Genomic DNA, 115,343 nt, shown 5'->3' with positions numbered 1-115,343 from the left:
TTGAGGTGAATAGCTATTCGGTTAACGGCGGAAGAATTACTCAGTCAGGGAGTCAGCTGGTGTACACCCCCAAATCGGGTTACTCAGGATCTGACAGCTTTTGGTATGCCATTAGTGATAGCTTAGGCCGTACCAATGCGATTCAGGTGTTTGTGACTATTAACCCGTAAGTGTTGAAGTGCTTGTCTTCAATAAGAGGTTTCCACTAAAACCTGCTTCGTGGAGCGCTATTAAACGCATTATGAAGTAGGTACTTTGATGCAGCGACACCATTAAAAGATGTGTGTCGCTTGTTTATCAATATTTTATTGTTTGAGCTACATGTCGCGCGATATAATTTGATCAACAAAAAATATAAAAATAACCCAATGTCCTATATTAATAAAAACACCGTTCTTGCAGGTACCTTTGCTGTGCTGGGGCTCTGTTTATCAGCTTGTCAGTCTGAAGCACAAACAGAAGTAAAATACGATTGCTCAGTGTCAGATACGATTGCAGCGGTTAAGTCCGGTGCTAAGGAATGGTCTATGCAAAAAGCATCGTCCTCTGGCAGTGTGGTAATCGATTTTTCCTGTACACGTAGTCCTTTTGTTGGTGACTTTCAGAAGTGTCACATCCAACTCAAGCAGAATAAAAAAGGGCAGTTTGCAGATGAAATTGCTATCGATGGTGGCATGAAAGCCCACGGACATGGCTTACCTACGGTTCCTACTTTATCACCGGGTGCCACTGCGGGTTACTATGAGATTGAAGGTTTAAAGTACAGCATGCCCGGAGCATGGATTGTCGGGTTCAAAGTCAATATTGATGGTGTGACTGACCAAATTATCTTTGATTTTATAATCTAGTCAGGGGAGTGCTCTGATGAGTCGAGGTAAATCCACAAGCGAACTTAATAATCAGGTGCTATTACATAATTCTGAATTGAAGCGACTGAAAGATAACGGCGTAGTTAAAAAGCCAATTGCCCTGGCGGTTAGCATTGCTGGTTTGGTGATCGGTTTAAATGGATGTGACTCTGCAAATTCAGCCGCTGAAGCAAACAAAAACAAGGTCAAAAACCAATTACTCAGCTCAAACAACAGTACTGTAACCCCATCAGTCAATGACTCAGTATTAGTTACTATTGGCGCTGGTAAGTCTAATCGTATTGTTTGGTCTGACGCTGAGAGATCTTTATTACAGACCTTATCGATTACCAACCTGCCAGATGTTGCACCTGATGAAAGTAACAAGTACCTTAGTAATCCAAATGCTATTGAACTCGGTAAAAGCCTTTTCTTTGACCCTAGGCTCAGTGAAACAGGGACTATTTCATGTAGTACTTGTCATCAGCCGGATCGTGAGTTTAGTGATGGGATGAGAGTGGCCAGTGGGGTGAAGCCTGGTCAGAGAAATACTCCTTCTCTACTTGGCGTTTCCTATCAACAATGGTTGTTTTGGGATGGTCGAAAAGACAGTGTTTGGTCTCAAGCGCTGGAGCCTTTTGAAAATATTAACGAACATAATTTAACGAGAGTCTTGGTCATCAAAAAAGTACTGGGTGATGAGGGATATCTCAAACTCTATCAATCTATCTTTAGCGATGTACCATCACTTCAAGAAATTGCAGAGTGGCCGGATAATGCCAGTCCAAAGGGTGATATTGAAGCCTTAAAGCGTTGGAAATCGCTGCCAGTAGAGACACGTAAAAAGATCAACCGGGTTTATTCAAATATTGGTAAAGCAATCGCCGCATTTGAAGCAACGCTGAAGTTTCCCGAATCAAAGTTTGATCGTTTTCTGAGCCGGTTAGAGCAGGGTGAAACCAATCCAACTGGAATAGTAGATACAGTTGGTAGAGTAAGTACAGCTGGCATAACAGCAACAGGTATAAAAAACACATCATCTGAGCCAGCCGACACCGCTAGCGGTGCAGTTTTTACTCATGCTGAACAGCTCGGTTTGAAATTGTTTATCGGCAAGGCATCATGCATTAGTTGTCACCATTCTCCTTTATTGTCGAGTCAGCATTTTCAAAATATAGGAACAGGTGTTCGCGGCAAAGACATGGGACGCTCTCAAGTTGCTGAGGCGCAGGCTTGGGATAAGTTTAACTGCTTAGGTGAGTACAGCGACGCACCTAAGGAAAGCTGTGATGATTTAAAATTTATGTCTAAAAACAGGCATGAATTGTCTGGAAGTTTCAAAGTACCAGGTTTACGCAATGTAGTTAAAACAGCTCCCTATATGCATGACGGCAGGTTTAAAACCTTAGATGAGGTTGTGCATTTTTATGCAAACCCACCTAGTCAAAAGCGCACTGGTCATCATCTGCCTGAGATTAGTCTGGATGAGACGGAACAAAAATATTTAACTGAGTTTTTGAAAACTTTATAAAAGCTTGTTTTCTCAATCATTCCTCAAGACCTCAAGACCTCAAGACCTCAAGACCTCAAGACCTCAAGACCTCAAGACCTCAAGACCTCAAGACCTCAAGACCTCAAGCCCTAAAGATCTTTAGTCAAGAAGCCTTGAGGCTATCGGTTTAAGTGGCGGTCTTGCGCCTGATGATGAATACCAAACCAAACATCATCAGTAATGACCAATGCATAGCGCCACCACCACTATCATTCGATTCAGTATTACTACTTACAGTATTTGAGCCAGAGCCTGTGGTATCAGATCCACCTGAACTATCACCTTCACCGGTTACAGAGTTTCTAACCATGACTTTGACCTGAGCAACAGAGCTGTCATACGTGCCGTCATTGGCAACGAACTCAAAACTGTCATCACCGGTAAACCCACCATCTGGTGTATAGGTGACGGTTTCATCTGAAACGTCCAAGCTACCGTTTTCAGGCGCTTTTATCACAGCAAACTTTAGAGAATCGCCATCCTGATCGCTCGCATCCAGTGTAATTGGTGTGGTTGCATCGGCACGAACCTCAACCTCCTGAGCAAGTGCAACAGGACGCGCACTGGTGCGAGCCAGAGACTGAGCTAATGAGTATTGGAAATAATTACCACTAACACCACTAGACTCGGCGCTATCCGGGTAGAAATCAGTATCGCTACCACCCACAGACAGGTTGTTGCCTTTCATAACCAATTTAATAGCGCTTGGATTGGCAATAGCAGTCAACGGGAAACTCAGCTCTGCCAGATCATTTGCATACTGAACATTAGCAATAACAGTAGTCTCCCAACTCCAGCTATTGGCTGTGCCGGTGTATCGTCTTACTGATGTCGCCTCAACAATATAATCAGCGCCTATATCACCGATACGGAAACCCGTTGATGCGTCGCTATCAGTGTCCAGATAAGTTTGCCATCCCCAGGGGATGTAACTACCAGTTGGACTTGCTGCATTGATGAGACCACGGTTGCGATACAACAGGTAAAGCGTATCAGCGCTGTGAGCCATCGAGGCGTTTTGCCAATTAATGGTGTCAGATTCCAAAGGCATGTCATCCGCATCATCATTAAAACGAGTCAGACTATTCCAGTCATCACCATTGCCATCAATCGATAAACCAGTGACGGGATTGGAAATAGCTTCATGGCTTGTCTCTGTCACTGTGATATTCACAGTGGCTGGTGCACTATCACGACTGCCATCATTCACCACGAATGTGAAGAAATCGTTACCGGTATAATCAGTATTTGCAGTGTAGGTCAGGTTAGGGGCTGTGCCTGTTAACGTGCCGTTGGCAGGGTTGGCTAGCACGCGATAAGTCAAACTATCACCTTCATCATCCAGGCCCGTCAGTACAATACTTAGCGAAGTATCATTATTGGTGCTTAACGCTTGAGACTCTGCAGTTGGTGTACCGTCGTTATACGCGCCACTGCTAAACTCATATTTAAAGAACTGAGTACTCGCATCCACATTGTTTTGCTGATCCGGGTAGAGGTCGATCATTGATCCACCCACTGCGGCATTGATACCACGAACTACCAGACGCATTGAATCAGGGTTACCGATTAAACTTCTTGGAAAACGAATTTCTGCGACCGGACCACCATTGGCAGCTGTTTCTGCAACACCAATATTTTCCCAGTTCCAGTTAGTGCCCAGGCCGGTATAACGATGGATAGCCTGACCTTCAATGATGAAATCAGCGCCAATATTGCCGACTTTAAAGCCTGTACTGCTGTTCTGGTCGGTGTCGAGATAAGTTTGCCATCCCCAAGGGATGTAGCTTACGGATTCACCGGTAGCACTGAAGTCGTGATAGTTGCGATACAGCACATGCAAGAACTGCGCATCGTGAGCCATCGACATACTTTGCCAGTCAATTCTGTTCGAAGAGCTAGTTGATTCTTGTGGATCTGATTCAAATGCAGTCACTGATGCCCAGTCATCTGCCGAGCCGTCCAGCGTCAACGTATCACCACTTGGATTAAATACCGCACCACCGTGATCATTAGTAATCGTAAGATTTACGGTCGCCGGCGCGCTATCAATGATTCCGTCATTCACTACAAACGCAAAGCTGTCGTTACCTATAAAGCCAACATTCGGCTGATATAAATAATTTGGAGCAGTTCCAGTGAGCTGACCATTAGCTGGCTGTGTGGTGATTTGATAGGTCAAGGAATCACCATCAGCATCACTGGCGGTTAAATTAACTGCCGCTGACGAGTTGGCACTGACCAGCACGTTTTGAGCATCTGCTACTGGTGTTGCATTACTTTGATCCGTTCCATCCGGAATGTTGTACTCAAAATAGCTGCTTTCATCATCAGGGTAGAAGTCAATTTGGTCGCCATCATAGGCTTGGTTCGCTCCACGGAATACCACCCGAATGGTGCTTGGATCGCCAATCAGCGCACGAGGGAAACTGAGTTCTGCGGAGTTACCTTGGTAAGCCGCTTGTGCATTAGCAATGCTAGCCCAGCTCCAGTTACTTCCACTACCCGCATACTTCTGGATATGGCGTCCTTCGATGATGTAATCAGCACCGATTGCACCCTGTTTGTAGCCAGTTGAAGGGTTTTGATCCGTATCGATCATTACCTGCCAGCCCCATCTCAGTGATGTGCCGCTGCTGCTAGCAGCTTCAATGGCATTACGGTTTTGATAACCGATATACAGCGTGTCATCACTATGAGAAATAATCGCCTTAAGCCAGTCAATAGGATTGGTCGTTCCATCCGTATCATCAGGGTCGACTGCAAAGAATCCACCCGGTGACCATTCAGTCAGTGCGCCATCTAAAGTGACCACAGAATTGTCAATAGGGTTAGTGTTGCGGCTACTATTGTTAGTATCACCATCAATTTGCTTGAGGAAAGCCACTAATTGGTCAAGCTCTGTACCACTTAAACTAATGCCGTCGTGAGCATTCACAGCCGAGGCTAAGTCAGCTGCAGATCCATCATGTAAATACGGAGCAGTAGACCAAACCCCGCGCAGTGTTGGTGTATCAATACCCGTCAGGCTTCCATTGAGGCGCTGACCACTGCTGGCTTTGATTGTGCCAATGTCATGCAGATTGTCAGGCCCACTGTCTGTGAAGTTGTCACCACTGTGACAGCTGGAGCATTGCTGAGCTTCATAGACTCGTTTACCGGCAATAGCGTCAGTTGTGAGGCTACCGTCACTGTTTTGGTAAGGACTGCTCTCGAGCTCAGTTAAAGAGGCAACATAGGCGGCTAAGGCGTCAAGGTCAGCACTTACCCCCGTTTTTGAATCACCCAAAGGTGTATCACGTGTACCGGAATGGAAGTCACTGTCAGAGAGTAGTCCCAGACCACCTGCCATATCACGAATCTGTCCTTCAAAGTCTTGCACCTCATCGAAGTTGGCACTCCAGTGCAGCATACCGTGTTGCATACCACCACGACCATTGAGTTCGATGGTATTACGTAGGCCTTCACCGAATCCGCCTAAGTCCCAGACTCGTCCGTCATCCAAACCATCGTTATGACAAGATGCACAACTGATGTACTGCTCACGCGCTAATCGAGGATCACGTGCGTCATAGAATAATTGCTTACCGAGCAATACCGTTGGTGTCAGTTGCTCAGAAGCTACTGTGTTGTAAGTTGATTTCAGTACGAAGCTAGCTTGCGAGCTTGAATTAAGCGCACTTAAATCATGAACCGAAATACTGCGATCCATGAAGTTATGCGTGTATAGCGTTTTTCCATCAGCAGAAACCGTCACACCTTGAGGTGCATGTCCCACACGGATACGGGTGATTTCAGACTTATCCATCGCATGAATCACGGAAACCTCACGGCTGCCTTCCAATGCTACATATAGATAGAGTCCATAAGGGCCATAAGCTGCTGAGCTGGCAATACCACCATTATCGTGATCGACACGCGCAGGGTAATCTTCGCTTTCTGAGGATAAATCAACTCGCGAACTAATGCTGCGAACCGTACTGTCGTGAGTTAGCGGATTACCATCACGCATCATGCCGCGCTTAATATTGTCTTGCTTTGAAGGCACCCAACCACTGAGTCCATCAGGAGAAATAACCAGTGGGCCAAGATAGTTAGGAATCCCGCGGCCTGAGTGTTCTGCATCTGAACGTTCAGAGTGCTGCAGCACAATTTTGTCATCCAGACTCATGTCAGAGGTATTAATTGAAGCAATCTCGCCGCCATAGTTAACACCTGCAACGGTTGTTTGAGGATTTGTTGTAGCTTCCCCTGGTACCGGTGGAGAAATAAACCGTGACGCATAAAGCTTACTACCGTCAGCATTAATACTGATATGGCGTACTTTGTCACCTGCAACGACCGATCCAATTTGTGCGCCAGAAGTAGGGTGTAGCTTCAGGACTTCACCGGTAGCTTCAAGCGCGACATAGGCATAACTACCCGTTGGTGAGAATGCAATACCATGTGGCTGAGACGCATGGGGCAGGATGATGCGCTGGACTTCGCTGAAGCTATCAGCATCTAACACACTAATGTTTGCATCACTCTTATTGCTTACCCAGATTCGTCCATCCGGTGCAATAGCAAGTGCATGAGGGGCTTTACCGACATTAATCTCTGCCAGCTTGGCATTCATCACCGTATCAAATACGCTGACAGTGTCATTATCAGGGTTTACATTCCAGATACGGTCATTACCCGAGCGTTCTTCATAAGCAAGGCTCATAGAAATAGCGGGTTTATTATTAGTCAGCACGTTGTGAACCGGCTGAGTGAATTGATACTCTTCAGCAGCACCATCTTCACCTGTCACAATCAAAGTCACCACCGGTGTCCCGGCCGTTGTGAAGGGATGACTGACACTCGATTCGGTTGACAATGGTGTAGAAGCAGTACCATCACCAAAATTCCACTGATAGCGCAAGTTACTGCCACCAGTAACCACCGCATTGTAGGTAACTAACGTATTTACTTCTGCGGGTGAGGTCGTAATCGCCTGAATATTAATCGGCCCAACTACTTGCCAGTTAAAGCTTACTGATTGGCTTCCACCACGGCCATCACTCACCGTGACTCTGCTATTGAAGCTTGCTGCTCTGCCAGGCGTACCCGAAATCACACCAGTTGCTTCATTTATACTAAGACCATCCGGCAAACCGCTCGCACTAAAGCTTAGTGTGTCTTCAATATTTAAATCACTGGCAGAGATATTTAGTGTAACTGCCTGATTGATGGTGCTGGACTGGTTGCCGGGATCACTGATCACAGGGGATACGTTATAGAGAGGATTCTGTCGTAACGTAGCACTTGGAATTAACTGCTTGCTAATGCCTGCGCCTTCATACTGCACCGTCAGGCCATCACCGCCTGTTTTTTCAAAGAATGTGACGATCAGAGAATGGTCACCGGCACTCAAATTGACTGTACCAGAACGCTCTTGCATGGCATGCAGACCATCATTATCAACGACTAAATTGCCATCGATAAATAATTGACTACCGTCATCGGAGTTTGTGTAGAAAGTGTAATTACCCGCGGTTTCAATATTGATTCGTGCAGAAAAACGGAAACCAAAGTACTCGTCACGATTACGCAAAGTGATATCGAAACTGTCACTGGTGCCTGTGGCAACGGGCGTCAGTGCTGAGAAGTCAGGAAGTGCGTTCCAGTTTCCTTCAAAGTATTCATAAGAGATACCAGGCGCGCTACCAACCGGGAAAATATCCCAGGTAAATGGCGCGGAGACAGTAGCCTCACCATCACTCACTATGATTTCAACGGCGTAACTGCCTGACTGTGTCGGTGTACCTGAGATCATTCCTGTATTGGTGTTGATGCTCAAACCATCAGGAAGACCTGTTGCCTGATACAGCAGGCTAGCGCTATCGGAATCACTGGCAATAATCGAATATAATACAGAGTCACCAACCGTATTCACTTGGTTAGCAGGCTGTGTAATAACGGGTAGCCCTGCTGATGAAACCTGAACAATCTTCGCTTCAGAAGGGACACCTTCGTCATTTACAGCAAATAGCATCCAGTAGCCCGGCGTTAACACGTTTTTATTGGAATGTGGCGTGAGTTGGTAGAGTCCGGCACCTGCTTGTTGGAAATCAACCGTTAAGAAACGCAAGTCGGTGTTGACCGCATGCGTCGTTGCAGACATCTTTATCAAACTAAATTTACTGATATCAGCATCACTTTGCAGTGTGAAGGGCTGGCCGTATTTGATAACGTCCGGAGCATTGGTAATGCTTGGACGGTCAGCGAGGCTGCCGTCGTTATTAAATAAATAAGGAGGCGATAATACTTCGGCGTCTCTGTGGTTGGTCGCACAACCACCACATAAACCACTACCGCCAACCAAAACACGTCCATCGGCTAGTAATAAGGCAATGGAGTGATAATTTCTGGGTGTCGCCATGCTGGCAATAGTTCGCCATTGCTGAGTGTCAGGATTCCAGATTTCAGGTGCGAGTACCGATCCTGCATCGCTAAACTTGACGCCGGAGGTGTTGCCACCTACTACTAATACTTCACCATTAGGTAGCATTACCCCGTTCTGAAATTTACGGGCGTGTGCCATTGGTTCAATAGGTGTAATGGTCGGTGAAGGGCCATTGATATCAATAATCATAGCCTTGTTGGTGCTGGCCTGATTGTTGCCAGAAATCGCACCACCAGCGACTAATAGCTTACCCTCTTCATACATGACGGTTGTACCATGCTTGGGATACCAATCAGTAATTTGCGGGCCAACCTGAGTGACACGACCCAAGCCGGTTGGATCAATGACGTGCATGTTTTCAGTAGGGCCGGAGTGGAAAACTTTACCTCTGGGATCTATATGCAGTAAGGGCCACCAGTTGTTTTCATAGTTCGAGGTAAGGTCAAGTATCGGTGACTGCAAGCTGGCACCCGTTAAACTTTTCCAGCCTTGTCCCTCAGTCCATACCTCAGGGTATTGGCCACCACTACTACCAATCGCTGTTAGTACTGAACCATTTGGCATTGCGACCGTTGTCGGATACCAACGACCTCGATTCATGTCATCCAGCCTATTCCAGCTATTATCCCTAAAATCAAATGTACTGGTTGTTTTAACATGATTACGGCCACCATTAATAAACACCCGACCATCTTCTAGCATGGATAAATGACCACAGAACATATCATGCGATTCGTGCGGCATATCCGTAAACGTATTACTGGCAGGGTCCCAGGTTGAGGCGTAGCTGAACTCAGGACCGGACGGGAAAGCGTCGCGCTGGTTCGATGAAAACGTCAGAATGCGTCCATCGGGTAAATTGGCCGCGGTTACCGGTACATGTGGCCACGGGATCACATCACTCCATTGACCGTTGATGTCTTCGTTGCGCGCTGCCAGACGAGCCGCGGTGACTGGTGCAACAAAAGGTGGGTAGTCCTGCGCCAGTTCAGCCCAATACGCATCATCTTGTGCATGTTCAACGGGATTATCTGAATCTGTCAGATCAGCCAATGCTAGACTGGGGGCGATGCAGAGACTTAGCAATAAACCGTTGAAAGGATAGGCGTGGACTTTACTTAGAGGCTTCGATGATTTCACAGTACGACCAATATTATTTTAATGATGTACGGTGATTTAATCACTTACATGAAAAAGTGAAATAGTTATGCGATTAGTGGGAGTATTTTTTTGACTGAGTGATGAGTTATCGGTGGCTTCTTGCTGTCCACTTGAATATTTCTGGTGAAGTCTGAGGTTATCAGTGGATGGAGTTAAGCCCAATCGCCATAAAAATCTTTAGGCACTAGCAATACATCAGCGTCTAAATCAGCAGCTGAGCGCCTGCCGCACAACGCCATCGTGGTATCCAGTTCTTTATGAATCACTTCCAACGCTTTGGTTACGCCACGCTCGCCATCTGCCCCCAAACCATGCACAAATGCACGTCCGATATAGGTGCCGGTTGCACCCAGTGCGAGTGCTTTCAAGACGTCCTGGCCAGAGCGAATCCCACTATCAAGATGCACTTCAATTTTATCGCCAACTGCATCCATGATTTGCGGTAGCATACGAATCGATGATAAGGCTCCATCAAGTTGTCGGCCACCGTGATTAGAGACTACAATGGCATCTGCGCCTACATTCGCTGCCATTTTGGCATCCTCAGCATCTAAAATGCCTTTCAGAATCACTGGGCCATCCCACATGCGACGTAGTTGCGCGATGCGTTCCCAGTCTAATGAGGGATCAAATGCTTCCGCTGTCCATGAAGTCAGCGAGGCCGGATCAGTTACTCCTGCGGCGTGCCCCACTATATTGCCAAAGAAACGACGTTTGGTGCCTAGCATTTCTAGTCCCCATTGCGCTTTCGTCATCATATTGGCAATCGAGGCGGGGGTTAATTTCGGTGGTGCAGATAAGCCATTTTTAAGATCTTTATGACGTTGTCCCATAATTTGCAGATCAAGTGTAATCACCAAGGCAGAACAGTTAGCATCTTTGGCCCGATCCATTAAACGACGCATAAAATCATCGTCTTTAAGGGTGTAAACCTGAAACCAAAAAGGAGTATCCGAATGCTCCGCCACATCCTCGATCGAACAGATAGACATAGTGGAAAGCGTAAACGGAACACCGAATTTAGCCGCAGCAATGGCTGCTTTAATCTCTCCATCCGCACGTTGCATACCTGTTAGGCCAACTGGGGCAAGCGCCACCGGCATCGCGACATCCTGACCTACCATTTTTGATGCTGTGGTACGGCCAGTCATATCGACCGCGATGCGTTGTCTCAAGCGAATTTTCTCAAAGTCAGAGACATTTTCACGGAAGGTTTGCTCTGTCCAAGAGCCGCTTTCGCAGTAGTCGTAAAACATTTTTGGAGTGCGTTTCTTATGAAGGCGCTTGAGGTCGGCAATGTTTGTGATGACTGACATTTGGGTGTCTCTTTGGCTTGATGGGAGTGTGTTTCTATCAAATTCATCGATTAAGATCAAACTTGGTTTGCTTCTTGTTGAAAATACCGAGTAGCATGGGCATCTATTCTCGTTATCATCACACTATAACTTGATCAATAGCGTGATCAAGAGGACGTAAGAAGTGGCCAGACCTAAGTCTAAAAATGAACTGCTTGAGCAAGCGCAAGTTAACTTTGACAAGCTTTGGAAGTTGATTGATTCAATGTCCGCTCAAGCGCTTAAGACAGACTTTGATTTCTCAAACGATGCGAAAAAAAAGAATTACACTGGTCTCGGGATAAGAACCTCAGAGATGTGTTGATCCATCTGTATGAGTGGCATCAGCTATTGATTACTTGGATTAAGGCCAACGTTTCAGGTACTGCTGCGAGCTTTCTGCCCAAGCGATATACTTGGAAGACTTATGGCGAATTGAATATGGAATTTTGGAATAAACACCAACATACCGAACTTCAGGATGCTAAGGACCTGCTGCTAAAAAGTCATGAGGAGTCGTTAGCAATTGTGAGGGCTTTTTCTGATGAAGCATTATTTACCAAAAAGTATTTTAATTGGACTGGTTCAACATCACTAGGCAGCTATTGCATATCTTCCATGCCGAGTCATTATGACTGGGCGGTAAAGAAACTCCGGGCACATTGCAAGAAGTTAACCACCAAACCCTGATTACTCGTTATTGACAGTAGTAACATCCGCCTCAATACTCCCATCCTGCAGCCGCACCTTTACCTGTTGTCCAACACTAATCTGCCGCGTACTCTGCAATACCTCACCACTCTCCGCATCCTGAGTAATGCTATAGCCCCGCTGCAATGTATTCAGTGGACTTACACCATTCAACCGGGAAGCCAGTACCGAAAATTTCCCGGATTCACGTTCCAGTATCTGCTTCATCACTTGATTAAGCCTTGAATCCAGCTGGCTGTGACGTTGCTTCTGTCTCTCCAGACGAAATGCCGGCGCATTGGATTGTAACTTAGCCTCCAGCTGTTTCAGCTTGACGTTCTGCCGTTCCAGATAAAGATTCATTGCCCGAACGCCGCGCATAGATACTTCATCCAAGCGCTGTTTTTGCTGTTGTAAGTGGTAAGCAGGTTTTTGGTTTTCAAGGCGTTGTTGTGAAAGCTGTAGCGCTTGATATCGCTGGCTTACAAATCGTTCCATACTACGCACAAGACGGTGACGTTGTAATGCGGTGGTTTGACGAAGCTCTTGCATATCAGGAGCCGCAAGCTCAGCAGCGACCGATGGCGTCGCAGCGCGAACATCTGCCACAAAATCTGCAATCGTCACATCCACTTCATGACCGACCGCACTAATAATAGGTAACGCAGAGTCATGAATCGCCATCGCCACATTGCGTTCGTTAAATGACCAGAGATCTTCAATGGAGCCTCCACCTCGGCCTACAATCAGCAGGTCACAGCGTTTGTCAGTATTGGCTCTGATAATCGCTGATTCAATTTCTTTGGCAGCAGCTTTACCCTGTACAGCAACCGGGTAGATATAGACGGGTATTTGTGGCGCACGTCGTTCCAGTACCTGAAGAATGTCACGAATTGCAGCACCACTTGGTGAGGTGATCACGCCAATCGCGCTTGGTAGTTTTGGAAGCGTTTTTTTACGATCCGCATCAAACAGACCACTCGCCGCTAAGCTGGCTTTGAGTTCCTCGAACTGACGCTGTAATTCACCGGCACCCGCTTCTTCCATATGCTCAACGATAATCTGGAACTCGCCGCGAGGTTCATACAAACCAACTCTGGCGCGCACCATGACTTTCATACCGTTGGCTGGCTTTAACCGTAAGGCCATATTCCGGTTACGAAACATTGCACAGCGCACCTGTGCTTTTTGATCTTTTAAAGAAAAGTAGAAATGGCCGGAAGCAGGGCGTGAGAAATTGGAGATCTCACCCTCAAGCCAAACTAATCCAAAGCTTTGTGAGAGCATTAAAGCGACTTCTGCATTGAGCTCTGAAACGCCTAGCACTGTGCGGTGTTCGTTTAAAATGCTGATATCTCCGTAATTAGTTCAGTCATTAAAAAAGCCGAGCAAAAAACTCGGCTTCTGGTATCAATATAAGCTTAGCCTATTAGAAACGTGGGCCAGCCTTTTTCGCTTGCTCAGCCTGAAACATCGCTTCTTTGGTTTCTTTCATAATATTTGCGATGAATTTATCTAAATTTTTCTGGTCGTTGTTGTCATGAGCTTTTTTAGCCTTTCTCAACAAGCTTAATGTGGTTGTCCAAGGGAAACCAGCATCTCTTGCGGCCATGACAGCGGCTTCTGCTTCTTTAAAAGTAGCGGCTGATGCACTAGCTGAGGCAACGCTCAGAACCAATCCAGCAATTACACAGTTAAGTTTCATTCTTTCCTCCAGTATACGAATGTCATTATTGTGTGTGTCGATCTATTGATAGCAGTTTACCCCGTACAGGTCAATGGTTATAATGAGGCGCTTATTTTAGGAAATACCCGCTCCCAAGTACCTTGGAGGTCTTATGCGAATCCTTGAAGAAGCACTCACTTTTGACGATGTGCTACTTGTCCCGGCTCACTCAACAGTGCTCCCCGCTGAGGTTAGTCTCAGCACTCAATTGACGCGTGAAATTCGCATGAACATCCCTATGTTATCCGCCGCGATGGATACAGTTACCGAGGCCAAGCTTGCAATAGCTTTGGCGCAAGAGGGTGGCTTAGGCATGGTTCATAAAAATATGTCGATCGAAGCGCAAGCCCGCGCTGTCCGCAATGTAAAGAAGTTTGAAAGCGGCATCATCAAAGATCCGTACACCGTGACTGCGGATACCTCGGTGCGTGAGGTTATTGAATTAACGGCAAAACGTCGCATTTCTGGTGTACCAGTGATTGCCGGTGATAATGATCTGGTGGGTATTGTTACCAGTCGTGATCTGCGTTTTGAAACCAATCACGACCAGCCAGTTAGTGAAATCATGACGGCAAAGGACAAGCTGATCACGGTTAAAGAAGGCACAGAGCGTGAAGAAGTGTTGCGTTTGCTGCACCAAAACCGTATCGAAAAGATTCTGGTAGTCGATGATTCCTTTAAGCTGCGTGGTTTGATCACAGTAAAAGACATTCAAAAATCCAGCGACTTCCCAAATGCCTGTAAAGATGAAAGCGGAAGCTTACGTGTTGGTGCGGCTGTTGGTGTCGGTCATGGCACAGAAGATCGTGTTGCAGCCTTGGTTGAAGCCGGTGTGGATGTATTAACGGTTGATACTGCACATGGTCACTCACAAGGTGTACTGGATCGCATTAGCTGGGTTAAGAAGCATTACCCGCAAGTACAAGTCATTGGTGGCAATATCGCGACCGGTGCGGCGGCATTGTCTCTGGTTGAAGCTGGCGCTGATGGTGTGAAGGTTGGTATTGGTCCGGGGTCTATCTGTACCACACGCGTTGTCGCGGGTGTTGGTGTGCCACAAATTACAGCCGTGATGAATGTTGCAAAAGCGTTAGAAGGCACAGGTGTTCCGTTAATTGCAGACGGTGGAATTCGTTACTCGGGTGATGTGGCTAAAGCACTGGCTGCTGGTGCGCATTGTGTCATGTTGGGCAGCATGTTGGCGGGAACGGATGAAGCACCGGGTGAAGTGATTCTTTATCAGGGGCGTTCATACAAGTCTTACCGTGGTATGGGCTCATTGGGCGCGATGGCGAAAGGCTCTAGTGATCGTTATTTCCAGGAATCTGAGAATGCCGTGGATAAACTAGTACCGGAAGGCATTGAGGGCATGGTTGGTCACAAAGGGCCAATGTCTAATATCATTCACCAAATCAATGGTGGTATTCGTGCCAGCATGGGCTATGTCGGCTGTGCCAATCTGGATGAAATGCGCACCAAGACGGAATTTGTCAGAATCACCGGTGCCGGTATGAAAGAATCACACGCTCACGATGTCACCATCACAAAAGAAGCCCCTAACTACCACAGCTAATTGGACTCCCTAGATGTCAAATAATATTCATGATGATCGCATCCTGATTCTGGACTTCGGTTCGCAATATACTCAGCTAATCGCACGCCGTGTGCGTGAGGTGGGTGTTTATTCTGAGATTTATCCTTGGGATATCGATGAAGAAAGCATCCGTAACTTTAATGCGAAGGGAATTATCCTGTCGGGTGGTCCTGAGTCGGCCATGTTGTATGATGCGCCGGTTGCACCACAAATTGTGTTTGACCTTGGTCTGCCAGTACTCGGTATTTGCTACGGCATGCAGACCATGGCGCAGCAGTTGGGTGGTGAAGTAGTCAGCTCGAACCAGCGTGAATTTGGTTATGCTAAAGTTCGCGCGCGTGGTCATACTGAGCTACTTCGAGACATTCAGGATGAAGTGAATGAAGAAGGCCATGGCCTGTTAGATGTGTGGATGTCACATGGCGATAAGGTCAATGCTATGCCGGAAGGCTTTAAGCTAATGGCAAGCTCACCGAATGCACCGATTGCCGGTATGGCGGATGAAGATCGTCGTTTTTACGGTATTCAGTTCCACCCGGAAGTCACGCACACGGAAAAGGGTGGCGAGATCTTATCGCGCTTTGTACAGGGTATTTGTGGCTGTGAAGCACTGTGGAACCCTAAGAATATTATTGCTGACAGTATCGAACGCGTTCGAGAGCAAGTCGGTGATGATGAGGTGATTCTGGGACTGTCTGGTGGTGTTGATTCTTCAGTGGTTGCAGCGTTATTGCATGAAGCGATTGGTGATCAACTGACCTGTGTATTCGTGGATACTGGCTTATTACGTCTTAACGAAGGCGATCAGGTCATGGATACCTTCGCTGAGCACATGGGCGTTAAGGTGATTCGTGTGAATGCATCTGAGCGCTATTTCTCAGCATTAGAAGGTGTCACTGATCCGGAAGCGAAGCGAAAGATTATCGGTAATTTATTTATCGAGATTTTCGATGAAGAATCTGCAAAACTGACCAGCGCAAAATGGCTGGCTCAGGGCACGATTTATCCGGATGTCATCGAGTCTGCCGGTAGTAAAACCGGTAAAGCGCATGTCATTAAGTCCCATCACAATGTGGGTGGATTGCCGGATGATATGAAGCTTGAACTGGTTGAGCCGCTGCGTGAGTTATTTAAAGATGAGGTTCGCGCGATTGGTGTGGAGCTGGGTCTGCCTCGTAAGATGGTATTCCGTCATCCGTTCCCTGGCCCTGGTTTAGGTGTGCGTATTCTGGGTGAAGTTAAAGAGGAATATGCGGACTTGCTTCGTCAGGCTGATCATATCTTTATGGAAGAACTGGACAGACACGATCTGTATGACAAAACCTCTCAGGCCTTTGCGGTATTCCTGCCGGTAAAATCGGTTGGTGTTATGGGTGATGGTCGTCGCTATGACTGGGTGATTGCATTACGTGCGGTTGAGACGATTGATTTTATGACAGCTCGTTGGGCGCGTCTGCCGTATGAGTTCCTTGAGCTTATGTCACTGCGTATTATTAATGAAGTCGATGGTATCTCACGTGTGACTTACGATATTTCTGGTAAGCCACCAGCGACCATTGAGTGGGAATGATCGGGCAGAAGCCTGCTTTGAATGCCACATCAGATACTTCGGAACATACCGAAGTGTCTGGTGAGGTATCTAATGATGTCAGTGAGACTGTAGTCGATGAGGCACCTGAAGAAGTGACTGATGGGTCTTTAGATCAGGATCGGCTTTGGATGTCGCATGCTATGCGATTGGCCGAACGTGCCGAAGCTCAGGGCGAAGTGCCGGTTGGTGCGGTGCTCATTAAAGATAACACGCTAATCGGCGAGGGCTGGAATCAGCCGATTAGTCATCATGACCCTAGCGCACATGCTGAGATCATGGCACTGCGCGCAGCGGGGCAAGCATTAGAAAACTACCGACTGCCAGATACTACCTTGTACGTCACGCTTGAGCCTTGTGCCATGTGTGCCGGTGCGATGCTCCATGCACGGGTAACGCGGGTAGTATTCGGTGCATTTGATCCCAAAACGGGTGCAGCGGGTAGCGTGTATAACACCTTGCAAGATGACAATAATCTGCATAAATTAGAGGTGCAGGGTGGGGTGCTGGCTGAACAATGCAGTGAGCAATTGAGAGCTTTCTTCAGGCGTCGCCGCAAAAACAAATAATCAATAAGCAAATCGCGCTTATTTTCTGAGAATATTTATGACTGATTCAAATGCCGCTACGACGTCTGTAGTGAAAGGCCCGTTGTTGGCGCTTGCCGGTTTTGCTGTGTTTTCCACACACGATGCCTTGTTGAAATCGCTGAGTGAGTATTCGGTATTCCAGACGATTTTCTTTGCCATGTTGTTCGGATATGTGCCGTTTTCACTGGCGCGGGTGGTGGATTCAAACCCCGGTTCAATTAAAGCGGTAAACCCAAAACTGGTTATTTTTAGATCCTGCCTGATGGTTGGCAGCTTATGCTCCGCATTTCTGGCGTTTTCCATGCTGCCAATGGTGGAGGTCTATGTACTGATCTTTATGGCACCGATTATTATCTCTATTCTGGCGATTTATTATCTTGGTGAGAAAGTACATCTATTTCGCTGGTTTGCCATTCTGGTTGGCTTGCTGGGAGTGATCATTGTACTCAGGCCGTCGGTTGAAACACTGTCCATTGGTCACTTGTTTGGGTTTCTGGCGGCGTGTAGTAGTGGTGGGGCGGCGATTATTGCCCGTAAGGTCGGTTCCAGTGAAAACGCGGCAACCCTTATTTTGTATCCCATCCTCACCAGTATTATCGTCACCGGCTGTGTACTGCCATTCGTGTACAAACCTATGCCGCTACAGGATCTGGGTGTGATGTTCCTGATTGGCGTATTTGGACAGATTGGACAGCTGTTAATTCTGTTCGCCTATCGTTCGGCCAATGCCGCATTTATTGCACCGATGCAGTACAGTCAGATGATTTGGGCGGTAATTTTTGGGCTGTTTTTCTTTAATGAATCGATTGATCAGTGGGTGGTTATTGGTTCTTTGGTGACCATATTCTCGGGTGTGTTGATTGTGTGGCGAGAGGCGATTGTGTCTAAGATCCAGCCTAACCTTAACTCCAGAAACAGTCGTATGGTCTCTGCTGCACCCGCACCGATTCGTGAGAGTGACGAGCTGCGCTAAGGCTTATCTATTACTAGTTTGTTTCGTGTAGAGCATTCCGGTTTAGATCAAACTCGTTTTGATGTATTCAGCCAGCAGATCAATGGCTTCGCTGCGGCTATCGACTTCCCGGATCAGGCTGATGGTTACCTCGCCCAGGTCCGGGAATTGCTCTGACTCCTGAATGATATCTAAGGACTCCGGTACGGTACTTTTCGCCAGTGCTGTTACGCCCAGTCCCTCAGCAATTGCCACCTGAATTCCCGTTAAGCCCGGTATGGTGTAGACAATGCTCCATGGCTGATTGATGCGGCTGAGTCGTTGCAGCATACGGCGTCGATATAGACAGCCCTCCGGTGCAACCACTAAGGGGATGGTCTGTTTCAGGTGTGCCTCGGAATCTTGCTTACTCACCCAGACCAGTTTGTCTTGTTTGATTATGCGACTGTGTGGACTAATCAGATTTTCGTCATCACTCAGGCTGAGCAATACATCGAACTGTTTGTTCAGAAACTGAGGCGCTAAATTTTTACTTAGGTCTGAAGTGACCTCCAAACGCACTCCGGGGTAGATTTTTGCAAAACGCCCGATGATTTTTGGCAAGAGGGTTGAAGCAAATTCATTGGGAATACCCAGACGAATACTGTCGCGAATGGTTGGCTTGGCAAAATAATTCATAGCCTCATCGTTTAGTACCAGAATCCGCTGCGCATAATCAAACAGTACCTGGCCTGAAGCCGTCAGCTCAAAGCGGTGTCCTTGGGTGCGCTTAAACAAACTCTCATTCACAATCGATTCCAGCCGTTTTATCTGAAGACTGATAGCGGGCTGTGAGCGTCCCAACATTTCACCGGCACGGCTGATATTGTTGAGTTCAGTCACCGTGACAAAGGTTCGCAGCAGATCAATGGGGAGATTTTTAAAGCTTACATTCATTAAAAGTTAGCTAAACTAAATTTATTTATAATATTAATAATTTCATTTTAACTATTCATTTAACAAATGCAATCTTGGGTCATAACATCACGCTAACGATAATCTAATAAACACTCACTTTAGCGGGAAAAAGCCAATGACCATCAGCGTATTCGATTTGTTTTCAATTGGCATCGGGCCATCGAGTTCTCATACGGTTGGGCCAATGCGAGCCGCCAATTTATTTGTCGACTCGCTCGCCACATCGGGCCTGATGAATCGGGTGGCGCGGGTCAAGTCTGAGCTATTTGGTTCTCTTGGCGCCACGGGTAAAGGGCATGGTTCTCCAAAAGCGGTTTTGATGGGATTAGAGGGCGAAACTGCCGAGGCGGTGGACATTGCCTCGATGTCTGATCGATTGAATCGTATGCGTACTGAGAATTGCCTGTTATTGGGCGGTAGCCACGAAATTACATTTAACGAAGACGAAGATCTCCTGTTGTATCGTAAAAAAAGCCTGCCATATCACCCTAATGGTTTATGTTTTGAAGCATTGGATGCGGACGGGGAAAGCTTACTGAAGCGCTGTTATTACTCCGTTGGTGGTGGATTTATTGTAGATCAGGATGCAGCAGCAGGTGGCAGTGCTCAAATTGTAGAAGACAATACCATCGTGCCTTACCCCTTCAAGACCGGTGCTGAGCTATTGGCCCTATGCGAAAGCAATGGTTTATCAATCAGCGATATCATGCTGGCAAACGAGTGTGTTCGGCAAACTGAGGATAAAGTCAGGGAGGGGCTACTACAGATCTGGCAAGTCATGCAGGAGTGCGTGGTGGCTGGTTGTCAGAATGACGGCATTTTGCCGGGTGGTTTGAAGGTAAAGCGACGCGCACCTGATTTGCATCGTCAACTACGTGAACGCATGGAAATGGTAATGGTTGATCCACTCTCTGCAACCGACTGGGTGACGCTCTATGCTTTGGCGGTCAATGAGGAGAATGCAGCGGGTGGACGGGTCGTGACTGCACCGACGAATGGTGCTGCAGGCATAATTCCCGCGGTATTGCATTACTATACCCGTTTTCATTTGGACCATAACAGTCCGGGATGGAGCAACGATAAGGTGGTCCGGTTCTTATTAACTGCAGCCGCAATTGGAATCTTGTTTAAGGAAAATGCCTCGATCAGTGGGGCAGAAGTCGGTTGTCAGGGTGAGGTGGGTTCTGCGTGTTCGATGGCGGCAGGCGCACTGACTGAGGTGTTAGGTGGCACACCTGCACAAGTAGAAAATGCCGCAGAAATTGGCATGGAACATAATCTGGGACTAACTTGTGATCCTATTGGTGGTTTGGTTCAAGTGCCGTGTATTGAGCGCAATGCCATGGCGTCCATGAAAGCAATTACTGCATCACGCATGGCGTTACGTGGCGATGGAACGCACTTTGTTTCCTTGGATAAAGTCATTATCACTATGCGTGAAACGGGCCGTGACATGCGCCGCAAATACAAAGAAACTGCGCGTGGTGGCTTGGCGATCAATGTATTGGAGCTACCGGTAAATATTACGGAGTGCTAAGTTTAGTTACTTATGCCTTACGTGCGTAAATTCGTCATATGCGCTTATGGATAAGGGGATATAGCTGGCTTATCTTGAAATGGTTATTATGTTGTATTCCTTACCGCCCTGGGTGTAATTAATGGGCATACAGCGGAGTGAATCAATGTCGGAAAGTCAGACCAGTCTGGAAAAAGAAAAGCGGATTTTAGCGGTCCTACGCAAAACCTTGGCGCAAGTCGTTAAAGACGTGACACCTTCTGACGCTGCACTTCGTACACCGTTACAACCGTCCACCATTGAAGATGTGCGCATGTGCTTTGGCCTGATCGCTGCGCGTGAGCGCGAAATTATGGATGAGTTAAAGCTCACTGCCAAAGAGCGTCCGCAATTCATCGATGAGCCTACGAAAAGCAATGTGGTTAATTTTATCCCGACTACGACTAAAAAAGATTCCGGAGATCAGTCATGAATGTAGATCAGTATTCAGACGAGCACAAAAAGGAACTCACTAAAGGGGTCATGCATTATCTGGATAGCTGGAAATTATCTAGTGATCAGGTTATGTCTATGCTAAATCTACCAGACACTGTACGGAGCCGAAGTCTCGCACACTTCCGCGGTGGCATGATGGCTTTTCCGGAGAATGTTGGTGTGTGGGAACGGGTTGACCACATTATTGGGATTGCTGATGCATTGCGCACGACTTATCCGTTTAGTGAGCCGATGCGTTTAGTGTGGTTGCGTAAACCCCACCGTCGGTTTAATCGTCGCAGCCCGCTGGAGGTGATGCTGGAAGAGGGAACCAGTGGTTTGCTCAAGGTGCGCATTGATGTTGATTGTGCGTATGGATGGAAGATCTCTGAGTCCATGGCTAACAATCAGTAGTTTTTTTCTCGTCCCACGAGCAATATTAATTGCTCTTCGCCGACTCCCTGCGCTCGTAAGGACTACGAGAAATTAATATCGTGCGAGGGTTTGCTTGGGTGTTGTGCGATTAAAGCCAAACTTTGGAATTTTTCTTTGTCGGTAAGTATCTTTGACTCCCCCTGAATAATATCAATTACTTAGATTAATAGATGAAATTGATTAAAAATTAATTTTTTATAATCTAATGTTGTATGTGATTTATTAACTATTTTTTGTGTTATTGTTGGCTGGATCTTTGTATTTTGTACATTATGTCAACAGTAAGGGCGCAGTAGTGATAACTGAGTCAACATATTTTCAATACTGGGGTAAGTCAGCTCCGAATTCGTATAAACCAAATGTGGCTTGCCACCTACTGCCATATCACTCTTTGGATGTGGCAGCGGTTGGGTATGTTTTACTAGATAAAAACCCAAGCTACTTAAACCAGTTTCAGTCGCTTACAGGAATAACTCCAGTAAACCTTAAAAAGTGGATTACCTTTTTATTAGCGTTGCATGATATAGGTAAGTTCGCTGATAGTTTTCAAGGTTTGAACCCTGCTGTTCTTATGCGACTGCAAGGGCGGGAGAGTGATCGTGAATATTATGAGCGACATGACTCTTTGGGTTGGATTTTGTGGAAAGAATCTCTAAAAGAACAATTTCAGAAACACGGAATTATCCCACGCTCGGCAGGCTCCAAACGTCGTAAGGCTTCAATAAGTCCTATTGATATCTGGATTGCAGCAATGGTTGGGCATCATGGTCAGCCACCTAAGCCAGTCACTAGCCGTCAGATTCCCGATGACTTTAATGCCTTAGTTGATTTTGATGCAGCCGCTTCATTTCTGAACGATCTTATTCCTTTGTTATTGGAGGATGGAACGGCATTTCCAGAGTGTGAACTTGGTTCTATCCAGCTTGCATCTTGGTGGCTATCTGGTTTTGCCGTACTCTGTGACTGGCTAGGATCAAATACTGAGTTTTTCCCTTACCAAGATGATCACGAACCTCTTGAGTCATATTGGGACAAAGCCAAACGACGTGCAGTCCAAGCGATTCAGGCAACTGAGTTAACCGGCAATTCCCCGTCACTTTCATTAGGCCTGTCAGATCTAATTGAACTCCCCGAAGGTTTGAAACCAGAGCTGACGCCGTTGCAAAAAGCAGTCAGTGATTATGAAATTAAAGATAGTCCACAAGTCTTTATACTGGAAGATGTTACAGGCGCAGGAAAGACTGAAGCTGCTGTATTACTAGCCCACCGCTTGATGAAAAAAGGCTTAGGTAATAGCGTCTATTTCGCGCTACCAACTATGGCAACCGCCAATACGATGTATGAGCGAATGCGGCATGTTTATAAAAAACTCTTTTCGCAATCAGTTCAGCCTTCTCTCGTACTTGCGCATGGAGCAGCTGCCATGTCCGACGGATTCCAGCAGTCTATCGTTGGGAAATATTCTGCACAGCAGACTGAATATGATACCAACGAACAATCCGCCGAAGCTCATTGTAATTCATGGCTTGCCGATAATCGCAAAAAGTCGTTATTAGCTGAAATTGGTATTGGAACAATTGATCAGGTTTTGCTGGCAGTATTGCCATCAAGACACCAATCGTTACGACTATTGGGGTTGCTTAATAAAGTGCTTATTGTCGACGAAGTGCATGCTTGCGATGCATATATGCATGAGTTGTTGTGTGCTTTACTGAGAGCGCATGCTGCAGCTGGTGGGAGCGCTATTTTACTATCGGCAACACTGCCTCACCACCAAAGAAGGTCATTGTTACAAGCTTATGCTGATGGGCAGAAATGGCCTAAAGTGTCATTGCAAAAAACAGATGATTATTCTTATCCATTGATGAGTAACATGGATTCATATGGGACTCACGAACAAGTAATTGCTACTCGTGACAATGTTAAACGCGAAGTTACAACTGTGTTTATACATGATGAAGCCGAGGTTGAGCAGTTGCTAAAAATAACAGTAGAGAATGATCAATGCGTTTGCTGGATACGCAATACTGTTAAGGATGCTGTTGAGTCTTATCAAAAGCTCAGGGTGGCTCACCCTGAATGGAGTATCGACTTGTTCCATGCACGTTTTGCACTTGGTGACAGAATCGCCATTGAAAAGCGGGTTGTGGAACGTTTTAACAAAGAGAGCGGTGTTGCTAACAGGCGTGGGCAAATACTCATAGCTACGCAGGTTGTGGAGCAATCTTTGGACTTGGATTTCGATACGTTAGTTACTGATCTTGCGCCAGTTGATTTGGTGATTCAGAGAGCGGGACGTTTGCGCCGTCATAGTCGTGATCAGCAAGGAAATCGAATATCTGGACAAGATCAACGGGGTAATGTGAGTTTACATATCTTTTCACCTCCGATTTCGGATGCTCCTAGCTCCAAGTGGTACGCCGCTCGATTTCCAAATGCCCAAAAGGTTTATGAACATCATGGCCAGCTCTGGCTAACAGCTACTCTGCTTTATCGCAAAGGTAAGTTTCGAATGCCAGATGATGCTAGGTGCTTAATTGAGGGAGTATATGGTGATGATGCGCAAGCTGAGATTCCAGAGGGACTACTTCATCAAAGTTTTGAGGCTGAAGGTGGAGATAGAGCAGATGCCAGTATTGCCTGCTTAAATGCATTAAAAATGGATGTTGGGTACTCCGATGCATCAACGAACCGGTGGTGGGATGAAGCACAAACCCCAACACGACTAGGTGACCCAACTACAACGGTGTATTTAGCTAAGTGGCAGAATAATGAGTTATTGCCTTGGTCTGATGAAAGCAAGCATTCATGGCAATTGAGTGCGGCATCGATGCGGACATATTGGGTTGCGAAAGAAGGGACTTTTCCAGAATTGACACAGGAAAAGTTGGATCTCTTTAAGGCTCAGCATTTGCCTGTAAAAGGTAAGTGGGGTGTGCTTGTGCCATTGAAGAGTGTGGATAACGGTGTTTGGCAAGGAGTGGCACTTAATGAACAGGGTGCAGAGATTAGAGTGACCTACAGTCGAAATGGTTTGGAAGTAGCGGAATATCAAGATGGTTGGTCTTGATATTCCAATCCCCAGTTATCTGGGGAACAGCGTCCAATGGTCTTTTATAATTACCATTAATGCGGTTCATCCCTATCAGGTAAGACGGGGAAAGTCTAAGTATAGCAAAGTGTAATTATGCAGTAGATAAATTTTAATAAGCATTAATGGTATTTATAAAATACAATTGTATTTTATTTTAGTTTGAGTTTCATGTTATGGTTAAGTCCTGTCCAATATTAAAGGAATATATGCCATGTCTGGACTTGTTGAGATTGTGGTTTCAGCCGTTGTATTTGCTTTGTTTATTGCTACTAATAAAGTAAAAAAAATTAACGTAGACCTTGTGAATAAGGAAGGTAAGCATGGTAAGTAATTTAATCAATGATGAGTGGATTCCTGTAATTCGTAGAAACGGCATAAGTGAGCTCATTGCCCCATGGCAGCTGACCGAACCAGATAATCCTGTCATCTCTATAAATGCACCACGTCCGGATTTCAATGGTGCATTAATGCAGTTTCTGATTGGTTTACTGCAAACAGCAGCAACACCCAAAGACTATAATCGTTGGCTCGATAAGTTCGAAGCGCCATATACGCCTAGTGAACTAAAAGAGTTGTTTTCGAAATATACAGACGCTTTTAAGCTAGTAGGAAAGCAAGGTGCATTCATGCAGGACTATGATGCACTGGAAGGCAGCAGTGTAAATGGTATTGCAGACTTATTAATAGAATCTCCGGGAGGCAACACCGTAAAGGAAAATAAAGATCACTTTATTAAACAAGGACGGGTCGAAATGATGTGTCCGGTGTGTGCTGCGACCGCGTTGTTTACATTACAAACTAATGCCCCTGCAGGTGGTCAAGGACATCGTACTTCATTGCGAGGTGGTGGTCCCTTAAGTACCTTAGCAGTACTTGACGAAACAAGTGATCTGCCGAGTGACCTTTGGAGAAATGTTTGGCTAAATGTGCTAGATCAACAAATGGTTGACACTCTCACAGGTAGTAAAAATAAAGCAGAATTTTCAGATATTTTTCCATGGTTGGCATCTACACGTACCAGCGAAAAAGTGGGTGGCGTTGGAACCACGCCGATGGATGTTAATCCATTACAAATGTACTGGGGTATGCCACGTCGGATTCGAATTAACTGGGACACAGTACAGCAAGGCCACTGTGATATTTGTGATGCGTATTCAGAGCGGTTAGTCAGTGAGTACAAAACTAAAAACTATGGTATTGACTACACTGGAGCATGGCAACACCCACTCAGTCCTCACTCTTTGAGTAAATCTGGAGACTTATTGCCTCAGCACGCACAGCCTGGTGGAATGACTTATCAACACTGGTTAAAAGTAGCGATTTATGACTCAGATAAAGAGCCTTCATATTTTAATGCATTGGTAGTGAGTCGTTATCGAGTGTTAGCACATGACTGGAAAGAGCAGTTACGTTTACATGCATTTGGTTATGACATGGATAATATGAAAGCACGTTGCTGGTATGAAACTACCTTTCCATTATTAATTGTTGATGATGACATACGACTGACTTTCTCTGGCCGAATACAAAACATGACTGAGGCCGCCAGTGAGTTTGCAGGCTTTGTTCGCTCATGTGTGAAGGAGGCGTGGTTTAAGCGTCCAGGGGATGCCAAGGGTGATACCACGTTCATATCTCAGAGCTTCTATCATCACACTGAAGAATCATTCTTTAAATCCGCAAAACACTTGCAAGAGGCTTTACAGAATGATGACGATGATAAAACAGTACTTCACCAGTGGCATCGAACACTAGTGAGTGCATCACAAGCACTATTTGATTATTGGGCTGCTCGCGGAGATATTGCTCAAGCCAATCCACGGCGTGTCGCAACCGCCAGAGATAAACTACGACGACTCGCCTACAGCAACAAAATTAAACAAGCTTTACAACTACCCAAAAACGCAAAGAAACCTGTCAGCACACTCAAAAAGGAGAACGCATGAAGTCAATGTTTAATAGTGATCAAGCATTTGGTGATGCTTTATTAAAATGGTGGGACCAACTCCAAGATCGTAACGGAGACCGTGCAGAGCTTCGGCGTGCGCAAACAGTTGAGGGTGTCGTTTTGTTGCCCGTTTTTCAGCGTGCTTGCGTAAGATTTGCCCCATACTTCAGGCATGAGCGAGATGATAGCTGGCAACTCCGTTTAGCTGCGATTTTAGGCTTATTGGCGCACGTACGTCAGCATAACCCAGAACAAAGCCTAGCTATTCAAATGGCAGGCAATCCACCAGTTGTTAGTGAATTACGCTTTCGCCGTCTTATTCAGCGTGACCGTGCTGATCTATATATTTCCATGATTCGCATACTGCGCATGCTGGGTAATAAAGCCAATCTAAATGATTTAGCTACTTCTGTTTATTACTGGGGTGATGATGTTAAGCGCCGGTGGGCTTTCGATTATTTCCCTAACACACCTGATAATGCATCTGCCTGATTACCTATTTTGAGGATTATTTTATGAGCCGTTTTGTACAACTACACTTGTTGACTTCTTACCCTCCAGCCAACTTGAATCGGGATGATTTGGGTAGACCAAAAACCGCCATGATGGGTGGTCAGCCACGTTTACGTGTGTCATCACAAAGCTTGAAACGTGCATGGCGCACTTCTGAGGTTTTTGCAGACAGCTTAAAAGGCCATGTGGGTACCCGTACCAAAGAAATGGGTGTTGAGGTATTTAAAGCGCTGCGAGATCAGGGAGTTGCTAAAAAAGATGCGTTGGATTGGACGAAGTCCATCGCAGAGCAGTTTGGAAAGTTGAAATCGCTTTCAGCTGGCGAAAAGAAAAGTCTCAACGATTTAGAGGATGATGAGAAACTAAAGCTAGAACTTAAAGAGGTCGAAATTGAACAACTAGCTCATTTTAGCCCTGAAGAGCGTCAGTTGATCGATGAACTAGTAACAGTATTGGTTGAGCGCAAAAGCAAACCTGAGAAAGAGGAGCTTGCTTTACTTCGTAATCAGCACACCGCAGCTGATATAGCTTTATTTGGTCGAATGTTGGCTTCTAAGCCTTTGTTTAACACAGAAGCGGCGGCACAGGTTGCTCATGCGGTGAGTGTTCACCCAGTGGTGGTTGAAGATGACTTTTTTACGGCAGTTGATGATTTGAATAGTGGTGAAGATGATGCAGGTGCAGCGCACCTTGGAGAGACAGAATTTGCCGCTGGATTATTCTACTTGTACCTGTGTATCGATAAAGCGTTGCTGGTTAAAAACCTGTCAGATAATGAGGAACTCGCCAATAAGACGCTTGCAGCTTTAATAGAAAGTGCAGCGACGGTTTCCCCTAGTGGGAAGCAGAACAGTTTTGCCTCTCGCGCCCGTGCCTCTTACATTCTTTGTGAAACAGGAAACCAGCAACCACGCTCTTTGTCAGTGGCATTCCTCAAGCCTGTTTCGGGTGCTGACATGCTTGATTCTGCAATAAAGCAGCTAGGTCTGACGGTTAAGAATATGGAGGAGGTTTACGGCAAATGTGCTGATCATCGTAGTAGCCTTAATGCGGTGACTGCTGAAGGCAGTTTAAGTGCTGTGATTCAGTGTGCAGCGGAGGCGTAATGATGCCCGATTTTTTGGTTTTTCAACTGCATGGCGCACTAGCGTCGTGGGGTGATATTGCCGTGGGGGAACATCGTCCAAGTGCAGGGCATCCCAGTAAGTCGGCCATTACTGGTTTACTGGCTGCTGCTATTGGCGTTGATCGTCAAGATGATGAGTCACAATTGCGGTTAAGTCGGGACTATCGCTTAGCGGTATGTGTGATTGAGGCTGGTGAGCTATTGCGGGATTACCACACAGTGCAAGTACCCGGTGGCAAGCGTGAGTACGCAAGTCGGAGTGATGAGCTAATGTTCGATAAACAAAACCTGAATACAATTCTGTCACAACGGGACTACCGAACAGATGCTTTGTACCAAATTGCGATAGAGTGTTGTTCTGATGCTCCGCTTTACCCTTTAGAGGAGCTGCGGGAAAAGCTTCTAAACCCGCACTTTACACTTTACCTTGGTCGAAAATCTTGCCCGGTTAGTTTGCCGCTGTTTCCTCAGCTTAGTACAGGTTGTTCTTTAAAGCAGGCGTTCGATCAATATCCTTCAGAAAAAGCAGCTACTTGGACTTATGCTTTAAAACCAAAGCAAACCAAATTACGTAGTTACTACTGGGAATCAGGTTTTTCAGAGGAAACACTCACTGGCCTGACAGCAACGATGGCATACCCAAGACGTGATCAGGTGAGCAGCCGTCAGCGTTGGCAGTTTTCAAACCGGGATGAGTTTTATTGTGCTGAAACCCGTCAAGGAGAGTTGTGATGTATCTAAGCCGAATGACTTTCAATCCCGTGATGGATTATCAGCAGCTAGCCAAATCGCTTTCTCAGGATGGTTACCGTGAACATCAGGCGCTATGGAGGTTATTTGATAATGACCCGGAAGCATCACGTGATTTCCTGTATCGCCGTGTGAATGAGCGGGGGCGCATCAAGTATTATATTTTGTCTCAGCGAATGCCCGTTGATTCTACAGGTCTGTGGATGATTGATCCGCCAAAACATTATGATCCTCAGTTGCTTGAAGGGCAGAGTCTATTTTTCACATTACGGGTGAACCCTGTTGTGACTATCAGTAGCACTGATGGAAAGAAGAGACGCCATGATGTTGTGATGCATGAAAAATGGCGTATTGGTTTTAAAGAACTTCCGCAAAGTGAAAAGCCTGCACTGCAAGAGATTGTTCAGACGAGTTGTCTACAGTGGTTATCAAAGCGATCAGAACCTAATGGCTTTGATGTTTCGCCTGAGCAGGTGTTGGTTGATGCTTATCATCGTCATGAAAGTTTGGCAAAAAGGCAGAAGCAGCCAGTGAAATACAGCACCGTGGATTTTCAAGGAACATTGACTGTGACTGATCCTGAATTATTCAGGAAGGTATTATTCAATGGAATGGGTAAGTCCAAGGCGTTTGGTTGTGGTTTGCTATTGGTACGGAGAGCCTAACTCATGTCAGATACCCCATTCCTCCCCCTAAAGCCCATCCCCATGAAAGATCGTGTCTCTATGGTATTTTTGAAGTACGGCCAAATTGATGTCAAAGATGGGGCATTTGTGCTTATTCAGGAGGATGAGGTTCGCACTCATATTCCGGTAGGTTCTATTGCTTGTATTATGTTGGAGCCGGGAACACGCGTTTCACATGCTGCTGTTCGGTTGGCGTCCGAGGTTGGGACATTACTGGTTTGGGTGGGCGAGGCTGGTGTGCGTTTGTATTCTGCTGGTCAGCCGGGCGGCGCGCGCTGTGATCGTTTGTTGTATCAAGCCAAGTTGGCGCTGGATGATAACTTGCGGTTAAAGGTGGTTCGCAAGATGTATGAGATTCGCTTTGGTGAGGCGGCACCGGCTAAGCGCAGTATTCAGCAATTGCGCGGAATTGAAGGGGCAAGGGTTCGTAAAACTTACGAACTTTTGGCAAAACGCTACAAAGTAGACTGGAAGCGCCGTAATTACAACCCAAATAATTGGGATGCCAGTGATATTCCTAACCGCTGTATGAGTGCAGCAACGTCTTGCTTGTATGGAATTACTGAAGCGGCGGTATTGGCAGCGGGTTATGCTCCGGCGATGGGCTTTATTCATTGGGGCAAGCCTTTATCTTTTGTTTATGATATAGCGGATATTTTTAAGTTCGATACGGTTGTACCTATTGCCTTTCAGGTGGCTGCTAAAAACCCTCGCAGCCCTGATCGTGAGGTGCGTATTGCTTGTCGTGACGCCTTTCGTCAGCAAAAGACATTGGCAAAGATTATTCCCATGATTGAAGAGGTGCTAGCTGCGGGTGAAATTAAACCGCCTGAAATGCCGGAAGAGTCTGTTCCTCCGGCAATACCACCTGCTCAATCAATGGGGGACTCTGGACACCGGAGTAAATGATATGGCGATGTTGGTGGTTGTGACTGAGAACGTTCCTCCCCGTCTACGAGGACGTTTAGCTATTTGGTTGTTACAGATTCGTGCGGGTGTTTATGTCGGGGATGTATCTAGCCGAGTTCGTGAAATGATTTGGGAGCAATGCAGTGAACTGAGTAGTGACGGCAATGTTGTGATGGCTTGGAAAACCAATACTGAGTCGGGTTTTGATTTTCAAACGATTGGAGAAAATCGTCGAATCCCTGTTGATATGGATAATTTACGACTTGTTTCATTTCTTCCTGAAGGTGAAGAACGTGCTCTTTAATAAAGTGGAATATTTAAGCAATTTAGTCGGTAGAATTTCTGGGTTCTGTTTTTCTTATTTAAACCAATGATTTAGAATTGGTGTGTTCCCCATAGGCATGGGGATGAACCGCCCCTTCTGGGCACGCCCCCTGCGGGATTAACGTGTTCCCCATAGGCATGGGGATGAACCGCCGGTCTGGGTGGCAACTTACATCGAGCAAGGGTGTTCCCCATAGGCATGGGGATGAACCGTTTGGGCGGGTATCGAAGCCACGGCAGCCGCTGTGTTCCCCATAGGCATGGGGATGAACCGACTATGCAGTGCGGCGTTGTAACGATGTGTCAGTGTTCCCCATAGGCATGGGGATGAACCGTGTGTGTCTGCTTCTTCGAGCGAGCTGCGGCTGTGTTCCCCATAGGCATGGGGATGAACCGAACGCAGCGGTAGGCCAAGTCTAAGAGTCGCAGTGTTCCCCATAGGCATGGGGATGAACCGATAAGATGCCATTGCATCCTGGTATTCTTTATGTGTTCCCCATAGGCATGGGGATGAACCGCAATCGGTCTACTTACAACGCCAATAAGACAAGTGTTCCCCATAGGCATGGGGATGAACCGATTCATGAAACGGTTTGCGGTGTTGCCAGAGGGTGTTCCCCATAGGCATGGGGATGAACCGTGCGCCCAGGTGAAAGTTGGGCCGAGCGCTGTCGTGTTCCCCATAGGCATGGGGATGAACCGTTGAAATCATCTTGGGGCATGCTGAATCCAGAGTGTTCCCCATAGGCATGGGGATGAACCGCAGGTTTAGCGGTAATCCATTGTCAGGCATGAGTGTTCCCCATAGGCATGGGGATGAACCGCAAGTCAGGAGCCTTAAAGCGCGTACCAGAAAGTGTTCCCCATAGGCATGGGGATGAACCGGAAATACCGGATGGTTCGGTAGATGCGATTATGTGTTCCCCATAGGCATGGGGATGAACCGACTAGTCAGGGAAAAGAATCTCCTTGTTATAAGTGTTCCCCATAGGCATGGGGATGAACCGCTTAATCCAACAGTTATAAATATTGAACGACAGTGTTCCCCATAGGCATGGGGATGAACCGGTGAGCTTGCTACGGCTTACGGCTCATTGGGTGTGTTCCCCATAGGCATGGGGATGAACCGTCTTCGTTTGGCATTTAAATGACCGGACGCTTGTGTTCCCCATAGGCATGGGGATGAACCGTTCTGAAACGCCTGCTTAATCTCAGCATTCTGGTGTTCCCCATAGGCATGGGGATGAACCGGTATCGGTATCGTCTGGTCATGGTACTGGGAAGTGTTCCCCATAGGCATGGGGATGAACCGTTCTTTAGTCTGCTTATGCCGTGCAATGCGTCGTGTTCCCCATAGGCATGGGGATGAACCGAAAATCAGTTTTGATTTAGTTGAAGATATGAAGTGTTCCCCATAGGCATGGGGATGAACCGTACAACAATGAGTTTTTTGTAAGCTCCTGCCAGTGTTCCCCATAGGCATGGGGATGAACCGTGAGCGTATGGATGTAAGGTTATCTATTGGATGTGTTCCCCATAGGCATGGGGATGAACCGCGTGACACTAATACCTGCTTGTTGAAGTGCTTGTGTTCCCCATAGGCATGGGGATGAACCGGCATACAGGCCAATAAGACTGGTGCACGCTAGGTGTTCCCCATAGGCATGGGGATGAACCGTGTCAACGCTGATCAAACCGCCCTATCCTCAGGTGTTCCCCATAGGCATGGGGATGAACCGTTCGTTAACTGGTGGAATAACATCAGCCTGAAGTGTTCCCCATAGGCATGGGGATGAACCGCTGGGTAAAAAGGTGTTGAACTGGTGGAACGGGTGTTCCCCATAGGCATGGGGATGAACCGGCGCAGAGAATGTTTGAAGCAAAGCTGATTGAGTGTTCCCCATAGGCATGGGGATGAACCGACATTGGGGATGATTTGTTTGATGCCATGATGGTGTTCCCCATAGGCATGGGGATGAACCGCCGCTGAACGAGTTCTTTAAGCTGTCAATCATGTGTTCCCCATAGGCATGGGGATGAACCGTTGATGACTACATTGCGAATGTGAATGCTAATGTGTTCCCCATAGGCATGGGGATGAACCGGCAGTACGCGACTACAAACGAGCGGCATTAGTGTGTTCCCCATAGGCATGGGGATGAACCGCCGACTCAGTCAGTCGCATTTATGATCGCAACGTGTTCCCCATAGGCATGGGGATGAACCGCCAATGCCCAACCCTAAGCGAGCAAAAGACACGTGTTCCCCATAGGCATGGGGATGAACCGTCCTGTTCAAAAACGGCGCTCGCCCTGGTGGCGTGTTCCCCATAGGCATGGGGATGAACCGAAGAATTTTTTTTCTTGATTGGGTAGCTCTTCGTGTTCCCCATAGGCATGGGGATGAACCGTCTGTTTGACGCATAACATCTTTGATGCGTATGTGTTCCCCATAGGCATGGGGATGAACCGCCTCATTATCCATCATGAGGCCACCCAGTACGGTGTTCCCCATAGGCATGGGGATGAACCGGTTCGCCGTGAGCATGGAATCGTATATGCACTGTGTTCCCCATAGGCATGGGGATGAACCGACGAGTTCGACGGCTCCATGTCAACGACCGTCGTGTTCCCCATAGGCATGGGGATGAACCGAAAAAAACACAATTACCACGGTCAACAATCAAGTGTTCCCCATAGGCATGGGGATGAACCGTTGGGGATATACTCCCCTTCCAACTTCAGCAGGTGTTCCCCATAGGCATGGGGATGAACCGCCGCCTCCTCACCAACCACTGGCTCGTTACTTGTGTTCCCCATAGGCATGGGGATGAACCGTGATCGTCTGATTACTGAGACCGTAATCAGCCGTGTTCCCCATAGGCATGGGGATGAACCGCTGTCCATCTGATTGCTTTGACGCTAAAAACGGTGTTCCCCATAGGCATGGGGATGAACCGGCTCCCACGCTTCGAACGTCATCGGCAGGGACGTGTTCCCCATAGGCATGGGGATGAACCGGTCACGGTGTTAGCGCACGACGTGGCCTTTTTGTGTTCCCCATAGGCATGGGGATGAACCGTTTAACTTCAACAGCATTTTACGAGGCGACATGTGTTCCCCATAGGCATGGGGATGAACCGTGCTTTTCATTTTGACAACAGTATTGAGTATGGTGTTCCCCATAGGCATGGGGATGAACCGTCGATCAGCTCTTGTCGGTAGGTGTAGATCGCGTGTTCCCCATAGGCATGGGGATGAACCGAACAACGCATAAAAAAAGGCGACTATAAAAGCGTGTTCCCCATAGGCATGGGGATGAACCGCTAACGAAAAAGCGGCAACAGCTGCATTGAAGGTGTTCCCCATAGGCATGGGGATGAACCGCAGTTGACGACGCAGGCACATTCTCCGGTTATGTGTTCCCCATAGGCATGGGGATGAACCGAACTCGTTCACTGGGATATACCGCTAACCTGGGTGTTCCCCATAGGCATGGGGATGAACCGATCCCGACCGGACACCGCAGTGCCAGGCATTCGTGTTCCCCATAGGCATGGGGATGAACCGCTGGTACAACGAAGAAATCGCAATGGCCTTCGGTGTTCCCCATAGGCATGGGGATGAACCGCCCAACGCATCTGAAATGGCTTGGCTTGATGCGTGTTCCCCATAGGCATGGGGATGAACCGTTTTCAAGCTCTTGACTGTCGCCACCCAAGCTGTGTTCCCCATAGGCATGGGGATGAACCGCCAATGGGTTTAATCGCGTACCCAACCGCAGCGTGTTCCCCATAGGCATGGGGATGAACCGGCTGCTACCGTGCCATGCGCTGGCGTCGCTGTGTGTTCCCCATAGGCATGGGGATGAACCGTTAAAACACTCATTGGCGCAGCCGGTGAAGTTGTGTTCCCCATAGGCATGGGGATGAACCGATCCTTTGCTAGCCGGACCAAGCGACGGAGAAGTGTTCCCCATAGGCATGGGGATGAACCGACCAAAGATAAATATTTATTTGTCTTTATAGAGTGTTCCCCATAGGCATGGGGATGAACCGTAATCACCAGATGGATCAGAAAGGAAGGCATCGTGTTCCCCATAGGCATGGGGATGAACCGGAGAACCAGCAAAGCCAAAGCGCACTGAATATGTGTTCCCCATAGGCATGGGGATGAACCGTGTCTGTTTTCCCTAAAAAATAATTGTAATTAGTGTTCCCCATAGGCATGGGGATGAACCGTATCATCCGCAAGTTCATCTTGCTGTATCTTAGTGTTCCCCATAGGCATGGGGATGAACCGGCACTGGATCAAATTGAGTTAGCAATGGAGACGTGTTCCCCATAGGCATGGGGATGAACCGGGAATAACCCAGACATTTTTGACTTTGATACCGTGTTCCCCATAGGCATGGGGATGAACCGACGTGAACATGAGTTTGATTCTGATGAAGCGCGTGTTCCCCATAGGCATGGGGATGAACCGAATACCCGCAGAGCGCGCTCATGGTTCGAAAAGTGTTCCCCATAGGCATGGGGATGAACCGCCAGCGAGTGGATCGCTGGTCACACCAGTCCCGTGTTCCCCATAGGCATGGGGATGAACCGCCAGTAAACACTACAAAGCACTGGCTCCCAAAGTGTTCCCCATAGGCATGGGGATGAACCGTCGTTATAGATGCGGGCACTGGCGTGGCGCAGGTGTTCCCCATAGGCATGGGGATGAACCTCTCGCACGATCACGGATATTGACCCGTATTTAGTGTTCCCCATAGGCATGGGGATGAACCGTATGTATTTATTTTCGGAGCATGAGGAATTTAGTGTTCCCCATAGGCATGGGGATGAACCGTGAGATTTCAGAAAATCTATTATTAATGTTTTGTGTTCCCCATAGGCATGGGGATGAACCGCTGTTAGGATTTATTAACTATCGCACCCATAAGTGTTCCCCATAGGCATGGGGATGAACCGGGTGCTGATACGCTTGTAGAACTGCTAAATGAGTGTTCCCCATAGGCATGGGGATGAACCGGAGAACTGTTTGACGCAAACATGAGTGCTGCGGTGTTCCCCATAGGCATGGGGATGAACCGCCATTGCCATTGACCCAGGAGGATAACCCGCTGTGTTCCCCATAGGCATGGGGATGAACCGGCAGCTTTGAATCCGTCTGGTAGCCATTGGTCGTGTTCCCCATAGGCATGGGGATGAACCGTCGGTCTGGGTCACTTGTTTCATTCCCCTATAGTGTTCCCCATAGGCATGGGGATGAACCGTAATGGTGGATTAGATAACCCGAACAATCGCAGTGTTCCCCATAGGCATGGGGATGAACCGCACGTCATGCCTGCCAGATATCAGCAGGGCGAGTGTTCCCCATAGGCATGGGGATGAACCGTGCTAAACGCGGAGAAGAAACCGACGCTACTAGTGTTCCCCATAGGCATGGGGATGAACCGTCGTATCCCAACCGGGTACGCTGCCATTAGTCGTGTTCCCCATAGGCATGGGGATGAACCGTCGTATCCCAACCGGGTACGCTGCCATTAGTCGTGTTCCCCATAGGCATGGGGATGAACCGGTATCTCAGCTTTAAGCGCTACGAACGGTGGAGTGTTCCCCATAGGCATGGGGATGAACCGGCAAACGAACCAACAGGTCAGCTTTAAAGACTGTGTTCCCCATAGGCATGGGGATGAACCGGTATAAGGCGCGCATGCGTGCATTGGTGTTAGGTGTTCCCCATAGGCATGGGGATGAACCGTTACCGCCAACAAGCGCGCGATTGCAGGTGCCGTGTTCCCCATAGGCATGGGGATGAACCGCCCCTCAAAGAGATACTGGAAGAATCACCCGTGTGTTCCCCATAGGCATGGGGATGAACCGCGACACGCTGTCAACACCGGAGTCATTATCAAGTGTTCCCCATAGGCATGGGGATGAACCGGTAGGAGAGAGAGATTACATTATCAAGCATATGTGTTCCCCATAGGCATGGGGATGAACCGAATCCCTGAAGCAGTTGACGCCACACGTAAGTGTGTTCCCCATAGGCATGGGGATGAACCGGCGCGCTATACACCACAATGCCGCGGCTGTCAGTGTTCCCCATAGGCATGGGGATGAACCGCACCGTCGGGCTACCAATCAAGTGCGCTGCAGGTGTTCCCCATAGGCATGGGGATGAACCGGGTGGTGGCACTCCGCCAGTACCAGCGCCAACGTGTTCCCCATAGGCATGGGGATGAACCGCTTTCGCCTGACCTATAAACCCATTCTAAGTGGTGTTCCCCATAGGCATGGGGATGAACCGGTTACCGCCCAGCATGACTTTTGAAAAGCCGTGTGTTCCCCATAGGCATGGGGATGAACCGACTTTGAGCGCAGCAAGCAAGCACTCATCGACGTGTTCCCCATAGGCATGGGGATGAACCGGAATATCCAGCCCCAGAACGGTGCCAGCTGCAGTGTTCCCCATAGGCATGGGGATGAACCGCTGTTGACGCATCAATTCGTGCATTTATCCAAGTGTTCCCCATAGGCATGGGGATGAACCGCGCCTGAATCTCATCAACTTGCGCATCAGTATGTGTTCCCCATAGGCATGGGGATGAACCGCCTGATAGAAGAAGTCTCACCCGTTAAAGAGGGTGTTCCCCATAGGCATGGGGATGAACCGCAGTAAAAGGCTGCGTTAAGTAATCAGGATAAGTGTTCCCCATAGGCATGGGGATGAACCGTCAATGATTATTCCGGTGAACAACAACTCCGGGTGTTCCCCATAGGCATGGGGATGAACCGGATATGCTGGATCAGATGATCGAACGCTATGTGTGTTCCCCATAGGCATGGGGATGAACCGTTATGACAATCGGTAAAGCCATAAACGACTATGTGTTCCCCATAGGCATGGGGATGAACCGCTTTAATTAATAAATCCTAGCAGCTTGTAATTGTGTTCGCCATAGGCATGGGGATGAACCGTTTTCTGAGGGCAGCCCGTTCCCTAAGGAGTGGTGTTCCCCATAGGCATGGGGATGAACCGGATTGAATGGCGTGTTTATAACGCGTTCCTTCGTGTTCCCCATAGGCATGGGGATGAACCGTCTAATTGACTTATAATATGACTTATTCTTAAGTGTTCCCCATAGGCATGGGGATGAACCGCAGACACGATGGGTATCTCCGGGTTCATGTATGTGTTCCCCATAGGCATGGGGATGAACCGACACCAGCCGGCGAAGAAGCGGTAGTGATTCAGTGTTCCCCATAGGCATGGGGATGAACCGTCTTACCAGCAATTAGCAGTCTGAAAGCTTCTGTGTTCCCCATAGGCATGGGGATGAACCGGCCGCGCCACTATTTCAGAGAGTCTGGCTAGTGTGTTCCCCATAGGCATGGGGATGAACCGATTCATCGCAGCTAGCTTGGCTTCAGGTGTATGTGTTCCCCATAGGCATGGGGATGAACCGCAAAGGATGTAATCGAAAAGCTTGGCTTGGACGTGTTCCCCATAGGCATGGGGATGAACCGTGGCTACACATCAGCGCAGGCTGATGCCAAAAGTGTTCCCCATAGGCATGGGGATGAACCGAATGGTGGGCTGGCGTTGTTGACGTTGCGGCAGTGTTCCCCATAGGCATGGGGATGAACCGACTTCCGGAACGTCTTTAAACAGGCGGCGCTTGTGTTCCCCATAGGCATGGGGATGAACCGCCACATTGCTTAATAAACGTGCGTTTCTTGAAGTGTTCCCCATAGGCATGGGGATGAACCGCCAGTGCTACAGTTGGCCATGGCAACGGCAGAGTGTTCCCCATAGGCATGGGGATGAACCGCTTGACGGATTCACTCGTAAAATCCTAGCAGCGTGTTCCCCATAGGCATGGGGATGAACCGGCCATCGTGTGGTACGAACTTCGGTAGCTGTGGTGTTCCCCATAGGCATGGGGATGAACCTAAAAAAGATGCTGGTTCGAAATACTTTCGACCTTGGATACATACTCAATTATCGAGCTGTTGCCGTATGAAGAATAGCTAAGCTACTAGTTACAAAAATAATAGCTGACTTAATCACGCCCTGTCAGTAAACTGCCACACGCCAGTAGAAACTCATCTATTAGCGATGCACCACCGTATGAACCACATGTTTGTTTTCGAAGTAAACTGAGAAGTTACCATAGTTCCAGCGAGTAATTCGTGGGTGTTTGCGGCTGACTTTTCCTTTGGAAGTAGTGATTTTTTTAGCGCTTCCGTATTTCGCTTTGACTGATTTCATGGAGACGCCACGACGCGGTGTATCGGCTTTTGTGATGACTTTAGCCTGTCCGTCAATCTTTAGAATTTCGGCTTGTGCTATGTTCGATGCTGATAATAACGACAAAATGGTTAATGATGCAGTCAGCAATAAAGGATTAAGTTTCATGGTGTTCACCAGATTACTCATTATTTTAGTTGGTATAAAAGTGCCTGTGATAAACAATAAGATGCGATATGTTTAAACCATTAGAATTATTTATTGGTTTGCGATATACGCGATCCAAACACAAGAATCACTACATTTCTTTTATCTCGTTAGCGTCAATGCTAGGGATTATGATTGGGGTATTAGCACTGATCACGGTTCTTTCTGTGATGAATGGGTTTGAGAAAGAACTACGGGAAAGAATACTGGGCATGGTTTCTCATGTCACGGTTTCAGGGACAGATGGTAAATTAAGCAGCTGGCAGGCGTTAGACCAGCAATTAGCGACCAATAATCAGGTTGAGGGCATCGCGCCATACATCCAGCAGCAAGTCATGATCAGCGCCAATGGTGAAGTGCGTGGCGTATTAATGCAGGGTATTCAGCCGGAAAGACAAAGTGCAGTCAGCAAGTTAGAAGAGAATATGTTGGACGGTAGTCTGGATACCTTTGCTGACCGTGAGTATATGATTGCGATTGGGCGAGAGCTGGCTAATTCGATTGGTGCGTTTATTGGCGATAAGGTCACGGTGATTACACCATCCGCTAAAGTCACGCCCGCCGGTGTATTGCCACGCATGAAGCGATTCACTGTCAGCGCTATCTATAAAATGAATATGCGCGACTATGACAGTTCCACGGCGTTTATTCATATGGATGATGCAGCCCGATTGTTTAAGATGAAAGGGCAGGTCAGCGGCTTGCGCATTCGTTTGGATGATCTGTTTGAAGCCCAATCCGTTGCCAATACCTTGCAAAATGAGCTGGGTGATGAGGTCAAAGTCAGCGATTGGGGACGGGATAACAAAACCTTCTTTAGCGCGATCCGTATGGAGAAGACCATGATGTTCTTTATCCTGTTATTAATCGTGGTGGTTGCTGCGTTTAATCTGGTTTCATCATTGGTGATGGTCGTGAATGATAAACAGGCGGATATTGCGATTCTCAGAACACTGGGTATTTCACCGAATTCCATCAAAAAAATATTCATGATTCAGGGCAGTATTATCGGAGTATCCGGTGCGATTTTAGGAGCGATTGGTGGTGTCTTACTGGCGGGTAATCTTGAAACGATTATTCCGGCGCTTGAGGATTTCTTTGGTGCCAAAATATTCCCCGAAGATATCTTCTACATTTCCAAAGTGCCGTCTGAGTTACATATGTCAGATGTTTGGATGATTACTGTCGCGGCATTAGTGCTGGCAGTTTTGGCAACCATTTATCCGGCGAACCGCGCGGCAGCCGTTCAACCCGCTGAATCACTGAGGTACGAATAATGTTTCAACCCTTAGAAGCGGCCATTGGCTTACGCTATACCCGAGCGCGCCGCGAAAAAAGCTTTGTCTCCTTTATTTCATTTGCTTCGATGATCGGTATCGCACTGGGTGTGATTGTATTGATTACGGTGCTGTCGGTAATGAATGGTTTTGAACAAGCCATGCGCGACCGGATTCTGGGTGTGCTGTCGCATGTCACAGTGTCAGAGACCGATGCCCAAGTGGCTAACTGGCAGCAACGTCGCGAAGAATTACTCAAGCTAGAGCACGTTGTTGCAGCTGCGCCGTTTGTTGAAAAGCAGGTGATGCTGAACGAAGGTGGCAGTGTTCAGGGTGCGATTTTAGAAGGTGTATTGCCTGAGTTTGAAAAGCAAACCGGTAATGTCAGTCAGCACATGATGGAAGGCAAAGGCAGTTTTGATCAACTGGTCGCTGGCGAGAATAATATTATTCTTGGTGTGAAGCTTGCTGAGTCACTTAAAGTCGATGTCGGTGATAGTGTGACCTTGTTGACGCCCACTGCTGGTGCGGATTTGGGTGAAATCCCGATTCTGAAGCAGTTCAATATAACAGGTATTTTCCGGGTTGACCTGCAGCAATATGATCAGGGCACGGTATTCGTTCATATGGAGGATGCCGCTTCCTTGTTTGAGATGGGTGATCAGGTTACCGGTGTGCGTTTACGTCTGAATGACTTGTATAAGTCACGTGTTGTGAGTGACCAGGTCGCGGCAACCTCCGGCACAGATTACTGGGTGAGTGACTGGACACGCCAAAACGAAAACTTCTTCAAAGCCATTCAGCTACAAAAGACCATGATGTTCTTTTTATTAGGACTGATTATCGCAGTAGCGGCGTTTAATCTGGTTTCGACACTGGTCATGGTAGTGACTGATAAAGGGTCTGACATCGCTATATTCCGCACATTAGGTATGACGCCACGCAATGTGATGAAAGTGTTTATGGTTCAGGGCACATTGATTGGTGTGATCGGCACTATTTTAGGGGTGATATTCGGCGTGTTATTGGCTGTAAACGTTGATGTCATTGTGCCATTTCTTGAGCGGATCTTTAACGTCAACTTTATCTCAGAAGATGTCTATGGCATCAGCACATTAGAATCTGTGGTTCGTTTTTCTGATGTGGCATTGATTGCCATCGCTGCATTGGTGTTGTCTATGTTGGCAACGCTTTATCCTTCCTGGAAAGCCTCCAGAGTACAACCTGCCGAAGCATTAAGGTATGAATAAAATGAGTGAAAATAATACTGTTATTTCTTGTCAGGGTTTGCGCAAGCGCTTTATGGAAGGCAAACTGGACGTTGAGGTACTAAAGGGTATTGATCTGGATATCAAAGCCGGAGAGAAAGTTGCGATTGTTGGTAGCTCCGGAAGCGGTAAAAGTACCTTATTGCATCTACTGGGTGGTCTGGATTTACCAAGTCAGGGCGCAGTAACTGTGTTGGGTAACAACATGGCTAACTTATCTGATGCGGATCGCGGTAAGTTAAGAAACCAGTCCATGGGGTTTATTTACCAGTTCCATCACCTATTGGCTGAGTTCACTGCATTAGAAAATGTAGCGATGCCACTGTTGATTCGTGGTTTAGAAGTGGCTGATGCGACCAGGCAGGCGACTGAGATTCTGGTTAAAGTAGGGCTGGGATCACGCTTACAACATAAGCCAGGACAGTTATCAGGTGGTGAACGCCAGCGTGCCGCGATTGCTCGTGCACTAGTCACCCGACCCGCTGCGATTCTCGCTGATGAACCAACAGGTAATCTGGATCAGAAAACAGCATTGCAAGTATTTAGCTTGATGCAAGAGTTGAATGATGATTTGCAGACAGCCTTCATCATTGTCACGCATGATTTACAGCTCGCTGAAAAGATGGATCGGCAGTTCAGTTTGGTGGATGGTCATCTCAGTGAAATCACTGTTGGTCACCACCGTGCAGATGAGACGCTGGTCAGCGCTTAAGTCTCTGTAGCAAGGTTTGTATGCAGTGGCGGAGTTACTAGCTGACTTCGTCCGCTTTTGATTTGTTGTTGATTGCGCGTGTTGAGCGGCTGTTTTGTTGTTTACGAATATTGTAGCGCCAGATAAATTGAACGACCAGGTAGCCCAGCATCGAGGAAAATAACGCCAGTAAAAAGCTGCCCAGAAACAACGGTTGCCAGATTTGTCCCAGACTATTCACCAGCCATTCCAGGCTTAATTCAATGTCTATTTTTTCTTCTTTTCCACCCAATATCAGACTGCCTAGCCGGTAGGCAAAGTAAAACATAGGTGGAATCGTTATCGGATTGGTGACAAACACCAAGGCGACGGATAAGGCCAGGTTTGCACGAAAATACAAAGCACCGAAGGCAGCGATCACTGACTGAAATGGAAATGGAATCCAGGTGCAAAACAGCCCGATAGCAAACGCTCTGGATACTGAGTGGCGGTTAAAATGCCAGAGGCTTGGTTGGTGTAGCCGACTTCCAAGAAAACCTAGACCGGGCGTCTCTTTAATCCGCTTCGGGTCGGGGGAGTATCGTTTAAAAAACTTTTTTGGCATGCCGCTGACGCACCAGGGTTTGAGTTATTAAAAATGCGATGTCACGCGTGCATTAACTGGTTCAGCTATAGTGCAACTATCCTGCGTTAAAGTTCCACAAAAAATGGATCTTCTGTTGGGATAATGCTCTAAATGGTTAACGATATTCATGCGTAAGATGGCAATAGGCCTATTGCTCGGCAGTATGTCAGCCTTACTCCTTGCTGATTTACCTCACTTTGTCCTGAGCGGCAGTATACTGTTTGTGAGCGTTTTTTTCCCGATCTATTTTAACTTGAACGGTAAAAGTATTTTCTCCTTGTTATTGGCGGTAATGATCGGGTTTAGCCTGACAACATTTGTTGCCGATCTTCAAAAACGCGCTTCATTCACTGCAGCTCATGAAGGCAAAGATTTGGTGGTCACCGGTAAAGTGGCCAGTATGGTGAGCTTTCATGACAATAGTTTGTCGTTTCTCTATAAAGTGAGCAGTGCCAAGACAGTAGAAGGTGATGTTTCACTCAACTGGAATGGTTTAATACGTCTGAGCGCATACCGCGATCTGCCTGATGTGAAGGCCGGTGAGCACTGGCAATTCCAAGTACGTCTAAAACGCAGTTCCGGATTCATGAATCCTGCGGGGTTTGATTATGAGAAGTGGCTATTTGCAGAAGGGATCGATGCAAGAGGGTATCTGAGAAAGTCCACGCTTCACAAACGCCTTGAAGATGCACCGTGGTATTCCATTAATCAATGGCGCGCTTCGATTCATGACAATATTCATCGTCTGGTCAAAGAAGAGAATAACGCAGCGATTATCAGTGCCTTAATGATTGCAGATAAATCGGCAGTGTCGCAACGACAATGGGAAGTGCTGAGAGAGACAGGTACCAGTCATTTGATGGCAATCTCTGGCTTGCACATCGGTTTAGTCGCAGCATTTGGTGTTGTGGTGGTTTATTCGATTTGGTGGTTGTTTCCGATCTTGAGCCTCCATGTGCCAGTAAGAACAGCGGGCGCTGTGTTGGGGGTAGTGTTTGCATTGATCTATGCCTTACTCGCCGGATTGAGCATTCCGACACAGCGTGCTTTGTTAATGGTCGTGGTTGCGTTGGTCTTTTTGATGAGCCGGCAATACTTCAGTCCTTCAAGAGTGCTGGCGATGGCTATGGTCGTAGTGTTAATCGCTAATCCTCTGGCGGTGATGAGTGTCGGTTTTTTTCTGTCATTCTCTGCGGTAACGATTATTTTGTGGATTCTATCCAGACACACTGGTGAGCAGCGGTTTAATTTACTTCGCCTGCAAGGGTATTTGTCACTGCTGATGATACCGATTGGCTTTGTGTTTTTCGGCGAAGGTTCGCTGGTGTCGCCGCTTGCCAACTTAATCGCTATTCCCTGGGTGTCATTGGTGGTTGTGCCATTTAGCTTTTTAGCCGTTTTACTCAGTTATGTGAGTGATAGTTTGTCGTTGTTTGTATTCGATTTCATCACGCTGCATCTTGAGGGCTTATTTAGTTTGCTTGAGCGCTTAGCGGAATTCCCGAAAGCGAGTATTAGCAAACAAGCATTGCCTTTGTTGCTGAGTACTTTGCTGGTCGTCGTTGCAGCGTTAATGTTATTGCCATCAGGTACGAAATGGCGATATACCGCAGTATTAGCCTTAATTCCTCTGGTACTGTATCAATCACCTAAACCTGGTCAGGGAGACTTTTGGTTGACGGTACTGGATGTTGGGCAGGGCTTAGCGGTGGTTGTTCAAACACGGGACAAGACCTTAGTGTACGACACAGGAGACAGACCCAATGAAAATTTCGATCTTGGAAAGATGGTCGTTCTGCCCTACTTGCAGCAACAATCCACGCAGCAGATCGATGCTTTAGTTGTCTCCCATGATGACAGAGACCATAGAGGTGGGGCTTCAGCTTTGTTTGATGCGTTGCTTGTTGATAAGCTCTATTCCAATAGATCCGATGCTTTAGAGGGCTACGAGGCAATTGTTTGTCAGCAAGCGATGACATGGTCCTGGAATGATGTTGTTTTTGAGTTTTTACACCCCGGGCCATCGATGACGGGTAAAGATAATGACCGCTCCTGTGTGCTTAAAGTTAGTAATCCGCAGCATTCTGTTTTATTAACCGGCGACATACTTAAAAGAGCGGAACGTTTACTTCTCAAACTACAGCGTGATAAATTGGATTCAGATATTCTTCTGATGCCGCATCATGGCAGTAATAGTTCTTCGACAGGCGCCTTTATCAGTGCGGTGAGTCCGCAATGGGCGATAGCTTCTGCTGGATACCGCAGCCGTTTTAAACACCCTCACACACGTGTACTAAAGCGTTATGAAGCGCAGGGTGTTGGTATTTTGAATACTGCGGATGATGGCGCAGTGCAATTTCATCTTTCAAGGAATGATGAGGTGCGTAAGCCAACTCGTTACAGGCTGGATAATGGCCGGTTTTGGTCGAGAATTCCAACAACTAACTAGCTTTTTTAAGGGTGGTAATGTTTCATATTGGTGCAAATAAGGCGGCATGTTGATATACGTATCTTATACAGCTTCAGCCGTTTTACTTTCCCTGTTTTATAAGCAATAATGAATTGGCTTATCATTTTTGAGTGCTCCGGAATCAATGGCAAACGCCACTGGGGTTTTATAATAGATAATGAGGATGAGGATCCGTATGAATAGACGTGATGTGTTAAAAGGTGCAGCATTTGGGGCAGTGGCTACTGCAGGTACTGTTGCAGCACCAGCGATCGCTAAAGATCGTATCGAAGTAAATATGGTTTCAACCTGGCCTCGTGACTTCCCTGGTTTGGGAACAGGTGCACAGCGTTTTGCTGAGCGTGTTAACGTCATGAGTGACGGACGCATCAAGATCAACTACTTTGCAGCCGGCGAGCGTGTTAAAGCGTTTGACGTGTTTGATGAGGTTGCTGCAGGTAACGCGCAGATGTACCACGGTGCTGAGTACTATTTCAAAGGCAAGCACCCTGGTTTTGCTTACTTCACTTCTGTTCCGTTTGGTTTGACGTACACAGAAATGAACGCATGGATTCGTTTCGGTGGTGGTCAGGAGTTATGGGACAAGCTCGCTGGCGAGTTCGGTCTTAAAGGTCTTATGTGCGGTAACACGGGTGTCCAGATGGGCGGTTGGTTCCGTAAAGAGATCAAGTCTGCTGATGACCTGAAAGGTCTTAAAATGCGTATTCCTGGTTTGGGTGGTGATGTTATGGCTAAGCTAGGTGCTTCGCCGGTATCACTTCCTGGTGGTCAGATTTATGAGAACCTGGTATCCGGTGCGATTGAAGCGACTGAGTGGGTTGGCCCATGGAATGACCAGATCATGAAGTTCTATGAAGCGGCTAAGTTCTACTATTATCCTGGTATGCACGAGCCTGGCGCTATGCTGTCTCTGAGCATGAACAAGAAGTGGTGGGATAGCTTGTCTAAAGCTGATCAAATGCTGATTGAAGCGGCATCTTCCATGGAAAATGATGTGATGATGGCAGAGTATAACGCAAAGAACGGTGCGGCTTTGGCTACATTGCTAACCGAGCACGGTGTTCAGTTGCGTAAGTTCTCTGAAGATACTTACGATAGCTTCGGTGAAGCGTCTGAAGAAGTATTCGCGGATGTTGTTAAGCACAGTGACTTGGCAAAAGAAATCCACGATAGCTTCGTTAAAGCACGTACTGAAGTAGGTTCGTGGGCTAAGATCTCTGATCAGGCTTACGTATCTGAGCGTAACCGTGTATTGGATTTGTAATTCCAATGATCGATTAAAAAGAAACGGAGCTGATTGCTCCGTTTCTTTTTTGGGCTGTATAATTTTGCGCTTCCGATGAATATCTTAGGAATCTCATCTCGATGACGATTAATTCCGTTCCGAAGTCTCGCCGTTTCTGGCGTTCTGCCGCGGCTGTAATGGCTGTTGCAGTATTACTCTTTTTGTTTAGCCGCTATCTAATGTTTTGGTTAGAAGTCCCAGGTGTTGATGCACTGATAGGGCACTTTGGTGAAGAGCAGGCCACACTGGAAACCAGCCAACTCTTACAAACAGCAGGCTTTATCGTTTTTTGTATCGTTGTATGTGGTTATTTACTTCGAAAAGTTAAAAGCACACCAGATGTTACGCTGCAAAAAGATTCAGAAAAGTACGCACGTTGGGCGGCATATATTGTCAGAGCCGCGTTTTGGTCTATTTTTCTGGTCGGTATTGTTGACGGCGTCATTTCATTCCTACGGATTGAAAACCTGCTGACGCCGATGGTGGGGGAGACAATGTCGCAAAACCTTGATCAGGCACGCTGGCGTGGTACGTTTGTGCATTACCCAATCATTGCTTTGTCGATGGTTATTGCCTGGTTTAGTCGCTCTCTGGGCTTCATCTGGTTGGCCTTTTTGGTAGTGATTGCCGAATTCGGAATTGTGTTATCAAGTTTTATTTTCTCTTACGAACAAGCCTTTATGGGCGACTTAGTTCGTTTTTGGTATGCCGGTTTGTTCTTGTTTGCCAGTGCATACACCTTAGTCGAGGGCGGCCACGTAAGAGTAGACGTGCTATATGCCGGATTGCATCGACGCACGAAGGCTTGGGTAAATACCATCGGTTGCTTGCTGTTAGGTCTGCCACTGTGTTGGACGATACTGACACTGGGTATGGATACCAAGCAGAGTAGCTTGATCAGTCCTATCTATAATTTTGAAATGTCACAAAGCGGTTACGGCATGTACGTAAAGTACCTGATGGCGAGCTTCCTTGTGGTGTTTGCGGCCTCAATGGCCTTTCAGTTTATTAGTTATTTATTAAATAATATTGCGATTATTACCAACGAACCTGGTTCCGAAGCACTAGAAGGCGGAGAAGAATAATGGAATTAGTCTTTTTAGGAGTTTTATTCCTGCTGATGGCAGTGGCCTTGGTCTCTGGTTTTCCAGTGGCATTTGCTTTACCGGGTTCAGCAATTATCACTGTTGGTTTAGCCGCTGGTGCCGGGTATATGTTTGAAGGGGACATTACCGCTTATTTTGCGCAGGATGGCCCGAAACAGTGGTTGAGTGCCGGGGTAACCAATTTCCGAAGTCTCTACTGGATAGTAGAACGGGATACCTTGATCGCTATTCCGCTGTTTATTTTTATGGGCATTATGCTTCAGCGCTCTAAAATCGCTGAAGATTTGCTGGTTGCAATGGCTCAGCTGTTTGGTCCGATTCCGGGCGGCTTGGGGATTTCTGTTGTATTCGTTGGAGCGTTATTAGCCGCTACAACGGGGATTGTCGGTGCGACCGTGATAGCAATGGGACTGATTTCATTGCCTGCAATGTTGCGAAATAATTACTCCAAATCACTGGCGACAGGAACAATCTGTGCATCCGGTACTTTGGGGCAGATTATTCCTCCGTCAATTGTTCTCATCATTCTGGCGGATCAGCTTTCAAGTGCTGCAGATCAGGCAAGTACCGCGCGTAAAGCTCTGTACAAAGAAGCGACGGGTGAGTTCTCGATGCCATCTCAGTTTGATGTGGTTTCAGCGAGTGCCGGCGACATGTTTATGGGTGCGTTGATTCCGGGCGCAATCTTGGTTGGTTTATACATGTTGTATATCCTGATCATTGCCTGGATTAAGCCAAGCATGGCACCACCAGTTCCTTATGAAGGTGAGTACGACGCTAAATTTGTACGTAATATTTTATTAGCGCTGGTACCACCACTAACACTGATTTTTGTGGTACTAGGCTCAATCATTCTGGGTATAGCGACGGTTAACCAAGCCGGATCCATTGGTGCGGTAGGCGCCATGATCATGGCAGGTTATCGGTTACACCGTGGTGGTTGGTCGACCTTTATACCGGCATTTATCGCTATAGTGTCGCTTATTGTGATCGCTTACTTGCTAAGCAACCATTCCTTGAATGTACGTAATATTCAAAATGAGGGGGATCGTCAGGCAATCTTTTATGCAGCCATTGCAGTCGGTGCATTGTTGTTTGCGGTAGCCTGGAGTGCATGGCGTGTTCATAAAATCAATGACACCTTAAAAGAGGTGATGATTGAAACGGCTAAAACAACCTCGATGGTATTTATCATCCTGATCGGTGCAGCCATGCTGACATCAGCATTCCGTGCCTTTGGTGGTGAAGAGTTGGTGAAGCATTATCTGACAGGTCTGCCGGGTGGTTTCTGGACACAGTTCCTGGTGGTGATGCTAGTTATCTTCCTGTTGGGCTTCTTCCTTGACTTTATTGAGATTGCGGTCGTTGTTGTACCGATTGTGGCACCGATCTTGCTGGCTAATCCTGAAGCGAATATTACTGCGGTATGGTTAGGTGTCATGATTGGATTAAACATCCAGACATCATTCCTGACTCCGCCATTTGGTTTTGCATTGTTCTACTTACGGGGTGTGGCAGATAAAGTCGTTAAGACGATGGACATCTATAAAGGCGCTGTTGTGTTTATTTGCCTGCAGTTGGTGGGTCTGGCAATTGCCGGCTACTTCCCTGTGCTGGTTAATTACCTGCCTAATCGTACTCATTTGTTATCAGAAACAGCGCCACCACCGATTAATCCTAAGCTACAGCGTTGTCTGGAAGACTATGCGATTGCTGAGTATGCCAGTGATGAAACCAATATCCGTTCGGCTATCACTAAAGCGCAAGGTCTAAATATCGCTTACTTGCCAGAAGATCTACAGCAAACTTACGATCGAAGCACTGCCGATGCAGCTAAGAGCTTTGAGTTGATGGAGAAAATCGCAGTCGCTAAACAAGCATTGAATGATTATATGCCTGAGTATGAGCCAGCTCATCGCAATGTGCGTGGTATCGAGAAATCTATCTCTCGTTTATCAGCTGATATCAAAGCATTGGAAGAAGAGATTAGAAACCTGACGTATACAGCAGGAGATAACTCAGAAGCGAGTGCTGCCATGAGTGCTGAAATTGAGGCGAAGAAACTGGAGCAGGAACAACTTAAAGCGACCATTCCTGACAGTTGGACTGCAACCCGCGAGAAGTATACTGAGCTTAATAATGAGCTGACCAAGGCACGTCGTAATTACTACAATGTGACGGATACCGCTTATCAGGCAAGTCAGGATCTTCAGAAGATTATTGCGGCTACTGCTGAGTTAAAGGCATTCCGTCCTCAGATTGATATGCTGGCTGAGTCCATTACACATGCTCCTAAAGATATGGCAATGGATACCATCAAAGCCGTTGAAGGGCGTTTAGGTGATATCGCCGGTGCCAGCTCAATTAAGTCGTCTTTATCCAAAGCGCGACGCGCACTCAAAAAGGATGACTCGGAAGAGGGACGTGCTAAAGCAATGGATCATCAGAAAGATGCGATTGATAAGTACGTTGCTGAAATGGCGTGGCGTGAGCGCGCAGAGAAGGAGTTAGCTCCGGAACTGACGACTTATGACTCAGCGATTGCTAACACGGTGGGCTTACGCTCGCAGCCTCGTTTGACCGATGCACAAGCCAAGCAAGTTGCCATGTGTCAGGCGTCACATCGTGATATTTCGCTAAATTTCTAAGACAGTGCTGCGCGTGAGTACTGCTACTCACGCGCTCCTTAACCACAACAATAACAGGACATTGTATGATCACATTGCCTGCATCAATCCGTGTTGTTAACAAGTCTGAACTGATCGACGCGCTGCACATTGATAACCAGTATGCACATGCCACGATTTCATTATGGGGGGCGCATATTCTAAGTTATGCGCCTAAGCATGATGGCAGAGAGCGACTTTTCTTAAGTGAAAAAGTGCTATTTGACGGCAGCAAGTCAATTCGCGGCGGTATCCCTGTGTGTTGGCCTTGGTTTGGTTCAAGAGATGATGAATTGCAGGCTCACGGTTACGTACGAACACAGCCTTGGCAACTACTTAGTGCGACTGATGAGACTGATTATACCGAGTTGATGCTGTCGCCTGAAACCACCCAAGGTGCAGGCTTTGATGGTATCGCTGAGTTGAGGCTGACAATTCGGATTGGGAAGACGATGCATGTCAGTTTGAGCACGAAAAATGTGGGCGAAGAGACATTCACATATAATGCAGCGTTGCATAGCTATTTTGCAGTGGATGATATTTATCATACCGAACTGAAAGGCTTATCTGGGATTTACTCCGACAAGCCTCTGAATTGGGCTGAGTTTGAAACACCGTCTCCGTATTTGTTTACCAGTGAGACTGATCGTGTGCATTTGAATCCTGTCGAAAAGGTCAGCATTAATCAGTCTAATGTCTCTACGGTCATTCAATCTTATGGTCATGATAGTTTAGTGGTTTGGAACCCCTGGTCTGAGATTGCTACGTCCATGATTGATATGGATAACGACGGTTATCAAAAAATGTTGTGTGTTGAGACAGCAGTTACTCAAGGGGTCACAGTGAACCCTCAACAAACACACACATTGCTTCAAGTGATTAGTTAGCGCTTAATTAAGTGTTTTATACGAGAGCTGTCATGCGTTAACGGTCCGGCATTTCGACGGAAAATTTCGCGGCAATGCAAGCGGAATATTTTCATTTTTTTAACTATTTATACCGCTGGTATCTTGACAATTCACTTTGTGGATTTGTCCACAGAGGTTGTGGATAAGTCTGTGAGTAGTGTTCTGAAAAGTGTCATCAAGCCTTTAAATACCTTGCTATCAGCGAATTGATCAAAAAACAAACATGGTGAAATTTATTAATAAAAACAATAAGTTAAAAACTATTGCTAATCCATAATTTATTTTATTAAAAACTATTGACATTTCATTTCCGACGAACGGTAGGTGTGTATAAGTCTCAAAATACGTCTTGACAAAAGATAATGAGGCGAGTGCTTCGGGATGACACTAGACTGGTAACGTGAGACACTTAGCGCATGATAAAAAGATATACTTTAATCGCTGCAATTCTCTCTTTGATTCTATTACTGGCTTTTTTCTGGTGGTTTCAGGGCAATCTGTTGGCAACGGGCATTTATGCCGTTATCTCGGTGATATCCATTCTAACAGTTCCCTTGTTTTATCGCTTCGCCGGATATTCAGATGTTGATGATGAGGAGTGGCTGGAAGAACGTGAGGCCCGGGAGCATGAGGAGATGCGGGCACGTTTGATGACGATCAAATCTGAGCTAAGTGATCTTGGTTTGAAAGAGGGCGTTCGTCAGACCGAGGTGCTAACCGCTATCATTGATGACTATCATTCTGTGGTGGAGACGCGATTCTATGGCAAAGCCAATGTGCCAACGACTTACCTGAGCGCTGCGAGAACGGTTCAGAAGCATGCTATTCAGAATCTGGCAGATGTAGTGGCAACCGGCCATAGCATTTCTACCTTATCTCACACCTATCGGCAGGCAGATCAGGTTGAGAACAACGAACAACAAAAGCGCCATGATAAGCAGACCGTGCTTCAGGATGAGCAGGAGGCGCGTTTAAATGGATTCTTAGAAGAAAATAACCAGTTGTTTCATTCTTTAACAGAAACTGCGGTAGAAATTGCTAATATAAGATCATTCAGCGATTACGAGCGAACTGATGCATTGGCCAGATTAGTTGCACTGGCAGAGATTGCGAACAATAGTGGTCGATAAGTCCCAATAATTAATAAGAGTTTAAAACTATGTCACAAGCCATTCAAAAGATATTCACTCAAAGCATTCCGGGATTATTGCTGGCGGGAGCGGTGGCAATCACGCTGAGTGGCTGTGGTGGAGCAATTGATTCGCCTGAGAAAGCCGCAGAGGAAATTAATAAGCTGGTCAATAAAACGGTCCAGCCTAGTTATCGTGAGAATCAGGTGCGTGCCAATATTCAGCTTACACAAACGAATTTGTTGTCGATGTTGCCTGATCTGCGTGAATACCCTATCTCATTGAATGCACGTGATGATAGTCAAACCGAGGCGGTCGAGATTTTTACTTCCTCAGAGAAGGCGGGGCAAGGGCGCGATGGGTTTTACATTGAACTGGCTCAGGCGTTTAACCAGCAGGGCAATCGCATTAGCAATGGCAAAGTGGCCAAGGTAGCGATTCGTAAGGTGGCATCGGGCCTTGGCGCACAGTTTATTCAGGCCAGACGATATACGCCGGATGCCTTTTCACCCAGTAGTTTCTTATGGGCGGAATTACTCAATGCTAATGGCATACCACTCGAAATGATTGCTGAGGTAACCGCACCAAATACCGCTGGTATCATCGTTAAAAAGTCTAAATTAGACATGATCACCACGGATGGAAAGCTGGATATCGCCAAGTTGCTGACCAATGTTAGTAGTGGCAGCTTTGCAATGGGGTATACCAATCCTTATCAGTCCAGTACAGGTCTGAACTTCCTGCTCACCGTACTAAATTCATTTGCCGAAGGTGATGAGTCGCAAATGCTGTCACCTGATGTGGCGAGTGCCTTTGAAGCATTTCAGGCCGGTGTGCCGTTTGTGGCACAAAACACCATTCAAATGCGAGATGCCGCACAAGGCAGTGGTGTGCTGGATGCCATGGTGATGGAGCACCAGTCTTGGGTTAACGTCACGGGTATGAATGATTATCAGTTCGTTCCATTTGGCGTGCGTCATGACAGTCCACTGTATGCAACACCGGAAGCAGACCCCGCTGAACGAGAAGTACTAAAGCTGTTTGCTAAGTTCATTGAGTCTCAGCAGTCCGTCGTAAAGCGCTTTGGCTTTGGGCAATCAGCAGACTATGTAAATGCTTATAAGCTGTCTGATGGTTCTATTATTGGTCAGGCACAAAAATTGTGGAAACTGAAAAAATCAGGGGGGCGTCCAATTGCTGCGGTATTTGTCGCAGATGTGTCCGGCTCTATGGAAGGTACCCGTATCAAAAACCTGAAGTCGGCTCTGGTTGAGTCATCTGATTTGATCAACTCAACCAATGCCATTGGCTTGGTCACTTACAGCGAACGGGTCAATGTGGACCTAATGATTCGCCCCTTCGATGTACAACAAAAAGCACTTTTTAATGGTGCAGTAGGACGCTTGCGTACCGGTGGTAAAACGGCTACCAATGATGCGGTGTTAGTCGCAGCTGAATTGTTGCTTGAGTATGGCAAGGCGCACCCTGATCATAAAAAGGTTATTTTCTTGTTGTCAGACGGTGAAACTAATCGAGGTTTGGACTTCACCGAAGTGGAGAAGGCGCTGGAATGGTCTGGTATCCCAATCCACGCAATCGCCTATGAACTAAGTTCTGATCACCTGCGTGGATTGGCAAGCTTAGCTGAAGGTGCTTATATTGAATCCAGCGCCGGCTCTGCAGCCTATCGGATTGGTAATCTGCTGAACTCGGAGATGTAAACGAATGAAATTTATCAAGGTATTTGCACTGTTTCTTGTCCTGCATCTTGCGGCATGGGCTGGTGCGCATTGGTACCTGGATCAAAATCGTACGGAGGTATTGCTGGTGGTGGATACCTCTTACTCAATGAAGCCTAAGTTTCCGGAAATGACTGACTGGATTCAGAATTTCAATGAATCTGCTCGTTATAAAATCGTTACGGTTGGTACAGATAAGGCACAGCTCGGTGTGCTGTCTGAGCTTAAATCAAACTCTGTTATTTTTCGTACTGCATTTGGGCGTATGACCGCTGAAAGTTTGGATCAATATCGCGGTAGTCAGGCAAAAGAGAAAATACTGTTATCTGACGGTTCTATTAGTCCCGATGGCTGGAAGGTCGTTAGTTTTTAGCCGTAATAAGGTCGGAAAATAACTCACCGTTGCACTATTTCTAAAGTCGCATGCCATCGTTCATTATCCTTAAATTGGCTCATCTGAAACAAAAGGCGTACACTGCCGGTTATGAGTCAATATGCATTTCATCCCGCTGTTCAGTCTTGGTTTGATCATAGTTTCGATCAACCAACATCTGTTCAAGAAGCTTCATGGGCTTCTATCTCTTGCCAACAACACACACTATTAGCCGCACCGACTGGCTCTGGTAAGACCTTAGCTGCGTTCATGGTGGCCATTGATCAACTGATTCGTGAGGGCTTAGAGCAGCCACTGGAGTCATTGACACGCGTTTTATACATCTCACCACTCAAAGCATTATCCAATGATATACAGATTAATCTGCAGCTGCCCATTCAGGGGATTCGGGACAAATTATTGGAGCAAGGTTTACCAGATGTGCCTCTGCGGGCGTGGGTGAGAACGGGCGACACACCCGCCTCAGAGCGTAGTAAAGCAATCAGAAATCCACCGCACATTTTGGTGACCACACCGGAGTCGATTTATATCCTGCTGACTTCGGACTCTGGTCGTAAAATGCTAAGTACTGTAGAAACGGTCATCGTCGATGAAATCCATGCAGTAGCAGGCAGTAAACGTGGTTCTCATTTGTGTTTATCGCTTGAACGACTCGATGCATTGGTTAAAGCAACCAATTCTTCCGCCTCTTTACAACGCATCGGTTTATCCGCTACGCAAAAGCCAATCGAAACCATGGCGCAGTTTCTGCTGGGGCAACGAGATGAGCATTGTGAGATTGTCGATACGGGGCACAGCAGGCAGCGTGATTTAAACCTTGAATTGCCGGGCTCGCCGTTAGAAGCAGTCATGGCGAATGAAGTCTGGATAGAAGTATACAACCGCCTCCACTCGCTGATAGACCAACACAGAACCACTCTGATCTTCGTGAATACTAGGCGACTGGCAGAGCGAGTCTCTAAGAATATCGCTGAGCGTGTGGGTGAAGATAGTGTTATGGCCCATCACGGCAGTATGTCAAAAGATAAACGCCATGCCGCGGAGCAGGCACTGAAACAAGGTAAGCTGAGGTGTTTAGTTGCGACGGCATCTCTGGAACTGGGTATTGATATCGGTGAGATTGACTTAGTCTGTCAGCTTGGTTCACCCAGATCGATTGCAGCTTTCTTACAGCGTGTTGGTCGCTCTGGTCACCATGTCGGTGGTACGCCAAAAGGGCGGATCTTTCCACTGACTCGGGATGAATTGGTCGAAACAACCGCGCTGCTTGGGGCGGCTAATAATGGTGAGTTAGATAGAATCATTATTCCTGAGCAACCATTGGATGTGTTGTCTCAGCAAATCGTTGCAGAAGTAAGTGGCGATGAATGGTTGTGTGATGATTTATTTAAGGTGTTCTCGTCAGCCTATCCTTACCGGGATTTAATGCGTGTGGACTTCGATAGCATTATCCAAATGCTCAGTGATGGCTATTCAACGCGACGGGGCCGCAAAGGGGCTTATCTTCATTATGATGCCGTTAATGGGCGAGTCAGGGCACGACGAAACGCACGTCTGGTGTCGCTCACCAACGGTGGCGCAATACCGGATCAGTTTGACTGTGATGTGATTCTGAGTCCTGAAGATATCCGTATTGGTTCGGTCGGTGAGGATTTTGCGTTTGAAAGTTTGCCAGGCGGCATCTTTCAGTTAGGAAATACCTCCTATCGCATTCTAAAAGTTGAAACTGGCCGTATGTATGTCGAGGATGCAAATGGTCAACCGCCCAATATTCCGTTTTGGTTTGGTGAAGCACCGGGGCGGACTGACGAGCTGTCACTGGCTGTCTCAGACCTGCGAAAGGGTATGAATCAGCAGTTAGAGCAAGGCATGTCCGCTGCCCAAAAATGGGTTCAGCAAACCTATTCAATTCCACCATCAGCTGGCGAGCAAATCACCGCTTATCTGGCTGCTGCGAAAGCTGCATTAGGTGAGCTACCCACGCAAGAGACCATAGTGTTTGAACGTTTCTTTGATGATGTCGGTGACATGCATTTTGTGATTCATTCCAACTTTGGTTCGCGTATCAACCGTGCGTGGGGCTTATCGCTGCGCAAGAAGTTTTGTAGACGGTTTAATTTTGAACTACAGGCCGCTGCGCTCGAAGACAGTATTGTTTTGTCACTTTCTTCCAGTCACAGCTTTCCGTTGGAGGAGGTGGCAAAGTATTTGAATGCGACCACCGTGCGGGAAGTATTGATTCAAGCTTTTTTGGACGTTCCGATGTTCCCGACACGCTGGCGTTGGAACGCGACAATTGCATTGGCGGTCCTGCGTAATCGTGCCGGTAAACGAACTCCCCCATATTTCCAGCGATCAGATGCAGAAGATCTGGTGGCAATTTTGTTTCCTGATCAAATTGCCTGTGGTGAGAATATCGCAGGAGACCGACAAGTCCCGGATCATCCGTTGATAAAACAGACTATTAACGACTGTTTGCATGACACGATGGATATAGAGGGCCTGGAAAAGTTATTGTCTCGCTTAGCCGCAGGTGAGCTGACACTGAAGTGCTGTGATTTAACCGCGCCTTCACCGCTTGCTGAAGAAGTGGTAAACGCCCGTCCCTATGCGTTCTTAGATGAAGCACCTGCTGAAGAGCGACGCACTTTGGCAGTAACTTCAAGAAGCCGTTTGAACCCGACGGATGCAGCAGATTTGGGACGTTTAGATGAAGCTGCTATTGCAAAGGTTCGGCAGGAGGCTTGGCCAACGGTGCGAGATGCCGATGAGTTGCATGATGCACTCCTGGTGTTGGGTTTCATTTTGGAATCCGAGGTACCTGCTACGGCGCATCAAGAGAATGGTGACGCCCGATGGTTGCCTTTATTTAAAAAGCTTTTGAAAGAATCCCGGGTGTGTCGGGTGTATTTACCAAATGGCACTGTTCTCTGGGTAGCGGCTGAGCGTCTGTTGCAAATCAAAGCGGTATTCACTGACGCAAAAATAGCACCAGATATCAAGCCGATTGATACAGCTGAGCTTGAAGATCCACTGCGTGAGTTGGTACGAAGTCGTCTGGAGGGCTTAGGGCCTGTCACGATAAGACAAATTGCTGAGCCATTGGGGTTGTCCTTAGTGTCTGTTGAGGTTGCACTGCTGAATCTGGAGCAAGAAGGATTTGTTGTACAGGGCTATTTTAGTGAGATGGCATCCTCCGATACTGATATAGAATGGTGTGAGCGTCGTTTACTGGCACGTATCCATCGTTACACGATCAACAGGCTACGAAGCGAGATCAAACCAGTCAGTATCGCTGATTATATGCGGTTCTTATTTGACTGGCAGAGTTTAACAGAAAAGGGTGAAGGGCTTGAGGCTGTGGCTTCTGTACTGCAACAATTAGAGGGCTATTCGGCTGCGGCGGGTGCATGGGAGACGGATATCCTTCCGGCACGCATTGATTTATACACTCAGGATTTATTAGAGACCTTGTGCGCAACTGGCCGCTTTAGTTGGTTGAGACTGCATATCATTCCACAAGAAGACGATAAGAAAAAGCGCTCACCAATACGTTTAACACCAATTAGTCTGCTGCAACGTCACCACTTGCCGGACTGGAAAGTGTTTACTAAAACAGCTGGTACTGTATCACTCAGTGCTTATGCACAGAAGGTTGCGACCGCATTGGATACCAAAGGGGCTCTGTTCTTCACCGATTTAGTCATGCAAACAGGCTTACTAAGAACGCAAGTTGAAAATGCTCTGGGTGAACTGGTGAGTTGGGGGTTGGTGACTTCAGATGGTTTTGCTGGCTTGCGTGCGCTGATTACCCCGACAAACAAGTTACCGCGATTTTCCGGAAGAAGAGGGCGCGGTGCAGCAGGTTCACCCTTTGACAGAGCGGGGCGATGGTCATTGATAGTGCCGCTGGAGAGTCTTGAGAATGACGCAGATGAGATGCAGTCTTTTTCCATGATTGATTCAGAGTCGATTGAAACCATTGCACACACACTGCTGATGCGTTACGGCGTAGTGTTCAGACGTGTGCTGGATCGTGAAACAGCTTTACCAGCATGGCGCGATCTACTACGGGTTTACTGGCGCATGGAAGCACGTGGTGAGATACGCGGTGGCCGGTTTGTTCAGGGTGTGAGCGGCGAACAGTTCGCGCTGCCTGATGCCCTGGGCAGCTTGCGTAAAATTCGCAGACAAGATAAAAACGGAGATTTGATTGCGATTAGCGCAGCAGATCCTCTAAACCTCACTGGTACACTTATTCTGGGGGAAAAGTTTCTATCGCGAGTAATAAGCATATTGTGTTCAGGGATGGTATACCCATCGCCGTTCAACATAAGCAGCAGCTAGATTATTTGTGCGAACTCGATGAGAAAACACAATGGGATGCCCGCTTGGTTTTAAGCTCAGGCTTGGGTACCCGGGGCGGATTACGAGTCCATTAAACTATATGTATAAGCATCTATTGTTAAGGTAAGATTAAGTTTTGGCAATGTGTGTATATAATCCTTGTCAGAGAACTGTATCGGACTTAATCTATAAGTCCCCAATCTAGCAGTACCTCTGGCTCATTTCTTTTGAAGATCTGAGCCAGTTTTTTATCTACTATTCCTAAATCGATCGGGGGGTTCCTTGGATATATCAAAACGCACCGGACTTGCTGAGTGCGCGCGCTACATTCCATCACCAAATCACGATGACCGGCCTGATCCGGAAGATTTGAGTCTTATCGTCATTCACAATATTTCTTTGCCTCCCCAACAGTTTGGTGGTGAGTTCATCACCCAGCTGTTCACGAATTGTTTGTGTGAGAGTGATCATCCATTTTTTGCTGAGATTAGTCACTTGCGAGTATCCAGTCATGTGCTGATACGCAGAGATGGCGAGATCATACAATACGTACCATTTCATAAGCGGGCATGGCACGCCGGACTTTCAAACTTTCAGGGGCGCGAGGTCTGTAATGACTACTCTGTCGGCATTGAGCTTGAGGGCACCGATTTCGAACCGTTTTGTGATGTGCAATATGAGGTGTTGGCGAACTTGATTAAAGGGCTTCAGCGGGATTACTCAAGTTTGCGTCATGCGCCGATTACAGGGCATGAACATATCGCTCCCGGTAGAAAAACAGATCCCGGCCCATTTTTTGATTGGTCCCGATTGGGTGAAGCCTTGGGTATTGAGCTCCCTGCCAATGCGGTGGCGACGACAGAGAGTTGCTAATCAGTAATTGCTTCTTCTTTGGATGAAATAAGGCGCCCGGCTAAATGTGCGCCTTGGTCTAGCTCTATCTCTTCGTAGTGAATATTACCAATAACGATTGCACCTGCTTTGATGCTTATGCGGTTAGTTGCGTAGACATCACCGGTCACTTTGCCTTTGATCTGTATGTACGGAACGCGTACTTCCCCTGTAATGGTGGCATCAGCTTCTAACAGTAAAGTCGCGTCGGAATCCATAGGGGCAATCACATTCCCATAGATGTTACCTTTTACTTGCAGCAATCCGGAGAACGACAAGTCACCAACCAGTTCAACATCTGGCTCTAGCTGTGAAGCGATTCGACGTGGTTTTGTAATTTCAGTGGGTTTGTTTTTCTTTCCAAACATAAGCATATGGCCTTTGAGGCTTTTGTGGTGGAGTATTGCTGAGCCGGGGGATTAGCAGATCAGTAACAAGGTCATTATTGCTTTTATACGCTTTAGTATACGGCTTGTTGATTTTTTATTTCAACGTTTTCATGTGTCAGACCGATTATGGGTCATTAACAATAGATAATCGTTGCAAATTGTTTGTCACAAGGGCTTGCGGGGTGTTTGCCAATTCTGTAACTAGCTTAATTTAGCCGATAAAACAGCAGAAAATTTTAAGGTTCGTATATCTTTTTAGCCTTCTTTCTTATAGAGTCTAGGCACAATTTAGAATTTCCTTGAGTGTCAATCAGGATTTTGGGTAACCCTTATATGCATGAAAACCGTGATAGCACGGATGCGTTGGAAATATATAAGCTTCCCGCCACATTCAGTTTAGATAACTTGAAAGCGTTGCAGTTAAGTGACGACTTAGTGACTTCCCCCGGTCGCAATCATTTGGCTCATCACATCAGACGTTATCCTCTGGATTTACGCGCGCAGGTTCAACGTGTTCTTATGAACAAAGATCAAAGTGACCTTGCCGGTGCTTTGCAAGATTTATTCATCGCTCTTAAAGACAATGGCCATAAGCTTCGTGAATTGGTCTTCGCGCAAGTCAGTGCACATCTGTCTGATGAACACAGGCAATATTTTAGCGCTTGGCTCGAGCACGGTTTTGACCAAGGCTATGATGATCGTTTTATGACTGGTTCAGTGTTAGCCACCGGCTTGCCACAAAAGGCTTATCCACTCATTACACTCGCAGCCCGGGAGAAAACAACCTACACCAGTTATTACCAGGAAGCGGTAGATTGTTTGGAGTATGGTCAACTGGAAGTCGCACAGGAGTTACTTGAGCAGGAAATGCTTAATCCTGAAGGTGATCCCAGAACAGAAGAAGAACTATTACGTGTTTATAGTTATTCCAAGGATTATGAAAGTCAGGAACGCTTGCGGAGTTTATTGCAGGAGCAAGGCCGTGAGTTAAGTCCCGGATGGGACTTGCCCAGGACTGACAATGCCAATTAAAGGTAACCGTTATCAATGATTGATAAATCCAATCAGAATATCACTTTACGTGTATGCCTTGAGGATGTAGGCACACACAACAAAGCCGTTCTGGATTTCTTTTTTGCGAAGCTCGGACAACATACGTTCAGCCGGGTTGATACTCAGGAAGAGGCTAATGTACTCATTATAGATTACGATTATCCTCCAGCCAGACATCGCTATGAGGAGGAATATCAGCAATGGAATAAGCCCACAATCGTGCTGTCGATTTCACCGGTTGAGCTAGAGGGTGTAGTTTGGTTATCAAAACCCTTAACCAGCCGAGCATTACTAGATGCAGCCGGGGATGTACAATCTGAACTAGTCGCAGGCTCATCAGACAAACCTGAATCTAGAAAAGCACCCGCTGATGCCGCAGAAGCCCAAGCGCTTCACCAGCGAGCGAAAGCAGAGGAAACGGCTCAGCGCGAAGCTTTATTGCAAAGACCTGAAATTAAGCCTGCTGCCGCTGCTGTTCCGAATATCCCACTAGTGCCAGCACTTACAGAATCTGTTGACCAGTCTGTCGAAGATAAGAAACCTGCAGAGCAATCAGAGCAATCAGAGCAATCAGAGCAATCAGAGCAATCAGAGCAATCAGAGCAATCAGAGCAATCAACTGCGGCTGCTGCTCCACCAATTGCACAAGTCGTACTGACTGACGAAGAACTTGAAGCTCGCTGGCAACAATTGTGTGGGACACAGCAAGACATTGACCCAAAAGCAGATCTCAGCGAGATTCAAGCCGAAGATGGTTTCTTCCTCTCAAGTTTGAAAGATGCAGTGAGATTGGCGAGACAATGTCAGCAGGGCGTACTACTAAACTTTCCCGACACACGAATCTATGTATTGCCTGAAATACACCGAGTGTTCTGTGCGATACCAACGCATTCCCCCGAGTTTATTGATTTCATCAAGTCATGCAGTGCTGCTGATGGCGGGAAAATGCATATTCTTAGTACCAAAGAAATTCATGAGCTCAATGACATGATCGCGCAGCAGACTTCAGCACTTTATGATCTGGAGTCGTTTGTCTGGACGAGTAGTCTGCTATCGGCTGAGGGTAAGTTATCAAGAGCGTTAGACCCATCTAAACCAGTTGACTTAAGACATTGGCCAAGTCTGACCAGGTTGGAGAGATTTCCACATGTGATGCCAGTAGCAGCACTGTGGTCAGCAGATTCACTGAGTGCATTTGACGTAGCAAGGTCATTAAATATACCACAACGTTATGTCTTTTCCTTTTATAATGCGGCAAGTGCCTTAGGGTTGATCGAACAGGATTCAGATAAATTGATTAAGAAACAGTCTACTTCTCGTACCACTGAAGCACCACGTGGTTTGTTCTCACGTTTACTTAAGCGTTTGATAGGGGGGTAGGGCATTATCATGAGCACAGACAACAAAAAAATTATCTTTACAGGGCCGGTTGGGGCAGGAAAAACAACCGCTATACGCTCGATTAGTGATATCGATATTGTCACCACCGATGAGCAGGCTTCCGATATGGCTAAGGCAAAAAAGCCTGCAACCACGGTCGCAATGGATTACGGAATGATTCGTCTGGGGGAAAATGAGCGGGTTCATCTCTACGGTACGCCGGGTCAGGAAAGATTCAACTTTATGTGGGACATTCTTACTCAGGGCGGGATTGGATTGGTCTTGTTAATCGATAATTCCCGCAAAGACCCCCAGCAAGATCTCAAATTTTATACGCAAGCATTTAGTGAGTTTATTGCAGCTCAGCAATTAGTCGTCGGTGTGACGCGAATGGATACTCACCGTACACCTAATGTGAATGATTACCGCAACTGGTTAGATCAATTAAGAATAAAAGCACCTGTGTTTGAAGTGGATGCTCGTCAACGTGACGATGTGTCTCTGTTAATACAAGCGATGCTGATGTCTTTAGCGCCCGGAGCAGAAATTTTATGAGTGATTTTACATCAAGTGATGATTTGTACATGGGTGTAACGCCCGGTGGAAGCTTTTACGCGGTGCAATCAGATGCTGACGAGTTTGGTCGTGAGTTTTTGCTGAAGCTGTTAAGTGTCAGTGAAACACCGGCTTTTAATCTTGAAATCGCTCAGGACCTAAGTGGTCTGGAAACTGAAACTGAAACACTTGAGTTTATTCATTTGCTACAGGATGCGGGTTTCATCTACGGGCAAAAGCAGCAAGAGGTCGCTCCGACCGGTAGTCTGGAAAGTATGTTACCAGAGATACTGGAGAGTTTATCCGATGATGGTCGTGCTGTATTAGCTGAAGGACAGGGGTTGTATTTGGGTAGCTCTGGCTTCCCACATGAGGCGGCTGAAGAATTAGCTGCATTGAGTGCCAGCCTTACAGCGATTTATCGAAGACACAAAGATGTACTAAGAGGAAACCTCGGCTATACACAGCGGGCTTGGGGCCTGATTGATGCTGCGGGTAATAGTGAGATCGGATTTTGGCCGTTATATATCGGCGGAGACCGGTTCACGCTAATCGTGGGTGGGATGCCACAATTAAATCAACCCGCTTTCACACAACTGGTTTGGGCTTTGGAGCGTCGATACGGCACCCACAGCTCAATGCTGCTGAACTAAAATAGACTTCACAGGAGTAAACGCATGCGAGCAGAGATGCTAAATTCAATTCTGAGCGATTTAAACGGCTCAACCGCTGATATTGAAGCTTCGGCGGTATTATCTAAAGATGGTCTCATGATGGCTGCTTTGTTACCGGCAGCGATGGATGAAGATCGTGTAGGTGCAATGAGTGCTGCAATGCTGTCATTGGGGGATCGCACAGCACAGGAGCTGGCTCGCGGTACATTAGAGCAAGTGTTGGTTAAGGGTGATCAAGGTTATATTCTGATGACTCATGCCGGTCATGAAGCGGTTGTAACAGTTCTGGCCAAACCAAATGCACGTCTGGGATTGATTTTCCTTGATGTTAAACGTGCTGCTGAAAGTATTGCTAAGATTATTTGAGATTGCCCATGAATAGTTCTCGTCTGATACCCACTAAGGTTCTGAGTAAGCGTCTTTTGCCGCTTGCTTTGATGAGCGTAGTTGTTTTTCAGTCTGTCGCAGTCGCTGATACTCGCTATGGACCAATCCGCTCAGGTGAAACACTCAGTAGTATTGTGAACGAGAACTATGTGCTTAGTCCCTATTCGGACCAAGTCATTATGCAGGAGATCTTCCGAAACAACCCCAATGCCTTTATTGGCAATAATATGGGGTTGTTGAGGCAGGGTGTCACATTAACACTTCCTAGCGATGAGACGATTTCATCCAGGGTTGCCCAGCCGGTGACACCAACTCGTCAAACTCAGTTAAGAGCGGCAACTGTTCGACCGGTGACACCTGTAGCTAGTCAATCCTCAGCGAACACCGCTAATCTAGACCTTCAGCGTCGTCTGGCGACAGTACGGGCTGAGCGTGATCGGTTAAACACAAAAATATCGGGTTTGGAAGGTGAGGCCTCAACCCTTGAGAGTAAAATTTCTCAGCTTGAGTCTGCGAATGCAGGTTTACAAGCGGATCTGAAGGTAGCTAATGAGTCTGTTGATGCGGCTCGTAAAGCGCTGTCGGATGCCAGAGAGTCAGCGCGTGCTGAACTTGAAAAAGCACAACAAGACGCACAGGTAGCTTTGTCAGAGGCTGAGAAAAAAGCGAATGCAGCGCTATTACAGGCTGAACAAGCTGCCAAAGAGAAGCTGGCTGAGATAGCGTCTTCGTCTGGAGCTGCTGCAGCCTCATCAGAGAACGAACAGTCCGCTTTACTGGCTGAGCGTGATGAACAAATCAGGTCTTTGGAAGCAACTGTAGCTGAGCTGAGACAAAGCCAGGCGTCAGTTCAGCAGTCACTCGACTCATCACTGAGCAACAAAGATGCTGAGCAAGCCGCAATGATAACGAAGCTTGATGATTTGACGAGTGACTTGAGTAGGGTTGAACTTGAGCTGGTGCAACTTAAAGCTAAGAATGAATCGTTAGTGGTTGAGCTTGCAGAATCCAGAGCGGCTAATGATGATTTGAAAAGTCAGAACGCAACGCTTCTGGCGAGTGTTTCATCGAGCGCTAATAGTGCAGAAACAACATCCGCGTTTAAACCTAAGACTGATATAACGCTTCCGAGTGATGAAGAGGCTACTGGTGCTTCAGGACCCACGGATGAATCGTTTGATATTACTCAGTTGAACGCTCAGACGATAAAAACTCAGCTAGAAAAGCCGGTGACATTTCCGTTATGGGGTGCGTTACTGGGCGCGCTGGCCTTAGCCTTGACAACCTTGTTGATGTTTCTTGCCAGAGGTCGGGCGAACAAAACCGTTGTGGCAGAGCCATTGATTGTCAGTGATGACGCCACCTTACCTGCTGACGATGTCGTATTCAGAGCAGCTGACCCTGAACGTATTGAGCCAGATATTGACGCATTGCGTGTGCCGCCAAGACGAGATCCTTCCAGAGTAGCTATTCTCGATCCGACGATGACTGATACGCCAACCATTCCCCCTGATGCGACAGCAGTATTAAATCCTGATACATCACAAAGTGATGCTGAATCAACTGAGATTAGCTTGAAGTTAGCCATGGCTGAGGCGTATGGTGAGATTGGTGATCTTCAGGCTGCCAACGAATTACTATTGGAAGTGCAGCAAGAGGGGAATCAAAAACAGTCAGCAACTGCGCAAATTATGCTTAGCCGGCTCGCTGGTTAAGTGCTTTATACCGTCCATCGGGATTTATAAGAATTTACTAATAACAGTGATAAATTGTTCTCAGGGATTCGCATAATAAAAATATAATAATGCAAAACACCGGGGCCAACGGGCGAATCTTCGGCACCAGGCTGGAGCATATCATGTCGGCGTTAACCTCAAAAAAACAGTCCGTTAAAGTAAAAACACTCATCAGTGCAACTATTTTTTCCGCTCTATTGAGTATGCCTGCAACCTCGTTTGCAGACGTCACTTATGGGCCAGTTCAGTCCAGAGATACTTTGGGTAAAATCGTGAAACGATTTTATGCAGGACCTAATCGGTCGACAATTTCCTTGATGAAGACGATTGTAGCGAATAATCCTCAGGCATTTGTCAGGGGTAATATGAATCTGTTGAAGAAAGATGCATTACTGGTTCTGCCCGGAAATGAGTGGTTGGTTAATGATTCACGGTTTGTATCAGGCGCTACTGCTCCATTAATAGCACAGCAAACAATAAACAGCGTTAGCGAGAGAACGACTTCTGATGCACTTGATGTGCCAAAGCGGACCCCGCAGCAAATGCAGGACCGTATTGTGTTTTTAGAGGCTGAGCGTTTGAGCCTTATTAGTCAGGTGGAAGCTTTAAAAAGAGATACAGCCAAGCTAGAGGCTAAGATTAAACGCTTGGAGTCGCAAAGTGGTAACTCAGATGAACAATTACGCGTGCTTGATAGAGAGATTATTCGTTTAACCGAGTTACTTGAAACTAAAAATAGTAGTGCTGATGCAAGCAATAGTACCACCAATGTGGTTAGTCAGGCTGATTTAACACAGCTCGGCGAGTTACAAGAGAAGTTACAAAGTGTGCAGCGTGAAACAGAACAGCTTCGTGATGAATTGAGTAAAGCCAAAACAGAACTTAGCAATAACAGCTTTCTTAAAAGTCAGGCAGATCAGACGATTGCGCAGTTAACTCAGGAAAATAGCCAGTTGCAACACTTGCTGAAACAATCTCAGCCTGGGGTGCATTATTTTGGTGAAACTGATAACAGCTCTCAACTGAGCCTGTTGGGCGGTAAAATTAGTTTTCCATCATGGTTGGCTATCTTAGGTGGGGCATTGTTTTCACTCGTTATGATTGCACTTTTGGCGACACGTCGGAAAAAGCATGACACAGACCCATTCCCAGAGAAGACAGAGAGCGAAGTCGCCACTCCGGAGACGATCAATACTTATGATGCGCTACTTGAGAGCCCTGAAGAAGATATTGAGCGTGGATTTGCACAAACAAGTAACCGACCAGAAGAGAATGTCTTCAAAATGTTTGATGAAGGCACGCTTGAGATGGACTTGAAGTTGGATATGGCGGAAGCATATCTGCAAGTATCAGACTTTGAATCGGCTAAGTCTGTACTACAGGAAGTGATTGATGGTGGAAGCGAACTTCAGCAGCGTAAGGCCACTCGTTTAATGAAGAAAGCTGCTTAATCTATTTTCGATAATCTATGAAAAGCCGATGCTTCTGTAATCACGAAGTATCGGCTTTTTTTGGCAATGAATCAGTTAGGAAGGCTGTACTACTCTTTTACCTGCTTGGGACCAGGTGGAAAACCCACCGTGCACATTAACGACAGCTTCAAAACCCATATCCTGTAGTGTTTTAGTCGCTAGCGCAGAGCGTCCACCTGTTTGGCAAAAAACCAACCAGTTATCATTTCGCCCATCACGCAGTGCCGGGTTTGCACCTTCAAACTCAATGTCTGCAGCAGCTTCAAGTAATCCTCTTGGAATATTTAAAGCCCCTTGGATGGTGCCATTGGCGTATTCGCCAGGTTCGCGAACATCCAGAATTCGATATCCTTCAGACATCAGTTTTTCAGCTTGGTCGATATCGACTTCCTTGATATGGGCCAATGCTTCAGAAATCATGCCACGTAGTGTCTTGTTACTCATACACGCTCCTCACGTAAATCGTTAATACAGTATATTAGTATAATCTAATGCAATCAATTCCTGAATGCATATAAAGGAATCCATTAGCCAAGGCTGACTTATATCGGCATAATCGCGACATTGAAAAGCGTAACAGGCAAACATTATGAATGAAGCCCCGGTAATAACTATCGATGGTCCTGCCGGCTCAGGCAAAGGGACGATTTCCCAACACGTAGCAAAAAAATTATCCTGGCATATCTTAGATAGCGGGGCGCTTTACCGCTTAGTAGCCTATGCGGCTCTGGATAAGGGATGTTCCTTTGGCGATCACGATGCGCTGGCCGATATAGCCAGAAATTTAGATGTCAGTTTTCTGCCTCAGCAGGGTGGTGTACTTAAGGTAGTTCTTGAAGGGACTGATGTGAGTCAGTCGATCCGTAGTGAATCAGCAGGTGAGGCGGCATCAAAAGTGGCTGCCGTAATCTCAGTTCGGGAGGCTTTGCTGGAACGACAGAGGGCATTTGCCGAGCCACCAGGATTGGTTGCCGATGGCAGGGATATGGGAACGGTTGTTTTTCCGAACGCTACATTAAAAATATATCTAACAGCAAGTGCTGAAGTTCGTGCGCAAAGACGTTTGAAACAGTTGAAAGATCATGGGCTTAATGCTACCCTCGCCGGCTTGGTGAGCGATATTCAGGAACGTGATGCACGGGATATGAACCGTGAGCATTCTCCACTCCGTCCTGCTGCTGATGCCCATACCGTCGATACGAGTAATCTGTCGATAGATGAGGTGGTTTCTAAAGTAATTGGTCTGTACGAAAATCGTTAACATTTTTGATAAGAGCTACTTAACACCCTGTTGACACTTATTTATTTTATCAGTCACTTAGTAGCTTTTAGTGATCCACTTTCTTTAGCAATTCCGCTACTGAAAGTTAACTCAACCCGACGTAAGCAGGGTGCTGTCGTCTATTTATTTAAGGTTTTATACCATGAGCGAAAGTTTTGCAGAGTTATTTGAAGAGAGTTTGACGTTTATTGAGATGACGCCAGGTTCTTTGGTCAACGCAACTGTTGTCGAAGTAACTCCAGATTTTGTAACAGTAAGTGCAGGCCTGAAGTCAGAAGGCGTTATTCCAGCAGAGCAGTTCAAGAACGAAGCGGGTGAACTAACCGTTGAACGTGGTGACGTTGTTGAAGTTGCATTGGAAAGCGTTGAAGATGGTTTCGGTGAAACTAAGCTGTCTCGCGAAAAAGCGCGTCGTCTACGTGCTTGGGAAGTGCTCGAAGAAGCGCTTGAAAATGACGAAATTATTACTGGTATCATCAGCGGTAAGGTCAAGGGTGGTTTCACTGTTGAACTTGGTGATATCCGTGCATTCCTACCGGGTTCTTTGGTTGACGTACGTCCAGTACGCGACACAACTTACCTTGAAGGAAAAGAGCTTGAATTCAAACTGATCAAACTTGACCAGCGTCGTAACAACGTTGTTGTTTCTCGTCGTGCAGTTGTTGAAGAAGAGTACAGCGCAGAGCGTGATGCACTTCTTGAGACGCTTGCAGAAGGTAAAGTGGTTAAGGGTATCGTTAAGAACCTTACTGACTACGGTGCATTCATCGACTTGGGTGGTATTGACGGTCTTCTACATATCACTGATATGGCTTGGAAGCGTGTTAAGCATCCTTCAGAAATCATCCAGATGGGTGATGAAGTTGACGTTAAGATCCTTAAGTTCGACAAAGAGAAGAGCCGCGTATCACTTGGTCTGAAGCAATTGGGTGAAGATCCATGGCAGGATCTAGTACGTCGTTACCCTGTTAACACACGTCTATTCGGTAAGGTGAGCAACCTAACTGACTACGGTTGTTTCGTAGAGATTGAAGACGGTGTTGAAGGTCTTGTTCACGTTTCTGAAATGGACTGGACAAACAAGAACGTTAACCCATCTAAAGTCGTTACACTAGGCGACGAAGTTGAAGTAATGATCTTGGATATCGATGCAGAACGTCGTCGTATTTCTCTTGGTATGAAGCAGTGTAAAGCGAATCCTTGGGATGAGTTTGCTAAGTCATTCAACAAGAACGACATCGTTAAAGGTAACATCAAGTCGATCACTGACTTCGGTATCTTCATCGGTCTGGACGGTGGTATCGACGGTCTTGTTCACCTATCTGACATTTCTTGGAATGTTCAGGGTGAAGAAGCAGTTCGTGACTACAAGAAGGGCGACGAAGTTGAAGCAATCGTTCTTGCGGTAGATCCTGAGCGTGAGCGTATCTCTCTCGGTATCAAGCAGATGGATCAAGATCCATTCTCTGCATTCTTCGCAGCTAACCCTAAGGGTAGCATTGTGAAGGGCACAATCACTGAAGTAACACCTAAGATGGCTAAGGTTGATCTTGGTGATGGTATTGAAGGTTCTCTACGCGCTTCTGAGCTTTCACGTGACCGCGTTGAAGATGCGAGCACTATCCTGAAAGTTGGTGAAGAGATTGAAGCTAAGTTCATGGGTGTTGATCGTAAGAGCCGCATGATGAACTTGTCTATCAAAGCGAAAGAGTATGCTGATGAAGCAGAAGTAATGAAGGAATACAGTAATCGTTCTTCTTCTGGTACTTCTTTGGGCGATATCTTCAAAGAGCAGATGGGTGAGTAATTGCGCCAAGTGTGCGTAATGTAGCTTACTAGTTAAACTGATTTATTCGGTTTAACTTGCTAAATAAAGCCGGTTGTGTTGATGCGCAATCGGCTTTTTGCATTTAAATTCAAGCTCTTATTCACTTTCTCTCTATGATTTATTCAAAAGTCGTAGTAAACTCTACTTGAACACGTCAGAGGGACAGCAGGTATGACTAAATCCGAAATTATCGATATTCTTTCCAGAAAACAAAGCCACTTAAGCGGGCGTGATGTTGAGCTATCTGTGAAAATTCTGTTGGAGCAGATGAGTGATACACTTTCTTCAGGAAACCGTATCGAGATCAGAGGGTTTGGCAGTTTTTCACTGCACTATCGTGCGGCCCGTCGTGGCCGTAACCCGAAAACTGGTGAGACGGTTGATTTGTCTCCAAAGTATGTTCCTCACTTTAAGCCTGGAAAAGCATTGCGTGATCGCGTCGATGCCTCTAAAGAAAACTTTCCGATCATCGAGCAATAATGACCGGCAATGTCTGCTACTTGCCCGGTGATTTAACTCATGACTGAGTTATTATTCCTGTTGTTGCCGTTGGCCTTTTATTCTGGCTGGCGTGCTTCAGGTAATAGCTCCAGAAAAAAATCACTTCCGGAAAAACGTCCACTATCTGACAATTTCGTGAAGGGAGTAAACTTCCTTCTGAACGAAGAGCCGGATAAAGCCTTGGATGTATTCCTTAATCGCCCTGAAATTGATGAATACACAGCGGAGACTTATCTGTTATTAGGTAATCTTTTCCGTAATAGGGGTGAAGTAGATCGTGCGCTCAGTGTTCATCAGAATTTAATCGGACGTGCATCGCTAAGCCGCGAACAAAAATCAACGACGATGCTGGCATTGGGCAAGGACTTTCTCGCTGCCGGCATGATGGATCGTGCTGAACGCGTATTCACAGAGCTACTGCAAAGTAATGCGGATGATGTGGAAGCACGTCAGGCTTTGCGCCACATTTACGAGCAAACTCAGGAATGGCAAAAAGCTATCGAGGTGACTCAGGCCGTTCAGCGCCTGAATAATGAAGATGTCAGGCATCTCATTGCAAACTATTACTGCGAACTTGCCGATGAAGCTATTGAAAAGGGCCACTTGCAGGAAGCAAATGACCACCTTGCGATAGCAGCTGCGAACTATCCCGAGTCCAGCCGGGTGAGTGTATTGAGAGCAGGTGTAGAGATGCTTCAACATAAACCCGCTGAAGCCAGCCAGCTTTACCTTGCCGCCGCTCAGGATTCGCCAAGACTGTTGGGAATGATATTCGCGCCAATGGTTGACGCTTACCAGCAAGCCGGCACCATCGATCAGTTGCAAGACCAATTACTGTCTATCTACGAACAATGCTCCGATGTCAAAGTATTGGAGTTTACGTTACGCCTGGCAATTGAACATGGTTTGAGTGACAAAGTTAAGTCTTGTCTGCCAGATGTGCTTGAGAAAAAGCAGCTAAACGTAAGGTCTATCAGTAAGGCGCTGACGTTGTATAATGAGCAAAGTATTATTCCTGCGGATCAATCTCTTGCGTTGATTGATAAAGCGGTATCAAATCACTTATCGACTCAACCCGGATTCCAGTGTCGTCATTGCGGATATAAAATGCATGATTTCCTGTGGCGATGTCCGGCATGTAATCATTGGGATGAAGTCGCACACATTTAAATTCATCAAATTTGATTGGGTACAAAGTACATGTCTGAAATGCTAATTGTCGCGCTTGATTTTCCTACTGCCGATCAGGCACTCCACTTTATCGAACCACTTTCACCTGATGACTGTATTCTTAAAGTTGGTTTGCAATTATACGTTGCTTCTGGCCCTCAGTTTGTCAAACGTCTGGTAGACAGTGGTTTCAAAGTATTTTTGGATCTCAAGTTTCATGATATTCCCAACACAGTCGCTGGTGCATGCCAAAGTGCAGCGGATCTTGGTGTGTGGATGATGAATGTGCATGCCGGAGGTGGTCCGGTGATGCTAGATGCGGCCGCTAAGTCTTTGGCGTCTTATGAAAAACCACCTATATTAATAGCAGTCACTGTTTTGACGTCCATGAATCAGGCACAGCTTGGAGCAACGGGTGTTTCTACCTCACCTGAAGCGCAAGTTAAACGGCTCGCGGCACTGACTGCTGAACAAGGTCTTGATGGTGTCGTCTGTTCCGCGCAAGAGTCTGCCATGTTACGTGAGCAACAAGGTCAGGATTTTGTGCTAGTCACACCAGGTATCCGCCCCTTAGGCAGTGAACAGGGTGATCAGCAGCGTATTATGACGCCACAAGATGCAAAGCAAGCAGGCTCCAGCTATATCGTAGTCGGCAGACCTATCACAGCAGCAACTAATCCGCTGGCTGTTATAAAGTCCATTAATGACTCATTACGTTGATATAACCAGAGCACTTTCAAACCATCTCAAGTCGCTAGCGAACGCGAATTCGACTCCCACTTTTGATCATGTTTGATTTCAAACCATTAAGACGCTTTAGCTTTTTCACTGTGGTCTTATGTGCACGGGCAATACTGTATAAGGTTTGCCCTGACTTGATGTAGTGTGTTTTGCGCTTACTGAATTTTGATTTCTTGGTAGATTTTCTATACTTCTTACTTAGGCGTGTTTTCTTGTAAGTCTTTTTAGTCAATCTCAGGTTCTTCTTCTTAGATGATTTATATTTTTTATATTTAGACTTTTTCAGCGATACCTTGCGTGATTTAACAGGAACAATACCGGGGCCCTTACCGCGTGTCAGTGTGCTGTATGCACGCATCACGTGTCTGGAATAACGTTTGACCTGATTGAATTTAGGGCCATACTTCTTGCTAACCGCACCTGGGCCACCATTGTAGGCAGCGGCAGCATAGTGCTTATTTCCGTTATAGCGAACTAGCAGTCGCTTTAGATATTTGGTGCCACCATGAATGTTTTGCCATGGACTATAGCCATTCTTTACACCTAGTTCTCTGGCTGTGCCCGGCATTAATTGCATTAAGCCTTTTTCACCTAAACCTCCGCGAGCGCGTGGGTTGAAGCAACTTTCAACAGCAATTACCGATCGGATGAAGTGTGCACTCACGCCGTATTTTTTAGCGGCGCTGTTGATGGTTCCGGCAAAGCGCTTTGACTTTCGTAACAATGTTTTACGACTGTACTGGTCACAGGTAAACACTGAGCGGCGCTTTTTCTTACTTGATTTACGAGCCTTCTTGCTGCTGACAGAATACTTTTTTGCGGACTTCTTAGATGGTGCGGCAAAAGCATCTGGTGGGGAACTTAAGGCTAACATTACAGCCAGAGCACAAAGGCTGGTAATTGGCTTCTTCATTTTAACTCCATGCAACTTTCTTAAGACTAGTTAACTAGTCGTAGTATTTGAAATAGGAAGAAGTGAATAAAAGAGGGAGAGAAGCTGAAACCATGCAAAGGCAGACAGTCAGGTGACACAACCTGACTGTCTGGTATACACAGTTGACGTAGTCCAACGAATTGGACTAAATCTTATCCAAGCTAAAGGCAGTTACTAACATCCTTGTTTCTAACCCAACCATTTAGTCGATAAATACATAATCTCGGGGGATAAACCATGTATTAAAATCTGTGTGTCCTATTCCATTTGATACACACAGAAACTCGCCGCCCCTAATAGGTTCAGCTGGCGTTAAGTTGACATTAAGGTGACAAGCTTACAAAGAAAAAAAATCTATCATTACCAATTGTATTTTTTATTAATAACGAAGTGATACAGAAGTTAGACGTGCCAGGCTTTTTTAGCACTACTGAGCGATATTATTAATATGTTTTCTATCTTACTGATATATATGCTTATGTTTAGGTTTATTTTAACAAGTGATAATCTAATTCTCTATTGTCGATATACCCGTTATTAATATCAGCTTAGACATGGGTGCTTGTCATATTGCTATTATTGAAATATTTTATGTGGGTAAATAAGCGCCAAAATAGAGATATTTAAGCCGTACAGGGCATGGTTTTAGTTTGACTTAATGATATAAAATGAACAAAAAATTTAAATGCAGCGACAATACTTTATTGTTTTATTCGACTTCACATTAACATCGGTAATTTATGTCACACAGACCTGAAGCTCTGGACGAGCTAACCAATAGTACGATTCGCAGTGGTAACAGCATTCGGTTTTTGCCGAGTGGTGCAGAGTCATTTGAAGTTCGTTGGCGTTTGCTGGATGAGGCAAAACATTCTATCCACATAGCAACCTTCTCTATGATGAAGGATGAAACGACCGAAAGAATGGAGAAGGTGTTACATCAGAAACTTAAGGAAGGAGTTGAAGTTCGGATTATTCTTGATGAAATCGTGAATAGAACCACGTTTGCCGGACCAATGATAAAGCGACTCAGAGATGCCGGTGCTTATGTGCATGGCTACAATGGCTTATTTGAGGAGTGGTTACCGTTTCCTAAACATACCGGGCCACTCAAGCATGTCATGCAAGGCATCAAGCTCAAACTAAAACGTCACTATCACGAGAAGTATATGGTGGTAGATGGCACTGAGGTAGTTTTAGGGGGCATTAACTGGGGTGATAAATACGCTTATGGTGGGGTTAAATCATTCGCATGGCGAGACACGGATGTGTATCTTCGGGGACCTGTTGTGCATGACATACAGATGCAATTTCTGAAGGATTTCACACGCTATAAAGAATGGGATCAACGAACCGCGTCACAAGCCATGACATATCCTGAGTTTGTCAAATTACAGACACCGCCTGATCTGACGAAACTTGCACAGCAATATGCGCCTCACCTTCCTGAGCAAGCAAATGCAGGCTCGGTGGATGTCCGTTACGTCGCTCACAAACCTTACGATGATAATGATCTGCCGCTCACTCATGCATTTCTGACGCTTATCAAAAACGCAGAAAAAAGCATTTACTGGGGTTGCCACGGTATTCGTCCGCCACGCATCGTTGCTGAATACTTAGCAGATGCAGTGGCTCGCGGCGTTGAGGTTCACTTAATTACTAACTCACAATATTCTTCGCAATCGCTCATGGTCAAAGGTTTGCTGGGGTGGATGTACAAGGAGTGCACCAAGCATTATCGGGGGCTCTTAGAGAGTGGGGTGAAGATCTATGAATGGCAGTTAGAAGGAGCTTTTCATTCCAAGAATTTTTTGGTCGATGAGCAAATAGCGTCAGTGGGTTCTTATAATATTGCCCGTGGCTCGACTTACCATCACTCTGAAAGCAACATCTTTGTCTATGATGACGAGTTCGCACAGCAAGTGAAGCAGCAGTTCGATGACGATATTACGCATTGCAAATTGGTCAATCTGGATCAGATAGCGCCTAGATTACCCAAAGAGGATGCTTACTCCAGACCATTGCACGAGCGTGATTTAATGATCCGCAAGGAAATGGTTCCTGAGGGTATACAAAAGGAGCTTGACCAAGGCACTTATAAAAGGATTCTGACATGAATCTGTTAACTCAGATTTACAATAATACCTTGAAAATATTCGGTGACTTAAAGGTTTATAAGTTTCCGTTTTTTCTGCTGTACGACCCCGGTAGTTACTTGATCAAGGGCGATGAAACCCGTGAGATTATGAAGACCCTGCAGCCCGGAGATATTGTAGTTCGTGGTTATAAAAACTACCTCGATGGCTATTTCATACCCGGTTTCTTTTCTCATGTGGGTCTGTATTTAGGTGATGTGCCAAACGAAGATAATATTACTTTGTTACCCTCAGTGAAGAGCCAGTTCTATGCTGAGGGTGAGCAAATTGTCGTACACGCCATGGCAGAAGGTGTGTTCATGGAAGACTTATTAAACTTTTGTCGCTGTGATTATCTGTTAATACTCCGCTCCTCAAAAATCACGCAAGATAACGTCAATGAAATCTATAACCGCGCATTGATGACCTTGGGCACACCCTATGATTTTCGTTTTGATTTCTCACAATATAATAATATGTCCTGTACGGAATTTGTTTATGTATGTCTTGAGGAAATCATGCAGGAAGAGGGCGTAAGACTCAGAGATCGTCGTGCCCCTTTTACCAAACGACCTACATTGATCCCTGATGACTTTATCGACTCAGATTTGGAGTTGATCTGGGCAAGTCAGGGAATTCCTGAGGGTAAAATTTCTGAAATTAAATCAGCGGACGTCACTAACTGAGTATGGGATTTCAGTTTTAATATGTAATTATCGGCCTATATGCTAGTGATGTTCATCAGTGGTTTGTGCAAATAGTTATCTATCAGTGAATTGTTCTTTTATCGTGTCTTTAATTCATGTATTAAACTTACATGGATACGATAAAAAATACCCCCGAACTGCTATTTATCGACCTGAACAATTTTGCTGCTTACCCAACCTTAGCCGTTGGGTACTTGATCAGGTCGCTTCGTGACGCCAACTACAGTGTACGGTTACTTAGTCCACTGGCACTTGGTGTTCCCGCCTTTACCCGTGACAACCCGGAAACGTGGAAAGATCAGCTAATGCGCCGACTGTATTTTTCAGGTCATCCGGTGATGCGATTTTCACGTGACTTCTTGCGAGAACAACTGGCAAAGCGCAATGCTAAACCCCACCCTGCGATGCTTGCTGAGATAGATAAAGCACTTACCGCTAAACCTGATGCCATTCTGATTTCCTCCTATTTAGACCATTATGAAATGTGCCGGCTAATCGGTGAGAAGGCTAAAGAAAAAGGCATTCCCGTATTGCTTGGTGGCCCTTTTTTTAATCTAAATAAAGTCACCGAACAGTGGTTGGCTCTAGAGGGTATTACTGCCATTGTCGGTGGTGAAGTTGAGTTTGAATTACCCGGCATGGTCAGTGATCTACTGGCAGGGAAGTCTTTGGCAGGTAGAGCTGGTGTATTCACCAGGGAGTCAAGGCAAACCGTTCAAGCACTCAAGCCATTGCAACAACTGAACCAACTACCGGTACCTGACTTATCGGATTTCCCATGGGATAAATACCCGCATAAAATCATCCCAATCATGTCTGGCCGTGGTTGTGGCTGGGGTGCGTGCACTTTCTGTGGTGATGTGGTCTCTGCCAATGGCCGTACTTTCCGCTCCCGAGGGCTTAAAGCAGTATTGGATGAGTTGGCGGCACAGTCTAAGGCGCATGATAGTAAGGATTTTATCTTCCTCGATATCAAACTCAACTCGGATCTCGAGCTGTGGTACGGATTAATTAAGAACATTCAAAATGTGGTACCGGGTGCGCGCTGGATTGCGACGGTACATGTAAATCATCTGGGTGATAATGGTCTGGATAAAGACACCTTAATCGCCGCCAAAAAAGCAGGACTCACCCGTATATCCTTCGGCTTGGAATCAGGTAGTCAGGCACTACTGGACAGCATGAAGAAAGGCACCAAAGTAGAGGAGGCAGGTGATTTCTTAAAGCATGCTTATGAGGCTGGTATCAGTGTGCGTACTTCAATGATGCAGGGCTTTCCGGGAGAGACAGCAGAAGATTTAAAACTGACTGTCGACTTTATAAATGAGCATGAGCAATATCTCGACCGGATTCGTTTGTCCCGATTTAAGCCGTTACCGGATACGCCATTCGATCGTATCTATCAAAAACAGCCAGATCGTTTTCCTTACATGAAGCATTTTAAGTGGGACTACAAGTTGGCTCGCGGCTTGTACCAATATTTACCGCCCAGAGATAAACAGTACCGTGCCAATAAAAATCAACTCCTTGAGCAGGTTTATAAAATCAACCGTAAGACGTTGAGAAATGATGCTAAAGAGTTTAACGGCATGATGTAGAGATTCTTTCTGCAAGCAATTGTTTTTTTTTACTAGCCATGAAATTCCGCTTTCCGATAAACTGCCGGATTCTGTAGTTACTACAGAGTCCGTTTTGTAATAGCAGTAAAAATGTCAGGAGCCAGACGTGTTTAACATTAATATGAATATCGCCGATTATGACAACGAGTTATATGACGCACTTGCTGACGAAGCTCAGCGTCAGGAAGATCATATCGAACTGATCGCCTCAGAAAACTATACCAGCCCACGTGTGATGGAAGCACAAGGCTCAGTACTTACTAACAAATATGCTGAGGGTTATCCTTCAAAGCGCTATTACGGCGGCTGTGAATATGTTGATGTTGCTGAACAATTAGCAATTGACCGTGTTAAAGCGTTGTTTGGTGCTGACTACGCAAACGTACAACCACACTCAGGTTCCTCAGCGAACTTATCTGTCTACATGGCATTATTAGAACCGGGTGATACGGTTCTGGGAATGAGCTTGTCTGACGGAGGTCACTTAACTCACGGTTCACACGTGAGTTTCTCTGGTAAAGTATACAAAGCTGTTCAGTACGGTTTGAATAATGAAACGGGTGAAGTGGATTACGATCAGGTTGAGGCACTCGCAAAAGAGCACAAACCAAAAATGATCATCGCTGGTTTCTCTGCATACTCTCGCGTGATGGATTGGCAGCGTTTCCGTGATATCGCGGATGAAGTAGGCGCGATCTTATTTGTTGATATGGCGCACGTTGCAGGTTTGGTTGCAGCAGGTGTTTACCCATCTCCGGTACAAATTGCTGACGTTACCACTTCAACGACTCACAAAACATTGCGTGGCCCACGTGGTGGAATCATCCTTGCTAAAGCAAATCCTGAAATCGAGAAGAAGCTGAACTCAGCGGTCTTCCCGGGTACACAGGGTGGCCCTTTGATGCACGTGATCGCAGCTAAAGCGGTTTCATTCAAAGAAGCAATGGATCCTGGTTTTGCTGACTATCAGGCACAGGTTGTGAAGAACGCACAAGCGATGGCTCACACCTTTATGGAGCGTGGTTTTAATATCGTTTCCGGTGGTACTGACAATCACTTGTTCCTGTTGGATTTGATCGACAAAGGTTTGACGGGCAAGCAAGCGGATGCAGCGCTTGGCAGTGCACACATCACTGTCAATAAGAACTCGGTGCCTAATGATCCACAGTCACCGTTCGTCACTAGTGGTATTCGTATCGGTACACCTGCGGTCACAACCCGTGGCTTTAAAGAGCAGGATTGTATTGATCTGACTAACTGGATTTGTGATATATTGGAAAATATTGAAGATCAAACTGTCATCGAGTCAGTCAAGGCCAAAGTCAGCGAGATCTGCAAACGTCTCCCCGTATACGCAGAGTAATTAAAGCCCATGCATTGTCCGTTTTGCAGTGCCACAGACACCCGTGTTGTTGATTCACGCTTAGGCGCGGATGGCGATCAAGTTCGTCGTCGACGTAAATGCGGGTCCTGTGATGAACGTTTCACCACTTATGAAGTCGCTGACTTAAATATGCCTCGTGTCATGAAGAGCGATGGTGTTGGCGAGGCTTTTAATGTGGAGAAGCTGCGAGCCGGAATGATGCTGGCGTTAGAAAAACGTCCGGTCAGTATGGTTGATATTGACCGGGCTATTCAGCAGATCAAGAAGAAAATTCTCAGTAGTGGTCTACGCGAAGTCGAATCTCATTGGATTGGCGAACGTGTGATGCAAGAGCTGCGTGAACTCGACGGTGTCGCCTATATTCGTTTTGCATCGGTTTATCGAAGTTTCAATGATATTGACGAATTCGTCGAAACCATCAACCTGATGGAAAAGAAAGTTGCAACAGATAAAGGCTTGTCTTAGACGACTGTCCGGACGCTAAAACTGCTACACTATCCCTCCACTAATTAACCCTTCAATTAGTATGAACGATACCCAGCACCTGCAATACATGGCTCAGGCGATTAAATTAGCACGCTTGGGGATTTATACGACGCATCCAAATCCACGGGTCGGTTGTGTGCTGGTTAAAGATGGGCAAGTCATCGCAGAAGGTTTCACACAACCGGCAGGTGGCCCGCATGCTGAAGCCGTCGCACTTGCAAAAGCAGGGGAGCATGCCAGAGGCTCAACTGCTTATGTCACTTTAGAGCCTTGCTCTCATACCGGCAGAACCCCGCCTTGTGCCGATGCCTTAGTAAAAGCGGGTGTATCTCGCGTGTTTATCGCCATGGAAGACCCTAATCCTTGTGTGTCAGGTGGCGGTATCGCGCGTCTGGAGTCAGCAGGGATCGAGGTGACTAGCGGCATGTTAGAGCAGCAAGCCCGCGAACTTAATCCGGGATTTATTCGTCGTATGGTTCACGGTATGCCCTTTGTCCGCTTAAAAATGGCTACCAGTTTAGATGGTCGAACTGCTATGGCCTCGGGTGAAAGTCAGTGGATTACAGGGCCAGCTGCCCGACACGATGTTCAATTTTGGCGCGCCCAAAGTGATGCGGTTCTGGCAGGTATTGGCACGGTGTTAGCTGATGATCCTTCACTGACGGTTCGCTTAACTACGCTGGAGCTGGGGATTGAGGGTGAGGTTCGTCAGCCGGCTCGCGTGATTCTGGATACTCAACTGCGTTGTCCGGCTACTGCCAGGCTCCTGAGTCTTCCGGGTAAAACTCTCATATATACCCAGCGCTATTCTTCAGATACGGTTTATGAACTAGAGCAGGCTGGCGAAGATGTCGAAGTCGTTGTCATGGAGAGTGCAGACACAACAGCACGTATGTCATTAAAAGCTGTTCTCAAAGATCTGGCGAAGCGTGAGATCAATGAGGTACATACAGAAGCAGGCTCGCTGATCTGCGGTAATTTGTTGGATAAAGGCTTGGTAGATGAGCTTTTATTGTACATGGCGCCGCATTTATTAGGCAGCGATGCGATGGGGGCATTTTATTTGCCACAATTGAAAAAAATGAAGGATAGAATTAACCTGAAAATTAAGGATATACGTGCAATTGGTGAGGATTGGCGTATCATAGCCGCCCTTGAGCAAACACAGGTTTAGACAATGTTTACCGGTATCATTCAGGCTGTTGGCACAGTAAAAAGTCTCAGTAGTAAAGGTGGCGATGTGGCGCTGAGTATTTCCACAGGCAAACTAGCCATGAATAATGTCGCTTTGGGTGACAGTATTGCGGTAAATGGCGTGTGTTTGACCGCCGTTCAGCTTAGCGAGGATTCCTTTGTTGCCGATGTATCCCGCGAAACACTCTCTCTGACATCATTGGGCAGTCTCAGTACAGGCTCGTCGGTTAATCTGGAAAAAGCACTAACTCTGCAAGATCATTTAGGTGGGCACTTAGTCAGTGGTCATGTTGATGGCTTGGGTGTGGTGGAATCACGTCGTCATGATGGCCGCTCTGAGTGGTTCAAAATTAAAGCCCCTGATACGCTGGCAAAATACATCGCAGCTAAAGGCTCTATTACGATCGATGGTGTGAGTTTGACAGTTAACCGTGTTGATGGCTGTGACTTTGAAATCAATATTGTGCCGCATACCTTGCAGGAAACCATTATCGATGGCTATCAGGCAGGGACAAAGATTAATCTGGAAGTGGATTTGTTAGCCCGTTATCTTGAGCGTTTATTACTCGGTGATAAGGCAGCAATCAGTAGCGCCGGTGAGCGTGGAATCACCGAAGCATTTCTGGCCGAAAACGGTTATTAAGAAGTAATAAACTATGTTCAATACTATTGAAGAAATTATTGACGATCTTGCTCAGGGCAAAATGGTCATTATTGTGGATGACGAAGACCGCGAGAATGAAGGAGACTTTCTAATGGTCTCCTCAAAAGTGCGTCCTGAAGACATTAACTTCATGGCAACGCATGGCCGGGGTCTGGTTTGTATGACTATGCGTCGTGAACGTTGCATGCAGTTGGACTTGCCACTGATGGTGTCCAAGACCAATGATGCACACGGGACTAATTTTACGGTTTCAATCGAAGCGGCTGAAGGTGTCACTACTGGTATTTCAGCTTATGATCGTGCCCTGACCGTGCGTGCTGCAATTGCCCCTGATGCCACTCCAGCTTCAATTGTTCAGCCTGGTCATATCTTCCCGATAATGGCGCAACCAGGCGGCGTATTGACGCGTGCGGGCCATACTGAAGCAGGTTGTGATCTTGCCGCATTGGCAGGTTTTGAACCCTCAGCGGTGATCGTTGAGATCCTGAATGAAGACGGCACCATGGCGCGTCGTGATGATCTGGTTGATATTGCTGAAAAACATCAGCTTAAGATGGGTACGATCGAAGATCTGATCCGTTATCGTTTGGACAACGAAACCACCGTTAACCGCACCTTTGAAAAAGTGGTCAATACAGCACATGGTGAGTTTAAGCTGATTGCGTATAAAGACATCGCCAGCGATCAAACCCATATGGCCTTAGTGAAAGGCGAGATTAATCCGGGCGATGAAGTTTTGACGCGTGTACATCTTGAAGATTCGATTTGTGACTTGCTGTCATTGCGTGAGCCGGGTTCTGGCTGGCCATTGCAGGATGCCATGAAAACGATTAATGAAGCCGGGCAGGGTGTGGTTGTTATTCTGCGTGAGCCGCGTGAAAAGATTGATATACTAAAGCGCTTGCAAAAAGTCATGGGCGTGGCGCAGGATACTGAAGTTGTTGATGACGATGCCAAAGATGCACCCGCCGAGTTAAGAACTTACGGGATTGGTGCACAGATTTTATTAGACTTAGGCGTGCGTAAAATGTGCGTGATGAGTGCCCCAATGCACCTCAGCGGCATTGCAGGGTTTGGGCTAGAAATAACCGGATACAGACAGGAATAATCCAGAATGAAGAATGTGAAAGAAATTGTCGGCGATTTCACGCCAACGAAAGCACGCTACGGTATTGCAGTAGGTCGTTTTAACGGTTTTGTGGTTGAAGCGCTATTGGAAGGTGCGGTAGATGCATTAGTGCGTCACGGCGTTGATGAGAAAGATATTGAAGTCACGCGTGTACCCGGTGCATTTGAGTTGCCATTGATCGTTCAGCACATGGCTAACAGCAAAAAGTACGATGCAGTGATTGCACTTGGTGCGGTGATTCGTGGTAGCACACCTCACTTTGATATCGTGGCAAATGAGTCTGCTAAGGGCTTGTCAGCGGTTGCATTGCAAACCGGTCTGCCAGTCATTAATGGTATTTTGACGACTGACTCAATCGAGCAAGCGATTGAGCGTAGTGGTACTAAGGCGGGCAATAAAGGTGCTGAAGCTGGTTTAACGGCTTTAGAAATGGTTTCTCTGATTAAGAAGTTCAATGACTGATTCTCCAAACACTAAGCAGCTGATTTCTCAGCGACAGGTTGCTCGTAAACTAGCGATGATCGCTATTTACCAATGGCAAATGACGCAGAACAGTTACCAGGATATCTATCTGGCGATTCAGGATGACCGCGATTTGTCGAAAGACTTCCGCAAATGTGATCCTGCTTATTTTCAGTCACTGGTTCGTTTCGTGATTGAAAATCAGGAAGATGTCGACGCTTTATTTGTGCCGCTACTTGATCGTGGTGTGGATATGCTCGATCAGATAGAACTTGCAGCACTGCGATTAGCAGCCACTGAGTTACAGAATCATATCGACGTTCCTTACAAGGTTGTGGTCAATGAGTCTGTAAATCTAACTAAAAAGTTTGGTGCAGATCAGGCGCACAAGTACATCAATGGCGTGGTTGATAAAATGGCTCGCCAGATCAGAACGCTGGAAACGGGCGGTCTGTAAGCTTGGATGGATTAAAGAATGGCGGGTGAGTTTGATTTAATTGCCCGCTATTTTAACTGGCCTGCGCAGGGTGAGGGCGTTTCCCTCAGTGTAGGCGATGACGCTGCTTTACTGTCGGTTAAAGCACAACACCAATTGGCTATCTCGGTCGATACACTGGTTTCTGGTGTACATTTCCCTGTTAATACACATCCCGCTGATATCGGACATAAAGCACTCAGCGTTAATGTTAGTGATATGGCTGCGATGGGCGCAGAGCCTCGATGGTTTACGCTGGCACTGACCTTACCTGAATACAATACGGCATGGCTGGAAGGGTTTTCTGCTGGATTAAAGCAAGCTGCGGATGACTATGGCGTTGATTTGATTGGTGGTGATACCACGCGTGGGTCGCAAACCATCACTGTTCAGATTATGGGCGAAGTGACGCCCGCAGCTGCTTTGAAGCGTAGTGCAGCGAAACTGGGTGATGTGATCTTTGTAACCGGTACCTTGGGTGATGCGGCTGCTGGTCTGGCTTTGGCTCAGGGAGATTCATCAATATATGCTTCTGGCGAAAAGCGTGCTTATCACGACTATTGTATTCAACGATTAAACCGTCCCACTGCAAGGACTGTAGAAAGTCGCATTATTCGTCAGTATGCTCATGCCTGCATTGATGTATCCGATGGCTTATTACAAGACTTGATGCATGTCCTAAAAGCCTCACAGTGTGGAGCAGTCATTAACACTGATGATATTCCATTTTCAGAGGCATTGTCGTCGCTGCACCCACCAGAGCAATGCTTGCAATATGCCCTGACTGGCGGCGATGATTATGAGCTACTATTCACGGTGCCTGATGATCAGTGCGATGGTTTTATCAAGGCAATGTCAGAACAACAGTTGAGCTGTCAGGCAATTGGCTACATTACTGATGATGCCGAGCAAATCATTAACCAATATAGCCATCTATTAACCGCCACTGGTTTTCAACATTTCTAAACAATAAGAGCCGATTTTCCCATGAGCAATAAACCTACCCAACGTGAATTAGTCAGTACCGTTATACGTTCGCCGGTTCACTTATTGGCCTTTGGGTTTGGTAGTGGCTTAGCACCATTTGCGCCGGGTACATTTGGTACTTTAGCCGCAGTTTTGCTGTATCTACCAATGCAGTATTTAAGTCTGCCGCTATATTGTTTGATGGTTGCTGCGGTGTGTGTGGCGGGTGTTTGGATTTGTGGTCGATCCTCGGAAATGCTGGGTGTGCATGATCATGGTGGGATTGTTTGGGATGAGTTTGCCGGTTACTTCATTACGATGATTGCCGCACCAGCGGGCTGGCAGTGGATTGTGCTTGGTTTCGTACTGTTCCGTATTTTTGACATTATCAAACCATGGCCGATTAAATGGGCTGACAAGCAGGTGCATGGCGGTCTAGGTATTATGCTGGATGATATTCTGGCGGGCTTTATCTCATTGGCATTGCTTCAGGTGATCGCTAGTTTGGGCATTCTCTAGTGCTTCATTTCGAGCGTAATTATCGTTATGTAGGCATCAGTTAGTTACCTTGACCACAGCCACACTGGTATTTGTTCATTTCTTTGTTATCCAGGTCTAGTCGCCCATCACAGTCACCACAATCTCGCGATTAAATCGACTAGTTCTATGCTCGTACAGATAGATTCCCTGCCAAGTTCCTAAAGCGGCACGGCCATTACTCACAGGTACCGTCAGGCTGTCATTGGTAAGAATACAGCGGATGTGCGCTGACATATCATCATCGCCTTCATAATCATGTCTGTATTCCGGATCGCCATCTGGTGCGAGACGTTGCAGTACGGTTTCAATATCGTGACTTGCTGTTGTCGCAAATTGACGAACAAGTTAAATGGTTATCACGCGGTAAGATATTTGCTCAGCCCGGATTCTGGCCTGCGGTAAGTTTAGTGGGTATGACGTTTTTTGCCTTACTTCACTTAATTGGATCCGCGTTATCCCCACGTATTCACGGACGTATGGCCGAAGTAGCTTTGTGGCTTCGCTCTTTGGAATATGCTGCCTGGTTTTTACTGTATGTCTGGTTGGTACCAATCGTGGGATACTTACCTATGACGCTCATCTTCATGCCCCTTCTAAGCTTTCGCATTGGCTATCGTAGTAAAAAAATGTTGCTACTTTCTGCATTCATCGGCTTTCTCATCGTATTGGTATTTAAGAGCTTTCTGGAAGTTAAGATTCCGGGTGGACAGCTCTACGAATACCTGCCAGATGCCATGCGCAGCTTCATGCTGCTAAATTTCTAGGGGGAAGTATGGACGTTTTTATCGGTGCAATGGACACTCTGCTGCGTTGGGATGTGCTGATTGCATTATTGATCGGTTCTGTTGGTGGGGTCTTCATTGGGGCAATTCCAGGTGTTGGTGCTGCAGTTGCTATCGCAATCTTATTACCCGCCACTTTTTCTTTGGAGCCAATCGTAGGACTGACCCTATTGCTGGGTATTTATGGGTCTTCTATGTATGGCGGGTCTATCCCAGCCATTCTGATAAACACCCCGGGCACAGCGGTTAATGCACTGACCACCTATGACGGTTATCCGATGACCAAACGTGGAGAAGGGCGCCGCGCTTTGAGCCTTGCTTATTCCGCGTCATTTCTCGGTGGCATCATATCGGTAATTTGTTTAATTCTGTTTGCCCCTGTATTGGCCTTAGTCGCACCACTGTTTGGTAGCCGTGAGATATTTATGGCGGCATTGTTGGGTATTGTGCTGGTGATTTTTGCGCATCGTGGTCAGGTGTTGGCTGCGGGTATGCTGGCGTGTTTCGGTATCTTTATCAACAGCATTGGTCTGGAGCCGATAAAGTACACCAAACGCTACACTTTCGATCAGAGCTGGTTAGCCTCTGGTATAGATTTAATCGTGGTTATATTGGGATTGTTTGCTCTTTCGCAAGCTTTCTTATTACTGGTTGAAAAAGATAGGACGCCAAAGGCGATGCCTGTCGATGGCGGCTTATTTCAGGGACTAAAGGAGCTTTGGATATATAAACGAGTTGCGGGAGTTGCCTCGGGGTTCGGTGTGTTAATGGGAATGATTCCCGGTGTTGGTGAATTTACCGCGCAGTTCATGTCTTACACCTATGCCCATAAAAGCTCTAACAATCCTGAGTTATTCGGTAACGGCTCACCGGAAGGCTTAGTCGCCTCAGAGTCTGCCAATAATGCTGTTCCTGCCGCCGCAATGATCCCATTGCTGGCGCTGGGCATTCCCGGAGAAGCATTAACGGCCATGATGCTGTCAGTCTTCTATGTGCATAGCGTTATTCCCGGGCCTCAGCTATTTCAAAACCAGATGGATTTTGTGATGGCACTGTATATCGCATTATTGATTTTAAATGTCATGGTGCTGATCTTCCTTATGTTCTCCACCAATTGGATACTAAAAATCATTCAAATCCCAACTCGCTTCCTTGGCGTAGTGATCTTGGTGTTGAGTTTTGTGGGGGTGTATTCCTTGCGTAATTCAATCACGGACTGTGCAATCGCAGCAGGATTCGGAGTATTTGGACTGGTGTTAAAACGCCTTAATTTACCGATAGTACCGATTATATTGGGCATGGTATTAGGCGGAATTATGGAGGTTAAGCTGCGCGCTTCAATGGCACGAGTAAAGACGCCGTTAGACTTTATTGATCGCCCAATCTCAGCAATTATTTTTGGGATTATCGTGCTGGTCATCGTATTGCATATACGTGGGGTGATTAAGGAATATCGCGGGCATAAACAGCAGATAGAGGAGGCACGTAATGATGCCGACTAACACGCCAGAAGGTGAGATATTATCAGGAGCTTGTCATGTCGGATAAAACGATATTAATTGTCGGCACATACGACACTAAAAACGACGAATTGGAATACATGGCATCACGCATCAAAGCTATGGGTGGCGGTGTGTTGACAATGGATGTGAGTGTGTTGGGTGATCCGGAGAACCCGACGGATATCTCGAAACAACAAGTTGCAGAGGCTGCCGATGGTTCGATTCAAAAAGCCATCGATTTCAATAGCGAAAATGAAGCGATGCAGATGATGGCTGCAGGTGCGTCAGCAGTGGCATTAGATCTTTTTAAGCAGGGTAAGTTTGACGGTATTGTACTGCTAGGCGGGACTATGGCGACAGATCTGGCACTTGATGTGTGTCAGGCGCTACCTTTGGGAGTGCCTAAATATGTTGTCTCCACGGTTTCATTCTCACCATTGATAGCGCCGGGCCGTTTAGCCGCAGATATCCAAATGATCCTTTGGGCAGGTGGCTTGTATGGGCTTAATAGTATTTGTAAGTCCTCGCTTAGTCAGGCAGCAGGTGCAGTGCTTGGTGCGGCCCGAGCGGTAGAACCCGTGACAGATAATCGTCCGGTAGTCGGAATGACTTCGCTAGGCAGCTCCTGTTTAAGCTATATGAAATTACTCAAACCTGCACTGGAGGAACGGGGCTTTGACGTGGCTATTTTTCATTCAACAGGCATGGGTGGTATGGCCTTTGAAAACATCGCTGCCAAAGGTGACTTTGCCTGTGTCATGGACTTTTCCATGCAGGAATTTAGCAATCTGATCTTCGGCTCCGTGGTTAGCTCTGGGCCGGATCGCTTGCTGAGTGCTGGTCGTGCGGGTATTCCTCAATTAGTCGCGCCGGGTGCGATAGACCTGATTGATTTTGCAGGCTGGCAGGAGATACCAGAGCAATTTCAGGACAGACCATTTCATACGCACAATCGATTAATCAAGTCGTCAGCATTAAATAATGAAGAACGGCGAGAGACCGCTCGGGAAATGGGGCGACGCCTTTCTCAGGCAACAGCTGCGGTGCATGTTTTTCTTCCCCTACAAGGACTTGAAGAGTGGGATAAAGAAGGTGGTGATGCTTATGATCCTGAGGGCTTAGAGTCATTCTGTGCTGAGATGCGAAAGTCGATTCAGTCCCCTGTGGAAATGACCGAACTAGATGCTCATATTAACGATCAGGCATTTGCAGATGCAGCACTTGCCAAGTTTGATCAATGGGTGGCGGATGGCACGATTAAAACTTAATTTGCAGCAATTAAATCATGCACCAATCAGGTAATCAGGTAATCAGGTAATCAAGTGATGTCAGGGATTGATTAGCTGATAGCGAAAAATTTGAATATCACGGTGAAACTTGCGTTCGACAGCGCACAACCGACCAGGAATAAATATGTTAGAACAACAACAAATTGACGTGCTACGTCAACAGAACATTGCTCCTCAGCAATTGTTTATCAATGGTGAATGGCAAGCGGCTAGCAGTGGCCAGACCATGGATATCATCAGTCCCATTAACGGTGAAGTGATCACTATCACTGCCGATGCTGGCGTTGAAGATGTCGATCGCGCCGTAAAAGCCGCTCGTACTGTGTTTGAAAAAGGAAGCTGGGCACAGGCATCACCCGCTGAACGTAAAAAAGTGATGCTAAAAGCGGCTGAACTCGTTGAGAAACATGCATTGGAGCTGGCTGTACTGGGAGTACGTGATAACGGCACTGAAATCGGCATGGCGTTTAGAGCAGAGCCGGGTTCTGCAGCGGCAACGATTCGCTTCTACGCCGAATCAATCGATAAAGTCTATGGTGAAATTGCACCCACTCCGAACAACATTTTGGGAATGATTCACCGCGAACCTGTCGGAGTCGTAGGGGCTATTGTGCCGTGGAATTTCCCAATGATGATCGCTGCCTGGAAAATAGCACCGGCACTGGCGACCGGTAATTCCGTCGTGCTCAAGCCATCTGAGACCGCTTCCTTAAGCTTACTGAGGCTTGCCGAGTTATTTTCAGAAGCAGGTCTTCCGGATGGTGTGTTGAATGTGATTACCGGGCAAGGTGCGGTGTGCGGTGAAGCTTTAGGATTGCATAATGATGTCGATGTTTTGGTATTCACCGGATCGGGTTTTGTAGGCCGTAAATTGCTGGAATACTCGGCCCGTTCAAATCTAAAACGTGTGTACTTAGAACTTGGTGGAAAATCACCAAACATTGTTTTCGCTGATGCTCCTGACTTGGCGCAGGCTGCTAAGGTCTCAGCGATGGGAATCTTCCGCAACTCCGGTCAGGTTTGCGTAGCAGGATCTCGCTTACTCGTTGAGCGTGAAATACATGATGAGTTTGTTGAACACCTTGCCGCTGTTGCCAGACAATTGAAAGTCGGCGACCCACTTAATCTGGATAATGACATCGGCGCGATTAATAGCGCGGCACAGCTGGATAAGGATTTATCATTTATTGACAGTGCCATGTTAGATGGTGCGAATCTAGTCACGGGTGGCAAACAAATTCTTGGTGAAACTGGTGGCTATTATATGGCTCCAACCGTGTTTTCTGATGTCACTACCAATATGCAACTTGATAAGGAAGAGGTGTTTGGACCCGTGCTAGGGGTGGTGGTTTTTGATACTGAAGAGCAAGCGGTACAAATGGCGAATAGCTCCAACTACGGCTTGGCATCAGGTGTTTGGACGGGGAATTTATCACGGGCGCATCGTATGATTCGGGCGGTTAAGGCTGGAGTGGTGCACGTGAATACTTATGGTGGGCCGGATGTGACGGTGCCGCTGGGTGGTGTTAAGCAATCGGGGAACGGGGTGGATAAGTCGCTACATGCCTTGGAAAAATATACTGACCTGAAGACTGCATGGATTCAGTTGTAGTGGTGCCGCGGGGTGTTATTTAATTCGCTCACACAAGCTGCGCTTGAATCGATGAGCGAATTAAATAACACCCCGCGGCAATTTGGCATTGTGCGAGGGAGGGTGAGTAGGCTGGGTAGTATTACAGAGAATAGCATCGCTGAATTTAATGCAGCACTCAGGGATCGAAGAGTGAGACTTAGCGAATGAGTATGATTTCGCACTCAACAGGAACTTTGGCCCAAGCTTTAGCGGCGGTATAAATGGCGTATCCGGTCTCTATTCCTAAGGCTAAACAGGCTCTGTCACCCAGTGATAAACCATAGGCTTTGCTTGCCAGTCTTAGCTCTCCGGCAATAAATGCTTGTTGTTCAGATAGTGCAATACATTCCATTTCGAGGTTGTCCATGGTTGTCTGAATGGCTTCTGATGGCATTTTTAGGTCAAATAACTTGCTGACTGTTTCTGCATAATTCGCACTTGAAATCACTGCCGCACCAGATTCTAAGATAGGCGCGACTTTTTCTGCGCCGGTTTGATCAAACAGGTAAGCCAATACAGCGGAAGTATCCAGAACGACTTTACTCATATTTTGGAGCCTCGTGTCGTTCTGCAATTAATTCGTCTACAACAGATCCATTAGGCTTGGCGAATTGTTTAATTAAGTCTCTAGCTTGCTGCAGGCGTTGTTTACGGGTTGCGATGATTAGCTCTTGTTTCTCTTCCGACCATGAAATTAAGACTTAATGGCATTGATCATCATTTTCACACTGTTGATGCATTCTTGATCTGATATCGTCATTTCACTGCCCCTTGTAGTGTGTTGCGGCAGTGAAGAATAAAGTGTGAAGTTATGGTCGGGTCAAGCTTGTGCGATATTGTTTAATCTCCTTACACAAACCTCATTTTATTAGCATCTATAAATCCCAATGATAGGATGCTTTGCGAACTAAACAACACAACGTGGCAATGGGTAGTGATGTGATAACATGAGAGCTAAGAATCTATGCTCGCTTGCCTCTGTTTAGGTTAAGATGCCACAATAGTGAGACACTAGAAGTGATAGGGTTTCTAACCTATTGATAAATAGAATATTGGACACTAAGCTCCCATGTATACACCTCAGCAAAGCGCGTACTTTTCACACTGGCTATCCTTGCAAGGAAACTACGAAGAATCTTTAACGCAAACTATCGCTAGTGCAAAAGTAGATATGAATGCGCATCAGGTGCAAGCAGCTCTTTTTGCACTTCGCTCGCCATTGTCTAAAGGTGTGATTCTTGCTGATGAGGTTGGTTTAGGTAAAACCATTGAAGCAAGTTTAGTTTTAGCTCAGCGTTGGGCTGAACAGAAGCGTAAATTATTATTGATTGTCCCAGCAACATTACGTAAACAATGGGCGCAAGAACTACAAGATAAATTTGAACTACCATCTGTTATTTTAGAGTCATCGAACTATAAAGATGCGTTGAAAACAGGCGCGGAAAATCCTTTTGATGTCATACAGTGGCAAGATGCTGCAATCGTTATAGCTTCTTATGAGTTCGCTGCACGTAAAGAGCTAGAGCTTGGAAGGGTTGTCTGGGATTTAGTCGTCTTTGACGAAGCGCATAAACTGCGAAATATCTATAAAAAAGAGGGTGCCAAAACAGCTAAAGCATTAGATGCTGCACTACTTAATCGACCTAAGATTTTAATGACAGCCACACCATTACAAAATAGCTTACTAGAGCTATATGGCATGGTATCTGTAATTGATCCTTATTTTTTTGGTGATTTAGATTCGTTTAAAGCGCGTTATTCCCGTCCCAATATTGAGCAGTCAGAGTTAACTCTCCTGAGTAAGCGTTTAGGTACTATTGTTAATCGAAGTTTACGTAAACAAGTGCAGGAAACAGGGAGCTTTAATTTCACCAAGCGCTACTCGCTTACCGAAGACTTCACTCCAAGCGACCAAGAGCAGCTTTTATATAATTCAATCTCTGACTATTTAATAGATCACAATTTAATTGCTATTAAGCCGGTTGCCCGACACTTAGTAGCATTAGTGATACGTAAAATACTTGCTTCTTCAAGCTATGCGATTCAGGGAACACTGGATACCATGATTCAACGTTTGAAAGATAAGCAGTCTGTTGTGGATGGCTTAAGTAAAGACTATGAGTCTATCAACGATGTAGAGGATTCCGATGATGAAGACATTGAGTATATTGACCCAGAGGTATTAGCTGAAGAAATAGAACGTCTAACATCATTTAGTGACGCCGCTAAAAATATTGAACAAGATGCTAAAGCAGATGCTTTATTGAGGGTACTCAGTCGAGCATTTGAAATGACTGAACGCTTAGGGGGGGCTCGTAAAGCCGTTATTTTTACGGAGTCGATACGCACTCAGGCTTGGCTTTACGATCTACTGGAGAAGCAGGGTTATCAAGACCAGATTGTACTTTTAAATGGTACGAATAATGATCCAAGATCACGACTGATCTACAAGGAATGGTTGGAAAAACACAAAGGCTCTGCCCGTGTTTCAGGCTCAAAAACCTCTGATATGAAAGCGGCCTTGGTTGATAAGTTTCGTGATGATTCAAGATTAATGATCAGCACCGAAGCAGGTGCAGAAGGTATAAACTTACAGTTCTGTTCCTTGCTGATTAACTATGACTTGCCATGGAACCCTCAACGCGTTGAACAGCGCATTGGTCGTATTCATCGTTATGGTCAGAAGCATGACGTCGTTGTCGTTAACTTTATCAATAAAGGTAATCGTGCTGATGAACGTGTCTTCGAATTACTTAATGAAAAATTTAAGTTATTTGAAGGAGTATTTGGTGCATCAGATGAGATCTTAGGCTCTATTGAGTCTGGAGTAGACATTGAGCGCCGCATATTTGAAATTTACCAGAAGTGTCGTAGTGATGAAGAAATTGATGCAGCTTATAATGAGTGGCGTGAAGAAAATGCACAAACTCTGGACCATCAAATCCGAGAAACGTCTCGCTCTGTTCTAAACTATTTTGATAGTGATGTTGTTCAGAAGTTAAACATGCGTAAGGAAACAACTGTTCAAAGCCTAGGTGAGTATCAGCACATGATGATGCGCTTAGCAAAGGCTGAACTTTTACCTAATGCAGACTTTCACAAAGACCGCTTTAGATATAACTCGTATTGGTATGACCTGACGTGGCCAGCTGCTGAAACACATGATGCAAAGTTTTTTCGTCCGAATGAAGGGTTAGGTAAGGAGTTAATACAAAAAGCTCAGAAGCGTCAGCTGGATGAACAAATAGAATTAACACTAAATTATGGGCAACTGGAAACACAACGAGTTGATGTACGAAATCTGATTGGCTCAAGTGGCGAACTCAGGTTGGAAAAATACATTATCACGAGTAATAAACAGCACTTAGAGTATCTTTTGGTAACCGCTTGTTTAGATAATGGTGAAGCAATACAAAGTGATACTGCGCGGCGCTTAATGTTGGTCCCAGGGCAGGCAACAGCGACAACAAAAGCTTTGATGTATTCAGATACTCTTGAGCAGCAGTTGCAGCTGGAGCGCGGTCAGTACTTTGCCAAAGCTGAGGAGCAAAGTGAACAATATTACGAAGAAGAAAATGAGAAGCTAGAGCACTGGAGTGATGACCGAAAAGCAGCTTTAGAGATACGTATGAAGCAATTAGATAGAGAGGTGAGTGATGCTCGAAGGCTCGCGCGCCAACTACCCAGTTTAAAAGAAAAAATGGATGCTAAGCGTGCTCTAAAAAAACTAGAGCGAGAACGTGACACGATTATGCTGAATTACCACGAAGAGAAGAAAAAAATCGAAGCAAAAGAAGATGAGTTGTTAGAGGAAGCCGCTGCTGCACTAGAGCTAAGTGCATACAGCGAGTGTTTGTTTACAGTGCGTTGGTCGTTACAGGAGTCTGTATGATTGATACAACTGATTTAATCAGGGAGTTGGTGTACCAACTTAGATTAGGTGAAGACTCAGCTTATGAGTTTAAGTCAGTCTCTTTTCAGGGTAATAAAATAAAAACACCTCACAAAGACGGTATTGCAGATGAAATTGCAGCATTCGCCAATACGAGTGGTGGCATTATTGTTTTGGGGGTTCATGACCAGACTAAAGCGGTTGAGGGGATACTTGCTGAACAATTAGATGATGTTGAGCTTTGGCTTACTAATATTGTAAATGAAAAAATCAGCCCACCGCCTTTAATCCAAACACGGTTAGTCGAGGTTCCTAATCGTGAAGGCTACCAAAAGCCTGTGATTTGGGTGCGTATCCTAAAAAGCTTATTCGTTCATCGTAGTCCTAATGGTTATTATCATCGCGTTGGCTCCAGCAAACGCGAAATGGCCCCTGACTTGTTAGCCCGAATGTTTCAGCAGCGCAGCATGGCGCGATTGATCCGTTTTGATGAACAAGTCGTGCCTAATGCTCCGCTTGAAGCAATTGATCCCTCCTTGAAAGAACGCTTCTTGCGCGATAATGATCTTCCTGAAAGCATGCAATTGAGTAAGCTTTATCTGATCGGCGAAGATGATGAGAAAGAGACTTACTTAACCGTTTCTGGTGTTTTACTGCTGACTGCTCAACCTTCTGATTATCTATCTTCAGCATGGTTACAGTGTGTTGCATATAGCGGCACTGAGCGCAATGCAGAGTTTCAAGTAGATGCATTGGATTGCCGTGACAGTATTGATCAGCAAATAGAATGTGCATTTAGTTTTGTGAAACGAAATATGCGCATTGAAGCCGTTAAACGACCGGGTCGAATTGATATTCCTCAGTATGATCTAGGGGCTGTTTATGAAGCGATTGTTAATGCGGTGGCGCATCGTGATTACGGCGTCCATGGAGCGAAAGTTCGCTTGCATATGTTTAGTGACCGCTTGGAAATAATGACACCCGGTGGCTTACCAAATAGCTTAACGGTTAAAACGATGGACGCTAACAGTATTACTCGTAATGAGACGTTGGTTAACTTGTTAAGTCGTTATTATTCAGCTGACCCAGTGACTAAGCGGCAAAATATTATTGAGCGCCGAGGCGAGGGTGTTCCCAAAATTTTGTCAGCAAGCCAAACGCTATCCTTACAAAAACCAAAGTATGAGCAATCTGATGAAGCACAGGCTGAGTTAAAATTAACAATTTATGCAGCTAGCAAAGCGATGAACGGAATAGTTGAGCAATTTGATGAGTAAACAAAAATTAGAGCTAACGTGGATTGGTAAAGAAAAACGGCCACGCTTGGAGCCACGTATTTTGCTAGAAGATCCTGAATTTTCTTATCGGGCTGACGTACCTGACTTAGCTGAGAAGGGTGAAACAACTGACTTGTTTTCACAGACAGAAGAGGATACTCCAAAGCCTTTTGAAGACAACATTCTGATTCATGGCGATAACCTATTGGCACTGAAAGCGTTAGAGCAAGAGTACGCGGGGAAGGTTAAGTGCATTTACATTGATCCGCCTTTTAATACAGGTGATGCATTTGATAATTATGAAGATGGCTTGGAGCACTCCGTTTGGTTGTCTTTAATGCAACAGAGAATTGAACTGTTATTCAGTCTTATGTCAAATGATGGAACTCTTTTTGTCCACATAGATGACAATGAAATAGCCTATCTCATGGTGATTCTTGATGAAATTTTTGGGCGAAAAAATCGTATAAATATCATTACCTTTAAGCAAGGGTCGGCTACTGGGCATAAGTCGATTAACCCTGGCTTAGTTACTACGACTAACTATATTTTGGTCTACGCTAAAAATAAGGAATATTGGAAACCTAATCGGTTATTTACTGCTCGTGAGAGAGATTCACGTTACTCTCAGTTTATAAAAAACACGGAAGAACCATATTCAAAGTGGTCTCTTGAGCCCCTAAATTTAGCATTTTCCAAGCACCTTAATATTCCTCAAAAAGATTTAAAAAAACGTCTTGGTACTAGTTATGAAGATAAAATTACTGAGTTTGTTATAACGAATGCGGATAGAGTTGTTCAGCCTGCTAGACCTGATTATAAATCGGTTGGTCAAAATATACGTGATGCCATCGATTTATCAAAAGAAAATCCTTCGGAAGTGGTGTTTTTAGAGAGAAAAGATCATGGCAATATGTACTTTAAGAATGGACAGCGTTGGTTATTTTATAAAAACAAACTTAAACTAATTGATGGCGTATTTGTCTCTGGTGAGCCGCTGACAAATCTCTGGGCGGATATATTATCGAACAACTTACATAAAGAGGGTGGGATTAAGTTTCCTAAAGGAAAAAAGCCAGAAGCTTTAATAAAGAGAGTATGAGATTTTATCAAACTCTTCACTATCGGGTCTTTGTGGGAGGTTTAGTTAATAGACGTTTGAAGAAGGTATGTTGTAGTTCTAAGTCAAAAAACAGTTTCTGATGTTTCGCTGATTTTCTGTGTAACAAAAATTAGTTACTGCTAAAACATTGAGCGTGTACTGTTTAGGCTATCAACACCACGTTACTTGTGAAGCAGTATCGAGGCGTGATAGCTGGATATTATTGAGTACCTTAAGCGACCTGAGTTTGTGCTGGCTTCTGAATATCAACCGGCGCATTAGTACGTGGCAAACGCACAGGCTGCTTAAATTCACCTTGCTTTAGACCTTGCGCAAGCGTAATCAGCTCACGAACTTTTTGCAGTACAAATGCATTTTGCTCGGTATTCGCCCCATCCTTTGGAGACTCAACTGGCAGGTGCTGTAGCGACATATTCGGCGCAAGCCATAGGCGTTCTTTCAAACGATTAGCAAATGGCGTCAATTTTTCCAGCCATTTATTCAAATCGGTCTTAGCCAGATCATCTGCGCTCAATACACCCAGCGATAGAATTTTATGACGTGGCAACCAATCAACTACGCGTAAAATTTGCTCTGGTGCTGTGCAAGCATCGATATGAATCGCCTGAACCGGTAACTGGCAAGCAATTTGTAAATTACGGTTCAATGCGCCATAAGTGCTGGCTACCATGACTTTCACAGGTGCACGTTGTAGTCTGAAGTAACTAGTGCGGTAAGCATGCTGCCATTCACGACTCAACTCTTGTGTCAGCATTGGCTCATCGAACTGAATCCAAGGCAGTTTGTGCTCACCCATTTCAGTCAGCAGCTGGGTATACAGTGGCATGACTTTATCAAGATAGCTCATGCGCTCGGCGTCATCACTGAGGTTTAATGACCACAGTAAACTAATCGGGCCTAGCACTGACGCCTTACAAGTGTAACCTGCCTTATCAGCCTGTTTAATCTGCTCGACTAATGCGTCAGTGTTGAGCTTCAAAGCGATATCTTGCTTTGGTGTAATCGCCTCAAAATACTGGCTACTGCCGAACCATTCCGTGCATTTCGTAGAACCACTGCAAGCTTGATCGAATCCGAATAAGTGATGATTAAACGCCACTTGCTCACTCACACTACCCGTGTGCAGGGTAAGCAGGTCAGTATGTACCAGTGCATCGGCTTTACTTAGTGAAGCTGGATTGTAAACCTGTCCAAGTGTGTGAGTGGTGATCATGGTGAGTCCTTGTTTAAACTATGGGGCAAGTTTACAAGCTTCAATCAATGATGAATAATGATAGTTATAAGACTATCCATGAACTGAGTTCATCAATGATTGAACGTATCCATCTGCAAATCATACTGGCATTGCACCAATACAAGACGTTGACCGCGGCTGCCAGCTCATTAAATCTGTCGCAATCGGCACTTTCTCATCAGATAAAACACTTGGAAGAGCGCCTCGGTGTCAAGCTGTGGCAGAAAGAAGGGCGCTTGCTTCGTTTGACCCAACCGGGAGAGCAATTGCTGAGTTCCGCACAGCGCGTGATTCCTGTTTTGCAGCGCACAGAGCAAACCTTACAGGCGTACTCCGAGGGGCGTCAGGGGAATTTGCGCATTGGTGTGGAGTGTTACCCATGCTATGAATGGTTGATGCGGGTGATCGCTGACTTTCTGCAATCCTCACCAGAAGTCGATGTAGATATTGTGCAGAAATTTCAATTCTCCGGCGTTGAGGGATTGCTGAATCATTCGGTGGATTTGTTGATCACGCCTGACCCGTTTGAACACCCCGGATTAATCTTTGATAGCTTATTTGATTACGAATTAGTGCTGGTGATTGCTGAGGATCATCCGCTGGCAAAAGAGAAATATTGTAAGCCTGAGATGCTACGTGACCAGACTTTGCTTCTGTTTCCCGTTCCCGTCGATCGTCTGGATATTTATACCGAGTTTTTGATTCCAGCTCATGTGAGTGCCAAGGCGCAAAAGTTTACCGAGTCGATCGAAATGATGCTGCAGCTGACGGTTTGCCAGCGAGGTGTGTTTACCTTGCCGCGTTGGTTAGCGAAGCTGTATTGCGAGCAATACCCTTTGACCACCTTGAAACTGGGTAAGAATGGCGTCAATAAAACGTTGTATGCCGCTTACAAACAAAGTGATGTTGAGACGCCGTATTTGCATGCGTTTTTGGAGCTGGGGAAGCAGAAGCAGTTGTGATCGTAGGCAACACCCCTCGCAGGAGTACCTATGTCTTTCTTTGAAGTAATTGATCCGCGCGTTAGCTGTTATGTCATAGATAATGCACCGTCTGACTAAGTCGGGCCGTCATTTTCTATCTTTCATACGACTAGAGTCTGGCATTTGAGTTGAAATTGACAATCCTGCACCTGACATGGTCTACTGCGTTCAGTTTACCCTGGGAAAACCAGTTAGCTTTGCCGTTCCTTTCCCGCTGGGTGATAATGAAACTTTCCCTAAGCGATGAAACTCGCAGACTTTCACTGTAAGAATAGGAAAACCAGCAGATGATGCAAGAAATCCCGGAAGGCAAATGGGTCGCCTCTTTCAAACGTGTATTCGCGCTAAACGGAATTGGCGAAGGGACTGAAGTCGTCATTATCAGTGAGTCGCAATCACGCCCGGTATTGCGTCAACTTGCGGCCTTAGCGTTGTATGATCTTGGCGCAGTTTACTCAACCATTGTCTTGCCAACACCACCTCAAACCGCCCCTGTACCGGTCAAATCAACCGGTGCCTGCGATGCTATTCAAGGCAAGCGCCATGTTATCGAGGCGTTAAAAGCGGTAGAGGTCATTGTTGATGTGACTGTGGAAGGCTTGCTTCATGCAGAAGAAATGGCAGAGGTTGAGAAAGCTAATACACGCTTATTAGTGATCTGTAACGAGCACCCTGAAATTCTTGAACGCACTGAGCCGAGTGCCGAGCTCGGGCCTAAAGTGGCTCTGGGCATTAAGATGTTAAATGCAGCCTCTGAAATGCGAGTGACGTCTGCTGCTGGCACTGACCTTACCATCAATATCAAAGATGCACCGTGTGGTGGAACGCCCGGGTTTTCAACGCATCCCCGCGGAGTCAGTCATTGGCCGGGTGGGCTTTGCCTTTGCTTCCCGCTGGCAAATACGGTGAGTGGCAAGATTGTTATGAACACTGGAGATATGAATCTGACCTTTAAAGAGTATATTCGTGATCCCATCACCATCACGCTCGAAAACGATTACATCACCGACATCCAAGGCGAAGGTTTAGATGCAAAATTATTTCGCGAGTATCTTGCTGCGTGGGATGACCCAAAAGCTTACGGCATTAGCCATATCGGTTGGGGCATGAATCCAAAAGCGCGTTGGGAAAGTTTGGCGCTCTACGACAAAGGTGACATCCAAGCCACTGAGTTTCGCGCATGGGCAGGAAATTTCCTCTGGTCCACAGGCTCTAATCAATTTGCAGATCGTTTCACCTTAGGGCATTTTGATTTGCCGATGCGTGACTGCAATATTTCTCTCGACGATACACCCATCGTGATAAACGGCGAACTTCAGGAAGAATTGGCATGAGCACTTTTAATTCCAAGGCTGCTCACGCGTTCTGACGACTAAATCATTCTCCAGAGTGCGATGCACCGGACAACGGTCCGCGATTTCAATCAAGCGCTGGCGTTGTGCTTCAGTCAAATCACCTTTTAGTTCGATATCACGGGTAATGCGCTCGATTTTACCGGTTTTACCGTCGCAATCCGGGCAGTCATCGGAGTGAATACGCTCGTGCTTCAGACGTACATTAATATCTTCCAGCGGTAACTTTTTGTGGTTGGCGTACATGCGAATGGTCATCGACGTGCAAGACCCCAGCGACATCAACAGTAAGTCATAAGGGCTTGGGCCAAGATTGCGGCCGCCATAGCTTAGAGGTTCATCTGACAAAACCTGATGATCCTCAGTATACAAACCGCGTAGGAATTTGAGGTCTTTTTCAGTCACCAGCACTTCGCCATGTTTAAGTGATTTGACCAGCGCAGGTACATCTTCAGAAACGCTTTTTTCAACCTCAGCATCGGAATCGATTGGTGCGTCATCTAAATAACGATCCGCCCAGCTTGCCAGTGTTTGTGCGACAAATTCAGCATCTTCAGCACGGCTTAGTAAATGATCCGCGTGATCCAGCGAGACATAGCTTTTCGGATGTTTGGCAGCAAGAAAGATCTTCGCTGCTTCATCAACCGGCACCACATTATCAATCGGTGAATGGAAGATCATTAGTGGACGACGTAAATCACCGATGTGCTCAACATCAGCATGCTTGCGAAGGTCATCAACAAGCTGTTTGCGAATTTTAAACTGGCGCATTCCAATCTGAACATCGGCTTCACCCTTGTTTTCCAAAGTGTCGATTGAGCAGTGGAAGAGATGCTCTACGTGATCTGCGGTCGCTGGCGAGCCGATAGTCACCAATGCTTTGACACAAGGCATTCGATCCGCGGCACTTAAAACGGCGGCACCACCCAGACTGTGGCCAATCATCAGTTGCGGGGCTTTAAAGTCACGCCCTAGCATTTCTGCAGCATCGATTAAGTCATCAATGTTGGATGAAAAGTTGGTATTCGCAAAGTCACCGTCGCTATTGCCCAGTCCGGTAAAGTCAAAGCGAAATACCGCGATGCCGTGTTTGGTGAGTGCGCGTGAGATACGGGATGCTGCAGCAATATCCTTACCGCAGGTGAAACAGTGTGCGAATAATGCATAACTGCGTATGGCCGTGCCCGCTGGTGGCTTTTCCAGTAAGCCGGCTAACTCGATTCCATCCCGATTGTTAAATGTGACTTTTTTACGCGGCATTGCTGACTGCACCTTATGGTTAAATGATTTGTTGTATTATACGTCGGCTGATGGATCTCAGATACAAACTAGCGCGATAATTGTTCACCGATCCTGATGATCTCTGCCAATAAGTCATCCAGGTGGCGCTGCTCCAGCTTATTATTGGATATTACCAGGCGAATGCCGAACTGCTCACGCAAGGTTGAATAGTCCACATAGAATGATCCGGCTTTTTTCATCTCATCGAGAATCGCGAGATTTAATTCAGCAAGTTGCCCTTCGCTGTAACCGGTAGAGGGAGTGTAGCGGAAGAATAAATTCAGGTAGTCCGGCTCCACCAATAATTCCATCTGTGGGTGTTGCTTGATGAATTCACAACAGTACTGCGCTAGTTGCATGGAATGGTTAATCTGATCGCGATAGCCCGCTGTGCCTTTACTGCGCCAATCTAACCAGAACTTCAGGGAGTCGACCCGACGACCACATTGCAACGACTTCTGGCCGAAGTTGTAATCCGCATTTTCATCGGCATGGAAGAGGTACGAAGCGCCACCACCGCTACAGGCAGATTCTAAAATACCTTTTTCGCGCAGTAATACGGCTGAGCATATCAGTGGAATGGACATAAACTTATGCGCATCCCAAGTCACCGAATCTGCACGCTCCACCCCTTGCATGAGAGCTTTGTGTTCATGACTAAATGCAGCTGGGCCACCCCAGGCGGCATCCACGTGTAGCCAGAGCCCGAATTCCTGCGCGATATCAGCGAGTTGATCAATCGGATCAAATGCACCAGCAACGGTTGTCCCAGCGGTAGCGCCTATCAGGAATGGTTGTTTACCGTCAGCAATATCCGCTGCTATCAGTTGTTTCAGGGCAACCGGACACATGCGAAAGCTTTCATCACTGGGAACCCGGCGCATATTGTCTGTGCCGATGCCTAGTGTAAACACGGCTTTTTCATAGGAGTAATGACACTGGTCAGACACATATAGGATCGGCTGTTGTCCCCGATATCCCTGAGTTTTTATCTCAGGCCAGCGCCTATGCAAGCCGCATAACAGGCCGAGTAAATTGGCATTGCTACCGCCACTGGCCATGATGCCGTCACCATCATCAAAGCCAAGTAATTGATTCAATCCATCAATCAATTGTTGTTCCATCAGGGTCGCTACCGGCGCAACCTGAAATGTGTGAGCGGCGGTGTTTGTAACACTGCTTACCCAATCACCGGCAATCGCTGCTGCTGTACTGCCGGCGTATAGCTGTTTCATAAAGTGGGGGTGGGAGGTACGCACGCTATACTGTAAGAACTGTCGGATATCATCCAAAATCTGCGCTTCATCACAGGCGTCTTCAGGTAAGTTTAGCGCCAGTATTTCACTCAACTCAGCCGCACTGTGGTACTCACTAATGCTACGATCAGTCTGCTGACATTCGTCCAAATACTCTGTTAACAAAGCAGCGGTCTGTTGTAGCAGGGGTGTTTCGTTGGCATTCATTACGATGTTTCCTTGGGGTTGAGTTGTTCAATTTAGGGAGTTGGGTTGAAGAATAGGCGATTTTACATGGCAGCGATATAGTGCATGATGGTGCGTAGGGTAATGGCAACGAGTGCGCCGTAAGCCGCGGGTTTCAGTACAGAGGCAACACGTGGCCCCGCGCTAATTAAAATGGCCACACCCGCAACATCAAACGGTGTAATCAATAAGGCTGCGCTGATGTGAAATTCTCTCAGGCTAATCACATCCTGCTGTAAATATTCGGTCATAACGCCCATCATCGCGGTTCCCCCTGCGATGGCTTTGGTCACCAGCGGGAGTAGCATTGCAGAGGATAAATCAAAGCTGTTAAATAGCGGCATTAGCAAACTTTCTAAGCCAGCAATCAGACCCGAAGAGCGCAGAATATTCACCAATAATAAGGCCAGAACCAACATTGGAATCGCAGAGATCGCAATATTCCAGGCCTCTCGTCCCGCACTATTGATGAGTGCTAATATACCGCGGGTGTCATTTGCGGTGGGGTGTGTAGGTAACTCAATGGCAGGTGCATCATGATCATTTAAGGCTCGGCCAAACACATAATAGGTAGAAGCAGCACCTGCCAGTGCGCCAATCATCGATATACAGATAATGAGTGGTGTGTTGACACCAAATGCGGCCATTGGAAAGGTGACATTCGCTTGCGCAGCACCAAACACCATGGCCAGAGTGGCCGCGATTTGACGACGCGGGATCGCACTTTTATCCATCATCGCCAGCGTAGCCATTGGCGCGGCAACCCCGACAAAAACCACCTGAATTAAGGCGAATAAACCCAGTCCCGGAATGCCGAACCAACGCACTAAAGGCGTTGCACGCTTCACAATCCAACCCAGAATACCACGGGCTTCTAAAATGCGCATAAAGGTGAGCATCACGATCATGATGGGCAGCAAGACAAACAGCGCCAGCTCAACCCCGGAGCGCCCGGAACGGAGGATTAAATCTGCAAATTCAGTCATGGCTGTTTATGATTCCCATTCACCCATGACAATGTGAGTGGTCACCTTGCTGACATTGGGTATTTTATCCAGCTCGCTACGAATCACATGCAGTGCTGCCATGGATTCGGCTTCGGCATATAACAATAAGTCCAAATCACCACTGATGCCATGGCATAGCTTAATACCCTCTACCAATAGGGCATTTTTAGCGATGGATTCACAATGATAGCCGCCATGACGAATTTCAAAATAGGCCTTGAGCTGTCTGTTTTCAGGCGTTTTACAAATCACCTGATAACCCAGAATTTCACCACTGTCTTCCATACGTTTGATGCGCTCAGACACAGCGGAGCGTGACAGGTTCACCCTTTCAGCAATTGCTGACACGCTTTGGCGAGCATTGAGTTTTAGTTCATTGAGAATTTTTTTATCAAATATATCCATCTGTAACGACCTGGCGACGATATGAATCCGTTGGCAGCACAATGACGGCGATATGGCGGTGCAAACGACACAGTGCTAAGGGGGCATACAGTAAACTATTGCTTTGATCGGGGAAATGAAAATGACATCACTAAATCCAACAATTACGCGATGGCAAGGCGTTGGCTTAATGGCCAGCACCCTGCTGGGCACCGGCGTGTTTATCTTGCCGCAACTGACTATTAACGAGGCAGGGGACTGGGCTGTATGGACCTGGGCCTTACTGGTTGCTGCGATATTGCCACTAACGTGGGTGTTTGCTGCGTTGAGTAAACATTATTCTCATGCCGGTGGTCCTGCCTTTTTTGTGCAAGAAGCCTTTGGCATTCGTTATGGTCACATGGTTGGCATGATGTTCGCCTGTGCGGTGCCATTGGGTGCACCGGCTGCATTGATGATGACTTTTGAGTTTTTAAAGCCGTTGATAACGCTCACACCACTGCAGGCCATGCTCGGACAAATCACTGTGATTGGTGGCATGTTTTTATTAAATCTAAAAGGCATGCAACTGTCAGGCAAGGCGCAACTGGTTCTCACACTTGCCATTGCGGGTGTTGTATTTACCATGATCGCAGCGTTTTTATTTAGCTCAAGTGACATAGCGGTTTCAAAAGAGGTGGCACAAGGGACATCAGGTGGCGTGATGGCTGCTGTCGCATTGGCGATCTGGGGCTTTTTAGGTATTGAGGCCGTGACGCACTTATCGGCAGAGTTTAAGGATGTTAAGAAAGACTTCGTCCCTGCCGTAATGATGGGCACTGCTCTGGTGGGGGTGGTGTTTATGTTCTGCACCTATCTGTCGATGTTTGATCCGACAGCTGACTTGGCCATGGTGGCTGCTTATCAAATGCTACTGGGAGACAGTGGGCCATGGGTGATTGGTATTCTGGGGTTGGTTAGTGGTTTTGCGACTGTGAATGTATATTTTGCCAGTGTTGCGCGATTGGTGTGGGTGCTGAGTAATGATGGTGTGTTGCCGAAGCAATTACGCGGCTTAAACCAGCACGGTACACCACGCAACGCCCTGTTAATTGTGCAGGCGATTGCCATTCTGATTATTATCGGCACGTACGTGATGTCAGAACCTTATGAGCAGATTGTGCGCTGGGTGAATGGGGTATTTGTATTTATATACGCCGCCTCCATGCTGGCTGCGTGGCGATTATTAAGTCAACGGCATCGTCCAATTATTGTATTGGGTTTAGCAACCTGTGCCGTGTTTGTTTACTGTCTTGGTACTTCAATGATTTATGGCTGTTTGCTGGCTGTGGGATTATTTATCTGGTTGAAAATTGTTCCGAGTCAACGCGCTACATCGCAGGCAGTCTCAAATTCACTTTGAAAAATGATATATTGAGGCTGAGCAATCGATAGGGTGGGAGGAGTATGTGATGCAGCAGGAGATAAAAAACAGACTTCAGGACTACCCTAAAGATGCGCAATCCGCATTATCACAACTGGATGTGTTGATTTATTCCGTCGCTAACGATCTCGAAATCGCCGATATTACTGAAAGTATAAAATGGGGCGAACCTTGTTATAGCTGTAAAACGGGCAGTCCAATTCGTTGTGACTGGAAGCTTAAAACACCACAGCAGTATTATCTGTTTTTTAATTGTCAGACCAAGCTGGTAGATACCTTTCGTGAGTTATATGCGGAGACGTTGACGTTTCAGGGAAATAGGGCGATTGTGCTGAATCTAAATGAGGCTCTACCCGAAGAGGCCATTCGACAATGCATTGAAATGGCGTTGAATTATAAGAAAATCAAACACCTGCCATTGCTGGGTGCCTAGGATAGGCCTTATATGGTAGCTGTCACGGTTAATTTCCATCCTTATAAACGAACGAAAAATGGAAACTCGATTTTACAGGCATTTCGCCAAGACCCCTATTTACGATCTCAGTATGAGACGCGGACCAGTAATGGAGGGTTGACCGCTTATCAAGGTGGTGCGAGGTGGCAATGGGAGAGCCGCATCTTTAATCAGAAATATGATGCTGTGAGACCTGAGGAGCGTCCTAAATACGGTGCCTTAAACTATCTGAATCATAGGGCTGGTGCTTCGCCACGCTTCGGCTCTGCGTATTTTTGTTTGAGGCCTGAAGTGCTTGAGCGTACGACATTTTGTTATCCTGACAGCTGTTTTAATCCTGAAGATTTTGCTGATTATAAAGGCATAGACAGGCTAATTCGGCTGGCAGATCAGCATGATGGTGATCTACTGGATCAATACATCGAAGCGCATATTCATGGGCAAATCAGTCTGCAAGATGATGTGGATTGTTTAGTGTTAGACCCTGTATTTAAGGGGACAGTCATTGAAGCTGAGGCGCAGCGATTAGCCGTTGATATTGAATGGCATAAAGGTTTTCTCCTGAATGTTGCCATACTGGATCAACATTTGGATTATCGGGGTGAAGAATATGTTGCTTTAGCAAAAGCCATTGCATCTGCTGATAACGCTGTAGAGTCTATCAGTGGTTGGGAGTGTGAGACTGATATAGGAATGAAAAGTGCTCCGACTCACACCTCAGATGATGGTTGTCTGGATTGCCTGAAACTGGCTCAAGCTGAATTGTCGGGACAATATCCGGCAGATGCTATCAAACGCGTCTGGCATTATCTGGCACGATTTGGTAATCAAAATTAGATGTGCCTAAAAGCAAAAGACCAACCCTTACTAGAAATAATAAAATCACCGGAATAAAAAAGGGCGCTTCCTAAAAAGCACCCTTGCTCAGCCCCCCAGACTAAGTCGGTAGGATCAGTATTGATGGTAAAGCTCCATTTAATACCGCATCCGATGTGCCAGATATGTTGGCAAGCTATACGCTATCTACATCATTTGAGTGATTGCTGTTTGTCATCACACCAAACTTACTTGGTACGTCTGATTTGCCGAGATTTTGAGGTGCAAATGTGCAACCTTCAGCAATGATACGGTTGGTGTTGATAATAAAAAATCCTACACAAACTTTGTCGATTTGTTCGATGCTAAGGACGCCGATGCGCAATTTATCTGGTCGTCGAATCTGGTATTAGATAATTTGGTGTTGCTGCGTTCTACCATTAAATAACGCGCTTCATTGCCGATAAAAAAGCAGACTCTGGTGTTTAAACCGTAGTCTGCTTGTTAGTTTTGTGACTGTCGGGTTCGTTAATTAGATCAATGAACCCTGTGGTAGATACAGCTTATAACCTTTGAAAGAAGGGCAAATCAGGATAACCATCAGCGGGCAGTTTCATCTGCAACTGAACTTGACGAACCGCGGCCCGCGTTTCCTCACCAATAATCCCGTCAATTTTCGTGATCCGTAGTCCACGTGCGCGTAATTTCGATTGTAATGTTTTCACTTGCCCAACATTCAATACCTGTATTGGTGCGTTCCCATAACGAACTTGTCCTGCGCCAGCATAGCGCGATGCAAGGTATGCGGCTGACGTTGTGTAAACGGTTGACTCATTCCAGCGTAACATCACATCAAAGTTTGGAAATGCTAAAAAAGCTGGGCCATTTCTGCCCATCGGTAATAACAACGCAGTGTTGGTGTTGCCATGAAGCGCCTGACCGTTGATATGTGTAACACCTTGTTTAGCCCATTGCGAGACAGGTAGCTTCTTATCCAATCGTGCTAATGACCAGCTCATTTGTGGAGGCACGCGCACTTCAATGAGCCATGGCTGTTTGGCTTGCCAACCGTATTGCCTCAGCAAGCTTGCGGCAGAGGCCAATGCATCAGCTTTGGAATTAATCAGGTCACGACGGCCGTCACCGTCGTAATCCACCGCATGCTTGTTATAGCTGGATGGTATAAATTGCAACTGCCCCAATTCACCGGCCCAGGCACCACGCATTTGTACAGGTGTGATATCACCGCGTTGGATTAACCGTAGCGCGTGGATTAACTCGTTTCTGAAAAAACTTCCACGACGGCAATCATAGGCGAGGGTGGCTAAGGCTTGCAATGTGTGAACATTGCCGGTGACATTTCCAAAATCCGACTCAAGCGCCCAGTAGGCAGTCAGTACTGGCGCTGGTACACCAAACTGTTTCTCGATGCGTTGAAACAAGGGGTAGTCTTCCTGCATTTTTCGCTTACCATTACTTAACCGGTATGGATTCGCTTTGGTCGCAGAGTACTGAAGGAAGGTTTGAGCAACGGTATTTTGTGAACGATCCAGCTGAATAATGCCCGGATCAAACCGCACATTATTGAGCGCGCCATTGACGATATTGGCAGGAATGCCGGATTTAATCGCTTGTTGTTTAAAGCCATTCATCCATTGCTGGAAGCTACCACTGTTTCTGCACTCCGCGAGTATCGGGTTACTCAGTGACAATGCTCCAAGCAATACGAGTAGTTTAAGCTGTTTCATTAGGGCTCCTTTTTTATCGTGGCGTTACGCACGGGCGGTTTTTTTGCGTTCCTCCACTAAGTTTATCAGCCAATCCGGGCGCATCCTTGGCTCGAATTCCAGTAATCGTTGTAATATACGCTAGATACACTGCAGAATCTGTGGCAGCAGGTGGTATTTACATGCCTATCAGATCGTCGCTTTATAAGCGCACGACACCGCGCTCAGGACTCGAATCATCGCCGTAAACATTGAAACGATGCCTCGTCACTGTAGTCATAGACTAGATGTCACGAAGTAGCTTGATGGCAGAGTGACTGATTGATCATCCGACCAGACTAATAAGGACAGGAATATGCAAAGGAAAGTTGCACCTAAAATATTCATAGTCAGTTTACTGATAGTATTTTTGGCAGGCTGTAGCAGTATTAAACTTGGCTATCGTTTGATGGACAACGCGATTCGCTGGAAGGTGAATGATTATGTCAGTTTGAACAATGTTCAGAGCGCTGAGCTAACGCGTGGTATTAATAACTTTCATCGCTGGCACCAAAAAACACAGTTGCCTTTATATGCCAGTTTTTTGGGGAGAAAAGCCATTCAATTTGAGCAAGCAACATTAAGTCCGGCAGATGTCAGTAAAATATATGATGAGGCGTTTTCTCTTGCCATGCTGAGTCTGGATCAACTTGGCCCTGTCATTACTAACATGCTGCTCTCACTGGATGATGAACAAATTCCTGTGGTGATCAGTAACCTCAAAAAGGAATCTGCCAAAGACCTCCGCAAAGATTTCGCTATATCGCAGAGTCGTCGGATCGTTAAACGTCAGAATAAAATGATCAAGCGTATCAGTAAGTTAACCGGCGGTTTGAATCAGACACAGCGTGACATGATCGCCGCATGGGCAAACAAGTTACCGGTTGATAAAACGATAAGGGTAGAGCGGCAAGATCGTTTTGTTGAGGTGTTATCGAAATACTTAAACGAGCGTTCTGATCCGGCAAGGTTCAGGCAGAATGTGATGGCACAGTTTAAGACGCCGGAGCGATTTTCCAGCCCGGCTTATCAGCAGTCGTATAAGAAGCGCAAACAGATGACCTTACAGCTGATGTCAGATTTATTTAATGCTTTGACGCCGACACAAAAGACTCGATTAATTGCTTCAGTGAAGAAATACCAGTTTGATTTTCTGTCTTTGGTGCCGAAAGTGAGTAAGGGCTAATGACGTCTTTAGCGACTTCAAGTGGTTTGAGGTGAGGTGTGTCTCGGTAGCTATATAATTAAAATAATGCTGCCTTAACCAAATAAACACACTTCGCGCTCATCCAGCCACAGAGGATAGAGCACCATCGAACGTTGAAATAAGCGACTCTGTAGTTGATGACTCAACCAACGGTGCAGACTCGCATACTCCGGCTGATTAAACACGGGCTTATTCACGCGTGAAAACTGCCGGATAAAGGGTAGTAGGGCATAGTCCAGCAGGCTAGGCGTGTCTCCCATAAAGAAGTCGTGCTTTGACAAACGCTGCTCCAAGTCCTGCACGAAAGGCTCGCATGCCAACCGACAATCTTCCAGATTATCACCATGAAAGCGTTTTGCTCGTTTATAGCGTTCTAAATTTGGTTTGAATTCATCATCGTTGCACTGAATGATTCGTAGCATTTCGGTCAGTGCTGTTGGATCGTGGGAGTAGAGGACATTCTCAGGGTCGTTTAGATTCAATGCCCACAACATGATATCCAAACTTTCGTCCATGACAGTATACTGTGGCTCACTATCTGCTGATGCCTCATTTCCCAAAATCAATACAGGGACCGTTGCTTTTGGTGATGCCTGTATCATCTCATCCGGTTTGTTTTTCATCGTGATGGCGCGGATCCGGACCGTCTGCTGTGCCAGTAAAATCGCCAACCTCGCGCGGATCGCATAGGGGCAGTTTTGCAGAGAATAGAGTATTGGCAAGGTTGATTGTGCCGTTGTTGTCCCAGTCGATTTCGTTGACATACAAGACTCCTGATGATTCTGATTTACAGACCCTGACGATACTGAGCATTAGTCGATAGCGTCACCAGCTCACTAAGCTGTTTTGCCGCATGGAAATGTTCATCATCACTTCTGCTGCTCAGCAGATTCTCAAAATAGCTAATCAATTGAGCTTTGTCATGCGGTTGCTTGGAGCCTGCTCCGATATTGGTGAGGTCGATAAAGAATTCATCAAACAAATGCCCCAAATCCTCAACAATTTCAGCATTCAGGAATTGCTCGTGGTTATAAATACTTGGGTAGCCGCCACGTTGCTTATCGACGGCAAAAGAAACACCTTTGACATTGGTAATGGTGGTGGCTTTGCTGCACTTCAACATGCAACCATCTTCGATGCTTGGCTTTTTGCAGCCGACCGTTTGCTGGAAGAAACACTGACGACTCGTCATCATCAGTATGGGATGGTAAATGCTGTAAAGTAGTTTAAAGCCTTCACTTGGACGCACGATGTTTCTGATTTGCACACGGTTAATTTCATTAGAAATAAACGCACCGGCACAATTGAGTTCTTCCTGAAGCGTCAGCAATGCGTAAGAGTTCGTGGTATTCAGGAATGGCCCGGCAATCCACTCAATTCCCATTTCATTGGCGACATAGGCGATACCGGTATTATTACTTACGATACGTTCCGGGCGTATGGCCTTCAGCAAACGCACGGATTCATCATAATCCTTACCAATTAACACGGCAGGGAACCATGGAATCAGTTGAGGGTTCCGCTGGAAAATGGCGATGTGTTTGTCACAATCTTTCTTCCAGCTCTCAGGCAGTTTGAAATAGACATCCGCATCACTAAGTTCACAGAGATGGACATCTTTTTCATCAGCAATCAGTATCGACAAGCTGTTTTTCAACTTACCGCTTAAAGGGAGTTTCGGGTGCTTTATTAGAGCCGGAACCTCAACCGGAGGTTTGACTTCTACATCATTATTCAATAAAAATAACGCCTGTTTTTTCAGCGTGTTGAGCTCTTTAAACGGAATGCTCAAGTCGTTACCGAGTTCGCTATAGTCTATTGTCTGAAGTGTGTAGCCGTCAGGATTGAAGTTCTTAAAGCTTTTATCAATGACTGCCTGGCTGAGTGCTAAGTCTTGCGCTTCCCGGAATGACGAATCACTGAATAGCTGATGAACTTTTGCATGCGCTGTATTGTTGTCAGCGACAGACTCACCAACCGTTATTGTCAGGCATAATGGCTCACCTAGTTGGCCAGAGAATGTGAGATGTAAGCTTTGTTTGGCAATGCTGAGGTATTTGATTTTGCTTTGAAGTTCATCACTCAGTTCATCCTTTTTGGCATATAAATCAGCCTTGGCTTTCTGAATATGTATCACCGTTTTAGCACCACTTGCTTTGACGGCATGTTCCAGACTGTGGTCACGAGGATTGTCGATAAACATATCCTTGGTGAGATTTCCCTGTAAAAAAGAGTTGGTGAAATTACGGTTAAACACACGGTGCAGATTCGAATCGTCGGGTGCTAATTTGCCTTCTCTAATAAAGCTGTCCATCGATTTTCGCCAGGTATCTGTCACGGTATAAACATAATGTGCATTCTTGATGCGACCCTCGATCTTTAGTGAATCCACCTGTGCATCGACCAACTGTGGCAGGTCAAAATACGCCGAATTATCTTTTAAATTTAGCGGGAAACGATTCCCCGCTTCGGTGATTTCATACTCGTCACGACAGGCTTGGCTGCAGCTGCCGCGATTCCCTGAGTTACCCACACTGACAGAACTGGAGTAACATTGCCCAGAGAAGGCAATACACAACGCGCCGTGTACAAATACTTCCGTCAGTACATCATGCTCATGTGCCAATGCCGTTAATGATTTGATCTCATCGATATTGAGTTCGCGTGACAGATTGACGCGAGAGGCACCAGCTTTGGCTAAGAACTTAATCTGGCCTTCATTATGGGTGGTCAGTTGGGTTGACGCATGTATATCCAGTGTCGGAAAGTACTTTTTCACCAGGTGAAAAATGCCCAGATCTTGCACGATGATTCCGTCAATACCGGAGTTTACGATCTTATTGAGCAGCTTGATCAAGGCGGGAATTTCTTGCTCCAGAATCACCACATTGATGGTTAAAAACACTTCGCAGTCGTATCTATGTGCTAAACGTATGACGCCCACAAGATCATCATAAGTAAGATTAGCGGCACGGTTACGGGCATTGAACTTATCAAGGCCGCAATAAACTGCATTGGCACCAGCGATGACCGCTGCTTTTATGGCTTCAACATCACCACCCGGTGCTAATAATTCAATCTTTCTGCTCATGTTTTTGCTCGTGTATAACGTTAGAGCAGGAGTTTAACGGTATCGGCTGCGTATTGGTATGAGTAGTTCGACGATATTCGCCGGGTGTGTGAGGTTTCCAGCGGTTCCATGTCCGCCGCAGGCTGCGCTCTGCTGCAAAACCACAACGCTCTGCAATCTCATCAAGCGGCAATGAGGTTTGTTCCAATTGGCGCTGCGCCAATTCTAATTTAGCCAATTGCAAAACACATAGACGACTTGCCAGTCATTGTTACGGGTATGACGGTAGGGGACTAGTTTGGGACTGAAGCGGACATGTTGCTTTTGTAGTAGATGATTTGAAAGTTGGAAGTTGACACAGGTTATCGTAAATATAGTTAATAGTTTTTCAAGGAGTATTTTATGGTATTGATTCGACAAGTAACCGCTGCAGATGCTCAGGCTATCGCGGATACCTATAACTATTATATTGAGCAGACGACTATTAGCTTTGAAGAGCAGCTGGTGACTGCTGCGGATATATCAAAGCGTATTCAAAAAACACAAGATGCTGGTTTCACTTGGCTGGTTGCAGAAGAGGAGGGCGAGCTTGTTGGCTACGCGTATACCTCCAGCTGGAAAGAGCGCGCGGCCTATAAACATACCATAGAAGTTTCCGTGTATTTGGCGAATGGCAGTAGTTCACGAGGTATTGGTCGGCAGCTTTATGAGGCTTTGTTTGCCAGCTTTGAACAGTCATCGGTGCACGTCGTGATGGCGGTTATTGCATTGCCTAATCCGGCTAGTATTGCCTTGCATGAAAAGTTTGGCATGAAGAAAGTCGCACACTTTACTGAAGTGGGTAAAAAGTTTGATCGGTGGATTGATGTTGGGTATTGGCAGTTGCAGCTGAATACGGAAAATTAAACTAAGCCTTCACGTTTATTTCACATCTGCTGTGGCAAGCTTCTGATAAATAGCAAAACTTTGCTTAGATTTTAAAGGAGCTATCCGCATGAAAAGACTATTTAATAAAACCAAATCAACAATGCTGGTGGGGCTTGTCACTTTATTAGTCCTCTTCAA

91 protein-coding genes, 1 pseudogene and 1 CRISPR repeat array (1 of these 93 running past the window's edge) are annotated in these 115,343 nt (G+C 46.3%); of the genes and pseudogenes, 71 read left to right on the top strand and 21 right to left on the bottom strand.

Annotation, left to right across the window (positions count from 1 at the left end; genetic code table 11):
- The 3 genes from DKW60_RS02065 to DKW60_RS02055 form a co-directional block, all read left to right on the top strand.
- A protein-coding gene (locus DKW60_RS02065) for an Ig-like domain-containing protein (protein WP_109836007.1) crosses the window boundary here: on the top strand, positions 1 to 170 show its end. Its footprint begins 2,116 nt before the window's first position; the window shows 170 of its 2,286 coding nt (coding positions 2,117-2,286); the start codon falls outside the window, past its left edge; its stop codon occupies positions 168 to 170.
- A 198-nt stretch (positions 171 to 368) separates the two neighbouring features.
- The gene (locus DKW60_RS02060) at positions 369 to 848 is read left to right on the top strand and encodes a hypothetical protein (protein WP_146203418.1); all 480 of its coding nucleotides are present in this window, start codon (positions 369 to 371) and stop codon (positions 846 to 848) included.
- Between the two features lie 16 nt (positions 849 to 864).
- Positions 865 to 2,379 carry a cytochrome-c peroxidase gene (locus DKW60_RS02055; protein WP_109836005.1) on the top strand — a complete coding sequence of 505 codons (1,515 nt, stop codon included), beginning with the start codon at positions 865 to 867 and terminating at the stop codon, positions 2,377 to 2,379.
- 148 nt (positions 2,380 to 2,527) lie between these two features.
- On the opposite strand, the gene DKW60_RS02050 is transcribed toward DKW60_RS02055, so the two are convergent.
- Together DKW60_RS02050 and DKW60_RS02045 are read right to left on the bottom strand one after the other, a co-directional pair.
- Positions 2,528 to 9,970: an Ig-like domain-containing protein gene (locus DKW60_RS02050; RefSeq protein WP_146203417.1), complete on the bottom strand. Its 7,443-nt coding sequence runs from the start codon at positions 9,968 to 9,970 to the stop codon at positions 2,528 to 2,530.
- A gap of 173 nt (positions 9,971 to 10,143) precedes the next feature.
- Complete coding sequence (locus DKW60_RS02045) at positions 10,144 to 11,307, bottom strand: alpha-hydroxy acid oxidase (protein WP_109836003.1); 1,164 nt, start codon at positions 11,305 to 11,307, stop codon at positions 10,144 to 10,146.
- A gap of 163 nt (positions 11,308 to 11,470) precedes the next feature.
- Between DKW60_RS02045 and DKW60_RS24580 the strand changes: the two genes are divergently transcribed.
- On the top strand, positions 11,471 to 11,650 hold the full coding sequence (locus DKW60_RS24580) for a ClbS/DfsB family four-helix bundle protein (RefSeq protein ID WP_245929542.1): 180 nt from the start codon (positions 11,471 to 11,473) through the stop codon (positions 11,648 to 11,650).
- Positions 11,620 to 12,015, top strand: a pseudogene (locus tag DKW60_RS02040) (ClbS/DfsB family four-helix bundle protein); the annotation flags it as partial. The gene DKW60_RS24580 and the pseudogene DKW60_RS02040, both read left to right, overlap by 31 nt.
- On the opposite strand, the gene xseA reads toward DKW60_RS02040, so the two are convergent.
- Both xseA and DKW60_RS02030 read right to left on the bottom strand, forming a co-directional pair.
- Positions 12,016 to 13,341, bottom strand: coding sequence for an exodeoxyribonuclease VII large subunit (xseA, locus tag DKW60_RS02035; protein ID WP_281271810.1), 1,326 nt, complete (start codon positions 13,339 to 13,341; stop codon positions 12,016 to 12,018). It lies immediately after the preceding pseudogene.
- 103 nt (positions 13,342 to 13,444) lie between these two features.
- Entirely contained in the window at positions 13,445 to 13,720 is a 276-nt protein-coding gene (locus tag DKW60_RS02030) for a hypothetical protein (protein WP_109836001.1), read from the bottom strand.
- A gap of 133 nt (positions 13,721 to 13,853) precedes the next feature.
- Here DKW60_RS02030 and guaB point away from each other — a divergent pair, with 133 nt between their 5' ends.
- The 4 genes from guaB (at position 13,854) to DKW60_RS02010 (ending at position 18,486) form a co-directional block, all read left to right on the top strand.
- The gene (guaB, locus tag DKW60_RS02025) at positions 13,854 to 15,314 is read left to right on the top strand and encodes an IMP dehydrogenase (protein WP_109836000.1); all 1,461 of its coding nucleotides are present in this window, start codon (positions 13,854 to 13,856) and stop codon (positions 15,312 to 15,314) included.
- A 13-nt stretch (positions 15,315 to 15,327) separates the two neighbouring features.
- Positions 15,328 to 16,905 carry a glutamine-hydrolyzing GMP synthase gene (guaA, locus tag DKW60_RS02020; RefSeq protein WP_109835999.1) on the top strand — a complete coding sequence of 526 codons (1,578 nt, stop codon included), beginning with the start codon at positions 15,328 to 15,330 and terminating at the stop codon, positions 16,903 to 16,905.
- A gap of 113 nt (positions 16,906 to 17,018) precedes the next feature.
- The gene (tadA, locus tag DKW60_RS02015; RefSeq protein ID WP_281271812.1) at positions 17,019 to 17,492 is read left to right on the top strand and encodes a tRNA adenosine(34) deaminase TadA; all 474 of its coding nucleotides are present in this window, start codon (positions 17,019 to 17,021) and stop codon (positions 17,490 to 17,492) included.
- Positions 17,493 to 17,529: 37 nt separating this feature from the next.
- The gene (locus tag DKW60_RS02010) at positions 17,530 to 18,486 is read left to right on the top strand and encodes a DMT family transporter (protein WP_109835997.1); all 957 of its coding nucleotides are present in this window, start codon (positions 17,530 to 17,532) and stop codon (positions 18,484 to 18,486) included.
- Between the two features lie 42 nt (positions 18,487 to 18,528).
- Here the strand turns inward: DKW60_RS02010 and DKW60_RS02005 are convergent, their stop codons facing one another.
- Positions 18,529 to 19,401: a LysR substrate-binding domain-containing protein gene (locus DKW60_RS02005; protein ID WP_109835996.1), complete on the bottom strand. Its 873-nt coding sequence runs from the start codon at positions 19,399 to 19,401 to the stop codon at positions 18,529 to 18,531.
- A gap of 136 nt (positions 19,402 to 19,537) precedes the next feature.
- Between DKW60_RS02005 and DKW60_RS02000 the strand changes: the two genes are divergently transcribed.
- The 11 genes from DKW60_RS02000 to cas2e all read left to right on the top strand — a co-directional run bounded on the left by DKW60_RS02000 (position 19,538) and on the right by cas2e (position 31,177).
- Positions 19,538 to 20,959, top strand: coding sequence for an L-serine ammonia-lyase (locus DKW60_RS02000; RefSeq protein ID WP_109835995.1), 1,422 nt, complete (start codon positions 19,538 to 19,540; stop codon positions 20,957 to 20,959).
- A gap of 145 nt (positions 20,960 to 21,104) precedes the next feature.
- Positions 21,105 to 21,410, top strand: coding sequence for a segregation and condensation protein A (locus DKW60_RS01995; RefSeq protein ID WP_109835994.1), 306 nt, complete (start codon positions 21,105 to 21,107; stop codon positions 21,408 to 21,410).
- Positions 21,407 to 21,826, top strand: a complete 420-nt coding sequence (locus DKW60_RS01990) for an antitoxin Xre/MbcA/ParS toxin-binding domain-containing protein (RefSeq protein ID WP_109835993.1) — start codon at positions 21,407 to 21,409, stop codon at positions 21,824 to 21,826. The genes DKW60_RS01995 and DKW60_RS01990 overlap by 4 nt, the downstream gene beginning before the upstream one ends.
- A 256-nt stretch (positions 21,827 to 22,082) precedes the next feature.
- Positions 22,083 to 24,917: a CRISPR-associated helicase Cas3' gene (cas3, locus tag DKW60_RS01985; protein ID WP_109835992.1), complete on the top strand. Its 2,835-nt coding sequence runs from the start codon at positions 22,083 to 22,085 to the stop codon at positions 24,915 to 24,917.
- Between the two features lie 344 nt (positions 24,918 to 25,261).
- Positions 25,262 to 26,887 (top strand): type I-E CRISPR-associated protein Cse1/CasA, encoded by a 1,626-nt coding sequence (gene casA / locus DKW60_RS01980; RefSeq protein WP_109835991.1) that lies wholly within the window; start codon positions 25,262 to 25,264, stop codon positions 26,885 to 26,887.
- A complete protein-coding gene (gene casB, locus DKW60_RS01975; protein WP_109835990.1) occupies positions 26,884 to 27,381 on the top strand; it encodes a type I-E CRISPR-associated protein Cse2/CasB in 498 nt (165 codons plus the stop codon). The genes casA and casB overlap by 4 nt, the downstream gene beginning before the upstream one ends.
- A 23-nt stretch (positions 27,382 to 27,404) precedes the next feature.
- Positions 27,405 to 28,508 (top strand): type I-E CRISPR-associated protein Cas7/Cse4/CasC, encoded by a 1,104-nt coding sequence (gene cas7e, locus DKW60_RS01970; RefSeq protein ID WP_109835989.1) that lies wholly within the window; start codon positions 27,405 to 27,407, stop codon positions 28,506 to 28,508.
- Positions 28,508 to 29,260, top strand: coding sequence for a type I-E CRISPR-associated protein Cas5/CasD (gene cas5e, locus DKW60_RS01965; RefSeq protein WP_219988608.1), 753 nt, complete (start codon positions 28,508 to 28,510; stop codon positions 29,258 to 29,260). The genes cas7e and cas5e overlap by 1 nt, the downstream gene beginning before the upstream one ends.
- Positions 29,260 to 29,943: a type I-E CRISPR-associated protein Cas6/Cse3/CasE gene (gene cas6e / locus DKW60_RS01960; RefSeq protein WP_109835988.1), complete on the top strand. Its 684-nt coding sequence runs from the start codon at positions 29,260 to 29,262 to the stop codon at positions 29,941 to 29,943. The genes cas5e and cas6e overlap by 1 nt, the downstream gene beginning before the upstream one ends.
- A 3-nt stretch (positions 29,944 to 29,946) precedes the next feature.
- On the top strand, positions 29,947 to 30,873 hold the full coding sequence (gene cas1e / locus DKW60_RS01955) for a type I-E CRISPR-associated endonuclease Cas1e (RefSeq protein ID WP_245929538.1): 927 nt from the start codon (positions 29,947 to 29,949) through the stop codon (positions 30,871 to 30,873).
- 1 nt (position 30,874) lies between these two features.
- On the top strand, positions 30,875 to 31,177 hold the full coding sequence (gene cas2e / locus DKW60_RS01950) for a type I-E CRISPR-associated endoribonuclease Cas2e (protein ID WP_109835986.1): 303 nt from the start codon (positions 30,875 to 30,877) through the stop codon (positions 31,175 to 31,177).
- 82 nt (positions 31,178 to 31,259) lie between these two features.
- Positions 31,260 to 39,158: direct repeats of the CRISPR family, unit length 29 nt; unit sequence GTGTTCCCCATAGGCATGGGGATGAACCG.
- A 159-nt stretch (positions 39,159 to 39,317) separates the two neighbouring features.
- On the opposite strand, the gene DKW60_RS01945 is transcribed toward cas2e, so the two are convergent.
- A complete protein-coding gene (locus DKW60_RS01945) occupies positions 39,318 to 39,623 on the bottom strand; it encodes a hypothetical protein (protein ID WP_109835985.1) in 306 nt (101 codons plus the stop codon).
- A gap of 68 nt (positions 39,624 to 39,691) precedes the next feature.
- Here DKW60_RS01945 and DKW60_RS01940 point away from each other — a divergent pair, with 68 nt between their 5' ends.
- From DKW60_RS01940 to lolD, 3 genes are read left to right on the top strand one after another with little or no spacing between them, the layout of a single operon-like run.
- On the top strand, positions 39,692 to 40,939 hold the full coding sequence (locus DKW60_RS01940) for a lipoprotein-releasing ABC transporter permease subunit (protein WP_109835984.1): 1,248 nt from the start codon (positions 39,692 to 39,694) through the stop codon (positions 40,937 to 40,939).
- A complete protein-coding gene (locus DKW60_RS01935) occupies positions 40,939 to 42,189 on the top strand; it encodes a lipoprotein-releasing ABC transporter permease subunit (RefSeq protein ID WP_109835983.1) in 1,251 nt (416 codons plus the stop codon). Before DKW60_RS01940 ends, DKW60_RS01935 begins: the two co-directional genes overlap by 1 nt.
- The gene (lolD, locus tag DKW60_RS01930) at positions 42,182 to 42,919 is read left to right on the top strand and encodes a lipoprotein-releasing ABC transporter ATP-binding protein LolD (RefSeq protein WP_109835982.1); all 738 of its coding nucleotides are present in this window, start codon (positions 42,182 to 42,184) and stop codon (positions 42,917 to 42,919) included. Before DKW60_RS01935 ends, lolD begins: the two co-directional genes overlap by 8 nt.
- Before the next feature lie 37 nt (positions 42,920 to 42,956).
- On the opposite strand, the gene DKW60_RS01925 is transcribed toward lolD, so the two are convergent.
- The gene (locus DKW60_RS01925; RefSeq protein ID WP_109835981.1) at positions 42,957 to 43,502 is read right to left on the bottom strand and encodes a DUF2062 domain-containing protein; all 546 of its coding nucleotides are present in this window, start codon (positions 43,500 to 43,502) and stop codon (positions 42,957 to 42,959) included.
- Between the two features lie 148 nt (positions 43,503 to 43,650).
- Here DKW60_RS01925 and DKW60_RS01920 point away from each other — a divergent pair, with 148 nt between their 5' ends.
- The 10 genes from DKW60_RS01920 to ampD all read left to right on the top strand — a co-directional run bounded on the left by DKW60_RS01920 (position 43,651) and on the right by ampD (position 60,441).
- The gene (locus DKW60_RS01920) at positions 43,651 to 45,972 is read left to right on the top strand and encodes a DNA internalization-related competence protein ComEC/Rec2 (RefSeq protein WP_109835980.1); all 2,322 of its coding nucleotides are present in this window, start codon (positions 43,651 to 43,653) and stop codon (positions 45,970 to 45,972) included.
- A gap of 196 nt (positions 45,973 to 46,168) precedes the next feature.
- The gene (locus DKW60_RS01915; protein ID WP_109835979.1) at positions 46,169 to 47,257 is read left to right on the top strand and encodes a TRAP transporter substrate-binding protein; all 1,089 of its coding nucleotides are present in this window, start codon (positions 46,169 to 46,171) and stop codon (positions 47,255 to 47,257) included.
- Positions 47,258 to 47,358: 101 nt separating this feature from the next.
- The gene (locus tag DKW60_RS01910) at positions 47,359 to 48,363 is read left to right on the top strand and encodes a TRAP transporter small permease subunit (protein ID WP_219988607.1); all 1,005 of its coding nucleotides are present in this window, start codon (positions 47,359 to 47,361) and stop codon (positions 48,361 to 48,363) included.
- Entirely contained in the window at positions 48,363 to 51,032 is a 2,670-nt protein-coding gene (locus DKW60_RS01905; RefSeq protein ID WP_109835978.1) for an SLC13 family permease, read from the top strand. Before DKW60_RS01910 ends, DKW60_RS01905 begins: the two co-directional genes overlap by 1 nt.
- 65 nt (positions 51,033 to 51,097) lie before the next feature.
- Complete coding sequence (locus tag DKW60_RS01900; protein WP_109835977.1) at positions 51,098 to 51,937, top strand: D-hexose-6-phosphate mutarotase; 840 nt, start codon at positions 51,098 to 51,100, stop codon at positions 51,935 to 51,937.
- 437 nt (positions 51,938 to 52,374) lie between these two features.
- On the top strand, positions 52,375 to 53,088 hold the full coding sequence (locus DKW60_RS01895; protein WP_109835976.1) for a hypothetical protein: 714 nt from the start codon (positions 52,375 to 52,377) through the stop codon (positions 53,086 to 53,088).
- 29 nt (positions 53,089 to 53,117) lie between these two features.
- Positions 53,118 to 54,809, top strand: coding sequence for a vWA domain-containing protein (locus DKW60_RS01890; protein ID WP_109835975.1), 1,692 nt, complete (start codon positions 53,118 to 53,120; stop codon positions 54,807 to 54,809).
- A 4-nt stretch (positions 54,810 to 54,813) separates the two neighbouring features.
- Positions 54,814 to 55,200, top strand: a complete 387-nt coding sequence (locus DKW60_RS01885) for a hypothetical protein (RefSeq protein WP_109835974.1) — start codon at positions 54,814 to 54,816, stop codon at positions 55,198 to 55,200.
- A 111-nt stretch (positions 55,201 to 55,311) separates the two neighbouring features.
- Positions 55,312 to 59,568, top strand: a complete 4,257-nt coding sequence (locus tag DKW60_RS01880; protein WP_219988606.1) for a DEAD/DEAH box helicase — start codon at positions 55,312 to 55,314, stop codon at positions 59,566 to 59,568.
- 282 nt (positions 59,569 to 59,850) lie between these two features.
- Entirely contained in the window at positions 59,851 to 60,441 is a 591-nt protein-coding gene (gene ampD, locus DKW60_RS01875) for a 1,6-anhydro-N-acetylmuramyl-L-alanine amidase AmpD (RefSeq protein ID WP_109835973.1), read from the top strand.
- Here the strand turns inward: ampD and DKW60_RS01870 are convergent.
- Positions 60,438 to 60,827 (bottom strand): bactofilin family protein, encoded by a 390-nt coding sequence (locus DKW60_RS01870; protein ID WP_181389549.1) that lies wholly within the window; start codon positions 60,825 to 60,827, stop codon positions 60,438 to 60,440. The two genes, ampD and DKW60_RS01870, sit on opposite strands and share 4 nt — an antisense overlap.
- Positions 60,828 to 61,151: 324 nt before the next feature.
- On the opposite strand from DKW60_RS01870, the gene DKW60_RS01865 reads away from it, so the two are divergent.
- From DKW60_RS01865 to DKW60_RS01835, 7 genes are all read left to right on the top strand, one after another.
- Positions 61,152 to 61,880: a hypothetical protein gene (locus tag DKW60_RS01865; protein ID WP_146203416.1), complete on the top strand. Its 729-nt coding sequence runs from the start codon at positions 61,152 to 61,154 to the stop codon at positions 61,878 to 61,880.
- 15 nt (positions 61,881 to 61,895) lie between these two features.
- On the top strand, positions 61,896 to 63,281 hold the full coding sequence (locus DKW60_RS01860; RefSeq protein ID WP_109835970.1) for a hypothetical protein: 1,386 nt from the start codon (positions 61,896 to 61,898) through the stop codon (positions 63,279 to 63,281).
- A gap of 9 nt (positions 63,282 to 63,290) precedes the next feature.
- Positions 63,291 to 63,836 carry a GTP-binding protein gene (locus DKW60_RS01855; protein WP_109835969.1) on the top strand — a complete coding sequence of 182 codons (546 nt, stop codon included), beginning with the start codon at positions 63,291 to 63,293 and terminating at the stop codon, positions 63,834 to 63,836.
- Complete coding sequence (locus DKW60_RS01850) at positions 63,833 to 64,489, top strand: hypothetical protein (RefSeq protein ID WP_109835968.1); 657 nt, start codon at positions 63,833 to 63,835, stop codon at positions 64,487 to 64,489. Before DKW60_RS01855 ends, DKW60_RS01850 begins: the two co-directional genes overlap by 4 nt.
- Positions 64,490 to 64,513: 24 nt before the next feature.
- Positions 64,514 to 64,876, top strand: coding sequence for a roadblock/LC7 domain-containing protein (locus DKW60_RS01845; RefSeq protein WP_109835967.1), 363 nt, complete (start codon positions 64,514 to 64,516; stop codon positions 64,874 to 64,876).
- 8 nt (positions 64,877 to 64,884) lie between these two features.
- Complete coding sequence (locus DKW60_RS01840) at positions 64,885 to 66,612, top strand: FimV/HubP family polar landmark protein (RefSeq protein WP_109835966.1); 1,728 nt, start codon at positions 64,885 to 64,887, stop codon at positions 66,610 to 66,612.
- 143 nt (positions 66,613 to 66,755) lie between these two features.
- Complete coding sequence (locus DKW60_RS01835) at positions 66,756 to 68,084, top strand: FimV/HubP family polar landmark protein (protein WP_181389548.1); 1,329 nt, start codon at positions 66,756 to 66,758, stop codon at positions 68,082 to 68,084.
- A 75-nt stretch (positions 68,085 to 68,159) separates the two neighbouring features.
- Here DKW60_RS01835 and DKW60_RS01830 read toward each other — a convergent pair whose 3' ends face one another.
- Complete coding sequence (locus DKW60_RS01830) at positions 68,160 to 68,549, bottom strand: rhodanese-like domain-containing protein (protein WP_109835964.1); 390 nt, start codon at positions 68,547 to 68,549, stop codon at positions 68,160 to 68,162.
- Positions 68,550 to 68,694: 145 nt separating this feature from the next.
- Between DKW60_RS01830 and cmk the strand changes: the two genes are divergently transcribed.
- From cmk to pyrF, 5 genes are all read left to right on the top strand, one after another.
- Positions 68,695 to 69,366 carry a (d)CMP kinase gene (cmk, locus tag DKW60_RS01825; RefSeq protein WP_109835963.1) on the top strand — a complete coding sequence of 224 codons (672 nt, stop codon included), beginning with the start codon at positions 68,695 to 68,697 and terminating at the stop codon, positions 69,364 to 69,366.
- Between the two features lie 163 nt (positions 69,367 to 69,529).
- Complete coding sequence (rpsA, locus tag DKW60_RS01820; protein ID WP_109835962.1) at positions 69,530 to 71,194, top strand: 30S ribosomal protein S1; 1,665 nt, start codon at positions 69,530 to 69,532, stop codon at positions 71,192 to 71,194.
- 192 nt (positions 71,195 to 71,386) lie between these two features.
- The gene (locus DKW60_RS01815) at positions 71,387 to 71,695 is read left to right on the top strand and encodes an integration host factor subunit beta (protein WP_109835961.1); all 309 of its coding nucleotides are present in this window, start codon (positions 71,387 to 71,389) and stop codon (positions 71,693 to 71,695) included.
- Between the two features lie 39 nt (positions 71,696 to 71,734).
- Positions 71,735 to 72,886 (top strand): tetratricopeptide repeat protein, encoded by a 1,152-nt coding sequence (locus tag DKW60_RS01810; protein ID WP_109835960.1) that lies wholly within the window; start codon positions 71,735 to 71,737, stop codon positions 72,884 to 72,886.
- Between the two features lie 30 nt (positions 72,887 to 72,916).
- Positions 72,917 to 73,606, top strand: a complete 690-nt coding sequence (gene pyrF, locus DKW60_RS01805) for an orotidine-5'-phosphate decarboxylase (RefSeq protein ID WP_109835959.1) — start codon at positions 72,917 to 72,919, stop codon at positions 73,604 to 73,606.
- Positions 73,607 to 73,640: 34 nt separating this feature from the next.
- Here the strand turns inward: pyrF and DKW60_RS01800 are convergent, their stop codons facing one another.
- A complete protein-coding gene (locus tag DKW60_RS01800) occupies positions 73,641 to 74,540 on the bottom strand; it encodes a lytic transglycosylase (protein ID WP_109835958.1) in 900 nt (299 codons plus the stop codon).
- Between the two features lie 761 nt (positions 74,541 to 75,301).
- On the opposite strand from DKW60_RS01800, the gene DKW60_RS01795 reads away from it, so the two are divergent.
- The 12 genes from DKW60_RS01795 (at position 75,302) to DKW60_RS01740 (ending at position 86,301) form a co-directional block, all read left to right on the top strand.
- The gene (locus DKW60_RS01795; protein WP_109835957.1) at positions 75,302 to 76,678 is read left to right on the top strand and encodes a phospholipase D-like domain-containing protein; all 1,377 of its coding nucleotides are present in this window, start codon (positions 75,302 to 75,304) and stop codon (positions 76,676 to 76,678) included.
- Entirely contained in the window at positions 76,675 to 77,382 is a 708-nt protein-coding gene (locus DKW60_RS01790; RefSeq protein ID WP_109835956.1) for a YiiX/YebB-like N1pC/P60 family cysteine hydrolase, read from the top strand. The genes DKW60_RS01795 and DKW60_RS01790 overlap by 4 nt, the downstream gene beginning before the upstream one ends.
- A 131-nt stretch (positions 77,383 to 77,513) precedes the next feature.
- Complete coding sequence (locus DKW60_RS01785) at positions 77,514 to 79,001, top strand: B12-binding domain-containing radical SAM protein (RefSeq protein ID WP_109835955.1); 1,488 nt, start codon at positions 77,514 to 77,516, stop codon at positions 78,999 to 79,001.
- Between the two features lie 142 nt (positions 79,002 to 79,143).
- Positions 79,144 to 80,385, top strand: coding sequence for a serine hydroxymethyltransferase (gene glyA, locus DKW60_RS01780; protein WP_181389554.1), 1,242 nt, complete (start codon positions 79,144 to 79,146; stop codon positions 80,383 to 80,385).
- A 9-nt stretch (positions 80,386 to 80,394) separates the two neighbouring features.
- Positions 80,395 to 80,871 carry a transcriptional regulator NrdR gene (gene nrdR / locus DKW60_RS01775; protein ID WP_109835953.1) on the top strand — a complete coding sequence of 159 codons (477 nt, stop codon included), beginning with the start codon at positions 80,395 to 80,397 and terminating at the stop codon, positions 80,869 to 80,871.
- Positions 80,872 to 80,932: 61 nt separating this feature from the next.
- Positions 80,933 to 82,066, top strand: a complete 1,134-nt coding sequence (gene ribD, locus DKW60_RS01770; RefSeq protein ID WP_245929536.1) for a bifunctional diaminohydroxyphosphoribosylaminopyrimidine deaminase/5-amino-6-(5-phosphoribosylamino)uracil reductase RibD — start codon at positions 80,933 to 80,935, stop codon at positions 82,064 to 82,066.
- Positions 82,067 to 82,069: 3 nt separating this feature from the next.
- Positions 82,070 to 82,729, top strand: coding sequence for a riboflavin synthase (locus DKW60_RS01765; protein WP_109835951.1), 660 nt, complete (start codon positions 82,070 to 82,072; stop codon positions 82,727 to 82,729).
- Between the two features lie 13 nt (positions 82,730 to 82,742).
- The gene (gene ribBA / locus DKW60_RS01760) at positions 82,743 to 83,858 is read left to right on the top strand and encodes a bifunctional 3,4-dihydroxy-2-butanone-4-phosphate synthase/GTP cyclohydrolase II (RefSeq protein ID WP_109835950.1); all 1,116 of its coding nucleotides are present in this window, start codon (positions 82,743 to 82,745) and stop codon (positions 83,856 to 83,858) included.
- Positions 83,859 to 83,864: 6 nt separating this feature from the next.
- Positions 83,865 to 84,341: a 6,7-dimethyl-8-ribityllumazine synthase gene (gene ribH / locus DKW60_RS01755; protein WP_109835949.1), complete on the top strand. Its 477-nt coding sequence runs from the start codon at positions 83,865 to 83,867 to the stop codon at positions 84,339 to 84,341.
- Complete coding sequence (gene nusB / locus DKW60_RS01750) at positions 84,334 to 84,798, top strand: transcription antitermination factor NusB (protein WP_109835948.1); 465 nt, start codon at positions 84,334 to 84,336, stop codon at positions 84,796 to 84,798. Before ribH ends, nusB begins: the two co-directional genes overlap by 8 nt.
- An 18-nt stretch (positions 84,799 to 84,816) precedes the next feature.
- Positions 84,817 to 85,782, top strand: a complete 966-nt coding sequence (gene thiL, locus DKW60_RS01745; RefSeq protein ID WP_109835947.1) for a thiamine-phosphate kinase — start codon at positions 84,817 to 84,819, stop codon at positions 85,780 to 85,782.
- Between the two features lie 21 nt (positions 85,783 to 85,803).
- Positions 85,804 to 86,301 carry a phosphatidylglycerophosphatase A family protein gene (locus DKW60_RS01740; protein WP_109835946.1) on the top strand — a complete coding sequence of 166 codons (498 nt, stop codon included), beginning with the start codon at positions 85,804 to 85,806 and terminating at the stop codon, positions 86,299 to 86,301.
- Positions 86,302 to 86,397: 96 nt separating this feature from the next.
- Here the strand turns inward: DKW60_RS01740 and DKW60_RS01735 are convergent, their stop codons facing one another.
- Entirely contained in the window at positions 86,398 to 86,619 is a 222-nt protein-coding gene (locus DKW60_RS01735) for a secondary thiamine-phosphate synthase enzyme YjbQ (protein WP_245929549.1), read from the bottom strand.
- Between DKW60_RS01735 and DKW60_RS01730 the strand changes: the two genes are divergently transcribed.
- The 4 genes from DKW60_RS01730 (at position 86,604) to DKW60_RS01715 (ending at position 91,507) form a co-directional block, all read left to right on the top strand.
- Positions 86,604 to 87,086, top strand: coding sequence for a tripartite tricarboxylate transporter TctB family protein (locus DKW60_RS01730; protein WP_109835944.1), 483 nt, complete (start codon positions 86,604 to 86,606; stop codon positions 87,084 to 87,086). The two genes, DKW60_RS01735 and DKW60_RS01730, sit on opposite strands and share 16 nt — an antisense overlap.
- 8 nt (positions 87,087 to 87,094) lie before the next feature.
- Positions 87,095 to 88,606: a tripartite tricarboxylate transporter permease gene (locus tag DKW60_RS01725; protein ID WP_109835943.1), complete on the top strand. Its 1,512-nt coding sequence runs from the start codon at positions 87,095 to 87,097 to the stop codon at positions 88,604 to 88,606.
- A 35-nt stretch (positions 88,607 to 88,641) separates the two neighbouring features.
- The gene (locus DKW60_RS01720) at positions 88,642 to 89,874 is read left to right on the top strand and encodes a Tm-1-like ATP-binding domain-containing protein (RefSeq protein WP_109835942.1); all 1,233 of its coding nucleotides are present in this window, start codon (positions 88,642 to 88,644) and stop codon (positions 89,872 to 89,874) included.
- 145 nt (positions 89,875 to 90,019) lie between these two features.
- Positions 90,020 to 91,507 (top strand): aldehyde dehydrogenase, encoded by a 1,488-nt coding sequence (locus tag DKW60_RS01715; RefSeq protein ID WP_109835941.1) that lies wholly within the window; start codon positions 90,020 to 90,022, stop codon positions 91,505 to 91,507.
- Positions 91,508 to 91,685: 178 nt separating this feature from the next.
- On the opposite strand, the gene DKW60_RS01710 is transcribed toward DKW60_RS01715, so the two are convergent.
- Positions 91,686 to 92,075, bottom strand: coding sequence for a type II toxin-antitoxin system VapC family toxin (locus DKW60_RS01710; protein WP_109835940.1), 390 nt, complete (start codon positions 92,073 to 92,075; stop codon positions 91,686 to 91,688).
- A gap of 522 nt (positions 92,076 to 92,597) precedes the next feature.
- Between DKW60_RS01710 and DKW60_RS01705 the strand changes: the two genes are divergently transcribed.
- The 3 genes from DKW60_RS01705 to DKW60_RS01695 are packed head-to-tail and all read left to right on the top strand — an operon-like array spanning position 92,598 to position 97,799.
- The gene (locus tag DKW60_RS01705) at positions 92,598 to 95,420 is read left to right on the top strand and encodes an SNF2-related protein (protein ID WP_109835939.1); all 2,823 of its coding nucleotides are present in this window, start codon (positions 92,598 to 92,600) and stop codon (positions 95,418 to 95,420) included.
- Positions 95,417 to 96,697, top strand: a complete 1,281-nt coding sequence (locus tag DKW60_RS01700) for an RNA-binding domain-containing protein (RefSeq protein WP_109835938.1) — start codon at positions 95,417 to 95,419, stop codon at positions 96,695 to 96,697. The genes DKW60_RS01705 and DKW60_RS01700 overlap by 4 nt, the downstream gene beginning before the upstream one ends.
- Entirely contained in the window at positions 96,690 to 97,799 is a 1,110-nt protein-coding gene (locus tag DKW60_RS01695; protein WP_109835937.1) for a site-specific DNA-methyltransferase, read from the top strand. The genes DKW60_RS01700 and DKW60_RS01695 overlap by 8 nt, the downstream gene beginning before the upstream one ends.
- A 232-nt stretch (positions 97,800 to 98,031) precedes the next feature.
- Here the strand turns inward: DKW60_RS01695 and DKW60_RS01690 are convergent, their stop codons facing one another.
- Positions 98,032 to 99,033 carry a hypothetical protein gene (locus tag DKW60_RS01690; RefSeq protein WP_109835936.1) on the bottom strand — a complete coding sequence of 334 codons (1,002 nt, stop codon included), beginning with the start codon at positions 99,031 to 99,033 and terminating at the stop codon, positions 98,032 to 98,034.
- Positions 99,034 to 99,080: 47 nt separating this feature from the next.
- On the opposite strand from DKW60_RS01690, the gene DKW60_RS01685 reads away from it, so the two are divergent.
- Positions 99,081 to 100,016 (top strand): LysR family transcriptional regulator, encoded by a 936-nt coding sequence (locus tag DKW60_RS01685; protein ID WP_245929533.1) that lies wholly within the window; start codon positions 99,081 to 99,083, stop codon positions 100,014 to 100,016.
- Positions 100,017 to 100,324: 308 nt separating this feature from the next.
- Entirely contained in the window at positions 100,325 to 101,371 is a 1,047-nt protein-coding gene (locus DKW60_RS01680) for a 2,5-dihydroxypyridine 5,6-dioxygenase NicX family protein (RefSeq protein ID WP_109835935.1), read from the top strand.
- 6 nt (positions 101,372 to 101,377) lie between these two features.
- Here the strand turns inward: DKW60_RS01680 and DKW60_RS01675 are convergent, their stop codons facing one another.
- The 4 genes from DKW60_RS01675 to DKW60_RS01660 form a co-directional block, all read right to left on the bottom strand.
- Positions 101,378 to 102,649 (bottom strand): bifunctional alpha/beta hydrolase/OsmC family protein, encoded by a 1,272-nt coding sequence (locus tag DKW60_RS01675; RefSeq protein WP_109835934.1) that lies wholly within the window; start codon positions 102,647 to 102,649, stop codon positions 101,378 to 101,380.
- A 68-nt stretch (positions 102,650 to 102,717) separates the two neighbouring features.
- Positions 102,718 to 104,133: a pyridoxal phosphate-dependent decarboxylase family protein gene (locus tag DKW60_RS01670; RefSeq protein ID WP_109835933.1), complete on the bottom strand. Its 1,416-nt coding sequence runs from the start codon at positions 104,131 to 104,133 to the stop codon at positions 102,718 to 102,720.
- 62 nt (positions 104,134 to 104,195) lie between these two features.
- Positions 104,196 to 105,137 carry a nucleoside recognition domain-containing protein gene (locus DKW60_RS01665; protein WP_109835932.1) on the bottom strand — a complete coding sequence of 314 codons (942 nt, stop codon included), beginning with the start codon at positions 105,135 to 105,137 and terminating at the stop codon, positions 104,196 to 104,198.
- Positions 105,138 to 105,143: 6 nt separating this feature from the next.
- A complete protein-coding gene (locus DKW60_RS01660; RefSeq protein WP_109835931.1) occupies positions 105,144 to 105,563 on the bottom strand; it encodes an Lrp/AsnC family transcriptional regulator in 420 nt (139 codons plus the stop codon).
- A 121-nt stretch (positions 105,564 to 105,684) separates the two neighbouring features.
- Between DKW60_RS01660 and yjeH the strand changes: the two genes are divergently transcribed.
- Genes yjeH through DKW60_RS01645 form a run of 3 tightly spaced genes read left to right on the top strand, consistent with a single transcriptional unit; the run spans position 105,685 to position 108,256 of the window.
- The gene (yjeH, locus tag DKW60_RS01655) at positions 105,685 to 106,944 is read left to right on the top strand and encodes an L-methionine/branched-chain amino acid transporter (RefSeq protein WP_109835930.1); all 1,260 of its coding nucleotides are present in this window, start codon (positions 105,685 to 105,687) and stop codon (positions 106,942 to 106,944) included.
- Positions 106,945 to 106,993: 49 nt separating this feature from the next.
- Entirely contained in the window at positions 106,994 to 107,398 is a 405-nt protein-coding gene (locus DKW60_RS01650; RefSeq protein WP_109835929.1) for a DUF1801 domain-containing protein, read from the top strand.
- Positions 107,399 to 107,410: 12 nt separating this feature from the next.
- A complete protein-coding gene (locus DKW60_RS01645; protein WP_109835928.1) occupies positions 107,411 to 108,256 on the top strand; it encodes a DUF3626 domain-containing protein in 846 nt (281 codons plus the stop codon).
- 542 nt (positions 108,257 to 108,798) lie between these two features.
- On the opposite strand, the gene DKW60_RS01640 is transcribed toward DKW60_RS01645, so the two are convergent.
- On the bottom strand, positions 108,799 to 109,983 hold the full coding sequence (locus DKW60_RS01640) for a lytic murein transglycosylase (protein WP_109835927.1): 1,185 nt from the start codon (positions 109,981 to 109,983) through the stop codon (positions 108,799 to 108,801).
- A gap of 334 nt (positions 109,984 to 110,317) precedes the next feature.
- Here DKW60_RS01640 and DKW60_RS01635 point away from each other — a divergent pair, with 334 nt between their 5' ends.
- The gene (locus DKW60_RS01635; RefSeq protein ID WP_109835926.1) at positions 110,318 to 111,187 is read left to right on the top strand and encodes a DUF6279 family lipoprotein; all 870 of its coding nucleotides are present in this window, start codon (positions 110,318 to 110,320) and stop codon (positions 111,185 to 111,187) included.
- A 74-nt stretch (positions 111,188 to 111,261) separates the two neighbouring features.
- Here the strand turns inward: DKW60_RS01635 and DKW60_RS01630 are convergent, their stop codons facing one another.
- The 3 genes from DKW60_RS01630 to DKW60_RS01620 are packed head-to-tail and all read right to left on the bottom strand — an operon-like array spanning position 111,262 to position 114,516.
- Positions 111,262 to 111,972, bottom strand: coding sequence for a glutathione S-transferase (locus DKW60_RS01630; RefSeq protein ID WP_109835925.1), 711 nt, complete (start codon positions 111,970 to 111,972; stop codon positions 111,262 to 111,264).
- Between the two features lie 23 nt (positions 111,973 to 111,995).
- Positions 111,996 to 114,299: a peptidase U32 family protein gene (locus DKW60_RS01625; protein WP_109835924.1), complete on the bottom strand. Its 2,304-nt coding sequence runs from the start codon at positions 114,297 to 114,299 to the stop codon at positions 111,996 to 111,998.
- Positions 114,283 to 114,516, bottom strand: coding sequence for a helix-turn-helix domain-containing protein (locus tag DKW60_RS01620; RefSeq protein ID WP_219988605.1), 234 nt, complete (start codon positions 114,514 to 114,516; stop codon positions 114,283 to 114,285). The genes DKW60_RS01625 and DKW60_RS01620 overlap by 17 nt, the downstream gene beginning before the upstream one ends.
- Before the next feature lie 164 nt (positions 114,517 to 114,680).
- On the opposite strand from DKW60_RS01620, the gene DKW60_RS01615 reads away from it, so the two are divergent.
- Positions 114,681 to 115,184: a GNAT family N-acetyltransferase gene (locus tag DKW60_RS01615; RefSeq protein ID WP_109835922.1), complete on the top strand. Its 504-nt coding sequence runs from the start codon at positions 114,681 to 114,683 to the stop codon at positions 115,182 to 115,184.
- Positions 115,185 to 115,343 lie beyond the last annotated feature (159 nt).

The organism is Leucothrix pacifica, from assembly GCF_003172875.1.
GTDB lineage: Bacteria > Pseudomonadota > Gammaproteobacteria > Thiotrichales > Thiotrichaceae > Leucothrix > Leucothrix pacifica.
The sequence above is the reverse complement of the archived record's forward strand: the minus strand, read 5'-3'. Positions and strand labels throughout refer to the sequence as shown.

Bases quoted from the DNA above. Each gene is read 5' to 3' on its own strand.
- DKW60_RS02060 (WP_146203418.1), top strand. From the start codon at position 369: ATGTCCTATATTAATAAAAACACCGTTCTTGCAGGTACCTTTGCTGTG.
- DKW60_RS02055 (WP_109836005.1), top strand. From the start codon at position 865: ATGAGTCGAGGTAAATCCACAAGCGAACTTAATAATCAGGTGCTATTA.
- DKW60_RS02045 (WP_109836003.1), bottom strand. From the start codon at position 11,307: ATGTCAGTCATCACAAACATTGCCGACCTCAAGCGCCTTCATAAGAAA.
- DKW60_RS02030 (WP_109836001.1), bottom strand. From the start codon at position 13,720: ATGAAACTTAACTGTGTAATTGCTGGATTGGTTCTGAGCGTTGCCTCA.
- guaB (WP_109836000.1), top strand. From the start codon at position 13,854: ATGCGAATCCTTGAAGAAGCACTCACTTTTGACGATGTGCTACTTGTC.
- guaA (WP_109835999.1), top strand. From the start codon at position 15,328: ATGTCAAATAATATTCATGATGATCGCATCCTGATTCTGGACTTCGGT.
- DKW60_RS02010 (WP_109835997.1), top strand. From the start codon at position 17,530: ATGACTGATTCAAATGCCGCTACGACGTCTGTAGTGAAAGGCCCGTTG.
- DKW60_RS02005 (WP_109835996.1), bottom strand. From the start codon at position 19,401: ATGAATGTAAGCTTTAAAAATCTCCCCATTGATCTGCTGCGAACCTTT.
- DKW60_RS02000 (WP_109835995.1), top strand. From the start codon at position 19,538: ATGACCATCAGCGTATTCGATTTGTTTTCAATTGGCATCGGGCCATCG.
- DKW60_RS01995 (WP_109835994.1), top strand. From the start codon at position 21,105: ATGTCGGAAAGTCAGACCAGTCTGGAAAAAGAAAAGCGGATTTTAGCG.
- DKW60_RS01990 (WP_109835993.1), top strand. From the start codon at position 21,407: ATGAATGTAGATCAGTATTCAGACGAGCACAAAAAGGAACTCACTAAA.
- casA (WP_109835991.1), top strand. From the start codon at position 25,262: ATGGTAAGTAATTTAATCAATGATGAGTGGATTCCTGTAATTCGTAGA.
- casB (WP_109835990.1), top strand. From the start codon at position 26,884: ATGAAGTCAATGTTTAATAGTGATCAAGCATTTGGTGATGCTTTATTA.
- cas7e (WP_109835989.1), top strand. From the start codon at position 27,405: ATGAGCCGTTTTGTACAACTACACTTGTTGACTTCTTACCCTCCAGCC.
- cas5e (WP_219988608.1), top strand. From the start codon at position 28,508: ATGATGCCCGATTTTTTGGTTTTTCAACTGCATGGCGCACTAGCGTCG.
- cas6e (WP_109835988.1), top strand. From the start codon at position 29,260: ATGTATCTAAGCCGAATGACTTTCAATCCCGTGATGGATTATCAGCAG.
- cas1e (WP_245929538.1), top strand. From the start codon at position 29,947: ATGTCAGATACCCCATTCCTCCCCCTAAAGCCCATCCCCATGAAAGAT.
- cas2e (WP_109835986.1), top strand. From the start codon at position 30,875: ATGGCGATGTTGGTGGTTGTGACTGAGAACGTTCCTCCCCGTCTACGA.
- DKW60_RS01945 (WP_109835985.1), bottom strand. From the start codon at position 39,623: ATGAAACTTAATCCTTTATTGCTGACTGCATCATTAACCATTTTGTCG.
- DKW60_RS01940 (WP_109835984.1), top strand. From the start codon at position 39,692: ATGTTTAAACCATTAGAATTATTTATTGGTTTGCGATATACGCGATCC.
- DKW60_RS01935 (WP_109835983.1), top strand. From the start codon at position 40,939: ATGTTTCAACCCTTAGAAGCGGCCATTGGCTTACGCTATACCCGAGCG.
- lolD (WP_109835982.1), top strand. From the start codon at position 42,182: ATGAATAAAATGAGTGAAAATAATACTGTTATTTCTTGTCAGGGTTTG.
- DKW60_RS01925 (WP_109835981.1), bottom strand. From the start codon at position 43,502: ATGCCAAAAAAGTTTTTTAAACGATACTCCCCCGACCCGAAGCGGATT.
- DKW60_RS01920 (WP_109835980.1), top strand. From the start codon at position 43,651: ATGCGTAAGATGGCAATAGGCCTATTGCTCGGCAGTATGTCAGCCTTA.
- DKW60_RS01915 (WP_109835979.1), top strand. From the start codon at position 46,169: ATGAATAGACGTGATGTGTTAAAAGGTGCAGCATTTGGGGCAGTGGCT.
- DKW60_RS01910 (WP_219988607.1), top strand. From the start codon at position 47,359: ATGACGATTAATTCCGTTCCGAAGTCTCGCCGTTTCTGGCGTTCTGCC.
- DKW60_RS01905 (WP_109835978.1), top strand. From the start codon at position 48,363: ATGGAATTAGTCTTTTTAGGAGTTTTATTCCTGCTGATGGCAGTGGCC.
- DKW60_RS01900 (WP_109835977.1), top strand. From the start codon at position 51,098: ATGATCACATTGCCTGCATCAATCCGTGTTGTTAACAAGTCTGAACTG.
- DKW60_RS01895 (WP_109835976.1), top strand. From the start codon at position 52,375: ATGATAAAAAGATATACTTTAATCGCTGCAATTCTCTCTTTGATTCTA.
- DKW60_RS01890 (WP_109835975.1), top strand. From the start codon at position 53,118: ATGTCACAAGCCATTCAAAAGATATTCACTCAAAGCATTCCGGGATTA.
- DKW60_RS01885 (WP_109835974.1), top strand. From the start codon at position 54,814: ATGAAATTTATCAAGGTATTTGCACTGTTTCTTGTCCTGCATCTTGCG.
- DKW60_RS01880 (WP_219988606.1), top strand. From the start codon at position 55,312: ATGAGTCAATATGCATTTCATCCCGCTGTTCAGTCTTGGTTTGATCAT.
- DKW60_RS01870 (WP_181389549.1), bottom strand. From the start codon at position 60,827: ATGTTTGGAAAGAAAAACAAACCCACTGAAATTACAAAACCACGTCGA.
- DKW60_RS01860 (WP_109835970.1), top strand. From the start codon at position 61,896: ATGATTGATAAATCCAATCAGAATATCACTTTACGTGTATGCCTTGAG.
- DKW60_RS01855 (WP_109835969.1), top strand. From the start codon at position 63,291: ATGAGCACAGACAACAAAAAAATTATCTTTACAGGGCCGGTTGGGGCA.
- DKW60_RS01850 (WP_109835968.1), top strand. From the start codon at position 63,833: ATGAGTGATTTTACATCAAGTGATGATTTGTACATGGGTGTAACGCCC.
- DKW60_RS01845 (WP_109835967.1), top strand. From the start codon at position 64,514: ATGCGAGCAGAGATGCTAAATTCAATTCTGAGCGATTTAAACGGCTCA.
- DKW60_RS01840 (WP_109835966.1), top strand. From the start codon at position 64,885: ATGAATAGTTCTCGTCTGATACCCACTAAGGTTCTGAGTAAGCGTCTT.
- DKW60_RS01835 (WP_181389548.1), top strand. From the start codon at position 66,756: ATGTCGGCGTTAACCTCAAAAAAACAGTCCGTTAAAGTAAAAACACTC.
- DKW60_RS01830 (WP_109835964.1), bottom strand. From the start codon at position 68,549: ATGAGTAACAAGACACTACGTGGCATGATTTCTGAAGCATTGGCCCAT.
- cmk (WP_109835963.1), top strand. From the start codon at position 68,695: ATGAATGAAGCCCCGGTAATAACTATCGATGGTCCTGCCGGCTCAGGC.
- rpsA (WP_109835962.1), top strand. From the start codon at position 69,530: ATGAGCGAAAGTTTTGCAGAGTTATTTGAAGAGAGTTTGACGTTTATT.
- DKW60_RS01815 (WP_109835961.1), top strand. From the start codon at position 71,387: ATGACTAAATCCGAAATTATCGATATTCTTTCCAGAAAACAAAGCCAC.
- DKW60_RS01810 (WP_109835960.1), top strand. From the start codon at position 71,735: ATGACTGAGTTATTATTCCTGTTGTTGCCGTTGGCCTTTTATTCTGGC.
- pyrF (WP_109835959.1), top strand. From the start codon at position 72,917: ATGTCTGAAATGCTAATTGTCGCGCTTGATTTTCCTACTGCCGATCAG.
- DKW60_RS01800 (WP_109835958.1), bottom strand. From the start codon at position 74,540: ATGAAGAAGCCAATTACCAGCCTTTGTGCTCTGGCTGTAATGTTAGCC.
- DKW60_RS01795 (WP_109835957.1), top strand. From the start codon at position 75,302: ATGTCACACAGACCTGAAGCTCTGGACGAGCTAACCAATAGTACGATT.
- DKW60_RS01790 (WP_109835956.1), top strand. From the start codon at position 76,675: ATGAATCTGTTAACTCAGATTTACAATAATACCTTGAAAATATTCGGT.
- DKW60_RS01785 (WP_109835955.1), top strand. From the start codon at position 77,514: ATGGATACGATAAAAAATACCCCCGAACTGCTATTTATCGACCTGAAC.
- glyA (WP_181389554.1), top strand. From the start codon at position 79,144: ATGAATATCGCCGATTATGACAACGAGTTATATGACGCACTTGCTGAC.
- nrdR (WP_109835953.1), top strand. From the start codon at position 80,395: ATGCATTGTCCGTTTTGCAGTGCCACAGACACCCGTGTTGTTGATTCA.
- ribD (WP_245929536.1), top strand. From the start codon at position 80,933: ATGAACGATACCCAGCACCTGCAATACATGGCTCAGGCGATTAAATTA.
- DKW60_RS01765 (WP_109835951.1), top strand. From the start codon at position 82,070: ATGTTTACCGGTATCATTCAGGCTGTTGGCACAGTAAAAAGTCTCAGT.
- ribBA (WP_109835950.1), top strand. From the start codon at position 82,743: ATGTTCAATACTATTGAAGAAATTATTGACGATCTTGCTCAGGGCAAA.
- ribH (WP_109835949.1), top strand. From the start codon at position 83,865: ATGAAGAATGTGAAAGAAATTGTCGGCGATTTCACGCCAACGAAAGCA.
- nusB (WP_109835948.1), top strand. From the start codon at position 84,334: ATGACTGATTCTCCAAACACTAAGCAGCTGATTTCTCAGCGACAGGTT.
- thiL (WP_109835947.1), top strand. From the start codon at position 84,817: ATGGCGGGTGAGTTTGATTTAATTGCCCGCTATTTTAACTGGCCTGCG.
- DKW60_RS01740 (WP_109835946.1), top strand. From the start codon at position 85,804: ATGAGCAATAAACCTACCCAACGTGAATTAGTCAGTACCGTTATACGT.
- DKW60_RS01725 (WP_109835943.1), top strand. From the start codon at position 87,095: ATGGACGTTTTTATCGGTGCAATGGACACTCTGCTGCGTTGGGATGTG.
- DKW60_RS01720 (WP_109835942.1), top strand. From the start codon at position 88,642: ATGTCGGATAAAACGATATTAATTGTCGGCACATACGACACTAAAAAC.
- DKW60_RS01715 (WP_109835941.1), top strand. From the start codon at position 90,020: ATGTTAGAACAACAACAAATTGACGTGCTACGTCAACAGAACATTGCT.
- DKW60_RS01710 (WP_109835940.1), bottom strand. From the start codon at position 92,075: ATGAGTAAAGTCGTTCTGGATACTTCCGCTGTATTGGCTTACCTGTTT.
- DKW60_RS01705 (WP_109835939.1), top strand. From the start codon at position 92,598: ATGTATACACCTCAGCAAAGCGCGTACTTTTCACACTGGCTATCCTTG.
- DKW60_RS01700 (WP_109835938.1), top strand. From the start codon at position 95,417: ATGATTGATACAACTGATTTAATCAGGGAGTTGGTGTACCAACTTAGA.
- DKW60_RS01695 (WP_109835937.1), top strand. From the start codon at position 96,690: ATGAGTAAACAAAAATTAGAGCTAACGTGGATTGGTAAAGAAAAACGG.
- DKW60_RS01690 (WP_109835936.1), bottom strand. From the start codon at position 99,033: ATGATCACCACTCACACACTTGGACAGGTTTACAATCCAGCTTCACTA.
- DKW60_RS01685 (WP_245929533.1), top strand. From the start codon at position 99,081: ATGATGAATAATGATAGTTATAAGACTATCCATGAACTGAGTTCATCA.
- DKW60_RS01680 (WP_109835935.1), top strand. From the start codon at position 100,325: ATGATGCAAGAAATCCCGGAAGGCAAATGGGTCGCCTCTTTCAAACGT.
- DKW60_RS01675 (WP_109835934.1), bottom strand. From the start codon at position 102,649: ATGCCGCGTAAAAAAGTCACATTTAACAATCGGGATGGAATCGAGTTA.
- DKW60_RS01670 (WP_109835933.1), bottom strand. From the start codon at position 104,133: ATGAATGCCAACGAAACACCCCTGCTACAACAGACCGCTGCTTTGTTA.
- DKW60_RS01665 (WP_109835932.1), bottom strand. From the start codon at position 105,137: ATGACTGAATTTGCAGATTTAATCCTCCGTTCCGGGCGCTCCGGGGTT.
- DKW60_RS01660 (WP_109835931.1), bottom strand. From the start codon at position 105,563: ATGGATATATTTGATAAAAAAATTCTCAATGAACTAAAACTCAATGCT.
- yjeH (WP_109835930.1), top strand. From the start codon at position 105,685: ATGACATCACTAAATCCAACAATTACGCGATGGCAAGGCGTTGGCTTA.
- DKW60_RS01650 (WP_109835929.1), top strand. From the start codon at position 106,994: ATGCAGCAGGAGATAAAAAACAGACTTCAGGACTACCCTAAAGATGCG.
- DKW60_RS01645 (WP_109835928.1), top strand. From the start codon at position 107,411: ATGGTAGCTGTCACGGTTAATTTCCATCCTTATAAACGAACGAAAAAT.
- DKW60_RS01640 (WP_109835927.1), bottom strand. From the start codon at position 109,983: ATGAAACAGCTTAAACTACTCGTATTGCTTGGAGCATTGTCACTGAGT.
- DKW60_RS01635 (WP_109835926.1), top strand. From the start codon at position 110,318: ATGCAAAGGAAAGTTGCACCTAAAATATTCATAGTCAGTTTACTGATA.
- DKW60_RS01630 (WP_109835925.1), bottom strand. From the start codon at position 111,972: ATGTCAACGAAATCGACTGGGACAACAACGGCACAATCAACCTTGCCA.
- DKW60_RS01625 (WP_109835924.1), bottom strand. From the start codon at position 114,299: ATGAGCAGAAAGATTGAATTATTAGCACCGGGTGGTGATGTTGAAGCC.
- DKW60_RS01615 (WP_109835922.1), top strand. From the start codon at position 114,681: ATGGTATTGATTCGACAAGTAACCGCTGCAGATGCTCAGGCTATCGCG.